The sequence below is a fragment of the Caulobacter sp. 05T431 genome, from assembly GCF_056665975.1.
In genome coordinates this window covers 1-84,476 of sequence record NZ_JBFTKU010000024.1, presented here as the reverse complement: position 1 = coordinate 84,476, position 84,476 = coordinate 1, and the positions used below count along the sequence as shown (strand labels likewise).

Here is an 84,476-nt window from a genome sequence, read left to right as displayed (position 1 = left end):
CACCGGAGCCGCGCCCGAGGCGGCGGCGCCAGCCGCGGCGGGAGCGCCGGCGGCCGGAGCCGGAGCCGCGCCGGCCGGCTTCGGAGCCGGGATCGGCAGGGTCGAGCCCAGGCTGTGCAGATAGGCGATGATGGCGATCCGGTCTTCCTGCTTCTTCAGGCCGACGAAGGTCATCTTGGTGCCCGAGACGTCCTTGCCCGGCGCCTTCAGGAAGGTGTCGAGGTGGTCGTAGTCCCAGACCGGGTTCTTGGCGCCGAAATCGACCATGGCCGACGAATAGGCGAAGCCCGGGTGGGTGCCGGGCTTGCGGCCCACCACGCCGAACAGGCCCGGACCCGTGTGATTCTCGGGCGTGAAGTTGTGACACGAGGCGCACTTGGCGCTGACGGCCTGGCCGGCGGCGACGTTGGCCGGGGTCAGGACGCTGCCCCAGTCGGGCGCGACCTCGGCGGCGGCGGCGCCTTCACCGGCCTCTTCGGCGACAGCGATCTCGTAGCCCGGCTTTTCCAGCTCGTGCTTGGCGAAAAGGATGTCCGAGCCTTCCTTGAGACCGAAAATGATCAGCCCCGTCATCAGGACGCCGCCGAAGATCTTGTTGAACGTCAGGTCGCTCATCTAAAGCCTTACCAGCCTCTTGGGGGCCGTCTGACGACAGGCCCGAAATCCGCGCCCGGAGGTTTCCCCCGCGCGCTCCATGTTGCGCTCGCGTCTCTTACACGCTACCGCCCGGGGCGCAACCGGGCAGCAACGGTTTTGACCCCGCATCGGCCACTCATGAACCCCATCGTCGTCATTCCAGCCCGCATGGCGGCCACCCGCCTCCCCGACAAGCCCCTGGCCGACATCGGCGGCGTGTCGATGATCGTGCGCGTGCTGCGCCAGGCCCAGGCGGCGGGAATCGGCCCGGTGGCGGTGGCGGCCGGCGACATCTCGATCGTCCACGCGGTCAAGAAGGCCGGCGGCGTGGCGGTGCTGACCGATCCGCGCCTGCCCTCGGGCTCGGACCGCATCCTGGCCGCCCTGGAGGTCCTGGACCCCGAGCGCCGCCACGACGTGGTCATCAACCTGCAGGGCGACATGCCGTTCGTGCAGCCCTCGGTGCTGAGCGCCTGCGCTGACCTGCTGGGCGCCCATCCCAGCTGCGACATCGCCACGGTGGTGGCGCCGGAAGCCTCGCCCGCCGACCGGTCCAACCCCGACGTGGTCAAGGCCGTGCTGGCCATGGAGCAGGACGGCCTGTCGGGCCGCGCCCTCTATTTCACCCGCTCCACCCTCTACGGCGACGCGCCGATCTGGCGGCACATCGGCATCTACGGCTATCGCCGCGCCGCCCTGGAAGCCTTCAACGCCGCCCCGCCCTCGCCGCTGGAGAAGCGCGAGAAGCTGGAGCAGCTGCGCGCCATGGAGCTGGGCCTGCAGCTGCGCGCCGCCGTGGCCGGCGAGGCCCCGATCTCCGTCGACAATCCTTCCGACCTCGAAGCGGCGCGCGCCTACGCGGCCGGGATCAAAGCATGAGCATCCTCAAGAAGATCGCCTTCCAGGGCGAGCCCGGCGCCAACAGCCACGAGGCCTGCCGCACCTATTTCCCCGACTACGAGGCCGTGCCCTGCGCCACCTTCGAGGAGGCGTTCGAGGCCATCAAGTCGGGCGCCTGCCAGCTGGGCATGATCCCGATCGAGAACTCGATCGCCGGCCGCGTGGCCGACGTCCACCATCTCTTGCCTGCTTCGGGATTGCAGATCATCGGCGAGCGCTTCAAGCCGATCCGCTTCCAGCTGATGGCCAACAAGGGCGTGACGCTGGAGACGGTGAAGATCGCCAGCTCGATGCCGATCGCGCTCAGCCAGTGCCGCCACAGCCTCAAGAAGTTGGGCCTGGCCCACGAGAGCGCGGGCGACACGGCCGGCGCCGCCAAGGCCCTGGCCCTGAAGCCCGACCCGACCCGCGCCGCCGTGGCCCCGGCCCTGGCCGCCGAGATCTACGGCCTGGACATCCTGGCCAAGGACATCGAGGACGAGCGCAACAACACCACGCGCTTCCTGGTGATGACGGCCGACAAGTCGCCGGCCGCGCCGCCGTTCACCCACCGCTGCGTGACCAGCTTCGTGTTCAAGGTCCGCAACCTGCCGGCCGCCCTCTACAAGGCGCTGGGCGGGTTCGCGACCAACGGCGTCAACATGACCAAGCTGGAAAGCTACATGGAGGGCGGGGCCTTCACGGCCACCTTCTTCTACGCCGAGGTCGACGGCCGCCCCGAGGATCGTCCGCTGGCCCTGGCCTTCGACGAGCTGAAGTTCTTCTCCGAGAAGTTCGAGGTGCTGGGCGTCTATCCGGCGGACCCGTTCCGGGATCGGGTCTAGGCGGCGTTGCGCCGACCTTGGGTTGTCTCTAGCTTGACCTTGAACGCGGCCGCTTCGGGCCGCGCTCGGGGGGACTAGAGTGATGAAGAGCTTGGCGTGGATCCTGGGCCTGGCGGGCGGCGCGGTGCTGGTCGGGGCGATCGGCCTAGCGATCTGGGCGGGCATGCCGGCCAATCCGCTGACCACCTTCGGCCTCCTGGTGATCACGGCCGGCCTGCTGACCAAGATGATCTACCTGGCGCTGATCGGCCTGGGGATCTGGATCGCGACCCTCGCGGTCGGCAGCCTGACGAAGGGGCGCGCCGACGATCCCTCGGCGCTGTCGATCCTCAGCCTCCTGCCGCCCGGCCTTGGGCTGGTGGCGACGCTGTTCTCGATCCTGTCCATCGTCCGGGCCATGCAGGCCACGCGCACCCGCGAACTGATCGTGATCGCGCCCGGCCTGGCCGAAGCGCTGACGCCCCTGGGCGTCGGCCTGCTGCTCGGCGCGATCCCCGCCGCGATCCGGGCTCGCTTCTCGCCCGCGGCGGCCTGACCTGGCCTGACGTCGCGGCAGGCTTCGCCATAACGGCGTTCCGCGACTAACCTCCCCGGCATAAGCAAGAGTTCCGGGGAGGGAACGACATGAACACCCTGATCGCGCCGGTGATAGCGCTTGTGGCCTGGTCGCTGGTGATCTGGCTGTGGATGTACGTCCAGCGGATGCCGGCCATGAGCAAGGCCGGGATCAAGCCGCAGGACGCGGCCTTTCCGGGCAGCCTGAACGGCCTGCCCGCGCCGGCCCGCCAGGCGGCCGACAACTACAACCACCTGATGGAGCAGCCGACGATCTTCTACGCGGCCGCCCTGGCCATCCAGGTCGCCGGCCACGGCGACGCCCTGGCGGTCAAGCTGGCCTGGGCGTACGTCGCGCTGCGCGTGCTGCACAGCCTGGTCCAGGCCAGCGTCAACATCGTGCTGGTGCGCTTCCTGCTGTTCTCGCTGTCGACCATCGCCCTGGCGTGGATGGTGGTGCGGGAGCTGCTGGTGCTGTTCGGCTAGGCGAGCCCACCCGCCAAGGTCCTCCCCACAGGGGGAGGACCTTGAAGGCGCGGAGGAACTTACTCCCCCTCCGCCCAGGCCTTGATCAGCTGGTGCGCGATGGCCAGCGGCGGCGGGGCGAAGAAGCCTTCCAACTCACCGCGGATCAGGGCCTTGGCCTCGTCTTTGGTGAACCACTTCACCGCCTCCAGCTCGGTCTGGTCGGGCGCGGCCACGTCGCTGTCGACGTCGGCCATCAGGCCCATCATCAGCGACGAGGGCCACGGCCAGGGCTGGCTGGAGTGGTAGCGGACGGCCGTGGCGGTCAGGCCGGCCTCTTCCATCAGTTCGCGGGCGCAGGCCTCCTCGATGGTCTCGCCGGGCTCCACGAAGCCGGCCAGGGCCGAGTACATGCCGGGCGGCCACATCGCCTGGCGACCCAGCAGGCAGCGGCCCTCGTGCAGGGCCAGCATGATCGCCACGGGGTCGGTGCGCGGGAAGTGCTCGGTCTGGCAGGACGAGCACTGCCGCTTCCAGCCGCCGTCGGTGACATTGGTCTCCTGGCCGCAGTTGCTGCACCACTTGTGCTTGCGCCGCCATTCGAACATCGACTTGGCGGTGGCCAGGATGCCGGCGTCGGGCGGCGGCAGGGTCAGGGCGACGCCGCGCAGCTCCTCGAACCGGCCMAGCCCCTGCAGCGGCCCCTCGGCCGGGTCGGCCCCGCCCTCCAGGTCGACGGCGAACACCGCGATGTCCTTCCACAGGCCCAGGAACAGCAGGCGCTCGGGCGTGGCCGACAGGTCCTTGGCCATGTCGGCCCGCAGATAGGCGATCTGGGCCCCGCTGACCTTGCCTTCCTCGTCGGTGATGTCCTCGACAAGGGCCTTGCCGTTCCAGATGGCCACGGCCAGCGAATGCGGGTCGTCGGCCTTCTCGGCCAGCCAGGCCTCGTCGCCCCGGCGCTCGCTGGCGCGGTCGAGCGGATTGCCGGCGAAGATGTTGGTGATGATCGAGAGGGCCATGACGATTCTCTAACATCCGCGACCAAGAGTCGTCACGGCTCCTGCCCTTGTGACTTGCATCGGGGGCGATGAGTCGCGATATAGGCCTCGGAGATCGGCGACGGGCGGAGTCCTCGCCAACCTGGTCAGGGCCGAGAGGCAGCAGCCACAACGAGTTTCGCTCCGGGTCGTCTGCCGGTCTCCACCTTTCCCCACATTCTGTCAGCTTCTGAGCGTCAAGCGCGGCGCGAGCCTTTTGCTGCGCCCTTCCGCACACTACACTTGCCCCATGGCCGACCACGACGACCTCACGACCGATTCCGCGCCGCCGTGGGATGAAGAGCCCGCCGAACGCGACGAGAACACCGTCGACATCTTCGGCGGTCCTCCCGCCGACGAGCCGCTGCAAGCCGGAACGCCCGACTCCGCGCCCGCCGCGCCGGCTCCGGCCGCCCCGCCGACCGCCGAGAGCCTCGGCGACCCCGACGCCGCCTACACCGTGCTGGCGCGCAAGTACCGGCCGCGCACCTTCGAGGACCTGATCGGCCAGGAGGCCATGGTCCGCACCCTGGCCAACGCCTTCTCKACCGGCCGCATCGCCCACGCCTTCATGCTCACCGGCGTGCGGGGCGTCGGCAAGACCACGACCGCCCGCCTGCTGGCCCGGGCCCTGAACTACGAGACCGACACCGTCCACGGCCCCTCGGTCGACCTGACCGTCGAGGGGCGGCACTGCAAGGCGATCATCGAAGGCCGGCACATGGACGTGCTGGAGCTGGACGCCGCCAGCCGCACCAAGGTCGACGAGATGCGCGAGCTGCTGGACGGGGTGCGCTACGCCCCGGTCGAGGCGCGCTACAAGGTCTACATCATCGACGAAGTGCACATGCTGTCGACGGCGGCGTTCAACGCCCTGCTGAAGACGCTGGAAGAGCCGCCGCCGCACGCCAAGTTCATCTTCGCCACCACCGAGATCCGCAAGGTGCCGGTGACGATCCTGTCGCGCACCCAGCGCTTCGACCTGCGCCGGGTCGAGCCGGACGTGCTGGTCAAGCACTTCGGCCGGATCGCCGCCAAGGAAGGGGCCAAGGTCGAGGAGGACGGCCTGGCCCTGATCGCCCGGGCCGCCGAGGGTTCGGTGCGCGACGGCCTGTCGCTGCTGGACCAGGCCATCGTCCAGGGCGAGCGGGGCTCGACCGTCACCGCCGCCGTGGTCCGCGACATGCTGGGCCTGGCCGATCGCGGCCAGACGATCGCCTTGTTCGAGAACGTCATGAGCGGCAAGCCCGGCGAGTCGCTGAAGGGCTTCCGGGCCTTGTGGGGCTTCGGCGCCGATCCGGCGGTGGTCATGCTGGACCTGCTGGACCACTGCCACGCCGCGTCGGTGGCCAAGGCCCTGGGGCCGGACGCCCTGTCCATGCCCAAGGAGCAGGCCGCGCGATTGACCGCCATTGGGGCCCAGACCTCGCCGGGGACCCTGGCGCGCCTGTGGCAGATGCTGCTGAAGGCCCATGACGAGGTGCGCCGCGCGCCCGACGCCATGGCCGCGGCCGAGATGGCCATCATCCGCCTGTGCTACGCCGCCGACCTGCCCGGTCCCGAGGAAGCTCTGAAGGCCCTGCGCGACGGCCAGCCCGTGGGCGGCGGCCCGGGTGGTGGCGGCGGTGGCGGTTCGATCGGCGGCGGCGGAGGCGGCGGGGCCGTCAACGCCCAGGCCCGGGTGATGGCCGCGCCGGCCGCCCAGGCCGCCCCGACCCTCGCCTCGTTCGAGGACGTGGTGAAGCTGATCGCCGAGAAGCGCGACATCGGCCTGCGTCTCGACGTCGAGCAATATGTCCGCCCGATCAGCTTCCGCCCCGGCGCCATCACCTTCGAGGCCGCCCCCGGCGCGCCCGGCAACCTGGCCGGACGCCTGGTCCGCGCGCTGAAGGAGTGGACCGGCCAGCCCTGGCTGGTGGCGGCCGAGGGCGGCGGCGGGGCCGAGAGCCTGATGGAGCGCCAGAAGCGCGAGCAGCGCGAGGAGATGGACGCGATCCGCTCGGATCCCTTCGTCGCCTCGGTGCTGGACGCCTTCCCCGGCGCCGAGATCGTCGAGGTCCGCACGATCATGACGCCCGAGGCGCCGCCGATCGAACCGGACGAACTGGAAGAATGACGCCGCGCGCGTCCCTGAGAACTGGAGTGACCCCATGAAAGACCTCGGCGGCCTGATGAAGCAGGCCCAGGCCATGCAGCAGAAGCTGGCCGACGCTCAGGCCAAGATCCTCGAACTGACGGCCGAAGGGACCGCCGGCGGCGGCATGGTCACCGTCACGCTCCGGGGCTCGGGCGAGCTGGTCAAGGTGGTGCTGGACGAGGAGCTGATCCAGCCCGGCGAGGGCGAGGTGATCGCCGACCTGATCGTCGCCGCCCACGCCGTGGCCCTGTCCAAGCTGAACGGCCAGCGCGAGCAGATGCTGCAGGAAGCCGCGGGCCCGATGGCCGGCATGATGGGCGGCCTGCCGGGCATGAAGTTCTAGGGCTCATTTTGACTACCGCTCATCCCGGCGAACGCCGGGACCCAGATCCTATGGCGGTGTGGATGATTGGAAGAACTCAGCGCTCTTGGCGTCAGCCTCKAAGCCATTCCATCTGGGTCCCGGCATTCGCCGGGATGAGCGGATTTAGGGGACAATGGACACCATGCTCCACCTTCGCGCAGCCCTGATCGCCATGGCGCTGGCCGTCCCGGCGACCGCCCTGGCGGCGCCCCTGCCGGCCGACCTGGCCGCGGCGGCGCACGCCTATGACGCGGCCCAGGTGAACGGCGACCGCGCGGCGCTGGAGCGGCTGGTGGCCGACGACTACGTGCTGGTGAACGGCGCGGGCCAGGTCCAGGACAAGGCGCGGCTGATCGCCGACTACGTGGCCCCGGGCTTCAAGCTGGACCCGTTCACGATCGAGGAGCCGGTCGAGAAGGTGTTCGGCGACACCGCGCTGCTGGGCGGCCGGGTCAACATGACCGGGACCGACGGCGGCCAGCGCTTCGCCCTGGTCGTGCGCTTTGTCGACACCTGGGCCAAGCGCGACGGCCAGTGGCGAGTGGTCTATTCGCAGGTCACGCGGGTCGCGAAACCCTGATGGCCGCCTCCGCCGGACCCGAGATCGAGCGCCTCATCGCCCTGCTGTCCAAGCTGCCGGGCCTGGGCCCGCGCTCGGGCCGCCGCGCGGCCCTGGCGCTGCTGAAGAAGCGCGACACCTTGCTGGCCCCGCTGACGGCGGCGATGGTCGAGGCCCAGGCCAAGGTGCGCACCTGTTCGGTGTGCGGCTCGCTCGACACCTCGGACCCCTGCGCCATCTGCTCGGACGCCACGCGCGACAACCGCCTGCTGTGCGTGGTCGAGGAGGTCGGCTCGGTCTGGGCCATGGAGCGCGGCGGCTCGTTCAAGGGCCGCTACCACGTGCTGGGCGGCCTGCTGTCGGCCCTGGACGGGATCGGTCCCGAGGCGCTGCGGGTGGGCGAGCTGTTGGGCCGGGCGAACGCCAGCGAGATCGCCGAGGTGATCCTGGCCCTGCCGGCCACCGTCGACGGCCAGACCACGGCCCACTACCTGGCCGACCGCCTGGCGCCGACCGGCGTCTCGGTGACCATGCTGGCCCGCGGCGTGCCCGTGGGCGGCGACCTGGACTGGTTGGACGACGGGACCATCGCCCAGGCGCTGCGGGCGCGTCGGCCGGCTTAGGTCGGTGGCTCACCCGCTTGCCCCCACCTGACCGCTTCGCGGTCTGTCGCGGCGAGGGGGCGGAGGATGCGCCGCGCTGACCGAGCCTCCGCCCCCTATGGGGGCGGACAGGCGACGCAGTCGCCAGGTGGGGGCAAGGGGGTGCGCAACTCGCGTTTCAGCACGGCCTCCACCGCCCCCAAATCCAACCCCGGCGTCTTGCGCCGCGCCAACTCCACCGTCTTCCGCCCCAGCGCCGCGTAAAGCTCGGCGAGCCCCGCGTCCCGCTCCGCCAGCGCCTCCACCTGGGCCGCCACGGTCGCCGCGTCCCCGCGCGCGATCGGCCCGGTCAGCGCCGCCACTGGACCCTTGTCGAGGATCGCGGCCAGGGCGTCGCGCAGGATGGGCGACAGGATCTTCAGGGCGGTCTCGCCGTCGATCCCGGCCGCCGCGTGCGCGTCCAGCCCGGCCTGGACCAGGGCCGCCAGGTAGTTCGAGGCGAACACCGTCCCCGCGTGATAGAGCCGCCGGTCGACGCCCTCCGGCAGCACGACCGGCGCGCCGCCGATGGCCGCCACGGCCGGGGCCAGCGCCGCCAGGGCCGCGTCGTCGCCCTGCAGGGTGCAGACCACGCCCTCGAAGGTCTCGATCTCCCGCGCCGGATCGGCGAAGGCCTTGACCGGATGCAGGGCCGCCACCGCCGCCCCGCGCCGGCGCAGGGGCTCCAGCGGCGCCAAGTCCCGCGCCCCGCTGCAATGGAAGACGACCAGGCCCGCCGGATCGACGCCCTCGGCCAGGGCGGCGGCGACCGCGTCGATCTCGCCGTCGCGCGTCGAGATCATCACCAAATCGCCGGCCGACGGCGTGGCCGCGTCCACCGTCTCGCCGCCGCCGATGAAGGCCCGCGCCGCCTCGGCGCCCTCACGCGACCGTCCGACGATCCCGGCGATCTCGAAGGCGGCGCGGTCGTGGAACAGCCGGCCCAGGGTCTTGCCGACCGCGCCGGGCCCGATGATCCAGAGTCGTGACATGCGCCCCTCTCTAGCCGCTCGCCGCCGGGCTTTCGAGCGCGCCCTTCCTGGAACCGCCGACTCCGGCTAAGAACGGAGCATGAACTTCTCCGATCCGTTCCTGATCCTCGCCCTGGTCCTGCTGCTGGCGGCCGTCGCCGCCGGGGCGTTCGCCGTGTGGGCGCTGCGCCGCGCCACCGAGGCGGAAGGGAAGGCCTGGCGGTTGAACGAGCAGCTGGTCCAGGCCGGCGAGCGCGCGCGGCTGCTGGAGGATCAGGCCGCCACCCAGGCCGAGCTGATCCGCGCCCAGGCCGCCCAGCAGGCGACCATGACCGCCAACACCGTGGCCGAGGCGCTGATCAAGCGCACCGAGGAGAACTTCAAGAGCCGCGAACTGCTGAGCCAGCAGCGGCTGGAAGCCCAGCTCAAGCCGGTGGCCGAGACCCTGGCCAAGTTCGAGGCCCAGGTCACCGCCGTCGAGAAGGCCCGCGCCGAGGAGACCGGCGGCCTCAAGGCCCAGATCGCCGCCCTGATGGAGGCCTCGACCGCCACCCAGTTCGAGGCCCGCAAGCTGTCGGCCGCTCTGCGACGCGGGGCCGGCGTCCAGGGCCGCTGGGGCGAGCAGACCCTGCGTAACGTGCTGGAGGCCGCCGGCCTCAACACCCGCTTCGACTTCGAGGAGCAGTTCAGCGTCGAGAGCGACGAGGGCCGCCGCCGCCCCGACGTGAAGGTCAAGATGCCCGGCGGCGGGGTGTTCGTGATCGACGCCAAGTGCTCGCTGAACGCCTTCCTCGAGGCCCAAGAGGCCACCGAGGAGCACCTGCGCGAAAGCGCCCTGGCGCGTCACGCCGCCAGCGTCCGCGCCCACATGCAGGGCCTGTCCGCCAAGGCCTATTGGGACCAGTTCGCGTCCGAGGGCTCGCCCGACTTCGTGGCCATGTTCGTGCCCGGCGACGGCTTTCTCGCGGCCGCCCTGGACCGCCTGCCCGACCTGATGACCGAGGCCATGGATCGCCGGGTGCTGCTGGTCACCCCGACGACCCTGTTCGCCCTGTGCAAGGCCGTCGCCTACGGCTGGCGGGCCGAGGACCAGGCCAAGAACGCCGCCAACATCGTCGCGGTGGGCCGCGAGCTCTACAAGCGCATCGCCGTGATGGGCGCCCACGCCGGCTCGGTGGGCAAGGCGCTGGAGGCGGCGGTGGGCCGCTACAACCAGTTCGTCGGCTCGCTGGAGAGCCAGGTCCTGACCCAGGCCCGCCGCTTCGAGGACCTGTCGGTCGACCACGAGGGCAAGGAGATCTCGGAGCTGGCCCCGGTGGAGGGCTCGGTGCGGCCGCTGATCAAGCTGGCGTCCAGCGAGGCGGCCGATGAAACGCCGAAGCTGCAGGCGAAGTCCTAGGTCCCTTATCTCCGCTCATCCCGGCGAATGCCGGGATCAGCGGATTTTGAAACGGGTGTGACCACTCGCCGCGTCCCTCCGTCGCCTTGACCCCGGGCGGCGCGGCGCTTACCTGACAGTCGTTATGGCCATCCGTCGCATCCTCACCGTCGATAATTCCGCCGATCTGGCGATCCTGAAGCAGGTCTCCAAGGACGTGCCCGCCGTCACCGATGAGCTGCGCGCCTTGATGGATGACATGCTGGAGACGATGTACGACGCCCCGGGCATCGGCCTGGCCGCCGTGCAGGTCGGCGAGCTGGTCAACGTGATCGTCATGGACCTGGCCCGCGAGGGCGAGGAGCCGGCCCCCCGCTACTTCGTCAATCCGAAGATCACCTGGGAGTCCGAGGAGCTGTTCTCGTACGAGGAAGGCTGCCTGTCGGTGCCCGAGGTCTACGACGCCGTCGAGCGTCCGGCCCGCGTGAAGCTGACCTATCTGGACTACAAGGGCCAGCCGATCGAGGAAGAGGCCGACGGCATGTACGCCGTCTGCATCCAGCACKAGATGGACCACCTGAAGGGCGTGCTGTTCATCGACCACCTGTCGCGCCTGAAGCGCGACCGGGCCATCACCAAGGTCAAGAAGGCGCGTCGCGCGGCCTGATCTTAGCTCCGCTCATCCCGGCGAATGCCGGGACCCAGATGGAATAGCTGTGAAGCGGGTTCCTCGGGCGCAGCGCTGATCCAGTCAGATGCAACGCCATAGGATCTGGGTCCCGGCATTCGCCGGGATGAGCGGATTCTTAGGCCCTACTTCGTCGCCTCGTGGACGTTCTTCTTGGCGTCCGCGCCGGCCTTCTTGGCGTCGGCGTTGATGTCGGCCGCGGCTTCCTTGGTCTCCTGACCGGCCTTGGCGCCGGCTTCCTTGGCCTTGTCGACCGCCTCGCCGGCCGCGACCTTGGCGTCGGCGGCGGCTTCCTCGGTGCTTTCCTTCAGGGCCGTGCCGGCTTCCTTGACGTCGGGGTCGTTCTTGATGTCGACGGCGGCCTGCTTGATCTCGGTGCCGGCGGCCTTGGCGCCTTCCTTGATCTGGGTGGCGTGCTCGTCCGAGCAGGCGGCCAGCGACAGGGCGGCCAGGCCGGCGACGGCGAAGAGGGCGATGGAGCGCATGGCGTTTCCTCCTGGAAATGGCGTCGCCCATAGAACGGCGGTCCATGGTCGAGGTTCCGACTCATGTCGCACCCCTCTCGGCCTTCCTAAGGAGGACCGGGCCGTCTAAACGTCCGCCATGCGCCTCGCCTTCCTCGGAACCCCCGATTTCTCCGTCGCCTGCCTGGCCGAGCTCGTCGCCGCCGGCCACGAGATCGCCTGCGTCTATTCCCAGCCCCCCGCCCCGCGCGGCCGCGGCCAGGACCTCAAGCCCTCGCCGGTCCACGCCTTCGCCGAGAGCCTGGGCCTGCCCGTGCGCACGCCGGTGTCGATGAAGACCCCCGAGGAGATCGAGGCCTTCCAGGCCTTGGACCTCGACGCCGCCGTGGTGGTCGCCTTCGGACAGATCCTGGTGAAGGCCGTGCTCGACGCCCCGCGCCTGGGCTGTTTCAACCTGCACGCCAGCCTGCTGCCCCGCTGGCGCGGCGCCGCCCCGATCCAGCGGGCGATCATGGCCGGCGACGCGGTGACCGGCGTCCAGGTGATGCGGATGAGCGAGGGCCTGGACGAGGGCCCGGTGCTGATGGGCGAGCAGGTGCGGATCGACGCCCTGGAGACCGCCGGCAGCCTGCACGACAAGCTGGCCGCCGTCGGCTCGCGCATGCTGCCCGTCGCCCTGGCCGCCATCGAGCGCGGCGCGGTCCGCGAGGTCCCGCAGGCGGAAGAGGGCGTGACCTACGCCAAGAAGATCAAGTCGGCCGAGGCCCGCATCGACTGGACCCGCCCGGCCGCCGAGGTCGACCGTCACATCCGGGGGCTGTCGCCGTTCCCGGGCGCGTGGTTCGAAGCGCCGAGCGAGAAGGGGCCTGTGCGGGTGAAGGCTCTGCTGTCGCGCGTCGAGGACGCCGACGGCGTGGCGGCCGTTGCGCTGGACGACGCCCTGCTCATCGCCTGCGGAGACGGCGCGGTGCGCTTGCTCAAGGCCCAGCGCGAAGGCAAGGGCGTGCAGGAGGCCGAGGTCTTCCTGCGCGGCTTCCCGCTGGCGGCCGGGACGGTCCTGGCCTGATGCCCCGCTACCGCCTGACGATCGAATATGACGGCCGGCCCTATAACGGCTTCCAGGCCCAGGCCTCGCAGCCGTCGGTGCAGGGGGCGCTGGAGGCGGCGGTGAAGGCCTTCACCGGCCAGGACATCCGCGTGGCCGCCGCCGGCCGCACCGACACGGGCGTCCATGCGACGGGCCAGGTGGTGCATGTCGATCTCGAGCGCGACTGGCCGGCCGAGACGGTGATGAACGCCCTGAACGCCCACCTGACGCGCGAGGCGGTCAGCGTGCTGGACGCCTCGGTCGCGCCGGAAGGCTGGCACGCGCGGTTCTCGGCCAACGAGCGGCGCTACCTCTACCGCATCCTCAACCGCCGCGCCCCGCCGGCCCTGGACAAGGGCAAGGTCTGGCACATGAAGAAGGCCATCGACGCCGACGCCATGCACGCCGCCGCCCAGGTGCTGGTCGGGCTGCACGACTTCACGACCTTCCGCGACATGGCCTGCCAGTCGAAGTCGCCGCTGAAGACCCTGGACGTGGCCCGGATCAGCCGGGTCGGGGACGAGGTGCACCTGGTGTTCGAAGCCCGCTCGTTCCTGCATCGCCAGGTGCGGTCGATGACCGGCACCCTGGTCGAGGTCGGCGTCGGGCGCTGGACGGCCGACGATGTGCGGGCGGCGCTGGAGGCCAAGGACCGCACCGCCTGCGGGCCGGTGGCGCCGTCGGACGGGCTGTACCTGACGGGCGTGGGGTACGAGGGGGAGGGCTAAGCGCCCAGACCCATCCCAACGGTTGTCATCCCGGAAACGCGAAGCGTTGTCCGGGACCCAGGTGAACCGCACCGCCTTGGCCGAGTCCCCTGGGTCCCGGACAGCCTCTTCGAGGCTTCCGGGATGACAACGGTTTTGAGCAATTGCTCATCCAGCAAAGCTCACCGCCGCTTCGCTCGCTCGGCCCGCGCCGTCTGGATCTGGCCGACCGCCAGGGCMAGCATGAAGGCGCCGAAGGCGGCGACCACGAGGGTGAGGAAAGGGGGCATGGAAGCTCTCCGTTGCAAGTACGGCGAAGCTTCTCCGGCGAGGCCGGCGGCCACCTTGATCCAGCGCAAGACTAGGTAGACGCCCTTAAAGCACCGAGCAGTTGGTCAGCTGGCTGAACCGCTCCAGCGCCACGGTCCCCACCACCGACGTGCCGAACCGGTCCAGTTCCGGCGACCACACGGCGATCGCCGCCTTGCCCGGCACGATGGCGACGATGCCGCCGCCCACGCCGCTCTTGGCCGGCAGGCCGACGCGGTAGGCGAAGCTGCCGACGCTGTCATAGATGCCGCAGGTCAGCAGCAGGGCGTTTAGGCGGCGCGACAGGCGCTCGGGAAAGATCGTCTCGTCGACGATCGGCGAGAAACCGCCGGCCGCCAGGGGTAGCATCGCTCTGGCCAACTGGCGGCAGCTCATGGTCAGGGCGCACTGGCGGCAATAGGCGGCGACCACGGCCTCGGGGTCGTGGTGGATCGTACCCTTGCCGCGCATCAGGTTGGCGATGGCCCGGTTCTGCCAGGCGTTGGCCAGCTCGGACGCCGCCACCGCCTCGTCGATCTCGACCCTCTCGCCGGCCAGGAAGCCCGAGAAGCCGCGCACCAGGGCCGGCGGGTCCTTGAACACGTCCATCAGCTGGTCGCAGACGGCGATGGCCCCGGCGTTGATGAAGGGGTTGCGGGGCACGCCCTCTTCCGCTTCCAGCTGGGAGAGGTGGTTGAACGGCGTGCCCGACGGCTCCTTGCCCACCCGCGTCCAGACCTCGTCGCCGAAGCGGTTCAGGGCAAGCCCGAGCGAGAAGACCTTGGTGATGCTCTGGACCGAGAACCCTTCGTCGGCGTCGCCGATCACCGCCTCCTGGCCGCCCACGGTGCGCACGGCCATGCCGAACTTGCTGGAGGGCACATTGGCCAGCTCGGGGATGTAGTCGGCGGGCCGACCCCGGCCGAAGTACGGCTTCACCAGCACGGCCACCTCGGCCAGGATGTCGGCGATCGACAGCTCGTCCATGCTCAGATCCGAACCGCCACCAGCACCGCGCCCGCCGCGATCAGGGCCACGCCCAGCCAGTTCAGCGGCGACAGCTTCTCGCCCAGGAAGGCGGCGGCGATGATCGCCACGAACACGACGGAAAGCTTGTCGACCGGCGCGACCTTGGCCGCCTCGCCCAGCTTCAGGGCCCGGAAGTAGCACAGCCACGACGCCCCGGTGGCCAGGCCCGACAGCACCAGGAACAGCCACGAGCGCGAGCTGATCGAGCCCGGCGCGCGCCACTCGCCGGCCACGGTCAGGATCAGGCCGGCGAAGGCCAGGATCACCACGGTGCGGATGAAGGTGGCGAGGTTCGAGCCGATGCCGTCGATCCCGACCTTGGCCAGGATGGCGGTCAAGGCCGCGAAGACCGCCGAGGCCAGCGCCCAGAAGGGCCAGCTCGCCAGGACGGTCCGGCCCATCAGGCGAAAGCCGCGAAATAGCGCCCGATCAGGGCCTGGTAGATGTCGGCCAGGGCCTCGACTTCATCAACCGGGACCCGCTCGTCCACCTGGTGCATGGTCGAGCCGACCAAGCCGAACTCGACCACGGGGCACAGGCTGCGGATGAAGCGGGCGTCGCTAGTGCCTCCGGTGGTGGACAGCTCGGGCACGCGGCCGGTGGCGTCGCCGACCGCGGCCACGATCACGTCGGTGAAGGCGCCCGGCTCGGTCAGGAAGGCCTCGCCGCTGATCTTGCACAGCGCCTCGACCCGGCCCGAGAAGCCTTCGGCGGCCTCGCGGCACTCGTGCTCGATCCAGGCGGCCAGGTCCTTGCCCTTGTGGGCCGGGTTGAAGCGGATGTTGATCCGGGCCTTGGCCGAGGCGGGGATGACGTTGGTGGCGGTGTTGCCCACGTCCACCGTGGTGACTTCCAGGTTCGACGGTTGGAAGCCGGTGTGACCGTCGTCCAGCACCCGGCTCTGCAGGCGCGAGAGGATGTCGACCATCACCGGGATCGGGTTGGCGGCGCGATGCGGATAGGCCACGTGGCCCTGCTTGCCGTCGACGGCGATCCAGGCGTTGATGCTGCCGCGCCGGCCGATCTTGACCATGTCGCCCAGCAGGTTGGCGCTGGTCGGCTCGCCCACGATGCAGTGGTCGATGACCTCGCCCTCGGCGGCCAGGGCCTGGACCACCTTGACGGTGCCGTCCTCGGCGACGCCCTCCTCGTCGCCGGTGATCAGGAAGCTCAGCGAGCCGGGCAGGTCGGTGGGGAGGCGCGAGACGGCGGCGACGAAGGCGGCGATGGCGCTCTTCATGTCGACCGCGCCGCGGCCGAACAGGACCCCGTCCTTGATCTCGGCCTCGAACGGGCCGGCGGTCCAGGCCGCGTCGTCGCCCACCGGCACCACGTCGGTGTGGCCGGCGAAGCAGAGGTTCGGCCGCGCCGTCCCGCGCTTGGCGTAGAGATTCTCGATCTCGCCGAAGCGCATGCGGCGGCAGTTGAAGCCCAGGGCCTCCAGCTGGCGCTGCAGCACGTCCATCGCGCCCTCGTCGGCCGGGGTCACGGACGGACGGCGGATCAGCGCCTGGGCGAGGGCCACGGGATCGAGGGCGGGGGCGAGGCTGTTGTCAGTCATTGTCCTGGCTTTAGGCTCCCCTGGCGCCCGACGCAAACCCGAGACGACCGCCATGCCCAAGATCGACATCGACGCCGCGCCGCTGCGCGTGGGAAGCAACTACCCGCCGCCGCACGACGCGCCCTGCCGCGAGCGCCGCCGCCGGGCCCTGGGCGACGCGGCCGGGCTCGACCAGTTCGGCGTCAACCTGATGCGCCTGCCGCCGGGCCAGTGGAGCAGCCAGCGCCACTGGCACAGCGCGGAGGACGAGTTCGTCTGGGTGGTCGAGGGCGAGGTGGTGTTGGTCGAGGACGGCGCCGAGACCGTGCTGCGGGCCGGCGACTGCGCGGGCTTCAAGGCCGGGGTCGCCGACGGCCACCACCTGGAGAACCGTTCCGACCGCGAGGCCGTGCTGCTGGAGATGGGCTCGCGTCGGCCCGACCGGGACACCTGCACCTACAGCGACATCGACATGGTCGCGCGGGCGGGGGAGGACTTCTACCGCCATCGCGACGGCACGCCGTACTGAGGGCGGGGACACGCCCTCGCGGCGTGTCCCCATGACTTGGCGCCGCGTCTGGGTTTGGGGACACGCCCAAGGGCATGTCCCCGTCAGTTCAGCACATCCAGCGCCTGCGCCAGGCTTGGCCGCGCGCGCGGATCAGGGCTCAGGCATTCAGCCAGCAAGGCCTGGACGGCGGCCGGGGCCGGTTCGGCGGTCCGCTCCAGCAGCTCGCCCAGCAGACGGCCCCAGGCCAGGACGTCCAGGCGGGTCAGCGGGTCGCCGGGGCCGTCCGGCAGGAACGAGGCCGCGCCGAAGTCGCTGAGCACGGCCGCCCCGGTCGCGCCGTCCCACAGGGTGTTGTGGGCGTAGAGGTCGCCGTGCGACAGGCCGCGGGCGTGCAGGTGGGCGGCGCCCGCCGCCACATCGCGGGCGATGCGCAGGGCGACGTCGAGGTCGAACCGCAGGTCGGGGGCGTAGTCGTCGCGCGAACAGCCTTCGGGGCTGGGCGGACCGGCCAGCACGCGCCGGTCGGACGGCAGCAGGGGCATCAGCAGGCCCTCGGCCCCGTCCGGATGGCCGGTCAGGCGGCCCAGGGCCCCCGTCAGGTGCGGATGCTCGCCGGCGGCCAGGCAAGCGGCCATCTCGCGCTCGGGCAGGCCATCGCTGGTCATGGCGCCCTTGAAGAGCTTCAGGGCCACTGGACGACCGTTCCAGGCCGCGTCGTGGACCGCGCCCGACGCGCCCTCGCCCAGCCACGCGCCCAGTTCCAGGTCGCGCCAGGCGACCGCCGGGGCGTCGGACGGCGCGCCGTGGTCGAACGGATTCCCGGCCCAGGCCAGCCAGGCCAGGCCGGGCAGCTCGGCCAGCCACCCCGGCAGGGCCTCGAAACGGTTGGCCGCCAGGCGCAGCAACTCCAGCCGTTCATGACCGGCCAGGCTCTCGGGCAGGGCCGACAGGCGGTTGCCCGCCAGCATCACCTTCTGCAGCAGCGGCCGCCCACCGAGCGCGTCGGGCAGGGTCGCGATGGCGTTGTCGGTCAGGGTCAGCCAGCGGAGGTTCGGCGGCAGGGCCTCGGCCGGGACCTCGACCACGCCGCAGCCCCGGAAGCCGACCTGGCTCAGCGCCGGGCAGTCGCCGAGACCGGGCGGCAGGCGCTCGAACCGGTTGCCGCCCGCGCAGAACAGCACCCGCAGCCTGGCCAGCCGGCCGATGTCGTCGGGCAGGTCGGTCAGGGCGTTGCCGCCCAGGTCCAGGACCTCCAGCGTGTCGGCCAGGCCGAAGATCTCGCGCGGGAACTCGGTCAGGCCGCGCAGCCGAAGCTCGCGCGCGCCGGCCAGCTCGCCGCGTCGCAGGGCGTCCAGGGTCTGCGTCATGGACGCCCTCGTCTTCGACGCTTAGTCGCGCAGCAGGTCGTTGATCGAGGTCTTGGACCGGGTCTTGGCGTCCACCGTCTTGACGATCACGGCGCACGACAGGCTGGGGCCGCCCTTCGGGTCGGGCAGGCTGCCCGGCACCACGACGCTGTAGGGCGGCACCTTGCCGATGTGGACCTGGCCGGTGGCGCGGTCGACGATCTTGGTCGAGGCCGAGATGAACACGCCCATCGACAGGACCGAGCCCTCGCCGACGACGACGCCTTCCACCACTTCCGAACGGGCGCCGATGAAGCAGTCATCCTCGATGATGGTCGGGTTGGCCTGCAGGGGCTCCAGCACGCCGCCGATGCCGACGCCGCCCGACAGGTGGACGCGCTTGCCGATCTGGGCGCACGAGCCGACCGTCACCCAGGTGTCGACCATGGTGCTGTCATCGACGTAAGCGCCGATGTTCACGAACGACGGCATCAGGATGACGTTCTTGCCCACATAGGCGCCGCGGCGGACGATCGAGCCGGGCACGGCGCGGAAGCCGGCGGCCTCGAACTGCGGGGCGTCCCAGCCGTCGAACTTGTTGGGGACCTTGTCCCACCACGGGCCCACGGCGCCGCCCAGGGTCCCCGCGTGCATGACCTTGTTGGGGTTCAGGCGGAACGACAGCAGCACGGCCTTCTTCAGCCACTGGTGGGTGGTCCACTCGCCGTCGATCTTCTCGGACACCCGGGCCTTGCCGGCGTCGATCAGCAGCAGCGTCTCCTCGACCGCCGTGCGCACCGGGCCGGTGGTGGCGGTGGAGACGCCGTCGCGGGCCTCCCAGGCGGCTTCGACTTCGGCTTGCAAGTCGGCGAGGGTTAGGGCGGTCATGTCAGGCTTCCTTCAGGCGCGCCGAGGTCAGGAACCCGGCGAGGTCGTGCGTGCGGTGATGGACGAAGTCGGCGGTCGAGGCGGCCGCGTGGGCGCCGACCAGGACGGTGGTCATGCCCATGAGGGCGGCGGGCGCCAGGTTCTTCTCGCTGTCCTCGAAGAAGGCGGTGGCCGGCGGGGCGAAGGCGTGGCGGGCCACCACCTTCTCGAACGTCGCCATGGCCGGCTTGGGGATGTAGTCGGCCGTCTCGATGGCGAAGACGTCCTCGAACAGATGCGCCAGGCCCAGGTGCGCCAGCACCCGCTCGGCGTGGCCCAGCGAGCCGTTGGTGAACACCAGCCGCCGACCGGGCAGGGCCGCCACGGCCGCCTGCAGCGCCGGGTCGGGCGTCAGCCGGTCCATCGAGACGTCGTGCACCTCGTCCAGGAACGCCTTCGGCTCCAGGCCGTGATGGGCCATCAGCCCGGCCAGGGTGGTGCCGTGCTCGTGGTAGTAGCGCTTCTGGATCGCCCGGGCCTCTTCGCGGGGCAGGCCGGTGGTCCGCTCCATGAAGTCGGTCATCTTGCCCTCGATCAGGGCCATGAACTCGCATTCGGCCGGATAGAGGGTGTTGTCCAGGTCGAACAGCCAGGTCTCGACGTGCCCAAGATCAGGCGAGCGATCGGCCGTCATTTCGAGATCAGCGTACCCGCGCCATGCTCGCTGAACAGTTCGACCAGCATGGCGTGGGGACGGCGCCCGTCCAGGATGACCACGGCCTCGACGCCCGATTCCACGGCGTGGATGGCGTTCTCCAGCTTGGGGATCATGCCGCCGGTGGCGACGCCCGACGAGATCAGCTCGCGGGCCTCGTCCAGCGTCATCTGGCGGATCAGCTCGCCGTTGGCGTCGAGCACGCCCTTGATGTCGGTCAGCATCAGCATCCGCTTGGCCTTCAGGGCGCCCGCCAGGGCGCCGGCCACGGTGTCGGCGTTGATGTTGAAGGTCTCGCCCTGGGCCGAGACGCCGATCGGGGCGATCACCGGGATGTAGTCGGTTTCCGAGGTCAGCAGGGCCTGGATCAGGTGCGGGTCGACCTTGGTCGGCTCGCCCACGAAGCCCAGGTCGACGGCCTGCTCGATGTTGCTGTCCGGGTCCTTGCGGGTGCGGGTCACCTTCTCGGCGGTGATCAGGCGGGCGTCCTTGCCCGACAGGCCCACGCCGCGCACGTCGGCCTCGGCGCCGGCCTGGGTGATCCAGCTGGCGATTTCCTTGTTGATGGCGCCCGACAGCACCATCTCGGCCACTTCCATGGTGGCTTCGTCGGTGACGCGCAGGCCGTCCACGAACGTGGACTTCACGCCGGCCTTGTCGAGCATGCGGCTGATCTGCGGGCCGCCGCCGTGCACCACGACGGGGTGAACGCCCAGCAGCTTGAGCAGCACGACGTCGGCCGCGAACAGCTTGGCCACCTGCTCCTGGCCCATGGCGTGGCCGCCATATTTGATGACCACCGTCTCGCGGTCGTAGATCTGGATATAGGGCAGGGCTTCGGCCAGGGTCTTGGCCGTGGCCCAGCCCGCTTCCTCGGCGACGTCGGTCAAGGCGGCGGTCCTGTAAGGCGAAAGGCGCGCCTCGATAGCGGACCCCGTCCCCCCTGTCACCAAAAACGGCGGCTCAGGGGCGAGGCGCGACCGGACCGCCGAGCGTCGGCTGACCGGCGCCCGGGATCAGCGGCGGCGGCGGGAGCGGCGTCATCGGCGGCTTGGCCTCGCTGGAGGCCTTGCAGACGCACTCGCACGGGGTCGTTGTCATGACGGGGCTCTGGCCCGTGGGGCAGGCCTTGAAGCCGCATTGGGCCTTCTTGGCGTCGCATTGCAGGGCCTGGATCGCCTCCAGGCTGCCCGGAGCCGGCGACTGCTGGGCCCAGGCCGAACTCGAGAGTAGCGCGGCCAGGACGGCGACGCCGGCGAGATGTTTCCGGTTCATGGAGAACCCCTGGGCGCGGGCGGCTCCCCCGAATGGCCGCTGCGATCCACCCCAGCCTGTACCGCCAAGCTTCCCGGATCAAGTAACGTTGTTATCGGTCGGAGTCCTTGCGCCCGAACCGCCATTTCAGGGCCAGCACCGCGCCCGACATCAGCAGGCAGGCGGTGTTGGAGGCGATCACCGGCCAGGCCTTGATCAGCACGCCATAGGCGATCCAGCACGCGAAGCCCGTGACGGTGACCAGATAGGTGCGCAGCGACACCGACTCCGCGTCCTTTTCCTTCCAGATCTTGACGATCTGCGGGGCGAAGCTGGTGATCGACAGCAGGGCCGCGGCCGTGCCCACGACGGAGGCGATCAGCGGAACGCCCATCGCCTAGCCGGTGGCGCGGGTCAGGCTCGGCAGGCCCCAGCGCTGGGCGTAGGCGGGCGCCAGCTCCAGGCCGACCGGCGGCGGGCCGGGCGCCTGGCCCTCGCGCAGGCAGACCGTCAGATAGGTCAGGGCGGTCTTCACGCCATGCTCGGAATAGGGCTTGCCGATCACCCCGCAGGCGCCGGCGAAGTCGTCGGGCAGGCGCTTGACGTTGGCGGTCATGAACAGGGCCACGCCGCCGCAGTCGTCATGGATGGTGCGCGCCACCTCGACGCCGGTCGGACCGTCGCGCAGGTGGACGTCGACCAGGGCCAGGTCGGGGCGCAGGTCGCAGGCCAGGGCCTTGGCTTCGTCCGAGCTCATGGCCAGGCCGACGGGGTTGCAGCCGACCTCCTCGACCAGGAACTCCAGCTCGGTGGCCAGCAGGACCTCGTCTTCCACGATCAACACGTCGAGCGGACGCTCGTTCATCACCTAATCCAAACCTTGTCTCAGTGATGAACGCCGTTGACCGGCAGATACACCACCACGCGGGTTCCAGGATCGGCGGGCGTGGTCTCCGAACGCGCCTTCAACTGCTGGCAGAGCAGCTGGACGATGGTCAGACCGAATCCGCCCGACGACGCGGAATTCACTGTCCCAACGCCGTCGTCGCTGATTTCGATCCGGAATTCGGCGTCCTGGCGGGTGATCCGCACCAGGATTTCGCCGGAACGTCCGTCCATCGCCTCGGGCGGGAAGGCGTGGCGCAGGGCGTTGGAGAACAGCTCGCTGATCACCAGGGCCAGGGGCGCGGCCTTCGACGCGGCGACGTCGATGCGCTCCAGGTCGAGGCTCACCTTGATGTCGTCGCGTCGCGCGGCGCCCATCATGTCGCTGACCAGGTCACGCACGAAGGCCGAGACGTCGAAGCGCTCGACGTCCTCGCTCTGGAACAGGCGGCGGTGGACGGTGGCGATGGCGCTGACCCGCTCCAGCATGYCGCGTAGGCTGTTCTTGACCCCCGGGTCGGTGACTCGGCGGTTCTGCAGCAGCAGCAGGGACGAGATGAGCTGAAGGTTGTTCTTGACCCGGTGGTCCACCTCGTGGAGCAGGGCGGTCTTCTGCTGCAGGGCCTGGGTCAGGTCGGCGGTGCGGGCGGCGACCGCCGCCTCCAGCCGGTCGCGAGTGTCGTCCAGCTCGAACTCCACGCGCTTCTTGTCGCTGACGTTCAGCTGCGAGCCGAAGAAGTAGACGATCTCGCCGTTCTTGCCGCGCACCGGCGACAGGTAGAGGGCGTTCCAGAAGGTGGAGCCGTCCTTGCGGTAGTTGAGGATGTCGATGGCGATGTCTTCGCCGTTGGCGACGGCCGCGCTCAGCTTGGCGATCGCGGCCGGATCGGTGTCGGGCCCCTGCAGGAAGCGGCAGTTGCGGCCGATGACCTCGTCGCGGTGATAGCCGGTCAGGGCCAGGAAGGCGTCGTTGGCGAAGATGATCGGATGGTCGGACTGGCGGGCGTCGGTGACGATCATGGCCATGCGGGTGGCGCGGATCGCCGCCGCGAACGGATCGCCGACCCCGTGTTCGGCGGCCAGCTCTTCCGCCGCGCGTTCCGACCGCAATATGTCCGTCATTCGCTGGACGCCCGACCTTTACGACATGCCCCGTGGCTCCCCAGAACGCCGGTTTGGCGGTCGGGTTCCAGACATTGGCCCAAAATACCAGTTTTCAAAACGCAAGACGGCGGAAACCCGAAGGTTCCCGCCGCCGGCGTCCGGAAGGTCGAGGAGGACTTAGCGGGGCTTGTAGATCCGGTCGAAGACGCCGCCGTCGTTGAAGTGGGTGGACTGGGCCTTCTTCCAGCCGCCGAAGGTGTCGTCGATGGTCACCAGCGGGATGGACTTGAACTTGCCGGCGTACTTGGCGGCCGCCTGGGCGTTGCGCGGGCGGTAGTGATTCTTGCCGATCAGGTCCTGGGCGATGGGGCTGTAGAGGAAGTTCAGATAGCCCTCGGCCACGACGCGGGTCTTGTGGCGGTCGACGTTCTTGTCGACCAGGGCCACCGGCGGCTCGGCCAGGATCGAGATCGACGGATAGACGATGTCGAACTTACCCGGCAGTTCCTCCTGGGCGAGGTAGGCCTCGTTCTCCCAGGACAGCAGGACGTCGCCCAGGCCGCGCTGGGTGAAGCTGGTGGTGGCGCCGCGGGCGCCGGTGTCCAGCACGGGCACGTGCTTGAACAGCTCGGTGACGAAGGCCTCGGCCTTGGCGGGGTTGCCGCCCGGCTGCTTCAGGGCCCAGGCCCAGGCGGCCAGGTAGTTCCAGCGCGCGCCGCCCGAGGTCTTCGGGTTGGGGGTGATCACGTCGATGCCCGGCTTGATCAGGTCGCCCCAGTCCTTGATCTTCCAGGGATTGCCCTTGCGGACCAGGAACACGATCGTCGAGGTGTAGGGCGTGGAGTTCTGCGGCAGGCGCGACTGCCAGTTGGCCGGCAGCAGCTTGGCCTTGGCCGAGATCTCGTCGATGTCATAGGCCAGCGCCAGGGTGACGACGTCGGCCTGCAGGCCGTCGATCACCGAGCGGGCCTGCTTGCCCGAACCGCCGTGCGACTGGTTGATGGTCAGGTCCTGGCCGACCTTCTCCTTCCAGTACTTGGCGTAGGCGGCGTTGATGTCCTTGTAGAGCTCGCGGGTCGGGTCGTAGCTGACGTTCAGCAGGGTGACCGGCTTGTTGTTCTGCGCGTGGGCCGAACCCGCCAGGGCGACGGGGACCGCCAGGGCCGCGGCGCCGGCGGTGGCCGAGCCCAGGAGGCCGCGACGCGTGGGGGCTTTGAGATCTTTGATCATGGCGATGTTGCTCGCGTGAGAAGGTGGATCTTTTGAACGCTTTGCGACCAGCCTGGCCCGGACTGGCGACGCCGCACGAGGCGCCGGCCGGCGTCCCCGCGAGGCGGGGACGCCGGACCGCCTATTCCTAGAACGCGTACTGGCTGCGCAGGTTGACGGCCTTGTAGCTCTGGCCGATCTGCACGCCGCTGGCGTCGCGACGGTCGACGTCGACGTCCAGGTAGTCCAGCGAGAACTTGGTCACCGAATTGGGGAACCAGTTCAGGCCGACGGTGGCGATCTCCTGCACGCCGCCGCGGACGCGGTCGGCCGCGACGGTGGCGTATTCGTGGTGGTTGACGTCCAGCACCGAGTAGCGGGCCGCCAGTTCCCAGGCGCCCCACTTGCCGGCCTTGGGATCGAACGGATTGTCGATCGCCGGGGCGTCGAAGGCGAAGTTGGCGGGGTTGTACTTGCGCTGCTCGCCGGTCAGCACCCAGCCGCCTTCCACGTACCAGCCGTAGAACTTGGGATCGGTGATATTGGCCGGCTTGTTGCGGCGGTCCAGCGCGATGTCGAAGTACTCGCCCTGGATCAGGAAGTTCTTCTTCTGGGCGGCCAGTTCGAAGCCGTAGTGGCGCGCGCCCGACGAGTCGATGGCGCCGGAGCTGACCAGGCGGGTGCCGTCGGTGCGCAGTTCGGGACGATCCTCGACCGTGATCGGATAGGCGCCGCCGGCGGCGATCTGGGCGGGCTGGGCCACGCGGCTAGCGTTGACGCCCACATGGGTCAGCCAGTCATAGCCCTTGAACGGGATGAAGGCGACGCGGCCCACATAGCCCAGCTGCTCGTCGAAGGTGGCGCCGTCGCCGGTCTTGGCGCCGGTCACCGCGCCCGAGATGATCCAGCGCTCGCCGACGGCCTGGGCCTGCAGCGAGATGCGGCGGTCGGCGCCGGCCAGGCTGCGGGCGGCTTCGGCGCCGGCGGGGCGCTCGGGGAACAGCGAGCCGTTGGTCGAGGCCGCGTCCTCCAGGCCCTGGTTCGGCGCGAAGGCCCCGACCTTCACCTTGAAGGGCGCGTAGTTGTACTGGAGGTAGATCTCCTGCAGCGCGCCCGGACCGTCCGTGCCCGAACCGCCGAAGTCCAGCAGGATGCCGTAGTCGAAGTTCTTGAAGGCCTTGCCGTCGACGCCCAGGCGGGCGCGGCGGAAGTTGGTGCCGCTGTTCAGGTCGCGGCCGACCACGCCGGCGCCCAGGCCGCTGTCCTGGTTGTACCAGGTGGCGTCCAGCTGCATCACGGCGTGGATGTTGGCGCTGAAGGCGCCGTCGCCCGAGGCGATGGTGGGCTTGCCGTTGGCGACGCTGACGGTGGTCTGGGACTGGGCGGCGCGCACGTCCTTCAGGCTGGCGGCGGTCGCGGCCTTCAGGTCGGCGATCTGGCCGGACAGGGCCTCGATCTGGGCTTCCAGCGCCTCGATGCGGGCCTGCTGCTGCTCGGGCGTCAGGGTCTGGGCCTGCGCCGCGCCGGTCATGGCGACCAGCGAGGCTCCGCCGATCAGGGCCGCGCGCAGGGCTTTTTGTGTTCCGGTCATGGTCTTCCCCTCTCGACGCCCGGCCGGCGTCGCTGTTGACGTGGACAAAAGACGATTATTCCTACGTGTTAAATAGAGATAAGGGCGCGGGGCTTTGAGTTTTCCTTCAGGCCCCTCGGCGAGGCCGATATCGCCTTATGGTCAAGCTACTGGATTCCCGAACGAAAAAAGGCCCGCGCCGAAGCGCGGGCCCTGTTCGTCAGTGTTCGGTATATTCGCCCTCGAAGTCCAGAGGGCGTCCGGGGTCTTAGAACATCGCCCGGCCGGTGAGCTTGAGATTGTAGCGATGCTGCTTCTTGGCCGCCTGGGCGTTGGCTTCCAGCGCCAGGTACGACATCGGCGTACCGGCCCGTAGAGCAAAGCCCAGCGTCACCGCGCCGTCCTTGTCGTTGGCCGCCGCCAGGGTGGCGGTGGGCGCGCCGGCGTAGGTGTAGCTGAAGGTCGTGTCGCCCAGCTCGCCGGCCAGGACCTGGCGATAGCCGACCCGCACTTCCGGACGCCACCACAGGTCGCGGCCGTAGTCGGCGCCGAGCACCACGCCGACGTCACCGGTCAGGCTGTCGGACTTGCGCTTGTGGACGATCTGGTCGAAGGCCTCGCCGCCGCCCTTTTCCCTGCGCTCGCCTTCGCTCAGATAGACATAGTCCAGGTACCCCTCGGGGCGGACGAAGTAGCGGGCGCCGAACTTGGCCTCGTAGGCTGTACCGGCGAAGGCGTTGAAGGTGTAGCCGTTCCATTTGGCGCTGTTGTGGCGCTGAACGTTGGGTCCGCCGTTCACGCTGCCGCTGTTGAACGTCCGGTCGCCGTCGTACCAGCCGTAGCCGCCGCCGCCGCCGACGTTCATGCGCCAGCCGCCGATCGACCGGCGCCAGTACGTGCCCAGCTGCAGGTAGTTGCCCGTGGTCTGCTCGCCCACCTTAGCGGCGATGTCGTGCTCTTCGATGCTGACGAAGGCCAGGGTCAGGCCCAGCGCGCCGCCGGCGTCGCCCATGGCCTCGTAGCCGCCGACGAAGCCGAAGGCCTGGGTGTCGGAGCCCATGGTGTCGCCGGTGTCGCGCCGCACCAGGGTGTTGATCTCCTGGACCCACAGGCTGTCGGGCCCGTAGCGGTCGCCCGGATCGGGCCGGAAGCCCGTGGCCGTCGAGATCGCGTGGGTGACGTCCTGCATGGCGGCGAAGAAGCCTTCGCCCTGGTCGGGCATCATCTGGTCGTAGAGGGCCAGATAGCCGTCGCGGGTGGTCTGGGCCAGGTAGGCCTTGGCGATGTCCGCGTCGTGGGTCAGCGCCGCGTTCGTGAGGTCGTAGGCCGAGCTCTGGGCCCGGTTCATCCCGATCTCGGTCGCCGTGCGCGCGCGCACGTCCAGATAGACGTTGTTGGTGTCGACGCGGCTGCTGGCCACGTACATGTACGGCGTGCCGCCCAGCAGGTCCTGGTTGATCGTGCCGGCGGTCAGCGTACCCGCCGTGATGACGGTGTAGCTGGTCGGGGCCGTCAGCAGGCTGTTCAGCCGCAGGCCCAGCTGGGCGCCCGACGCGATGTTGGCCGCGCCCGAGATCACCAGGTGGGTGTTCGTGCCCGACGCCGGGTCGGCGGTGAACAGCAGCTTGCTGTCCGCGCCCAGGTTCAGGCTGGAGGCGTTGATGGTCTCGGCGTTGGCCAGGCCCAGCGAGCCCTTGCCGACATTGATCGCCAGCTGGCCGTCCGAATCGCGCAGCGCGCCGATCACGGCCGCGCCGCCGCTGATGTTCAGGGCGTCCGCCCCGGCGCCGAAGCTGATGTCGCCGATCACGACGCCGTTCTGGACGTTGAAGGTGTCGGCGCCGGAGCCGAAGTTGATGGCCCCCACGATCGACGGCTCGTCGGCGTCGTCCACGCCGTCGCCGTCGGCGTCCGGGTCGGCCACGCCGTCCTTGCCGTCGTCGCCGTCGTTGACGCCGTTCTGGGTCAGGGTGACGCCGGTGGTGTTGTGGCTGACGTCGATGGCGATCGCCTTGCCGGTGATCACCTCGTTGGAGGCGTCGGTGTCGGCGTCGTCCTTGTCGTCGGCGTCGTCGGTCGGGACGATCGAGGCGCTGATCTTGCCGGTGTTCTCGATGGTGGTCAGCGTGCCGGAATTGTCGATCACGCCGTAGGCGTTGCCCTTTTCGCCGCCCAGGGTGGCCGCGATCGCCCCGGCGTTGCGCAGGGTGGTCATGGTCGCGCCAGCGTCGATGGCGACCGCGCGGGCGTCGAAATTGCCTTCCGAGATGCCGAAGGCCGAGATCTGGCCCCTGTTCCACAGGGTCGGGACCGACGCGCCGGCCTTGACCTGGAAGCCGGTGGAGTTGGCTTCGTAGGCGGTGGCCGTGACCGTGCTGTCGATCCGCGCGCCGCCGGCGAGGGTGGTGGTCTGGCCGGCGTTGCCGCCGATCTGGATCGCGGTGGCCGACACGCCGTCATAGACGCCGTTGGCCGTGACGCCGCCCTTGCTGATCAGGCCGTAGGCGTTGTCGCCCGTGCCCACCGCGCCGATGGCCACGGAATGAGCGTCGGAGCCGATCAGCAGGGTGGGGGCCGCGCCGTAGCTGACCAGGGCCGCGGTGCCTTCGTTGGCGTCGGCGACGCCGTCGCCGTCCTCGTCGGTGTTGGCCGTGTCGAGGTCCAGCGGCGGGGCGTCCAGCAGCACGCCGCCGGCGACGTTGGCGGTGACCCGCACGGCCGAACCGCCCTGCAGCAGGTCGTCGGCGTCGAGGATGGCGCGCAGTTCCTTGGTGGACGGACGCGTGGTGTAGCGGTAGCCGGTCGCGGTCACGCCGCCCTGGACGACGAAGGCGCCGCTGACGTCGCCGTCGATCGCCACGCCGGTGGCGTTCAGGCCGGTCACGCTGGTGGCGCCGTTGATCGAGACCTTGCCGGTCACCGGGGCGGCCACGTGGACGCCGTAGGCGTTGTCGCCGGTGACGGTGATCGCGCCGCCGGTGGTCAGGTTGCCGACCAGGCCGGTTTCCAGCGAAATGCCGGCCGAATTGTTGCCTTCGATGGTGATCGAGCCGGTCGAGCTCTGGACGATGTCGCCGGTGAACACGCCCGGACCGACCAGGCGGATGCCGTAGCGGTTGCTGCCCTTGGCGAACGGACCGTCCAGGTCGCCGTCGGGCTTGGCCGCGCCGGACGCGTCCTTGTCGTCGTCGGTCGGGGTGTAGTCCTCGGTGAGGCTGATGGCGGCGTTGTTGGTCACCGAGCCGGTCGTGCCGCCCTGGATCAGGACGCCCGTCGAGTTGTCGACGCCGACCGAGGCCAGGCCGTTGCCGCCCAGGGTGACCTTGTTGTTGCTGTTCACGGTGACCATCGGGCCGGCCGTGGTCAGGGTGATGCCCCCGCCCGTGTCGATCTTCACATCGTCGGGCGTACTGGTCGACGAGGCCGTCGCGGTGGCGACAGGCGTCGTGCGGGCCGTGTTGATGACCGTCTCAGCATAAGCGCCGAACGCCATGGCCAGGAGAGGAGCGGTTGCGACTGTCGCGACCAGGACCTTGCGCTGCATTCCGAACGACACCTTAGAGATAAACCCAGACCCCAGATTGCGGCACGTTGCGGCGAAATTGCGGTGCTTTCCGTCAACGTCGCGCTTCGAGGCGTTTGACGGTCTATCGCAAGCGTTCACAGGGCGCCATATCTGGATCGCCGAATCCTCCCTTCGCCGTAATCGAGACTGCCGCATGCCGATGGCCTCGCCGTCCTCGTCAGCCCGTTCCGACGGGTCCGCCAACACGCCCCTGGGCGTCTGGGGCGTTGTGCTGGCGGGCCCCGCGACCCTTCTGGCCCTGGCGGCGACGGGCGGCGCCAACACCGCGGCGGCGGTGCCCCTGGCCCTGGCCAGCGGCGTCACCGGCTATGTCCTKGCTCGCCGGGCCCTGAGGCGGACCGCCGACCAGGCCGTCCCGGCCCCCGCCCCGGCCGCCCTGGACCAGCCGCCGCCGTTCGGCCTGATTCTGGAAACCCTGCCCGATCCCCTGATGGTCATCGCCGCCGAGGAGGCCGACGACCTGACCGGCCGGCGGTTCGTGTTCGCCAACGCCGCGGCCCGCGAGCTGTTCAAGCTGCAGCCGCGCGGCGGGCTGCTGGTCTCGGCCCTGCGCAGCCCGCAGGTGCTGGAGGCGGTGGACGAGAGCCTGTTCGGCGGGGTGCGGCGCTCGGTCGACTATGTGGGCGGCGGGGCCCAGGGCCGCGAATGGGCGGCGCACTGCGCGCCGCTGGGCTTCGACGAGCGCGGCTCGCGCCTGGCCCTGCTGGTGCTGAGCGACGAGACCGACGCCCGCCGCAGCGAACGCACGCGGGCCGACTTCCTGGCCAACGCCAGCCACGAGCTGCGCACGCCCCTGGCCTCGCTGTCGGGCTTCATCGAGACCCTGCGCGGCCACGCCAAGGACGACGTCGGGGCGCGCGACCGGTTCCTGGGGATCATGCAGGCCCAGGCCGAGCGGATGGCGCGGCTGATCGACGACCTGATGAGCCTGTCGCGAATCGAGCTCAACGAGCACATCCCGCCGCTGGGCCAGGTGGACCTGGCCATGGCGACGATCGACGTCCTGGACGCCCTGGCGCCCCAGACCAAGGACAAGGCCGTGACCTTCGACCCCGTCCTGCCGCCGCGCGGGGCGGCCGTGGTCGAGGGCGACCGCGACCAGATCGTCCAGGTGATCCAGAACCTGGTCGACAACGCCATCAAGTACACCCCGCGCGAGGGCGTGGTGCGGGTCGAGATCTTCTCGGGCCTGACCGCCGACATGGCCGCCGCGCCGCGCGACCCGGTCGCCGCCCGCATGTCGCTGCTGACCCCCGACCACGCGGTGGAGGAGCGCTACGCCTCCCTGCGGGTCAGCGACCGCGGCCCAGGGATGGCGCGCGAGCACCTGCCGCGCCTGACCGAGCGATTCTATCGCGTCGAGGGCCAGAAGAGCGGCGAGCGGTCCGGCACGGGCCTGGGCCTGGCGATCGTCAAGCACATCATGAACCGCCACCGCGGCGGCATGACGGTGGAGAGCGTCCTGGGCGAAGGGGCGACGTTCGGGGTCTATTTCCCGATGGCCCGGACCATGTCCGAGGCGTCCGGCCCGGCCCCGGAACCCGCCGCCTCCGACGCTAGCCTGGGCGCTGTCGCAAAACTGTCGTGAAAACGTCGCATAAGGTCGGCGCCCGCCCGGCATAGATCGGCGTGGGCGGTACGGCGCGTCGTGCGCCGTCACCGCATCCCTTGCAAGACCCCGCCGCACGCATGCTGACCTGGCTCTCGCTCCTTTTCCTCGCCCTGTTCTCAGGCGCGGCCTTCATGGCCGGCCGAAGCCGCGCGCTGAAGTCCTCCGGCGGCTCCAAGGCCAAGCTGCACTCGCTGCCGAACTATTACGGCCTGTACGCCGCCCTGTGGGCCGGCGCCCCGGCGGCGCTGCTGCTTCTGCTGGGCGCCACCTTCGGCGGCCGGGTCGAGGACGCCATGCTGCAGGCCCAGCGCCCGGCGGCGGTCCAGGCCCTGACCCCTGATCGTCAGGACGTGTTCTTCAGCGACGTCAACGCCGTGGCCACCGGCCAGGCCGCCAGCGAGGTCACCTATGACGGCCCGCTGCGGGCCGCCTTCGACGCCAAGGTGGTCGAGGCCAAGCGCATCGACGGCATCGTCAGCTACTCCGTCCTGGGCCTGGCCGGCCTGCTGGCCCTGGCCGGCTTCCTGCTGGCCACCCCGCGCATCAACACCGAGTTCCGAGCCCGCAACCGGGTCGAGGGCTGGATCGCCGGCGTGCTGATCGCCTGCTCGATCGCCGCCGTCCTGACCACGCTCGGCATCGTGATGTCGCTGATCTACGAGAGCTGGCGCTTCTTCGAGAGCGTCTCGCCGCTCAGCTTCCTGTTCGGCACCGAGTGGGCCCCGCAGATCGCCATGCGCGCCGACCAGGTGGCCTCGTCGGGCGCCTTCGGGGCCGTGCCGCTGTTCGCCGGCACCTTCCTGGTGATGATGATMGCCATGCTGGTGGCCGCGCCGATCGGCCTCTACTCGGCGATCTACCTGTCGGAATACGCCGGCCGCGGCATGCGCGCCACGATCAAGCCGCTGCTGGAGATCCTGGCCGGGGTGCCGACCGTGGTCTACGGCTTCTTCGCCGCCCTGACCGTGGGGCCGCTGTTCCGCGCCTTCTTCAACGGCATCGGCGCGCAGATGGCCGGCGGCCCGCTGGACGGGATTGCCCAGTACCTGATGCAGGTCCAGAACCAGATGGCCCTGGTGGCCGGGGTGGTGATGGGCATCATGCTGATCCCCTTCGTCTCGTCCCTGTCGGACGACATCATCAACGCCGTGCCCCAGTCGCTCCGCGACGGCAGCTACGCCATGGGCGCGACCAAGTCCGAGACCGTCAAGAAGGTGGTCCTGCCCGCCGCCCTGCCGGGCATCATGGCCGCCATGCTGCTGGCCGTGTCCCGCGCCGTGGGCGAGACCATGATCGTCACCATGGCCGCCGGCCTGCAGGCCAAGCTCACCGCCAACCCGCTGGACACCGTCACCACCGTGACCGTCCAGATCGTCACCCTGCTGACCGGGGACCAGGAATTCGACAGCCCCAAGACCCTGTCGGCCTTCGGCCTGGGCCTGACCCTGTTCGTKGTCACCCTGGGCCTCAACATCATCGCCCTGCGCATCGTCCAGAAGTACCGGGAACAATATGACTGACGCTTCCCTGTCCCCGTCGGGCATCTCCCCCGGCGCTCCCGCCGCTCGTCCGGCCGAGTCGGCCCGCGACGCGCTGCTCCGCAAGCGCCACCGCTCCGAGAAGCTGTTCCGCGCCCAGGGCATGGCGGCGATCGTCGTCGCCATGATCTTCCTGGTCGTGCTGGTCGGCCGCATCGTGGCCCAGGGCTACTCGACCTTCGAGACCCATACCCTGACGGTGCCGGTCTATCTGAACCCCGAGCGCATCGACGTGAACGCCCTGGAGGGCGTGAACTACGACTACATCGTCGCCGAGGCGATGATGAAGAAGCTGGGCGTCCAGGACGACGACCTGGGCACGACGTCGGGCAAGATCATGGACCTGACCTCGCGCGACTTCGGCAACCAGCTGCTGCAGATGGTCAAGAAGGACCGCTCGCTGATCGGCAAGACCGTCAACGTCACCGGTTCGGTCAAGGCCGACGCCGACCTCTACTACAAGGGCGAGATCAAGCGCTCGACCGCCGAGGAAGACCGCAAGCTGGACAACCAGCAGCTGGACTGGCTGGACCGCCTGAAGAAGGACGGCACCGTCCAGACCGGCTTCAACACCAAGTTCTTCACCAACTCCGACTCGACCGAGCCCGAGCAGGCCGGCGTCTGGGGCGCGGTGATCGGCTCGGCCATGATGCTGCTGATCACAGCCATGATCGCCATCCCGGTGGGCGTGCTGGCCGCGGTCTATCTGGAGGAGTTCGCCCCGAAGAACCGCTGGACCGACATCATCGAGGTCAACATCAACAACCTGGCCGCCGTGCCGTCGATCGTCTACGGCCTGCTGGGCCTGGCCCTGTTCATCAACTGGCTGCACGTGCCGCGCGGCTCGCCGCTGGTGGGCGGCCTGGTGCTGGCCCTGATGGCCCTGCCGACCGTGATCATCGCCACCCGCAGCTCGCTGAAGGCCGTGCCGCCTTCGATCCGCGAAGCCGCCCTGGGCGTCGGCGCCTCCAAGGCCCAGACCGTCTTCCACCACGTGCTGCCGCTGGCCATGCCCGGCGTGATGACCGGCGCCATCCTGTCGCTGGCCYACGCCCTGGGCGAGACCGCCCCGCTGCTGATGATCGGCATGGTGGCCTTCGTGCCCGGCGCGCCCGAGAACTTCGCCAGCTCGGCCACCGTCCTGCCGGTCCAGGTGTTCATCTGGGAGAACGCCTCGGAACGCGCCTTCCACGAACGCACCGCCGCGGCCATCATCGTGCTGCTGGTGTTCATGATCCTGATGAACGCCACCGCCGTGATCCTGCGTCGCCGCTTCGAACGCCGGTGGTAGACCGATGACTTTCCTCAATMCCCTCGCTTCTCCCCTTTCGCTGGGACACGCCATGCCGACCGAAAACCGCGACGACACGATCGCCGCTCACGCCCCGACCCTGGCCTCGGCGATCCCCGCCGGCCACGGCCACGCCACGACCAGCGAGTTCAAGATCCGCGCTCGCGACGTCAACGTCTTCTACGGCGAGAAACAGGCGCTGTTCGACGTCAGCCTGGACGTGCCGGCCAAGTCGGTCACCGCCTTCATCGGCCCGTCGGGCTGCGGCAAGTCGACCTTCCTGCGCTGCATCAACCGGATGAACGACACGATCCCGTCGGCCAAGGTCGTGGGCTCGATCGAGATCGACGGCAGCGACGTCAACGCCAAGAGCGTCGATCCGGTGGTGCTGCGCTCGCGCGTGGGCATGGTGTTCCAGAAGCCGAACCCGTTCCCCAAGACGATCTTCGAGAACGTCGCCTACGGCCCCAAGATCCACGGCCTGGCCTCGCGCAAGGACGAGCTGGAAGCCATCGTCGAGAGCAGCCTGAAGAAGGCCGGTCTCTGGAACGAGGTCTCCGACCGCCTGCACCAGCCCGGCACCGGCCTGTCCGGCGGCCAGCAGCAGCGCCTGGTCATCGCCCGCGCCATCGCCGTCAGCCCCGAAGTGATCCTGATGGACGAGCCCTGCTCGGCCCTGGATCCGATCGCCACCGCCAAGATCGAGGAGCTGATCGACGAGCTGCGCAGCCAGTACTGCATCGTCATCGTCACCCACTCGATGGCCCAGGCCGCCCGCGTCTCGCAGAAGACCGCCTTCTTCCACCTGGGCAAGCTGGTCGAGAGCGGTCCGACCGAGGAGATGTTCACCAATCCTCGCGACACCCGCACGCAAGACTACATCACCGGCCGCTTCGGCTAACCGGCAGGGATCGAGACCAGACATGACCGAGCATACCGTCAAGTCCTACGGCGAAGAGCTGAACCACCTCACGGCGGAGGTCACCCGCATGGGCGGCCTGGCCGAGGCCCAGGTGGCCGACGCCATCGAATGCATCGCCCGCCGCGACGCGCCCCTGGCCCAGCAGGTGGTGGCCCGCGACGAGCGGCTGGACACCCTGCAGGCCGAGATCGAGCGCAAGGCCTTCAGGCTGATCGCCCTGCGCCAGCCGATGGCCGTGGATCTGCGCCACGCGGTGGCCGCCCTGAAGATCTCGATGAGCCTGGAACGCTGCGGCGACATGGCCAAGAACATCGGCAAGCGCGCCCTGATCCTGACCGAGGCCGACCCGATGAGCGCCCTGACCCGCTCGATCGAGCGCATGGGCAAGCTGGTGCAGAGCCGCCTTAAGGACGTGCTCGACGCCTACACCGCCTCGGACCTGCAGCGCGCCATCGGCGTCTGGAGCCGCGACGAGGAAGTCGACGAGCACTACAACGCCATCTTCCGCGAACTGCTGACCTACATGATGGGCGACCCCCGGACGATCAATCCGTGCGCTCATCTGCTGTTCGTCGCCAAGAACCTCGAGCGCATCGGCGACCACGCCACCAACATCGCCGAGATCATCCATTTCGAGCTGACCGGCGAGGAGATCGTCTCCCAGCGCCCGAAGCTCGAGCTGACGAACTAAGAGAGAGGGCCGGCCGAAGTGACTCCTTACGTTCTGGTGGTCGAAGACGAAGACGCCCTGGCCACCCTGCTGCACTACAACCTCGACAAGGAAGGCTACGTCGTCGGCGTGGCCGGCGACGGCGAGGAGGCCCTGACCATGGCCTCCGAGCGCGCGCCCGACCTGGTGATCCTGGACTGGATGCTGCCCAAGGTCTCGGGCATCGAGGTCTGCCGCCGCCTGCGCGGCCGCAGTGAAACCCGCAACGTGCCGATCATCATGCTGACGGCGCGCGGCGAGGAGAGCGACCGCATCCGGGGCCTGGACACCGGGGCCGACGACTACGTGGTCAAGCCGTTCTCGATGATCGAGCTGACCGCCCGCGTCCGCGCCGTCCTGCGCCGCATCCGTCCGGGCCTGGCCGACGACCGCATCACGGTCGGCGACATCGTCATCGACCGGGTGGCCCACCGCGTGAAGCGCCAGGGCAAGGAGGTCCACCTGGGCMCGACCGAGTTCCGCCTGCTCGACTACCTGATGCAGCACCCGGGCCGGGTGTTCAGCCGCGAACAGCTGCTGGACGCGGTCTGGGGCTCGGACGTCTATGTCGAGGCCCGGACCGTGGACGTCCACATCGGGCGGCTCCGCAAGGCGCTGAACGGGGACGTGGACGGCGATCCGATCCGGACGGTGCGTTCGGCCGGGTATTCGCTGGATCTGGACGCGGCTTAGGCGGCGGATCTAGCGCTGGAAATGCGACAACCCCGGCCGAGAGGTCGGGGCTGTCGACGTTTTGGGGCGGAGTCCGGACCCGTTGCGGACGTCGAAGAACGCCCACCAAACCCCTCTCTCTTAGAGAGAGGGAGGGGCCCATGGCGAAGCCATGGGAGGGTGAGTGGTTACACCCTCACCGAATGGGGCTCGGTCGTTCAGCAGACCTTCGGTTGATCGCCGGATTCACGACCGGCAGGCGTGGCGCGCTTTTTCTGACACCTCGAAAGCGAGGTTGAACGTCTTGGGGTTTGCCGGCCGGCGGTGAAACCACTCACCCTCCCACCGCTTCGCGGCGGGCCCCTCCCTCTCTCTAAGAGAGAGGGGTTCCATGATGATCCCCCCGCTTCCGCCTCCACGATCCCACCTGCTACACCCGGCCCATGGCCCAGCTCGACGACTCTCCCGACGCCTATGACCCCCTGACCCCCGTCCCCGCCGAGCGCCGGGCCCTGGGCGGGCTCGACGCGTTTTCCCTGTGGTTCAGCCTGGGCATCGGCCTGCTGGTCCTGCAGGCCGGCGCCTTCCTGGTCCCGGGCCTCAGCCTGGGCGCGGCCCTGGCGGCGATCGTCGTGGGGTCGGTGCTGGGGGCGCTGCTGCTGGCCGCCGCCGGGGTGGTGGGGGCCGACACCGGGCTTTCGGCCATGGGGTCGCTGCGGCTGGCCCTGGGGGCGCGTGGGGCGGCGGTCCCGGCCGTGCTCAACGCCGTCCAGCTGACCGGCTGGGGCGCGTTCGAGATCATCGCCATGCGCGATTCCGCCGACGCCCTGGTCAAGCAGACTTTCGGCCTGTCCAACCCCCTGCTGTGGACCCTGGCCTTCGGCGCCCTGGCCACCGGCCTGGCGGTGATGGGGCCGGTGTCGTTCGTGCGGCGGTTCCTGCGGGCCTGGGGCCTGTGGCTGCTGCTGGCCGGGGCGGGCTGGCTGACCTGGCGGCTGCTGGCCGACCATGACCTGGGCGCCCTGATGGCCAGAGCCGGGACGGGCGAGATGAGCTTCGGGGCCGGGGTCGACCTGGTGGTGGCCATGCCGCTGTCGTGGCTGCCGCTGATCGCCGACTACACCCGCTTCGGCCGCTCGCCGCGCGGCATGTTCCGCGGCGCCTTCGTCGGCTACCTGCTGGCCAATGTCTGGTTCATGGGCCTGGGCGCGGCCTACGCCCTGGTGGCCGGAGGCGGCGAGGACCTGCTGCTGTCGGCCCTGGCGGCCAGCGGCGGCGGGATCGCCCTGCTGCTCATCGTCATCGACGAGACCGACAACACCTTCGCCGACATCCATTCGGCCGCCGTCTCGACCGCCACCCTGGTCCGCGTGGGACCCGCCCGCCTGGCCGTGGGTTTCGGCGTGATCTGCACCGCCATCGCCCTGCTGGCCCCGATGGCCCGCTACGAGACTTTCCTGCTGCTGATCGGCTCGGTGTTCGCGCCGCTGTTCGGCGTGCTGCTGGCCGACCACTTCATCGTGCGCCGTCGCCAGGGCGGGACCGCCGGGGCGCTGAACCCGGCGGGCCTCGTGGCCTGGGCGGTCGGCGTCGGGGCCTACCAGGCCTTGAGCCGGTGGGCGCCCGATGTCGGCGCGACCCTGCCGGCTTTCGCGACGGCGGCGGCGGTCTATCTGGCGACACGGCTCACGTGGCGGCGCCTGGCCTAGCCCTCACACCTGGGCCGGCCACGGCTCGACGGTCCAGGCGTCGCCGTTGGCGGCGGTGGTGATCCACTCGCCCTGGCCCCAGCGGGTGTCGCGGGTCAGGACCTGGTTGCCGTAGAACAGATTGACCAGGTGGACCCGGTCGCCGAAGCGCAGCGGCAGGTTGGGATCGTTGGCCTTCTGGATCCGCCAGGTCTGCTTTTTCAGGTTTTCGCCGTCCAGGTACTCGTCGGTGTAGTAGCAGTCGTGGGAGTCGGCCCACGCGCCCATGATGTTGTGGGCTCCCGTCACCGACTCCCGCGTCACCAGCAGGGCCAGCGTGCCGTTGGCGATCTGCCCCGGCGGATCGGCGACGGGGGTGACGAAGGCCAGCGGCGCCTTGCCCGCGTGGCCCAGGGTGGGGAACCAGGCGGCCACGCCCAGGTCCACGCAGACATTGGTCAGGGCCGTGGGCAGGACCGAGCCGCCGCCGGCCACCTTCATGGTGGCGTAAGCCGGGCTCAGATACTGGCCGTTCGGATTGCGCAGCATGAAGGTGTCGCCGAAGTGGACCGGGTCGCCGTTCTTGCGGGCGGCGTCCAGGAACGCCAGCGCCCGCTCGTCGGTCCGGGCCTGGCCCAGGGTGACGACGTCGTCGAAGGTGGGGGCGTTCTTGACCCGCGCGCCGAACTGCGGCGCCAGGTCCGGGCGGTTGAGCTTCTTCAGGGTGGTGGCGATCAGCGAGGCGTGGTCGTAGGGCGTGGCGGTCGGCGACCGGAACACCGTGCCCTTCTTCACATAGGGCGAGACGATGATGGTCGGCACGCGCGCGCCCAGGCGGTCGAACTTGAAGCCGGCCTTGTTCTGGTAGGGCGGCTTGCCGTTCGGGGCCCAGGGCGGCTGCACCTTGCCCGGCTTCAGGTCCTCGGTCTGGTGGTCGAACGACCCGACGAACTCGTCGAAGGTGATCAGCAGCAGGGTCTTGTTCCAGGCCGCCTTGTTGGAGATCAGGCTGGTGTAGACCTCCTTGACGAACTGCTCGCCGGCCAGGGCGCTGCCCGGCGGGTGGTAGTCGTTGCCCAGGGCCGTGAACAGGTTCTGGTAGACCGGGTTGTCGACCGTGGTGTGCGAGATGGTCCAGTACGGCTCGATATAGCTGAACTTCGGCAGCTGGCCGGCGCGGGCCTTGCGGTGGAAGTCCTCCAGCTTCCCGAAGTGGGCGGCGGCGTTGGGGATCTTGCCGCTGATCTGCGGGAACAGGCGCCATGTGTAGCAGGAGTTCAGCTGGCCGGAGGTCAGCTCGATCAGGTACTGGATGTAGGGGTTGAGCAGGGCCAGCACGGCGGCGACGGCGATCCCGATCGCCGGGCTGACGATGGCCAGCAGGGCCAGCAGGGCCTTCTGGTTCTGCAGCAGGGACGAGATCTTCTGCGGCAGGTAGCTGGTCTGGTAGAAGACGTTCCAATCGGCCCCGGCCGTGTTCAGGGCGTTGAAGATCGTGGGGGCGTCGACCCGGTCGTCGCCGATCGCCATGCCCAGGATCTGCTCGATCTTCTTGGCCTGCGGATTGGTCTCCAGGTCGCCGTTGTTGATCATCCCGTTCGACGTGCCGCACATCAGGAACGAGCGGTTGGGATTGGTCTGCGACGGCACCGAGGCGTACCAGGCGTCGCTGACCGCGTAGTGCCGGGCCAGCTGGTTCAGCACCGGCGCCTGGCCGGGCGTGAAGCTCTGCATGATCCTGGGCGCGATCCGGCGGATGTCGGCGTCGCTGACCTTCAGCTTCTGCAGGACCTCGACATAGTCCTCCAGCACCCCCTTCATCGTGATCGGCGCGTCGGGGCCGGCGTTCTTGCCGCTGAACTGGGTGTGGACCTGGGCGAACTCCTCGCCGGGCGCGCGATCGGGCACGGTGAATCCCGTGACGCCGCGCGTCGGCTTGGCGCTGAGCGTGCCGTTCAGGGCGGTGTTGATGAAGGCGTCGGGATTKACCGACTGCAGCCCCCGGAACGGCGGGCCGGAGTTCGGCGGGATGAAGGCCTCGGGCTTGTCGTTCTGGTAGAGCCAGCCCAGCATGCTGTCGAACGAGCGGTTCTCCAGCATCAGCACGACGATGTGTTCGATGTTCGCGAGCGACATGGCGTTCTCTCCCGTGGCCCAGGTTCGAGCTCGGCCGGGAGGGTGCTACCTTGTGGCGAGTTATGTCAATATTCCATTATGAGGTGCGCTCGCGACCGCGTCATTCGCCTTGACCGCGCGGCCCGCTCACGCGACACCCCGGCCTCATGGAAAAGCTGAACATCCTGCTCGTCGGGTCCGGCGGGCGCGAGCACGCCCTGGCCTGGAAGATCGCCCAGTCGCCGCTCTGTGGGCGGCTCGTCGCCGCCCCGGGCAATCCCGGGATCGCCCAGGTCGCCGAGCTGAAGCCGGTCAAGGTCACCGACGTGGCGGGCCTGGTGGCCCTGGCGCAGGAGATCGCCGCCGACCTGGTGGTGGTCGGGCCGGAATCGGCGCTGGAGGTCGGCTTGGCCGACGAACTGGCCAAGGTCGGCATCCCCTGTTTCGGCGGCAGCGCCCAGGCCGCGCKGCTGGAGACCTCCAAGGCCTTCACCAAGGACTTCTGCCGGCGCCACGGCCTGCCGACGGCGGCCTATGGCGTGTTCGAGGACGCGGCCTCGGCCGGGACCTTCCTCGACACCCTGGAAGCCCCGTTCGTGATCAAGGCCGACGGCCTGGCGGCGGGCAAGGGCGTGGTGATCGCCGCCACGCGCGCCGAGGCCGACGCCGCGGTGCTGGACATGCTGGGCGGCCGCTTCGGCTCGGCCGGCGCCCGGGTGGTGATCGAGGAGTTCATGCACGGCGAGGAGGCGTCCCTCTTCGCGATCTGCGACGGCAAGACGGCGGTCCTGTTCGGCGCGGCCCAGGACCACAAGCGCGCCTATGACGGCGACGAGGGCCCCAACACCGGCGGCATGGGCACCTATTCGCCGCCGCCGGTCCTGACCCAGGCCCTGGTCGACCAGGCCTGGCGCGAGCTGATCGTCCCCACGGTCGAGGGCATGGCGGCCGAGGGCTGCCCCTATGTGGGCGTGCTCTATGCCGGCCTGATGCTGACCCCGACCGGCCCCAAGCTGGTTGAGTACAACGCCCGCTTCGGCGACCCCGAGTGCCAGACCCTGATGCTGCGCCTGGAAAGCGACATCGTCCCGATCCTGCTGGCGGCGGCCAAGGGCGACCTGGCGTCGGCCGACAAGCCCGTCTGGCGCGACGAGGCGGCGATCTGCGTGGTGCTGGCGGCCCAGGGCTATCCCGACAAGCCGGTGACCGGCGGCGTCATCCAGGGCGCGGAGTCCGACTACGGCCACGAGGCCGAGATCTTCCACGCCGGCACGGCCCGCGACGCCGACGGCCGGCTGGTCGCCTCGGGCGGCCGGGTGCTGAACGTCTGCGCCCTGGGCGCGACCCTGCACGAGGCGCGGGACGTGGCCTATGCGGCCCTCGGCACGCTCTCGCTGGAAGGCGGGTTCTACCGCAACGACATCGGCTGGCGGGCGCTGAGCCAGCACGGCTGACGGTCGAGCTACGGCTGGGGACAGGCGCATGCGCCTGTCCCCGTTTCGCGCGCGGCTACCCCCGGTGCGCCACCTCCACCAGGATGTCGCCCGGCGCGGTCAGGTAGAAGGCGAAGGCCCCGTGCTGCATCGACGGCGGTTCGACGGCCAGGCCGCCGGCCGCCATGCGGGCCTGGAGGTCCGACACCGCCTCCCGGCTCTCCAGGTGGAAGCCGATGTGGAACGGGATCGGCCAGGTCTGGGCCCCGTCGCGGCGCAGGCGGCTGAGCACCAGCACCAGGCCGGCGGGGTCGCGCAGGATGGACAGGCCGTCCTGGCCCAGGGTCCGCTCGTGGGTGAAGCCCAGCCAGGCGACGAAGAAGTCCCGCGTCGCGGCGACGTCGGGCACGGGCAGGTCGATATGGTTCAGGCGCATGGCGCTCTCCTTCAGGTGAGGCGCGGCGCACGGAGGTTCGATCGGGATTGACCAGGACCACGCACGCCGAGCCGGCGACGCGTGATCGCGCCGTCGTCTCGCCGTGGGTCCCTGCCGTGAGGCGTGGGTACAGGTTCCCCGAAGTTCGGAGCGACCGGGCTTACCTCTTCCGGTCCATGGCCCTTTTTCGACGGGGCGATTGTAGCCGGCTTCCGCAGGACGTCTCAAGCCGCCTGAAGGGTTGCGTCGCCGTCCCCACGCTCTAATGTCGCTTTCAAACAAGCGTTGGGGAGAAAGCGCATGGCCGCCGCCGAACAGTCCGCCCAGGACCTGAACTCCGGGACCAAGCCCGTCGACCCGCGCCACGCGATCGACGAGGCCAGGCTGGCGGCCTGGCTGGAGGCCAATGTCGAGGGCTATGCCGGCCCGCTGGAGGTGCGCCAGTTCAAGGGCGGCCAGTCGAACCCGACCTACCAGCTGGTCACGCCCGCCAGGAAGTACGTCCTGCGCCGCAAGCCGCCGGGCAAGCTGCTGCCCAGCGCCCACGCCGTGGACCGCGAGTTCAAGGTGATCTCCAGCCTCAACAAGGTGAACTTCCCCGTCGCCAAGGCCTACGCCCTGTGCCTGGACGAGGACGTGATCGGCACGATCTTCTACGTGATGGACAACGTGGAGGGCCGGATCCTGTGGGACGGGACTCTGCCCGACTACCAGCCGGCCGAGCGCCGGGCGATCTACGAGGCCGAGATCGCCACCCTGGCGGCCCTGCACAATGTCGACTACGCCGCCGTCGGCCTGGCCGACTACGGCAAGCCGGGCAACTACTTCGCCCGCCAGATCGACCGTTGGACCAAGCAGTACAAGGCGTCGGAGACCCGCCAGCTGGAGGACATGGACCGGCTGATGGACTGGCTGCCCAAGAGCTGCCCGCCCGACGACATGACCTCGATCGTCCACGGCGACTACCGCCTGGACAACATGATCCTGCACGCGACCGAGCCGAAGGTGGTGGCGGTGCTGGACTGGGAGCTGTCGACCCTGGGCAACCCGCTGGCCGACTTCAGCTACTTCCTGATGAACTGGGTGATGCCGTCCGACCAGCGCGGCGGCCTAGCCGAGATCAAGGACCTGACGGCCTACGGCGTGCCCACCATCGACGAGGCCGTGGCCCAGTACTGCAAGCTGACCGGCCGCGACGGCCTGCCGAACCTGGACTGGTACTTCAGCTACAACCTGTTCCGCCTGGCGGGCATCTGCCAGGGGATCGTGGGGCGGGTGCGGGACGGCACCGCGGCCAGCGCCCATGCGGAGATCATGGAGGCGCGGGTGCCCGTTCTTGCCAGGGGCGCGTGGGAGTTCGCGAAGAAGGCCGGCGCCTAGACGGCGAACACTTGCCCCCTACGGACCGCTTCGCGGTCGTCTTCCCCCAGAGGGGGAAGAGGCGCCGCCGCCGGCGCGGTGCGTGTCCTCCGCCCCCTATGGGGGCGGACAGGCGGCGAAGCCGCCAGGTGGGGGCAAGTCGGTGAGCTACAGGCCTGCTGACTCCAGCAAGGCCCCCAACGCCCCCTCGTCCTCGAACCGCGCCCTGACCGGCCAAGGCGTCACCTTGTCCCGCCATTCCTGGGGCAGCCGCACCCAGTCCTTTTCGGTCGTCACCAGGCCGGCGCTGTAGGTCGCCGCGCGGTCCGCCAGGAACCGCAGCGTCGCCTCGTCATAGTCGCCGTGGTCGGGATAGGGCGCGAAGTCCACCAGGTGGCAGCCGGCGGCCTTCAGGGCGCGCTCGACCTTCCAGGGCTTGCCGATGCCGGCGAAGCCGACCTGGCGGCCCCTGGGCGGGGGGACGGCGGGCTCCAGCCTGGCGATCAGCACCGGCGTGTCGCCGAACAGGGCCAGCAGCGCGGGATCGGCGGCCGGCAGGTCGTCGGGCAGCAGCACGATCACCGCATCGGTGCGGGCCAGGCTGGCGGCCAGGGGCTCGCGCATCGGCCCGGCCGGGAACACCTTGCCGTCGCCGAACGGCCATTCGTCGTCGCGGGTCTCGCCGTCGACCACCACCAGCGACAGGGTCTTGCGCAGGTCCGGGTTCTGGTGGCCGTCGTCCATGACCACCACCTCGGCCCCGTTGGCTGCGGCCTTGCGCGCGCCCAGCACGCGGTCGCGCGACACCCACATCGGGAAGTCCTGGGCCAGCATCAGCGGCTCGTCGCCGACGTCCCTGGCGGTATGGCGGCTGGAGTCGACCCGCACCGGACCCTTCAGCCGCCCGCCATAGCCGCGCGACAGGCCGTGAGCGCGGCGACCGCGCTGGGTCAGGGTCAGCAGCAGCTCGCGGACGATCGGCGTCTTGCCCACTCCGCCGACCGTGAAGTTGCCGACGCAGATCACCGCGCAGTCGGCGCCGCGCGGCTGGGTGCGGGCGATGCGGCGGGCGGTCTGGGCGGCCCAGATCCACGACAGCGGCGTCAGCAGGGCGCGGGTGACGGGACTGGGCGCGCCGTCGCGACGGTACCACCAGCGGGGCGTGGCCAGCTTCATGCCCCAGTCTCCACGTCGGCGTCCGCGTCCAGCAGGGCGACGATCCGGTCCAGGCCGGCCCGGGCCTCGGCGTCGCGGCGGGCGACGAAGGCCTGGGCGCGGTCGGCCTGCAGCTTCAGGCTTTCCGGCCCGGCCAGCAGGTCGGCCAGGCGCGCGCCCAGCACCGAGGCGTCGGCAAAGGCCACGCCGTCGGCGTCGCGCAGGTCGGCATAGGCGGTCAGCCAGTTCTCGACATGGGGGCCCGAGACGATCGGGCAGTCCAGCCGCGCCGGCTCCAGCGGGTTGTGGCCGCCGATCCCGGCCACCAGGCTGCCGGCCACCAGGGCCAGGTCGGCCAGGCGGTACCAGAGGCCCAGCTCGCCCAAGGTGTCGGCGACGATGACCTCGGCGCTGTCGTCGGGCTCGCGGCTGCGCAGGCAAACGGTGGCCCCGGTCGCCAAGGCCAGGTCCGCGACCACGGGGCCGCGGTCGGGATGGCGGGGGACGATCACCAGGCGGGGGCGGTCGGGAAGCGACCGCCAGGCCTCCAGCACGATCTCGTCCTCGCCCGGATGGGTGCTGGCGGCCAGCAGCAGCGGACGGTCGCCCAGGCGCACGCGCAGGCTGGCCAGGGCGGCGGCGTCGACCGGCAGGGCGTCCGAGCCGAACTTCAGGTCGGCCTCGCCGGCCACCACGCCGCCCAGGCTGGCCAGCCGCTCGGCGGCGCGGCCGTCCTGGGCCAGGATCAGGTCGAAGCCGCTGAACAGCTCATAGGCCGCGAAGGGCCGGGCCCGCCAGCCGTCGTAACTTTTATCGGACAGCTTGGCCGAGACCAGGGCCAGCTTCACCCCGCGCGACTTGGCGGTCAGCAGCAGGTTGGGCCACAGCTCGCTCTCGACGAACACCGCCAGGTCCGGCCGCCAGTGGTCCAGGAACCGCCGGGCGCCGCCGGGCGTGTCGACCGGCAGGAACTGGTGGACCGCGCCCTCCGGCAGCCGGCGGGCCAGGAGCTGGGCCGAGGTGACGGTGCCCGAACTCACCAACACTGTAACGTCCGGCCGCTCGGCGCGGAGGCGCTCGACCAGGGGCAGGATCGACAGGCTCTCGCCGACGCTGGCTCCGTGCAGCCAGACCAGCCGGCCTTCGGGGCGCGGGACGGTGGGGCGGCCCAGGCGCTCGTGCAGGCGCGCGCGGTCCTCCTTGCCGGCCTTGGCGCGGCGGTCCAGCAGCAGGGGCGCGAACGGCTCCAGCGCGGTCGTCGCCGCGCGGTACAGCGCCAGGGACAGGGGAAGGCTCACACCGCGTCCGCGCCGGCCAGGTGGCAGGTGGCCACGCCGCCCGACTCCACCTGGATGGTGACGTGGCCGATCTTGAACCGCTTTGACATCTCGCCGCAGATGTCGTGCAGGAACCGGTCGTTGTCGGGATTCTCGGGGCGCACCAGGTGGGCGGTCATGGCCGTCTCGGTGGTGCTCATGGCCCAGATGTGCAGGTCGTGGACCTCGGTCACGCCCGGGCGCTCGGCCAGCCAGGCCTTGACCGCCTTGGGGTCGATGCCGCGCGGGGCGGCGTCCAGGGCCAGGTCCAGGCTGTCGCGCAGCAGGCCCCAGGTGCCCAGCACGATCACCAGCACGATGCCCAGGCTGACCACCGGGTCCAGCCACAGCCAGCCGGTCGCCCACATGGCGGCGGCGGCCACCACGACCCCGGCCGAGATGGCCGCGTCGGCGGCCATGTGCAGGAAGGCCCCGCGGATGTTCAGGTCGTCCTCGGAGCCCTTCATGAACATCAGGGCCGTGGCGGTGTTGATGACGATGCCGATCCCCGCGACGATCATCACCGGGCCCGCCTCGATCGGCTGGGGATGGGCGAAGCGGCGGGCGGCCTCCCAGGCGATGGCCCCGACGGCCACCAGCAGGAAGACGGCGTTGGTCAGCGAGGCCAGGATCGTGCCCTTGCGCAGGCCGTAGGTGTGGCGTCCGCCCGGCGCCTTCTTKGCCAGGATCACCGCGCCCCAGGCCATGAACAGGCCCAGCACGTCCGACAGGTTATGGCCGGCGTCGGCCAGCAGGGCCAGCGAGTGGGTCATCAGGCCGGCGACGGTCTCGGCCAGCACGAAGCCGATGTTCAGCGCCGCCCCGATCGCGAAGGCCTTGCCGAAGTCCTTGGGCGCGTGGTGGTGGCCGCCGGGGCCGTGGTGGTGATGGTGGTGGCCGTGCGCATGATCGTGATCATGGTGGTCGTCGTGGGCGTGATCGTGGTGATCATGACCGTGATGATCGTGCTTGTGATCGTGAGCGTTCGGCATGGGGTCTACATCCCACCAAGGGGCGGGCCTTTCAACCGTCATGCCCAGCGGCTCACCCACTTGCCCCCTACGGATCGCTTCGCGATCGTCTTCCCCCATAGGGGGAAGATGCGCGTCCTCCGCCCCCTATGGGGGCGGACAGACCGCGAAGTGGTCAGGTGGGGGCAAGTGGGTGAGCCTCAGACTTGGTCCGGCTCCAGCCCCACCAGCGCCTCCGCCCGCCGCGTCACCGCCGACAGCTGCGCCGCCCAGGCCTCGACCAGGGCGTCCGGATCGTCCCCACGGCCCGCCGCCGTCGGCGCGCTCCAGACCATGGCGGCCTTGGCGAAGGGCAGGGGGATCACGGTGCGGTCCCACGAGCCCAGGCGGAGGCAGGGCTTGGCGGCCAGGCCGACGAAGATCACCGGCGCGCCGGTCACCCGGGCCAGGGACGGGGTGCCCTTCTCCATCCGCTCGGCCGGGCCGCGCGGGCCATCGGGGGTGATGGCGATGCCGCCGCCGTCCTTGACCCACTTGATCATGTCGCGGAAGGCCTGCTCGCCGTGCTTGTTCTTGGCCGGGTCGGTCTTCTTGGTCGACGAGCCGCGGATGGCGGGGAAGCCCAGCTTTTCCACCGTCTGGGCGATGAACTCGCCGTCGGCCGAGCGCGAGATCAGGGCGCGCATGTCCTGGCGCTCCGGACCCTGCGGCCAGGTCAGCGGCGACATCGGGATGCGCGCGTGCCAGAAGCACAGGATCGCCCCGGTCCCGGTTTCGCGGCCCTGGGCCCACACCGCCTCGGCGTGCTCCTGGCCCTCGCGGGTCATGCGCAGGGTGTGGAAAACCAGCTTGGAATAGCCGGCGAAGATCGACGACACGATCTGGATCACCAGCGGCCAGCGCAGGGGCCTCATTCGGCGGCTCCCGTTTCCGGAGAGATGGCGGCGGGAACGTGGTCCAGGTTCTGGGCCTTGGCCAGGCGGGCGTAGAGGCCCTTCTGGCGCACCAGCGAGGCGTGGGTCCCGGTCTCGACCACCCGGCCCTTGTCGATCACATAGATGCGGTCGGCGCCCTTCACGGTCGACAGGCGGTGGGCGATCAGGATCGTGGTGCGGCCGGCCATCAGCCGCTCCAGCGCCGCCTGGACCTGGGCCTCGCTCTCGGTGTCCAGGGCGCTGGTCGCCTCGTCCAGCAGCAGGATCGGGGCGTCCTTCAGGAAGGCGCGGGCGATGGCGATGCGCTGGCGCTGGCCGCCCGACAGCCGCGTGCCGGCCTCGCCGACGATGGTGTCGTAGCCCAGGGGCAGGTCGCCGATGAACTCGTGCGCCGCCGCCTGGCGGGCCGCGGCCTCGATCTCGTCCTCGGCGGCGCTGGGCCGGGCGTAGGCGATGTTGGCGCGGATGGTGTCGTCGAACAGGAACGGCTCCTGGGTGACCAGAGCGATGCGATCGCGCAAGCTGGCCAGGGTCACCGACCGCACGTCGTGGCCGTCGATGGTCACCGCCCCGCCGGTCACGTCGTAGAAGCGCGGGATCAGGTTGAGGATCGAGCTCTTGCCGCCGCCCGAGGGGCCGACCAGGGCGACCGTCTCGCCCCGATTGGCGGTCAGGCTGACGTCCGACAGGGCCGGGGCGTTGTCGCCATAGGCGAAGTCGACATGGTCCAGGGCGATGGCGGCCTCGCCCGTCGGCAGGGCCTTGGCGTCGGCGGGATCGGTGATCGTCGGCTCGACGTCGAGGGCCGCGAACAGCCGGCGGGCGGCGGTGAAGCCCTCGGTGAACACCGTCTGCAGGTTGGCCACCTGGCGCAGCGACTGGGCGGCCATGATCAGGGCGCTGAGGAAGGCGAAGAAGGCGCCGGCCGTCAGGGTCCCGCCCAGCACGCCCGCCCCGCTGGTCGCCCGCCAGCCGGCGTAGACGAAGACGGCGGCGATGATCAGGGTGGTGAACAGCTCGGTGGACGGCGCGGCCATGGCCTTGGCGTTGCTGCCCTTGATCAGGTGGCGCTGGCGACGCTCCACCACCGTGGCGACGCGCGACTCCTCGTAGGCCTCGCGGTTCTCCATCTTGACGATCTTGATGCCGTCCAGGCTCTCCATGATCGCGGTCGACAGGTTGGAGGTCTCGCCCATGGCCCCCTTGGCGGCCTTGGTGGTCTTCTTCGAGAAGCGGCGGATGATCAGGCTGGACAGCGGGGCGATGACCAGCACGCCGGTCGCCAGGATCGGGTCCAGCTGGAACATGACCACCAGGGCGCCGATCACGGTCAGGAACTCGCGGGTGTAGTTGACCACGCCGCTGGTCGCGGCCTCGCGGATCAGGGTGGCGTCATAGAGCACCGACGAGACGTAGGAGCCCGAATGGGCGCCGCGCAGCCGGGCCAGGTCCGAGCGCACCAGCTTGCCGAACAGCCGGACCTGCACGTCGCCGACCACGCCGTTGCCGATCCGGTTGATGGCGGTGGCCTGGGCCACCTGGAACAGGGCGCGGGCCCCGGCCAGGGCGGCGATCAGCAGCGGGATGCGCAGCAGGGCCCCGGCCTGGGGATGGGTGATCAGCTGGTCGATGGCCGGCTGGATGATCTTGGTCAGGGCCGCGCTCAGGGCCGCGATGATGGCGGCGCTGACGATGGAGACGGTCAGGCCCTTCCAGCGCGGCCTGAGGTAGTCGCGCCAGATCCGCGCGGCCAGGACGCGGTTGGTCAGCGGGGGCGCGGCGGGGTCGGTCATGCGGCAGGGGTCGGATTTCGCGCGTTGGGTGTCAACGCCCTCTGGCTTGTCATTGCGGCGGGGGTGCGGCGCTGTGGCTTTTGCATTACAGGGCTGTGGCGCCTAATTAGGCGTCTTCACCCAAAGGAACGCCCGCTTGCCCGGCTACGACACCACGACCCGCTGGGGACGGTTCAAGACCTATCTCTCGTACCTCTGGCACGACCACGCCTATCTGCGTCTGGGCTTCAAGAACGACCACTGGATCAGCCCCGAGCTGGTGCGCACCAACCAGCCCTGGCCCCACCAGCTGGCCGAGTGGAAGAAGAAGGGCGTCAAGACGATCATCAACCTGCGCGGCGGGTTCGACGGCAGCTTCTACGCCCTGGAGAAGTACGCCTGCGAGAAGGTCGGCCTGAAGATGGTCGACTTCGTGATCACCTCGCGCGAGGTGCCGATCAAGGAACGGGTGCTGGGCGCCCGCGACCTGTTCGAGAGCATCGAATATCCCGCCCTGATGCACTGCAAGTCCGGCGCGGACCGGGCGGGCATCATGAGCGTGCTCTACTGCCACTACCGCCTGGGCCTGCCGATCGAAGAGGCGATGGAGCAGCTGTCGTTCAAATACCTGCACATCAAGCAGGGCAAGACCGGCGTGCTGGACTACACCTTCGAGCGCTACCTGAAGGACGCCGCCCCCAAGGGCCTGACCTTCACCCAGTGGGTGGAGAGCCCCGACTACGACCCTGTCAAGATCAAGGCCGACTTCCGGGCCGGGATGATCGGCGGGATCGTGACGGAGGGGATTCTGAGGCGGGAATGATCTTTCCCCCTTGCGGGAGAGGGTGGCCCCGCGAAGCGGGGTCGGGTGAGGGGTTGAAGAACAGAAACGCCGCGGCCAGCCTTGAAGCTGTCGCGGCGTTTTGCGTTTGTGCGACCCCTCATCCGGCGGCTGCGCCGCCACCTTCTCCCGCAAGGGGAGAAGGATTGGGAATCTAGTCCAGGCTCGGATCCAGCAGCTTGTGGGCGTGGATGATGAAGTACCGCGCATGGGCGTTGTCGACGGTGGCCTGGGCCTTGGCCTTCCAGGCGGCGTGGGCGTCGGCGTAGTTGGCGTAGGCGCCGACGAACTCGACCTGGCTGAGGTCGCGGAACTCGATATCGGAAACGTTCTTCAGTTCACCGCCGATCACGAGGTGAAGAAGCTGCTTGTCGCTCATGGCGTGGAATTTCCTGCGCGGAAGTTATCGTTGGGGCAGGTCGATATGCCCGACGCGTGACAGGATCAACGGGTGAAGCGCGCGATTGGCGCAAACGACGCTCGGAAGCAGCGGATTTGATCGATTGTAGGTGAAGGCGCGGCCCTTGTGGTCGGTCAGGACGGCGCCGGCCTCGGCGCAGATCAGGTCGGCGGCGGCCAGGTCCCACTCGTTCTTGGGCGACAGGGCGACAGCGGCGTCGAAGGCCCCGGCGGCCACCAGGCACAGGCGGTAGGCGATCGAGTTGCGGCTCTCCACCCGCATCGGCGGCCACGGCTCGCGCCAGGCCGGGTGCACGAACATCTTGGCGTCGCCCAGCATGGCGGCGTCCTCGAGGTCGTCGGTGTCGCTGGGACTGACGGCCGCGCCGTTCAGCGTGGCGCCGCCGCCCAGGGTGGCGACATAGGTCTCGTCCAGGGCCGGGGCGTGGACCACGCCGGCGATCGGCCGGCCGGCCTCGACCACGGCGATCGACACCGTGAACCAGGGCTTGCCCTTCATGAACGACTGGGTGCCGTCGATCGGGTCGACCACGAACTGGCGCGGCGTGGCCAGGCGGGCGGGGTCGTCGGCGGTCTCCTCCGACAGCCAGCCGTAGTCCGGCCGGGCCGCGCCAAGGGTCTTCTTCAGCAGGGCGTCCACCGCCAGGTCGGCGTCGGTGACCGGCGAGCCGCCGTCCTTGGACCAGATCTTCAGGCCCTCGGCGCGGGCCGAGAGCGCCAGGGCTCCGGCGTCGCGCGCGGCCGAGAGGATCAGGTCCAGGTCGGTCATTTTCCGGCGATCGCCAGGGCGTCCACCAGCAGGGACGGGCTGTTGCTGGCCCCGCGGATCTCCAGGTCCGAGCCGGGGACCAGGCGGGCGTAGATGTCGATCAGGTTGCCGGCCACGGTGATCTCGGTGACGGGGCCCGTCGAGACGCCGTTCTCGAACCAGAAGCCCGAGCAGCCCACCGACCAGTCGCCGGTGTTGCCGTTCAGCGAGGGGCCGAACATCGAGGTGACCAGGAGGCCCGTGCCGGCGTCGGCCATCAGGCCGGCCAGGTCCTTGTCGCCCGGCTGCAGGGTCAGGTTATGGGTCGAGACGCCCGAGGGACCGGCCAGGCCGCGCGAGGCGTGGCCGGTGCTCTGCATCCCCAGCTGCTTGGCCGAGCTGATGTTCATCAGCCAGGTGATCAGCACKCCGTCGTCGATCAGGGCGCGCTGTTCGCAGGCCACGCCCTCGTCGTCGAACGGGGCCGAGCCCAGGCCGCGCATGCGGAACGGGTCGTCCAGCAGGTTGACGCCCTTGGCGAAGATGGCCTGGCCCAGCTTGTCCTTCAGGAACGAGGTCCCGCGGGCGATCGACGGGCCCGAGATCGCGCCGATCAGCGGGCTGAGCAGCGACATGGCCAGGCGGTTCTCGAAGATCACCGGGGCGGTGGTCGAGTCGATCTTGCGCGGGTTCAGCTTGGCGACCGCCTGCTGGCCGGCCTTGGCGCCGATGCTGGTCGGGCTGGGCAGGTCGGCGGCGTGGCGGGTCGAACGGCCCTCGCCGCCGCGCTCCATGCCCGCGCCCTCGCCGGCGATGGCCGAGGCCGAGACGCCGAAGCCGCTGGCCTGATGCAAGCCAGCAAAGCCTTCGCTCGTAACGAGCCGCCAGGTCGAGGCGCTCCACGACGACGAGCCGCCGTCGGAATTGGTCACGCCGTCGACGGCGCGGGCGGCGGCTTCGGCCTCGCGGGCCTGGGCCTCCAGGGTCTCGGCCGAGGGCTCGGTCGGGTCGAAGAGGTCCAGGTCGCGGAACGGCGCGCGGGCCAGGCGGTCGGCGGGCGCCAGGGCGGCGTAGGGGTCTTCCGGCGCCAGGCGGGCCATGGCCACGGCCCGGTCGATCAGCTTGGCGCGGCCTTCGGCCGAGATGTCCGAACCCGACACCGTCGCGCTCTGCTTGCCGACGAAGACGCGCAGGCCGATGTCGCGGGACTCCTCGCGCTCGACCTCCTCCAGCTCGCCCAGGCGGACGCTTACGGAAAGGGACTGGCGCTGCGCGAACACGGCTTCGGCGGCGTCGGCGCCGGCGGTCCGCGCGGCGGCGAGCACGTCATGCAACAGGTTTTCATCCATGCGGTCTTATGGACGAGGGGGCGGGGGCGCGGCAAGGCGGGTTCGACCGGCGCCGCCGGCGACCGGGGATCAGGCCGTCGGCCGGACCCGCTTGAACGTCGCGATCCAGTTCGCCTCCCAGGTCTTGCCGCCGTCTGCCGAGAAGGCCTGTTCCAGGGCGAAGGTCCTGTCGGTCACGTCGGAGAAGATGAAGCGGACGAAGATCGACCGGCCGCCMAGGGTCTCCTGGTCGTAGAACTCGCCGCGGCCGTCCCGGAATCCGCCGACCATCGGCGTCCCGAGGTCGCCGTCCCGGCTGTTGGCGAAGCGGATGGACCATTGGCGGGTCGCCGGATCGTAGAGCCGCAGGCTCAGGCCCTGGATGCGGCCGGCCGGGCCGCTGACGTCGATCTCGCCGAGATTGGCCTGGCCGCCCCAGACCTTCCGGACGATCGAGCTGCCGTCGTACTCGACCCAACTGCTGGAGCCGGTCAGGGGATGCTCGAGGCGGCGGATATGGGTGGTCCAGTCGCCGAACTCGAAGTCGAAATCGTGGTGGCCGTCGGGGCGCGGCGCCGGCGCCGCCACGGCTGGGGACCCGACCTGGGCGAACCCAGCCGTGGGGGTCAGGACCAGCGCCAGCAGCAACGGGCTCGCACGGAAAAGTCGGAAGGCGCGCATCCAGGGTCCTCGGCGTCCAGGGGGACTCGAGGAAGCCTGCGCGCTTTCTCAGCGCGGGTAGAGGTCCACTTCGCGCGAAAACAACCTAGCCAATCGCGTAGAACAGCAGGGCCACAGCGCCGAAGATGTAGGCCACCCAGGTGCAGATCATGCCCAGGGCGCGCGGGATCGAGGCGCCGCCGCTGTTGGACAGGCCCACGGCGTGGATCAGCCGGCCGGCGAACAGCACCAGGCCCACCACGTGGATGGCCAGCGGCGGAGCGCCGACCAGGGCCAGGACGATGATCGCCGCCAGGCCGACGGGGATGTACTCGCTGGCGTTGCCGAAGGCGCGGATGGCGCGGGCCAGCTCGGGGATGCCTTCGTCGCCGAGGGCCACCTTGTGCTTCTGCCGCAGGCGCACGACCAGCAGCGACAGGGTCAGCAGGAGCAGGACATGCAGCCCCACCCACAGGGCGGCGGCGTGTCCGGAGGCGATGGTGTCCATCGGGATTTACTCGTGAAACTGGATCGAACGTGCCGAATAAGGCTCAGCGTTCGGCCAAGCTGGCAAGATGGCTCGTCGGGAAGGCGACTAGCCTGGGCGCCGAGCCCGAAGGTGGGGACACACACTCACTCCACGATCGTGGCCGATCCGGCATGAGCCGTGGGGTGAGTGTGTGTCCCCTTCTTAGCCCACTACAGCTCGCGCCCGATCGGATAGAGCTTGTAGTGGTCGTCGTAGTACGGCGTGCGCGCATAGAACCACCCCAGCCGCGCGTCGGGATCGGCGGCGAACTTGGGGTCGGCGGCCAGCTTGGCCTCGAACTCGGCCTTCAGCTTGGGATCGGCGGCCAGCATCTTCTCGGCCAGCGGGGCCAGGGCGTAGCCCTCGATGTATTCCACGCGCTGCAGCACCTCGGGGAACAGGCCCCAGGCGAAGAAGCTCTCGTCGCTTTCCGGCTCCAGCAGCAGGGTGACCAGTTCACCCAGCGGCTGGTCGGTGGAGACGCGGACCGAGCCGGCGGGCCAGATCACCGTGCGGGTCTCGTGGGTGACCGGGCCGGCGTCGATCTCGACATGGCCCTCGCTGGCGTGGGTGGCGATCTTCGGCGCGGTGAAGCGGATCATGTCGACCGACACGGTCTTGGGCGCCGCCAGGGTCTCCATCGCCACCCCGTGGGCCCGCAGGCGCTCGATCACGTCGGGCTTGGCCGAGGAGATCCAGTAGGCCTTGGGCGGGGTCAGCTGAAGCGACGGCTCGGCGGCGAACAGGGGTAGGGACCAGGGCTTGGGATCGGGCTTGCCCAGCCAGCGCACCTCCTTGCCGCCCGTGGCAGGGGAGTCGTAGGTCTCGTACTGCACGCCCAGGAACGACACGGTGCGCAGCGGCTTGTCGCCGCCGCCCTTGCCGAAGCCGGTCCCGAAATTGGCCTCGACCACGGCCGGGCGCCGGGCGCGGTCGGCCGTCTCGGCGGCGCGCAGGGCCGCGCCGTCCTTGGCCAGGACCTTCAGGCTCTCCTCGAGCAGGACATAGGTCCCCAGCACCCGCTGGCGGTAGGGCTTGAGCGAGTGGTTCTCGACCAGCACCGTGGCCATGCCCACCGCGTCGCCATAGCCGTTGGAATAGCGCAGCGAGGCCGGGGACGAGCCCAGGCCCTTCTTCGGGTCGCGGTCGTCCAGGGCGAAGACCAGCTGTCCGGGCACGTGCCCCGCCGCCTTCAGCCCGGCCTGGGTGGCCGGCAGGTAGGTGTTATCCAGCCAGGCGCTGGTGGCCTTCGACCGTGCGAAATCGCCCAGATAGCCGGCCCAGCCATAGGTGACGTCGTACTGGTAGTCCTCGCCGTCGGTGACGTGGATGTCCATGTAGAGGTCGGGCCGGACCTGGTTGATCAGGCCGATCATCGCCCGCATCTCCGGCGCGTCCAGCTTGCCGTAGTCGCGGTTCAGGTTGAGGTTCTGGGCCGTGTGCCGCCAGCCCTGGATCACGGGACCGCGCTGGTTGGGGCGGCTGTAGGGGCTGGCCCGCTCGTGGCCGTCGACGCTGAAGATCGGCACGAAGACGAGGTTCACCTTGTCGAGCAGGACATCCTTGCCGTGGAACGCCATGTCCCGCAGCAGCATCATGCCGGCGTCCTTGCCGTCGATCTCGCCCGGATGGATGCCGGCCTGGACCAGCAGCACGGGCTTCTTGGGATCGAACTTGTCGCCGTCCTTGGAGACGTACAGCACCAGCAGGTCGCGGCCCTCGGGCGACTTGCCGAAGACCTCCATGCGGATCAGGGGCGAGGCGGCGTCCAGCTTCTCGAGCCAGGCGCGGGTCTCGGCGTAGTTCGGCGAGGCCGTCAGGCCGGTCAGCTCCGACGGCGTGATCCAGGGATCGGAGGGCTTGGCGACCAGCTTCTCGCTGGCCCCATGCCAGGGCAGGGTCGGGGGGAGGATGTCGGACTCCCAGGGAGCTTTCGGAGTCTGCGCCATGGTCGTGCCCGCCATCATCGCGACGGCCAGAGCCGCCAGCCCGGTCTTCCAGATCATGCTACGCCCCAAACCACTCGTCTTCGGACGCCTTCGCTACAGGAAGGTTCCGCAGACGCCGAGTCCCGGCATCGCGGGATTGGAGGAGCGTCGCTAGAAAATCGCCGCGATCGCCTTCAGCGCGCCCTCGATGACGACATTGAAAGCGACCTCCATCCCGAAGCCCTTGGCGCGGGCGCCCATCGACTCGGGCATTCGAGCGCCGCATCGCGGGCATGCGTTGGCGGACGGCCGCAGGTCCTTGCCGCAATCGGTGCAATAGGGCCTGGGCCGCGCCATGGCGGGCTATTTCCGCGTCACCAGGTCCATGAAGCGCTGCTGCAGGACCTTGTCGGTCTTGAACGCGCCGCGGAACTGGGTGGTGATCGTCGAGACGTCGTGGTGGTGCACGCCGCGGGTCGACATGCACTGGTGCTCGGCGTCGATCAGCACGGCCACGCCGGCGGCGCTGAGGTGGTCCTCGATGGCGTCGGCGATCTGCATGGTCATGGTCTCCTGGGTCTGGAGACGCTTGGCGAAGATCTCGACCAGGCGCGCCAGCTTGGACAGGCCCACGACCTTGCCGGTCGGCATGTAGGCCACCCAGGCCTTGCCCAGGAACGGCGCCATGTGGTGCTCGCAGTGGCTCTGCACGTCGATGCCGCGCAGCATGACCATGTCGTCATAGCCCTGCACGTCCTCGAAGGTGCGCGACAGCTCCGTGGCCGGGTCGCCGTGATAGCCGGCGAACCACTCGCCATAGGCGTCGACCACGCGCTGGGGCGTGTCGAGCAGGCCTTCGCGGTCGGGGTTGTCGCCGGCCCAGGCCAGCAGGGTCCGGACGGCGGCCATGGCCTCGTCTCGGGTGGGGCGCTGGGCGGGTTCAAGATCAAGACCGGTGTCAGTATCGAGACCGATCAGGGTTCGCTCGCGGGTCAGTGCGTCCATGTGCGGGAAGGGTCTTTCCACGGGCTGAGTTGCGCCAGGACGCCTTTCGTCCTGGAATTACGCGTGCCACCCGTCGCGAACATCGAGCCAATTCAATCGTGGTCGTGCGCGCGTGCTCTCGTTATATGGGGCCGATCCGTATCCCCGCAACACTCCCGCGACGTCAGGCCGCTCCCTTCCCATGACCATCAAGCTTCACGACACCATGGCGCGCGAGAAGCGCGACTTCGTTCCCGCTGATCCCAGCCGGGTGACGATGTATGTCTGTGGGCCGACGGTCTACAACCACGCCCACATCGGCAATTTCCGGCCGGTGGTGGTGTTCGACGTGCTGTTCCGCCTGCTGCGCCATGTCTATGGCGCGGACGCGGTGGTCTATGCCCGCAACGTCACGGACGTGGACGACAAGATCAACAAGAAGGCCTTCGACGAGGGCGTGGCGATCAAGGTCATCACCGACCGCTACCTGGCGGCCTATCACGAGGACGCCGACGCCCTGCTGGCCCTGCGCCCGACCCTGGAGCCCAAGGCCACCGAGCACATGGGTCCGATCGTCGAGATGATCGGCAAGCTGGTCGACAACGGCAAGGCCTACGCCGCCGAGGGCCACGTGCTGTTCGACACCCAGGCGTTCGCCGACTACGGCGCTCTGTCGGGCCGCGACCTGGACGACATGATCGCCGGCGCCCGGGTCGAGGTCGCGCCCTACAAGCGCCACCCCGCCGACTTCGTGCTGTGGAAGCCCAGCAAGGAGAACGAGCCCGAGTGGGACAGCCCCTGGGGCGCGGGCCGCCCGGGCTGGCACATCGAGTGCTCGGCCATGATCGACAAGCAGCTGGGCCGGACGATCGACATCCACGGCGGCGGCATCGACCTGACCTTCCCGCACCACGAGAACGAACTGGCCCAGAGCCGCTGCGCCCATGGCGCGCCGGTCCTKGCCAACTACTGGCTCCACAACGGCTTCCTCGACATGTCGGGGGAGAAGATGTCCAAGAGCCTGGGCAATGTGATCATCCCGCACGAGCTCTTGAAGAGCACCCCGGGCGAGGTGATCCGCTGGGCGCTGCTGTCGGGTCACTACCGCCAGCCGCTGGACTGGACGCCCGAGCTGGTCGAGCAGAGCAAGAAGGCGCTGGACCGCCTGTACGGGGCCCTGCGCCGCGCCAAGACCGTCGAGGCCGGCGAGTCCGAGCCTTCCGACGACGTGCTGGCCGCCCTGTCGGACGACCTGAACACCCCGCTGGCGGTTTCCGGGTTCTTCGAGCTCTCCAGCGCCATCGAGCGGGCCGTGACGGCCGGCGACGAAGCGGCGATCGCGGCCAACAAGGGCCGGCTGCTGGCCACGGCCGGCCTGCTGGGCTTCCTGCAGGCCGATCCGGACGCCTGGTTCGAGGGCGACGCCGACGACGACCTGAAGGCCAAGGTCGAGGACCTGCTCAAGCGCCGGTTCGAGGCCCGCGCCGCCAAGGACTGGCCCGCCGCCGACGCCATCCGCGCCGAGCTGGACGGCCTGGGCGTGGTGGTCATGGACGGCCCCGCCGGCGCGACCTGGCGCATGAAGGACTAGCCCCACCCCACTATCCGTCATTCCCGCCACAAGGGCGGGAATGACGGTGGTTGGAAAGGTGCGGAATTAGGCTAGATTACAGTCCTAAACTTCTGGTCCTGCGTTCGCCGGGATGAGCGGATTTTCAAATGCGCGCCTACTTCCAGATGTTCGCCGGCTACAACGCCTGGGCCAACCACCGCATCCACGCGGCTTGCGCCTTGCTGGACCAGGCCGACTATCTGGCCGACCGCGGGGCGTTCTTCGGCTCGATCCATGGCGCGCTGAACCATCTGATCGTCACCGACCGCATGTGGCTGGCGCGGCTGCGGGGCCAACCCCTGCCGCCGGAGGGCCTGGACGCGGTGATCTTCCACGACCTGGCCACCCTGCGCGCGGCGCGAACCCACGAGGACGCGGCCCTGTCCAACCACGTCGCCGGCCTGACCGACGAGCAGCTGGCCGGCGTCTTCCGCTGGACCCGCAAGGCCGACGGCGCGACCGTGACCCAGCCGCTGTGGGCCGCCCTGGCCCATATCTTCAACCACCAGACCCACCATCGCGGCCAGGTCCACGGCCTGCTCAGCCAGGCCGGCCAGGATCCGCCCTCCCTCGACCTGCCGGTCTTCCAGAAGGCCAGCGGCTTGGGCTTCATCGATTGACAGTGCTAGACGGACACCCATGCAACGCGCCGTAGAATTCCGAACCGGGGTCCAGGCCCCCGCCGAGATCGTCTGGGAAGTGATCTCCGACTTCGCCTCGTGGAAGGACTGGAACCCCGTCCATCCGCGCATGGAGGGCGAGATGCGCATCGGCACGGCGCTGCGTTTCGACCTGGTGGTCGGCGACGGCCCGGCCCAGCTGGTCGAGGCGGTGGTCCAGGACTGGGTGCCGTACGAGCAGCTGCACTGGCGCACCAAGCGACTGAACGGCTTCGTCACGGCGATCCGCTATCTGGAGATCGAGAAGATGAGCGACTCCGGCTCGACCTTCTCGAACGGCGAGCTGTTCATGGGCCCGCTGGTCCGTTTCGTCAGCCGTGACGAGCGGCGTCGCCTGAAGGCGGCCTTCACCCGCATGGGCGAGGCGGTCAGGGCGCGGGCCGAGACCCTCTGGTCGGAACGCCAGAGCAGCCCCACATAAGCGGCATGATCGACGACCTCTATTCGGCCCGCATCCTGGGGCTGGTGGCCAACATGCCCCGGGCCGGACGCCTGGCCGCGCCCGACGCCAGCGCCGAGAAGACGGCCAAGCTGTGCGGCAGCCGGATCGTCATCGACGTGACGGTGGCGGACGGCAAGGTCGCCGACTTCGCCCAGGACGTGACCGCCTGCGCCCTGGGCCAGGCCTCGGCCGCGATCCTCGGCGCCCAGGTGATCGGGGCCGATCTTTCCGAGATCGAGTTGGCCCGCGACGCCTTGCACGCTATGCTCAAGTCGAACGGTCCCGCTCCCACGGGTCGATTTTCGGAGCTCGCCGTGCTGGAGCCGGTCAAGGACTATCCCGCCCGTCACGCCTCGACGCTTTTGGCGTTCGAGGCCGCGGTCGAAGCTGTCCGCGAGGCCACAGGCCGGACCCAAACCCGAACTAGCCGCGTCGGCGCCGCTTGATCGGGTCTTTTCGCTAGTCGATAAGGGCCCGACTCCGTTCGCGAAAGCGCCGGCATGACACTCTACGAACGCACCGTCGACCTGGGCCTGAAGGCCTACAAGACGACGCTGTCGCCCTTCATCGGGCGCCAATGCCGGTATCTGCCGACCTGCTCGGAATACGCGGCCCAGGCGCTCAAGGATCATGGGCCCCTGAAGGGGTCCTGGCTCGCGGTGGGACGGATTTGCCGCTGCAATCCGTTCGGCGGTTCGGGGTACGACCCGCCGCCTCCGCCCCGCGCGCCGCGCAAGTGGAACTGTGAAGAATGATCGACCTGATTTTCCCCGACGGCTCGGCCCGCCAGTACGCTGACGGTTCGACGGGCCGCGACGTGGCCGCCTCGATCTCCAAGTCCCTCGAGAAGAAGGCCCTGCTGATCAAGATCGACGGCCAGCTGCTGGACCTGGACCGCCCGATCACCCCCGACCTGCTGGCCGGCGACAAGAAGTTCGAGATCATCACCCGCGAGGCCCCCGAGGCGCTCGACACGATCCGCCACGACACGGCCCACGTGCTGGCCGAAGCCGTGCAGGAGCTGTTTMCCGGCACCCAGGTGACGATCGGCCCTAACGTCGAGGACGGCTTCTACTACGACTTCGCCCGCGACGAGCCGTTCAGCCTGGACGACCTGGCGGTGATCGAGAAGCGCATGAAGGAGATCGTCGACCGCGACGAGAAGATCACGCGCGAGGTCTGGGACCGCAACGAGGCCATCAAGCACTTCGACGACATCGGCGAGGCCTACAAGGCCCAGATCATCCGCGACCTGCCGGCCACGGACACGATCACGGTCTATCGCCAGGGGAACTGGAAGGACCTGTGCCGCGGTCCCCACCTGCCGTCGACCAAGCACGTGGGCAAGGCCTTCAAGCTGACCAAGCTGGCCGGCGCCTACTGGCGCGGCGATCAGAACAACGCCCAGCTGCAGCGCATCTACGGCACGAGCTGGGCCAGCGAAGCCGACCTGGAAGCCTATCTGACGCGCATCGAGGAAGCCGAGAAGCGCGACCACCGCAAGCTGGGCAAGTCGCTGGGCCTGTTCCACATGCAGGAAGAAGGCCGCGGCATGGTCTTCTGGCACCCCAAGGGCTGGAAGCTGTGGCAGACGCTGGAGGCCTACATGCGCCGCCAGCTGGACCGCGCCGGCTATATCGAGGTCAAGACGCCCCAGGTGCTGGACAAGGCCTTCTGGGAGAAGTCCGGCCACTGGGACAAGTACCGCGCCAACATGTTCGTCTGCGAGACGGTCGAGGGCGAGGTCCTGTCGCTGAAGCCGATGAACTGTCCGGGCCACGTGCAGATCTGGAACGTCGGCCAGCGCTCGTACCGCGAACTGCCGATGCGCATGGCCGAGTTCGGGTCGTGCCACCGCTACGAGCCGTCGGGCGCCCTGCACGGCCTGATGCGGGTGCGCGCCTTCACCCAGGACGACGCCCACATCTTCTGCCGCGAAGACCAGATCGTCGACGAGACCGAGCGCTTCATCCGCCTGACGCGGATGATCCACGGCGACCTGGGCATGACGACCAAGTACATCGCCCTGGCCACGCGCCCCGAGCTGCGCGCCGGCTCGGACGAGTTCTGGGACAAGGCCGAGGGCATGCTGGCCGAGGCCGCGCGCCTGGCCGGGGTCGAGCCGGTGATCGCCGAGGGCGACGGGGCCTTCTATGCGCCGAAGCTGGACTTCATCGTCCAGGACGCCATCGGCCGGGAATGGACCTGCGGCACGCTGCAGCTGGACTATGTCCTGCCCGAGCGGTTGGGCGCCGAGTACATCGGCGAGGACGGCGCCAAGCACCGGCCCGTGATGCTGCACCGCGCGATCCTGGGCTCGTTCGAGCGCTTCATCGGCATCCTGCTGGAGAACTACGCCGGCGCCCTGCCGCTGTGGCTGGCGCCGACCCAGGTGGTGGTGGCCACGATCACGTCGGACGCCGACGACTACGCCCAGCGAGTGGCCGACCGGTTGACTTCGGCCGGTATTCGCGCAGAGGTCGATCTCAGGAACGAGAAGATTAACTACAAGATTCGCGAACACAGCCTCGCGAAAGTACCGGTGATCGCAGTGGTCGGGCGTAAGGAAGCCGAGAACGGAGAAGTCGCCCTGCGTCGCCTGGGCGGCGAAGGGCAGAGGGTGCTGTCGCTGGAAGACGCGGTTCGCGCGTTGACCGAGGAAGCGACGCCGCCCGACCTCGCCCGGGCTCGCACGGCGGCGGCGCCCGCGGAGTTGGCGCAGGCCTGATGAACAGCATTCTTCCCTCTCCTTCGACCTTCGTTGCGGGTGCGCGGCCGATCCGGCCGCGCATCTCGGTCGTCATGGTCGTCTACAAGACCGGGGAAGCGCTGGTCGACAGCATCCGCCACGTGCTGGACGAGCCGCAGGTCGACGAGTTCGTCATCATCGACAACGGGTCGCCCGAGGGCGAGGCCGAGCGGCTGCGCAATCTGGGCATGGCCGAGCCGCGCGTCGTGCTGCGGCAGGGGCACGGCAATGTCGGCTTCGCGCGCGGGGCCAACATGGGCGCCGAGATCGCGCGGGGCGAATACATCGTCTTCCTCAATCCCGACGCCAACCTGCAGGACGGCTGCATCGAGGCCCTGGTCGCGGCCTTCGAGGGCCGGCCGGTCCCGACCGTGGTCGGGGCGCGGGTGATGAACACCGACGGCACCGAACAGCGCGGCGGCCGCCGGGGCGAGGTGACACCGGTCACCACCCTGCTCAGCTTCGGCCACCTGACCTCGCGGTTCCCGGGCCTGTCGCAGTTCGAAATCCACCGCGAGCACGAACCCACGCCGGACGGGCCGGTCCCGATGCCGACCATCTCCGGCGCCTGCTTCGCCCTGCGCCGCCAGGACTTCGACCTGCTGGGCGGCTTCGACGAGGGCTACTTCCTGCACGTCGAGGACATCGACCTGTGCTGGCGCGCGCGCCAGGCCGGCGGCGAGGTGCTGTTCCAGCCCAAGGCCGAAGTGATTCACCTGGGCCACACCAGCCTGGAGCACCCGGTGAAGGTCGAGTTCCACAAGGGCGTGGGCCTGTCGCGCTACTTCATCAAACGGGCCGACACGGTCCAGCGCTACGTGATCGCCGTCCTGCTGGCCCCGGCCATCCTGCTGATGAGCGTGCTGCGGCCGCTGCTCTGGAAGATCACGGGCAGGCCGATCTAGGATTTCCCTCTCCCCTTGCGGGAGAGGGTGGCTCCGCGGAGCGGGGTCGGGTGAGGGGCTTAAGACCAGAACCGCCGCGATCGGCTTCTCAGCTGTCGCGGCGGTTTTCGTTTGAGAGACCCCTCATCCGTCGGCTTGGCCGACACCTTCTCCCGCGAGGGGAGAAGGGTCCTGAGGGCCGTCTAGTCGGCGAACACGAAGTTGTCGAAGGCCACGAAGCCCAGGGCGATGGTCAGCGAGGCCAGGCCGCCGAAGCCCTCGGGGGCGAAGGTCTGGGGCGCGGTGTTGTTCGACGGCGTCGAGAAGGTGACGCTGACGGTCGAGCCGTCCGGCCGCGTCCCGGTGAAGGTGACCGGCTGGGCGGTGATGGCCGGGTTGGGATTGCACACCTGCAGCGACAGGAAGTCGAACGTCTGGCCCGCCGCCGGCGCGACCGTCACCGTGCACGGCGCCTGGTAGCTGCCGACGAAGCCGTTGATGAAGCCGCTGCACCAGGTGTTGTCGGCCGAGTTGGTGAAGGTCAGGCCCTGGGAGGCGTAGGCGGTCGAAGCCGACGGGCAGCCCGGCGGGAAGTCCTGGTCGAACAGCACCGTCTTGGCCGACACGCCCTCGAAGACGAAGGTGTCGAAGGCCACGAAGCCCAGGTGGACCACCAGGCTCGTCAGGTCGTCGAAGCCCGTCGGCGCGAAGGTCTGGGGCGTGGTGTCGCCGTTCGGCGTGCTGAACTGGGCGCTGACCGTCGAGCCGTCGGCGCGGGTTCCGACGAAGGTGGTGACCTGCGACGGGATCGCCGTGTTGGGATTGCACACCTGCAGCGAGGCGAAGTCGAAGGTCCCGCCGTCGTCGCGGCTGACGAACAGCTGGCTGGGCGAGCCGTAGGTGCCGACGAAGTCGTTGACGAACGGGCTGCACCAGGCGTTGCCCACCGAGTTGGTGAACACCAGGCCCGCCTCGCGATAGGGGCCCGCCGGCGACGGACAGCCGGCCGGGAAGGCGTCGTGGAAGGTGATCGTGGTGGTCATGGCGGTCCCCCTGTTCCTCGCGCCCCGTGCTGGAGGTCGCGGCGCGGCGGACTAGAAGATCACCCGTGGGGCGAGTCAACTTGGCCTTGTCACTACAAGTAGCGACGTCAGGCGGGGAACTTGCCGGCCTTGCCCAGGGAAGAGGCCGGGGCCTTGCCCAGGCGTTCGCTGACGTCGCGGCCGATCTGGATCAGGGCGTCCAGCTCGTAGCCGGTCTCGTAGCCGCCCCGCTCCAGCATGTAGACCAGGTCCTCGGTGCCGATATTGCCGGTGGCGTTGGGGGCGAACGGGCAGCCGCCCAGGCCGCCGACCGAGGCGTCCAGCACGTCGACCCCGGCCTCGACTCCGGCATAGGCGTTGGCCAGGCCGGTGTTGCGGGTGTCGTGGAAGTGCAGGCGCAGGCGGGTGTCCGGCGCGGCCTCGCGCACGCCCTCCACGCGCTTGCGCACCGTCCAGGGATCGGCGACGCCGATGGTGTCGGCGATGGCGATCTCGGCCACGCCGAACAGGGCCGCGGCCCGGGCGATGGTCACGACCTGGTCTTCAGAAACCTCGCCGTCGAACGGGCAGCCGAAGGCCACCGAGATCGTGGCGGTGATCGGCGGGCCGCCCTCCAGCGCCCGGCGCTCGCAGATCGCGCCCAGGGCGTCCAGCTGCTGCCTGGCCGTCGCGCCCTGGTTGGCCAGGCCGAAGCCGTCGGTGGCGCAGACCACCACATTGGCCTCATCGCAGCCGGCCGACACGCAGCGTTCCCAGCCGCGCATGTTCAGCACCAGGCCAATGCGGGAATGATCCAGATCAGGCGTGAGGGCCGCCTGGATCTCCTCGGCCCCCGCCATCTGCGGCACGCGGTTGGGATTGACGAACGAGACGGTCTCGATGCGCCTGGCCCCCGCCGCCTCCAGCCGCCGGATCATGTCCAGCTTCTCGGCCACGGTCAGGGACAGCTTCTCGTTCTGCAGTCCGTCGCGCGGGCCGACCTCGACGATCTGGATGAAGCGGCTCATGGGCGGGTCTCCCCTGGGGCGGTGTCGTCGGCCGGCGCCGTGTCGTCCTCGTCGTCGGCGCGGATCGGCGCGCCGCGATAGAGGGTCAGGCGCTCCTTGTCGCCGTCGGAATAGTCGAAGCCCTCGACCACGCCGGCCGGACGGGCGGTCTGGCCCAGGGCGGCGAGGGCGGCCTGGAAGGCCTTCTCCTGGCGGCCCTCGACCACGGCCGGACGGCCCTGGGCCACGGCCTTGGCCGCGCCGACGGGGTCGGTCAGCTGGGTGGTGGTGCCCAGCAGGAAGATCATGCTGGGCTCGGCGTAGCCGGTGACGGCCACCGGGCCCGGCGCGCCGCCGCGCGGGGCCAGGTCGGCCGCCTCCAGCGCCTTCTCCAGGCGCGGCGACAGCAGCAGCGGCTCCAGGCGCGGCACGAGCAGGCCCACCAGGGCGCCGTGGGCCAGGACGCCCAGCACCCCCGCCGCGACCAGGGCGGTGGCGGCGGTCCGGCGCATCACCAGCACCGCCCCGACCACCCCGGCGGCCAGGAACAGCAGGGCGGTCAGGATCGTGACCGGCAGGTCGGTCGGGTCGCCGTATTCCTTGTACAGATAGGCCGCCATGACCGCGAACAGCAGGCCGGCCAGGGCCGACAGTCCCGCGCCGATCGCGCGCGAGACCTTGCCCAGCGGCGCCCGCAGCGACGCGGCCATCAGCATGGCCAGGGCCGGGAAGGCGGGCAGGGTGTAGTGGACCAGCTTGGTCGGCAGCAGCTCGAACACCAGCCAGGTCGGGACCAGCCAGCAGACGGCGAAGCGGATCCCCGCCTCCTTGCGGCCGCTCCAGCCCTGGACCAGGCCGGCGGGCAGTAGCAGGCTGGCCGGGAACACCAGCAGGAACGCCGCCAGGGCGTAGCTGCCCGGCAACGCGCCGTGGCTCTCCTGGCCGCCAGCCAGCTTGGGGGCCAGGTCGCTGCCCACGGCGGTGGACCAGAAGGCGCCGTCGGTGGCCACGGTGATCATCATCGCCCAGGGCAGGACGACGGCGGCCAGCACGGTGACCCCCCAGCCCCAGCCCAGGTCCTTGATCCATGCGGCCTTGCGGTCCCAGATCCACAGGGCGATCACGCTGAGGACCACCACCATCAGCCCCACCGGGCCCTTGATCAACACGCCCATGGCCAGGCCGATCCAGAAGGCCAGCTTGGTCCAGCGGGAGACCTTTTCACCGGCAAGGTGGGCGGCGTAGATGCGGGCCAGGGCGGCCATGGCCAGGGTGGTGAAGCCGCACAGGGCCGCGTCGGTCTTGGCGATGAACGCCTCGGTCGACAGCAGGATGGTCGCGCCCAGTATGCCGCCGGCCAGCAGTCCCGTCTTGGGGCTCAGCAGCGCCGCCGCGCCCCAGGCGCAGGCCGCCGCCGCCAGCATGGCGCCCAGCAGCGAGGGGATGCGATAGGCCCAGACGCCCCGGTCCTCGACGGCGGAGAACGCGGTGACGCTGGCCGCCTGCAGCCAGTGGATGCCGACGGGCTTCTTGAAGCGCGGCTGGTCCTGGAACTTGATGACGACCATGTCGTCGGTTTCCAGCATCTGGGCGGTGGCCTGGGCGAAGCGCGATTCGTCGCGGTCCAGCGGCGGCATGGCGAACAGGCCGGGCAGTCCGGCGATCAGCGCGACCAGGGCGGCGAACAGCGGGCCGCGYCAGCCGCGGCTCCAGTCATCCAGGCGAGATTCAAGCGTCATCATACTGGAATAGCACGATCCTTCTTTCTGGCTATTTTTGCGCTATTAGAGGCCGATGAACGCTCAAGCCTCCCCCGTCTCTTCGGAAGCTCCCGACTATTCCGTGGTCGTTCCCGTCTTCGACGAAGGGGGCGCCGCGCCCGCCCTGGCGCGCGAGATCGCCGCCGCCTTCGCCGGCGAGAACCACGAGATCATCTTCATCGACGACGCCAGCCGCGACGACACCAAGGCCCTGCTGGTGGCGCTGAAGGCCGAGATCCCGCAGCTGCGCGTGCTGTCCCATCGCAAGAATTCGGGCCAGAGCCGCGCCGTGCGCAGCGGCGTGCTGGCCGCCCGCGCCCCGATCGTGATCACCCTGGACGGCGACGGCCAGAACGACCCGGCCGACGCGCCGCGCCTGGCCAAGGCCCTGAAGGCCGGCCCGCCGGAGCTGGCCCTGGTGGGCGGCGAGCGGGTCAAGCGCCAGGACAGCAACGCCAAGCGCTTCGCCTCCAAGTTAGGCAACGGGGTGCGCAAGCGCCTGCTGAAGGACACCGCCAACGACACCGGCTGCGGGCTGAAGGCCTTCCGCCGCGAGGCCTTCCTGCGCCTGCCGTACTTCGATCACATCCACCGCTACATCCCGGCCCTGATGCTGCGCGAGGGCTATCAGGTCGACTTCCAGCCGGTGAATCATCGGCACCGCGAGAGCGGGGTGTCGAAATACACCAACTTCGGCCGCCTCAAGGCCTCGGTGTCCGATCTGCTGGGCGTGATGTGGCTGCAGACCCGGGCCCGCAACCCGCTGGGCGTGGACGAGGTCTGAGCCGGGGACATGCCCTTGGGCGTGTCCCCAAGTCCTGGCTCGGCGGATGCTGATGGGGACACGCCGCGAGGGCATGTCCCCGGTTCAGCGCGGGTATTTCGGGAGCGGCTCGCCCATCGAGCGGCGCCGGCTTTCGGGAATCCGCAAAACCGGTTAACCATCGTTCCTCAATCGGCCTTCGGGGGAGAGCCAGAGATGTTCGCCGCGTTTCCGCTGCTGGCCCTGCCGGTGCTGGTCTACAACCTGATCGTCCTGACCCTGGCCGGCGGCTTCAACGCCTCCAGCGCCCAGGCCCGGCTGGCCGAGCAGCTGTTCACGATCCACATGACCTCCAAGGCCGACTGGGCCGTCAGCCTGGGCGACCTGCTGCTGGCCGCCTCGCTGGTGGTGCTGTTCGTCGAGCTGCTGAAGTCCACGACCAGCCGCAAGATCGCGATCATCAACCACTCGCTGTCGATGGTGCTGTTCATCGTCTGCCTGGTCGAGTTCCTGCTGGCCCCGGCCTTCGGCACCTCGGTGTTCTTCCTGCTGACGGTGATGGTGCTGCTGGACGTGCTGGCCGGCTTCATCGTGACCATCGTCTCGGCCCGCCGCGACATCGACTTCAGCGACGCGCACTGATCTTCATAACAACCGTCATCCCGGGCCTTGTGCCCGGGACCCCTTTGTCCGCCGCAGGTGCGGGGGTGTGGCGCGCTGGCGCGCCATTTCGCTTCACCGTCAGCTGAACCAGGGGTCCCGGGCACAGGGCCCGGGATGACGGTTGAGAGGGGATCGCCACGAATTTCAACAAGACCTTGCGGCCCAGCCTCGCCATGCTGACATCCTGGCTTTGCGAGGATCACGATCATGGCGTCCAAACCCGACATCTGGCTGGCGGCCGGGCTGCGCACCCCCTTCGCCAAGGTCGACGGGCCGCTGAAGGGCTATGACGCCATCGCCCTGTCGGTGCCGGTCGTGCAGGCCATGCTGGCGCAACTTTCCCAGAAAGAAGGGGGCGCCCGCCCCGACTTCGCCATCTGGGGCACGGTGATCCCCAACCTCACCTGGAGCAACATCGCCCGCGAGGTGCTGCTGGACGCCGGGGGCGACCCGACCATCCCAGCCTTCTCGACGATCATGGCCTGCTCGACCAGCATGATCGGGGTGATCGAGGCGGCCGGCATGATCGACGGGCGCGGCCGCGACCTGGCCCTGGTGGGCGGGGTCGAGAGCATGAGCAAGGTCCAGATCGGGGCCAGCATCGGCTTCTCCGATTGGCTCAAGGGCTTCCAGTCGGCCAAGACCCCGGGCGCGCGCCTGGCCCAGCTGGGCCGGCTGAAGCCGTCGGACCTGAAGCTCTGGATCCCCAAGGTCGCCAACCGCACCACGGGCCTGTCGATGGGCGAGCACACCGAGATCACCGCCAAGGAATGGAAGCTGTCGCGGGCCGACCAGGACCAGATCGCCTTCGAGAGCCACCAGCACGCGGTGGCGGCCTGGGAGGCCGGCTTCTTCGACGACCTGGTGATCCCGATCGGCGAGCTGAAGCGCGACACCATCCCGCGCAAGGATTCGACGCTGGAGAAGCTGGCCAAGCTGGGGCCGGCCTTCGACAAGACCAGCGGCCAGGGCACCCTGACGGCCGGCAATTCCTCGCCCCTGACCGACGGGGCGGCGGCGATCTGGGTGGCGTCCGAGGCGGGCCTGGCGCGCCTGCCGGCCAAGACCCCGCGGGTGAAGGTGGTCGATTACGAGGTCACCTCGATCGACCTGCGCCACGAGGGCCTGCTGATGGCCCCGGCCTACGGCGTGCCGCGTCTGCTGGCACGCAACGGTCTCAAGTACGCCGACATCGGCCTGTGGGAGATCCACGAGGCCTTCGCCGCCCAGGTGCTGTCGCACATCGCCGCTTGGGAGGACGAAGGCTTCCGGCGGACCAAGGCGGGGGTCGAGACCGACCTCGGCAAATTCCCGCGCGAGCGGATGAACCCCACCGGCGGCAGCCTGGCGGTCGGCCACCCGTTCGGGGCGACCGGGGCGCGGATCCTGAGCCAGGCGGTCAAGGAACTGGCGACCCGGCCCAAGGGCGAGAAGGCCATCGTCAGCATCTGCGCCGACGGCGGCCAGGGGACGATGATGCTGCTGGAGAGCGCCTAACAACACCGCTCATCCCGGCGAACGCCGGGACCCAGATCCCTTAGCGGGGAGGCGGGTTGGAAGGGCGCTGCGCTTGTGGAGCCCGCCACCCAGATTTGCCATCTGGGTCCCGGCATTCGCCGGGATGAGCGGATTTTTGGTCTCAGGTCAGCGCCGTGAAGATCAGGGTCACGACGGCGATGTCGAAGAAGCGGGTCACGGCGGTCAGCAGCATGATGGGTCTCGAGGCCTGAAGTCCCTCGCCACCAAGCAAGACTGGCGCCAACGCCGCCTCCTGCGTTAGCCTTCGACCCATGGCGTTGTTCTTCGACCAGCTCTGGTACGACGCGCGGCTGGCCGAGCGGGGGCTGACGCGGGCGGTTCTGGCCGCCGTGGCCGGCATGACCACCGACGAACTGACCCTGGCCTACAAGGACCAGCGCGAGCTGACGGCGGCCCAGATCGCCGCTTTCGCCGAGCTGCTGGGAGTTCCGCTGGCCGAGGCCGCGCGCCGGGCGGGCGTGGGGGCGCACGTGGCGGCCCTGCCGCGCGAACCCGTCACGCTGGAGCAGAAGGTGGCTTCGCTGGAGGCGCGGGTGGCCGCGCTGGAGGCCGAACTGGCCCGCCTGAAAGGCTAGATCTCGGTCTTCTTGATCAGACCCGCCTTGGGACGGCGGTCGGCCGGGCCGGAATATTCCGTGCCGAGATAGGTCGAACGCGCCGCGTCGAGCACTTCCTGCCCACCGCGCAGGCCGCGCTTCTGGCCGCTCTGGCCCATCAGGTGGGCGGCGAAGGTCGCGAAGGCGCCCCCCTTGCGCGTATTGGGTCGGGGCGGCGGCGGCGGGGCCGGCTGCTCGTCGCGCACGAAGGTCACGTCTTCCTCGCCGTCCGCCTCGGGACGGTCGTCGCGGGGCGCGGGCAGCGCCCGGCGCGCGGCTTGCGCGCGTCGGATGGGGTCGATCGGACCGTTCATGGTGAAAGAGGTAGCGCCGGGACGGTTAAGAACGGATGGGCCGGCGTGGTTAAGGGATCGTGGATCCGGCTGGGGACAGGCGCATGCGCCTGTCCCCAATCGTGGACCCGCGCCCTACGGCTTGGTCGCCAGCTTCTCGATCTGCTGCTGCATGGCCTCGAGCTGGCGCTTGAGGTCGGCCAGGGAGTCCTCGCTGGGCGCGGACGGGGCCGGGGGCGGCGGTTCGGCGGGCGGCGGCGGGGCGGCGGCGTCCTCGGGCCGGGCGTAGGCGAACGGCGAGAACATCTTCATGGCCCGGTCGAACAGCGCCATGTTCTGGCGGATCTGCTCCTCGTAGACCCCCATGCCCGGCATGCCCTTGCCCGGCGCCAGGCCGGCGAACTGGCTGCGCATGCGCTCCTGCTGCTTGGTGAAGCTCTCCAGCGACATTTCCAGATAGCTGGGCAGGAAGGCCTGCATGGAATTGCCGTAGAAGCCGATCAGCTGACGGAGGAACTGGATCGGCAGCAGGTTCTGGCCGCCGCCGCGATTCTCTTCCTCGAAGATGATCTGGGTCAGGACCGAGCGGGTGATGTCGTCGTTGGTCTTGGCGTCGTAGACGACGAAGTCGATCCCCTCCTTCACCATGTCCGACAGGTGCTCGAGGGTGACGTACGACGAAGAGGCCGTGTTGTAGAGCCGGCGGTTGGCGTACTTCTTGATGACGACCTTCTGGCCGGCGCCCTTTTCTCCGGCCTTGGCCGAGGGCGTTTCGCCGTTTTCGTTGTTCTCGGACATTTCGTTCCCTAGGACAGCGTTGTCTCCGCCTTTTCGCATCGCACTATCGCGAATGCAAAGGCAGGGCGCCAGTCCCGGCCGTGCTTGGAACTCGCAACATCCCGTGAAAATGTGCGCGTGACGAACGACACGGCTTTGTGCAAGTTTATGCCGCACTGCAAAATCATGGGCGCCGCAGATGCGAGAAGCGCCCGGAAACACGTCACGGGAGCTATTTCGCCATGAGCGACATCGTCATCGTTTCCGCCGCCCGCACGCCGGTCGGATCGTTCCTCGGCGCCCTTTCCAGCCTGCCGGCCCACGAGCTGGGCAAGCTGGCCATCCAGGCCGCCGTCGAGCGGGCGGGCATCGCCCCGGCCGACGTCGACGAGGTGATCCTGGGCCAGGTGCTGCAGGCCGCCGCCGGCCAGGGCCCGGCCCGCCAGGCCTCGGTCAACGCCGGCATCCCGGTCGAGAGCCCCGCCTGGAGCCTGAACCAGCTGTGCGGCTCGGGCCTGCGCGCCGTGGCGCTGGGCGCCCAGCAGATCGCCGCCGGCGACGCCGACATCGTGGTGGTGGGCGGCCAGGAGAGCATGAGCCAGGCCCCGCACGCCCAGGCCCTGCGCAACGGCCAGAAGATGGGCGACCTCAGCTTCGTCGACACCATGATCAAGGACGGCCTGTGGGACGCCTTCCACGGCTACCACATGGGTCAGACCGCCGAGAACATCGCCGCCCGCTGGCAGATCACCCGCGAGGCCCAGGACAAGTTCGCCGTCACCAGCCAGAACCGCGCCGAGGCCGCCCAGAAGGCCGGCAAGTTCGACGCCGAGATCGTCCCGGTCACCATCAAGGGCCGCAAGGGCGACACGGTTGTCGACAAGGACGAGTTCATCCGCCACGGCGTCACCCTGGACGGCATCTCGGGCCTCAAGCCCGCCTTCGCCAAGGACGGCACGGTCACCGCCGCCAACGCCTCGGGCCTCAACGACGGCGCCGCGGCCCTGGTGCTGATGAGCGCCGACGAGGCCAAGAAGCGCGGCCTGACCCCGCTGGTCCGCATCGCCTCGTGGGCCAACGCCGGCGTCGAGCCCGAGATCATGGGCACCGGCCCGATCCCCGCCTCGAAGAAGGCCCTGGAGAAGGCCGGCTGGAAGGCCTCGGACCTGGACCTGATCGAGAGCAACGAGGCCTTCGCCGCCCAGGCCCTGTGCGTGGTGGGCGAGCTGGGCCTCGATCCGGCCAAGGTCAATGTCAACGGCGGGGCCATCGCCATCGGCCACCCGATCGGCGCTTCGGGCGCGCGCATCCTGACCACCCTGGTCCACGAGATGAAGCGCTCGGGAGCCAAGAAGGGCCTGGCCACGTTGTGCATCGGCGGGGGCATGGGCGTGGCCATGTGCGTCGAGGCGGTTTGACGATTTCCCTTTGAGGGGCCGGCCGATCAGACGTCTGTTTTGATTGGCTGTTTCGGCAAATTTTTCATGACGGACGCCATGGGGGCTTGTCCCATGGCGTCCCCCGCGTGCAACCATCGGGGAACACAGCGGAGATCATCATGGCGAGAGTTGCATTCGTGACCGGCGGCACCCGGGGCATCGGTCGAGCGATCTGCGAGCGGCTCGTGGCCGATGGTCTGAAGGTGGCGGCCGGCTATTCCGGCAACGAGGAGGCCGCCGCGGCCTGCGCCAAGAGCCTGGGCGTGATGGTGGTCAAGGGCAATGTCGGCTCGTTCGACGACTGCGCCGCCGCCGTCAAGCAGGTCGAGGCAGAGCTCGGGCCCGTCGAGGTGCTGGTCAACAACGCCGGCATCACCCGCGACGGCATGCTGCACAAGATGACCTACGACCAGTGGTCCGAGGTCATCCGCGTCAACATGGACAGCGCCTTCAACATGACCCGCCCGGTCATCGAGGGCATGCGCGAGCGCGGCTGGGGCCGGATCATCAACATCAGCTCGATCAACGGCCAGAAGGGCCAGATGGGCCAGACCAACTACTCGGCCGCCAAGGCCGGGCTGATCGGCTTCACCAAGGCCCTGGCCCAGGAGAACGCCAAGAAGGGCGTGACGGTCAACGTGATCTGCCCGGGCTATATCGACACAGAGATGGTCGCCGCCGTGCCCGAGGCCGTGCTGGCCAGCATCATCGCCGGCATCCCGGTCGGCCGCCTGGGCAAGGGCGAGGAGATCGCCGACGTGGTCTCGTTCCTGGCCGGCGAGCGCGCGGGCTTCGTGACCGGCGCCACCCTGACCATCAACGGCGGCCAGTACATGGCGGCCTAGGGGGAAGAGAGCCTCCAACACCTCCATTTGGGTCCGTCATTCCCGCCACAAGGGCGGGAATGACGAAAACGGGGGAGGCTGCGAAACGTACAGCCGCCACGCCCCGACTCTAGGCGCCACCCAAACGCCACACGCCGCCTCAAAAAGACATGACGACTTGACGAAGACTCCCCGCCGGTTCGAAGATTCCGGCCGGCGGGGAAATTCTTCCAAGCATTTCAGAGTGTCCTTCGGGAAAGCGCGTGGCGGCAACAAGGTCTTCTGGGTCCAAGATTCGCCCCAGTCGCGGGGCATGACCCTGGGTATGAAGAGTCAATCGGCGGTGACGACGGGGCCAGGACGCTGGGCGATCCTGCTGGCGTTCGCCCTCGCGGCCATCGTCGGCGCGGCCCCCTCTGGGGCGGCCCATGCCCAATCCAGCCTGCGCGACGCCTTCCTGGGCCATCGCGGCAGCGAGACCCGCAAGTCGCCCGCCCCGCCCGTCGCCCGCTACGTGGCCGCGGAGACCGGCGACGCCTTCATCCTGGACCGCGCCGCGCCCCAGCCGCTGCTGAAGTTCGAGAACAGCTCCGAGATCTGGGTGCTGTCGCCCCAGCCCGCGCCGCGCGGCGACACCATCTACAAGAACGAGCTGGGCGAGCCGGTCCTGCGGGCCAGCAAACTGGGCGGCATGACCCTGTTCACCACCGAGCGCCCGGCCGGCGACGCGGCCGCCCTGATGGGCAAGGCCAGCTCGATCCAGCCGCCGCCGTTCATTTCGGTCAACGCCCTGTTCCAGCGCCTGGTCCAGGCCAGCGCCCGCGCCAGCCGCGCGGCCCAGCACCGGGTGGCCTTCGAAACCGTCGACGACGCCACCCCCGGCACCTCGGTGCTGGTCGCCGACACCGCCACCGTCACCGCCGAGGCCTTCGAGCGCATGGCCCGCGACGGCGACCGCAACCTGCTGGCCCGCGTCACCCGCGTGCTGCTGGCCGAGGGCCACAAGCCCGGCGCCAGCCTCAAGGGCGGCGACCTGACGGTGACCTACGCCCCCGGCAAGGGCCTGTCGGGCCGGCCGTCGTCCAAGCGGATCATCAAGATCGTCGCCAAGTAGGGCGGTCGCCGCCCCTCAGGGCAGCGCGTAGACCCGCACCCAGTCCACCTCCAGCGTGGCGGGCAGGGCCTTGTCGTCGACGCCCTTCCGCCCGGTGATCTCCGGCCAGCGGCCGCCGACCGCCAGGTTGAGGATCAGGTGGAAGCGCTGGTCGAACGGCTTGCGGGTGGGTTGGCTGAAATAGGGCTCGCCGTCGAGCGACCAGGTCATGCGCTGGGGCGTCCAGTCCAGGGCGAAAACGTGGAAGCCGTCGACCGGGGCCAGGCGGACGGCGCCGCTCCACATGCGGTTGGCCGCCAGGCCGGGGCCGTGGTGCACCGCGCCCTGCACCCGGTCGCGGCAGCCCGCGCAGCGCACGCCCAGGTTCACGGCCTCGGCGATGTCGATCTCGCCCGACTGTGGATAGGGGCCGTAGTTGTCGTGTTCGGGCAGCATCCAGATCGCCGGCCACAGCCCTTGTCCCCCCGGCAGCCGGGCCCGCACGGCGATGCGGCCGTAGCGGAACGAGGCCAAGCCTTGTGTCTGGATCCGTCCCGAGGCGTAGCGCCGGTCGACCCGCTCCGGCGAGGGATCGCCCAGGGGCCGGGCGCGGCCCGTCACGGCCCGGCGACGGGCGGTGATCCTCAGCCTCCCGTCGGCGACGCGGAGGGCCTGGGCGTCGTCGACATAGCACTGGCGCTCGTCGTTGCCGCCGCCCCAGCAGTCCTGGCTGGCCGTCCACTTGGCGGGGTCCAGGCGCGCGCCGTCGAACTCGTCCGACCAGATCAGGGTCTGGGCGCCGGCCGTCGCGGGCAGGGTCGCGAGGCCGCCGCACAGGCMCGCCAGGCGACCGACGCGACGGCGTCTCACGGGATCGCCACCGACGTCCGGCCGCCGGCCGGCAGGGCCAGCGCCACCTTCCGCCCGCCGGCCTTGGGTAGGACGATCTCGACGCCCGCCGCCCCGCGCGGCGCGGCGACGTCCAGGACCCAGCCGTCGTCGCGCGGCGAGACGTCGGCCTCCAGGACGTCGCGGGCCGACCACCAGTCGCCGAACGCCTCGACCGTCCCCATCCAGGCGCGATCGCGCCAGCGGTCGGTCAGCCGGGTCTCGAAATCCAGTTTCCCGGCCGTGACGTTGGGATGGATCAGGATCGTCGCCACGCCCTGGCGGCGCGCGATCCGGGTGATCACCGCGTCGGCCGCGTCCAGCCTCCGGTCCAGCGGCGGCTGGGCCTCGTCCTCGATGGTGACGGGGAATTCGAAGATCGGCGTCAGGGCRCCGTCGGCCCGGTCCTGGGTCAGCTGGAACGGCAGGTGGGTCAGGACCGTGTTGGCCGTGATCGACGAGGAATAGCGATAGCCGGTCGCGGTCAGGGCCTGGGGCAGGGTGAACGGATAGGACAGCCGCCCGGGTCGGAACGACACCACGCGCGCGCCCGCCAGCCGTTCCAGCAGGAACTTCGACACCCGCAGCTCGCCCAGCACCGAGCCCTTGCGCACCGTGGCGACGTCCTGGACGAACGGGCGGTAGCCGGGATAGCGCTCGCGGCCCGTGCCCAGCGGCATGGCCTCGAAGGCCCCGGCGTGGGCCACGGTGTGGCTGCCGACCTCCATGCCCTGCTCGACCAGGGCGTGGACGTCACGGATGGCGGCGGCGTCGAAGAACGGCCGGTCGTTGAAGTCCTTCATGTACTTGGTCTGGACGAAGAACGTGCCCTTCAGGCCGCGCTGGCGCAGCATGGCGGCATAGGCCAGGGCGTTGCCGACCGACGGCCCGTAGTCGACGTCGTGGGTCAGCAGGATCGACACCGTCTTGCCCGCCGGCGCGCTGGACACCAGCCAGGGCATCGGCTCGCCGGCGACATAGAGGTCCTTGATCCACCAGAACAGGGTGTCGAGCGAGGGCTCGTAGGCGTTGACGTAGCCGCGGGCCATGGACTCGGCCCGGCCGTTCATGGCGCGCTGCGCCAGGTTGCCCAGGTCGACGCCGAGGACGCAGGCCTGGCCCCCGACGGTGCGGCAGCTGGCGGCGACCGAGCCGTCGTCGAAGCGGGCCGCCACGTTGGCCGTCCCGGGCGCGTAGCCGACGCTTTCGACCTTGGCCTCGCCGTGGCCGGAGATCACGATCTGGGTCTCTTCGGGCGTCGCGCCGGCGGTGGTCCAGGTCAGGCGCGTGCGCTCGCTGCCCTCGCGTCCCGCGCCGACGCCGAACAGCTCCTCCAGGCCGCCGCCGGCCAGGTTGAAGGCCAGCACCGTCCCGCCGTCGCGGACGTGGCCGGCCAGGGCCCGCAGGTCCGGCGCGGTCAGCACCCGGCCGGAGATGATCGGATAGACCAGCACCACCTTGTGCCTCAGCGCCTTGGCGACGTCCTGGGTGACGGTGATCGGCACGCCCTGGGCGCGCAGGCCGCGCACCAGGCCCAGCCAGCCCGAATTGGGGTCGGTGACCAGGATCGCCAGCCGGTGGTCGCCGCCCCGGTCGAACTGGGCGATCTCGGCGCGGGGCGGAACGACGAGCCGGGTGACGGGCTTTGGGCCGCTGACGCCGGGATAGACGTTCATCGCCGCCGGATCGGGCCGGGCCGACCACCACCATCCGCCCGCCGCCAGGCCGGCCAGGACCAGGACGGCCAACGCGATCAGCAGGCGGGGCTTGAGGGACCTGGACGACATGGGGCGTTCCGCGGCTCGGACCTGAAGCCCGGGTCCGCCAAAGGACTAACCCCGAGTCGAAACGCGCAGTTCCCTTCGGCCTAGCCCAGCCGCTTGCGCACCTGGATGAACAGGTACGGCTCGAACGGCAGGCTGCGGTACTCCACCCGGTCCACGACGCCGTCGGCGCGCGAGCCCTGGTAGATCGTCCGTTCACGGGTGATGTTGCGCGACGTCCAGTTCGACAGGGTGGTGCGCACGGTCAGGTCCGAGCGCGGGCGCCATTCGACGAAGCCCTCGAAATACTGCTCGGCGCGCTGGGTGCGCACCTCGTTGAAGCGGAAGCGGCTGTATTCGTTGGGGCAGTTGGTCGAGGCCCCCCAGCTCCATTTGCCGCCGGGCATGTCGCGCGTGAAGCTGAGGCTGCAGACGAACGGCGTGGCGTTGGTGATGCGGCGCTTCTCGAAGGTGACCGGGTCGGTGACCTCGCTGTCGAACCAGGAGAAGCGGGCCTTCACCTGACCGCCGGAGATGCCCAGCTTCTGGGTCGGCAGGGTGGCGGCGATCACGAACTGGTCGGAGCGGCCGTCGCCGATGTTGCTGGGCGCGTCGCCGCCGGTGGGCAGGGGCTTGTAGTCGACGACGTCCTGGATCTCGGAGTGGGTCAGGGTGGCCGAGATCGAGCCCGCGCCCCAGAACCGCCGCTCCCACGCCACCTCGCCCACCCACGAGCGCTGGGGCTCGAGGTTGGCGTCGGCGCCGTCCTGGCTGCCGGCCGTCAGGTCGGCCGAGGCGATGAAGTCGCCGAAGTCCAGCTGGCCGACCTCGCGCTCGATCCGCATCCGCAGCTGGTCGACGCCGGTGGGGTTCCAGGTCACCACCACCCGGGGCTTGGGATAGAAGAAGCTGCGCTCCAGGTCCACGCCGCCGCTCTGGGTGATGCGCGAGACCTCCAGCCGGGCGCCGGCCTCGATGTTCAGCTTGGGATTGGCGCGCCAGACCGCCTTGCCGGCCGCCTCGCCGCGCAACTCCTCGACCTTGACGTGGGGCGGGCCGATGTCGACCGGCGCGCCGTTGGCGGTGTAGCCGATATTGCCGTCCAGGAAGTTGTAGGCGCCCTCCAGGCTGCCCTCCAGCGACAGGGCGGCCGAGCGGCGCTGCTTGAGCTCGCCGCGCAGGATGCTCTCGCCGGTCTTGTCGTGCTCGCGATAGACCTCGTCGCGGCCGGGGGCGACGAAGGTCGAGCCGTAGCGCTCGTCGCCCAGGTTCTGCAGGAACACCAGCTGCAGGTCGGTGCGGCCCGACAGCTTGGCGTCGTAGCGGGCGCCGAATTCGCCGGTCCAGTTCTTGTCGGTCTCGCCGGTGTCCTGACGGCCGGGGCCCGGCTCGTACTGGGTGTAGACGACGTCGCGGTCGTACGAGAAGTACTCGATCTTGCCGTTGACGCGGATCTTGCCGCCCGGGGCCGCGCGCTGGATCGCGCCACGCGCCACGTAGTTCTGGATCTGGTCGTAGCCCTTGACGGCTTCCTTGATGGTGGGCCGGCCGTCGGGGAAGCTGGTCACACGCGCGCCGCCGTCGAAGGTCTGGTCGGTGCGGTCGACCGTGCCCTTCAGCGAGCCTTCCAACTCGTTCACACCGTCCCGGCGCGAGGCCTGGAACTCCAGCAGCGGGCCGAACAGGCCGTCGGGATAGAGATAGGTCTGCAGGTTGGCGACCTTCTCGACCTGGACCGTCGACTTGATCACCACATTGGCCAGGATCGTCTGGCCCTGCATGTCGATGCCCGGCGCGCCGCCGCGGATCAGCTCGACGCGCTCGACGGCCGTGGCCGAGATGCGCGCCAGGATGTCCTGCAGGTTCTCGCTCTTGGTGGTGGGGCGCTCGCCGTTGATCAGCACGTTGCCGGCCGTGCCGGCGAAGCCGCGGGCGCTGTCGCCGCCGTCCAGCCGGAAGCCGGGCAGGCGGTTGATCATGTCCAGGGCGGTGCTGGGGTGCTGCTCGGCGAAGAAGCTGGGCGGATAGGTGATCACGCCGCGCTGGGCGTCGGCCGACGGCGCGGCGGGCGCGGGGACCTCGGGCGTCGTGGCCTGGGCGGCGGCCTGCGCTTCCGGCGCGGCCAGCCCCAGGGCGAAAATGACGGAAGCCAGACTCATGACGCGTTCACCCCCAAAGCGCCCCCGCTTTGATGGCCGCGAACCTGTGCGTGCGGGCGCTTCCGGCCTAGTTACAAAACCGAAAGGTAGATTACATTTGTGAAATGTTTTCGGCGATCACCTTGAGGAGGGGTGGTTTTGTTTTGAAAACCAAAGGGTTGCGCCATTCGAAATCCCTCTCTCTGTGAGAGAGGGGTTTTTCAGACCGCCGTCCCGCCCACGGTCAGGCCGGTGATCTTCAGCGACGGCTGGCCCACGCCCACCGGCACGCCCTGGCCGGACTTGCCGCAGACGCCGATGCCGGGATCGAAGTCGAAATCGTTGCCGATCATGGTCACGCGGGTCAGGGCGCTGGGACCGTCGCCGATCAGGGTGGCGCCCTTGACCGGGGCGGTGATCTTGCCGTCCTCGACCAGATAGGCCTCGGTGCACTGGAAGACGAACTTGCCGTTGGTGATGTCGACCTGGCCGCCGCCGAAATTGGCGCAGTAGAGGMCCTTCTTCATCGAGGCGATCATCTCGGCCGGGTCGTCGTTGCCCGCCAGCATGCCGGTGTTGGTCATGCGCGGCATGGGCATGTGGGCGTAGGACTGGCGGCGGCCGTTGCCGGTGGCCTTCATGCCCATCAGCCGGGCCGACATGCGGTCGTGCATGTAGCCGACCAGGATCCCGTCCTCGATCAGCACGGTGCGCTCGGTGGGGGTGCCCTCGTCGTCGATGGTCAGCGAGCCCCGGCGGCCGGGGATCGAGCCGTCGTCGAACACGGTCACGCCCTTGGCGGCCACGCGCTCGCCGATGCGGCCGGAGAAGGCGCTGATGCCCTTGCGGTTGAAGTCGCCCTCCAGCCCGTGGCCGACGGCCTCGTGCAGCAGCACGCCGTTCCAGCCCGGGCCCAGCACCACGTCCATCTCGCCGGCGGGGCAGGCCACGGCGTCGAGGTTCACCAGGGCCATGCGCAGGGCCTCGTCGACCTGGGCCTGCCACTTGTCCGGGCTGATCCAGGCCGAGAAGCCGGCGCGGCCGCCGGCGCCCGACGAGCCGGCCTCGCGGCGGCCGTCCTTCTCGACGGTGACCTGGACATTGACCCGCACCAGCGGGCGCACGTCGCGCAGCAGCTTGCCGTCGGCGCGCAGGATCTCGACCACGCGGCGCTCGCCGGCCATCGAGGCCATCACCTGGACCACGCGCGGATCGCGGGCCCGGGCGAAGGCGTCGATCTCCTGGAGGAGGCTGACCTTGTCGGAGAAGGCGGGCGACGAGACCGGGTCGTCCTCGCCGTACAGCTTTTCGTTGGTGGCGCGGGGGGCCTCGGCGCTGACGCCGGCGTAGCCGCGGCGGGCCAGCTTGGCCGAATCGGCGGCGCGGCCCAGGGCGGCTTCGGATATCTCGGCCGAGTGGGCGTAGCCGGCCGTCTCGCCGGCCACCACGCGCAGGCCGAAGCCCTCGCCGGAATCGTAGGAGGCGCTCTTCAGCCGGCCGTCGTCGAACACGAAGGCCTCGCTCTCGGAGCGCTCGACGAACAGCTCGCCGTCGTCGGCCCCGGCCAGGGCCTCGCCCAGGATGGCGCGGGCGCGCTCGGGATCGACATCGGCCGAGGCGAGCAGGGAAGGGGCGGTGATGGGAGCGTTCATGGGCTCACAGGTAAGCGTTTCATCCGTCCGCGTCATCACCCGGGCGACGATTCGGCGCGGGTTGAAGTCAGGAGCGCCGCCATTTTCCGCTCGTCATCCCGGGCCTTGTGCCCGGGACCCCTCTGTCCGCCGCAGGTGCGGAGGGGGCGGTTCGCTGGCGAACCGCTTGCGTCTCACGTGTCAGCTGAACCAGGGGTCCCGGGCACAAGGCCCGGGATGACGGTTGAAATGAAGGGGCTCACCAATCCTGGTGCACTTCCCCCGAGCCCGCGACGTTCGAGCTGAGCACGGTCGGCTTGCTGGTCAGGTAGACATCGCCGCTGCCGGCCACGTCGACCTCGGCGGCGCCGTGCGGGGCGACGTGGGCCTCGCCGCTGCCGGCCAGGGCGATCTTGGCGTCGCCGGTGTCCAGGCTGCGCAGGTCGGCCTCGCCCGAGCCCGAGACCCGCAGGTCGATCTTCTTGGCCTTGCCCTCGGCCTCGACATTGCCGCTGCCGTTGATCTCCAGGGCCAGGTCGGGCTGGTCATAGGCCTTCAGGTGCAGGTCGCCGCTGCCGTTGACGGTGAAGCTGCGCACCCCGGGGGCGATCACCTCGATCGACAGCTGGTCGCTGTCGCGGCGGGCGTGGAAGACGATGTCGCCGTCGCCGTCGCGCAGGCCCAGACGGCCGTTCTCCATCGTCACCCGGTCGACCAGGTCCTTGGGCCCGGTCACCTTGACGCTGCCGCCGGCCCCGGCGGCGGCCTGGGTGAAGATCACCTCGGCCGGCACGTCGATCTGCAAGGCGTCCCCGCCGCTCCAGGCGAGGTCGCGGGTGGTGGCGTCGCCGCCGTCGCCGTGGTCGTCGTCGCGGCTGAAGCGGACGTGGTCATGGTCGTCGCTGATGTCGATGTTCCAGTCGGCGGGGAAGTTCCAGCCGTGCTTGAGCAGTTCGGGCCCGCCCAGGGCGGCGGCGCCGGCGAAGCAGCCGACGGCGAGCACGAAGCTGGCGACGGCGACGATGGTCAGGTTGCGGATCATGGCGGTCCCCTCAGACCTGGGTTTCGATGGCCGGCTTCAGCAGCCGGTAGTGGAGGCGGCCGAACCAGACCAGGCCGTTGACCAGCCAGATGCTCAGCAGGCCGGTGACGGCCGCCCAGGCCGTGGCCCCGGCCATCAGGCCTATACCCAGCAGGAAGGCCACGGCGGGACCGCCGGGCTGGCTGGCGAACGGGCCGACCGTGGCCACCGCGCCGCCGGCGACGAAGATGGCGATGGCGGCCATGAAGAAGGCGAACAGCGTCCCCAGGATCCCCATCAGCACGGGGGCCAGGATGAAGATGTCCAGCGCCCCCAGGCCCAGGATGGCGAAGATGGCCCCGGCGGCGGCCGAGGGGTTCTTGGTCTCCTCCCAGCGCTTGACCCCCTGCTCGGCGCGCTGTTCTCGAGCAAGCCTTTCGGGTTCGCCCAGGGCGGCGGCGACTTCGCTCTCGCTGCGGCCGGCCTCCTGGGCGTCGTTGAAGTGGGCCTCGTAGTCGGCGACGATGTCGGCGATCTGGGCGGCGGGCATGCCCGCCAGCCCGCGCTTGAGGCGGGCGAGGAATTCGGCGCGCGTCATGCGGCGGCTCCCAGGATGTTTTCGACGGCCGAGCTGAAGGCCGCCCATTCGGCCTTCTGGGCCGTGAAGCTGCTCCGACCGGCTTCGGTCAGGCGGTAATATTTGCGCGGCGGACCGGCCTGGGACTCGACCAGATAGGTCTCGACCTGGCCGTCCGACTGCATGCGGCGCATCAGGGGGTAGATGGTGCCTTCCCCCATGTCGATGGCCTTGGCCAGCTTGCTGGCGATCTCGTAGGCGTAGCTGTCGGCCTTCGACAGCAGGGCCAGGACGCACAGTCCCAGCACCCCCTTCTTCAATTGGACTTCGATGGCTTCCGTCACGGCGATAGGTTCCCGTTGCTGGTCACCCTTGTGACGCAAGGTAGTGTCCATTGCAAGGTAGCTGGCGTTACAAGTTAGTAATGGTACGTAGCTCGAAAACGCCCTGAAGGGGCGGTTGTTGAGAGTGGTTCTCAGGTGGAAAGCCCTTACTCCCGGCATGGCGTTCAGGCGAACGCCTCTGGTGCTTGGCAACCGGGATTGGAGCGCGTATGCACGCCAGCGACCGGCCAGAGACGCCGGGACCCCAGCCTTCGATTCCCCGTCGCCTGACGAAGTCGATTGCCTAAGTCCCGTGTCGCTGGTCGTATTGTGCATGTCGGCGCGGCGTGGGGTTCATCGCGACGCCAAATCGCCGCCGAAACGGGCCGTGAGGGATATGAAGGCGCAAATTCAGGGGATGCGGCGGAAGTTGACGGGCGTAGCCGCCGTCGCCGCCACGACGATGGCCCTTTCGGGCGTGTTCGCGGGGGAAGCCCTCGCCAAGGGCGCCGAACTGCTGGGTCAGCCGACCCCCGGCGCCTATGACCTCCAGCAGGCGGCCTCGCCGCTGAAGTACGAGGCGATCGCCTTCCACAACCACATCCTGATGCCGATCATCACCGGCATCACCCTGCTGGTCCTGGGCCTGCTGATCTGGATCGTGATCCGGTACAACGCCAAGGCCAACCCGGTCCCGGCCAAGTTCAGCCACAACACCACCGTCGAGATCATCTGGACCGTCGGTCCGGTGCTGATCCTGATGGTCATCGCCATCTTCTCGTTCCGGCTGCTGTTCGCCTACAACGACATGCCCAAGCCGTACCTGACGGTGAAGGCCACCGGCTACCAGTGGTACTGGGGCTACGAATATCCCGACCAGAAGATCAGCGAGATCACCTCGGTGCCGCTGAAGAAGGAAGAGGCCGACGCCAAGGGCGTGCCGTACCTGCTGGCCGCCGACAAGCCGATGGTCGTCCCGGTGAACCAGGTGATCCGCGTGCAGGTCACCGGCGCCGACGTGATCCACGCCTTCGCCCTGCCGGCTTTCGGCCTGAAGACCGACGCCATCCCGGGCCGCCTGAACGAAACCTGGTTCAAGGCCGACAAGATCGGCGTCTATTACGGCCAGTGCTCGGAACTCTGCGGCGTCGACCACTCGAACATGCCGATCGAGATCCACGTCGTCAGCCAGGCCGACTTCGACGCCTGGGTGAAGACCAAGACCGCGCCGCCGGCCGCTCCGGTCGCCGCCGCCGCTCCGGCCCCCGCCGCCGGCGCTCCCGCCGCCG

83 protein-coding genes, 1 other RNA gene and 1 pseudogene are annotated in these 84,476 nt (G+C 69.7%); 39 read left to right on the top strand and 46 right to left on the bottom strand.

Annotation, left to right across the window (positions count from 1 at the left end):
* Nucleotides 1–615 (bottom strand): c-type cytochrome (locus AC1U89_RS20150; RefSeq protein ID WP_479901426.1); only part of this gene is annotated, 615 nt, incomplete at its 3' end.
* A 159-nt stretch (nt 616–774) separates the two neighbouring features.
* Here AC1U89_RS20150 and AC1U89_RS20145 point away from each other — a divergent pair.
* The 4 genes from AC1U89_RS20145 (at nt 775) to AC1U89_RS20130 (ending at nt 3,401) form a co-directional block, all read left to right on the top strand.
* Complete coding sequence (locus tag AC1U89_RS20145; protein ID WP_479901425.1) at nt 775–1,515, top strand: 3-deoxy-manno-octulosonate cytidylyltransferase; 741 nt, start codon at nt 775–777, stop codon at nt 1,513–1,515.
* Entirely contained in the window at nt 1,512–2,360 is an 849-nt protein-coding gene (locus AC1U89_RS20140) for a prephenate dehydratase (protein ID WP_479901424.1), read from the top strand. Before AC1U89_RS20145 ends, AC1U89_RS20140 begins: the two co-directional genes overlap by 4 nt.
* 82 nt (nt 2,361–2,442) lie before the next feature.
* Nucleotides 2,443–2,895 carry a hypothetical protein gene (locus tag AC1U89_RS20135; protein WP_479901423.1) on the top strand — a complete coding sequence of 151 codons (453 nt, stop codon included), beginning with the start codon at nt 2,443–2,445 and terminating at the stop codon, nt 2,893–2,895.
* Between the two features lie 89 nt (nt 2,896–2,984).
* Nucleotides 2,985–3,401 carry an MAPEG family protein gene (locus AC1U89_RS20130; protein ID WP_479901422.1) on the top strand — a complete coding sequence of 139 codons (417 nt, stop codon included), beginning with the start codon at nt 2,985–2,987 and terminating at the stop codon, nt 3,399–3,401.
* 59 nt (nt 3,402–3,460) lie between these two features.
* Here the strand turns inward: AC1U89_RS20130 and nudC are convergent, their stop codons facing one another.
* Nucleotides 3,461–4,402 carry an NAD(+) diphosphatase gene (gene nudC, locus AC1U89_RS20125; RefSeq protein ID WP_479901421.1) on the bottom strand — a complete coding sequence of 314 codons (942 nt, stop codon included), beginning with the start codon at nt 4,400–4,402 and terminating at the stop codon, nt 3,461–3,463.
* A gap of 91 nt (nt 4,403–4,493) precedes the next feature.
* Here nudC and ffs point away from each other — a divergent pair.
* The 5 genes from ffs (at nt 4,494) to recR (ending at nt 8,103) form a co-directional block, all read left to right on the top strand.
* An RNA gene (ffs, locus tag AC1U89_RS20120) (signal recognition particle sRNA small type) lies at nt 4,494–4,586 on the top strand.
* Nucleotides 4,587–4,670: 84 nt separating this feature from the next.
* A complete protein-coding gene (locus AC1U89_RS20115) occupies nt 4,671–6,536 on the top strand; it encodes a DNA polymerase III subunit gamma/tau (RefSeq protein ID WP_479901420.1) in 1,866 nt (621 codons plus the stop codon).
* Between the two features lie 34 nt (nt 6,537–6,570).
* The gene (locus AC1U89_RS20110; protein WP_479901419.1) at nt 6,571–6,900 is read left to right on the top strand and encodes a YbaB/EbfC family nucleoid-associated protein; all 330 of its coding nucleotides are present in this window, start codon (nt 6,571–6,573) and stop codon (nt 6,898–6,900) included.
* A 163-nt stretch (nt 6,901–7,063) separates the two neighbouring features.
* A complete protein-coding gene (locus AC1U89_RS20105; RefSeq protein ID WP_479901418.1) occupies nt 7,064–7,501 on the top strand; it encodes a nuclear transport factor 2 family protein in 438 nt (145 codons plus the stop codon).
* The gene (gene recR, locus AC1U89_RS20100; RefSeq protein ID WP_029908863.1) at nt 7,501–8,103 is read left to right on the top strand and encodes a recombination mediator RecR; all 603 of its coding nucleotides are present in this window, start codon (nt 7,501–7,503) and stop codon (nt 8,101–8,103) included. The genes AC1U89_RS20105 and recR overlap by 1 nt, the downstream gene beginning before the upstream one ends.
* Before the next feature lie 95 nt (nt 8,104–8,198).
* Here recR and AC1U89_RS20095 read toward each other — a convergent pair whose 3' ends face one another.
* A complete protein-coding gene (locus AC1U89_RS20095; RefSeq protein WP_479901417.1) occupies nt 8,199–9,113 on the bottom strand; it encodes a Rossmann-like and DUF2520 domain-containing protein in 915 nt (304 codons plus the stop codon).
* A 79-nt stretch (nt 9,114–9,192) separates the two neighbouring features.
* Here AC1U89_RS20095 and AC1U89_RS20090 point away from each other — a divergent pair, with 79 nt between their 5' ends.
* Entirely contained in the window at nt 9,193–10,491 is a 1,299-nt protein-coding gene (locus AC1U89_RS20090; RefSeq protein WP_479901416.1) for a DNA recombination protein RmuC, read from the top strand.
* A gap of 124 nt (nt 10,492–10,615) precedes the next feature.
* A complete protein-coding gene (gene def, locus AC1U89_RS20085; RefSeq protein WP_479901415.1) occupies nt 10,616–11,137 on the top strand; it encodes a peptide deformylase in 522 nt (173 codons plus the stop codon).
* Nucleotides 11,138–11,283: 146 nt separating this feature from the next.
* Here the strand turns inward: def and AC1U89_RS20080 are convergent, their stop codons facing one another.
* A complete protein-coding gene (locus tag AC1U89_RS20080) occupies nt 11,284–11,643 on the bottom strand; it encodes a cell surface protein (RefSeq protein WP_479901414.1) in 360 nt (119 codons plus the stop codon).
* A 118-nt stretch (nt 11,644–11,761) separates the two neighbouring features.
* On the opposite strand from AC1U89_RS20080, the gene fmt reads away from it, so the two are divergent.
* Both fmt and truA read left to right on the top strand, forming a co-directional pair.
* Nucleotides 11,762–12,688, top strand: coding sequence for a methionyl-tRNA formyltransferase (gene fmt / locus AC1U89_RS20075; protein WP_479901413.1), 927 nt, complete (start codon nt 11,762–11,764; stop codon nt 12,686–12,688).
* Nucleotides 12,688–13,437, top strand: a complete 750-nt coding sequence (gene truA / locus AC1U89_RS20070) for a tRNA pseudouridine(38-40) synthase TruA (RefSeq protein WP_479901412.1) — start codon at nt 12,688–12,690, stop codon at nt 13,435–13,437. The genes fmt and truA overlap by 1 nt, the downstream gene beginning before the upstream one ends.
* Before the next feature lie 354 nt (nt 13,438–13,791).
* On the opposite strand, the gene AC1U89_RS20065 is transcribed toward truA, so the two are convergent.
* Genes AC1U89_RS20065 through dapE form a run of 3 tightly spaced genes read right to left on the bottom strand, consistent with a single transcriptional unit; the run spans nt 13,792 to nt 16,315 of the window.
* Complete coding sequence (locus AC1U89_RS20065; RefSeq protein ID WP_479901411.1) at nt 13,792–14,712, bottom strand: glutaminase; 921 nt, start codon at nt 14,710–14,712, stop codon at nt 13,792–13,794.
* Between the two features lie 2 nt (nt 14,713–14,714).
* On the bottom strand, nt 14,715–15,155 hold the full coding sequence (locus tag AC1U89_RS20060; RefSeq protein ID WP_479901410.1) for an EamA family transporter: 441 nt from the start codon (nt 15,153–15,155) through the stop codon (nt 14,715–14,717).
* Nucleotides 15,155–16,315, bottom strand: coding sequence for a succinyl-diaminopimelate desuccinylase (gene dapE / locus AC1U89_RS20055; RefSeq protein WP_479901409.1), 1,161 nt, complete (start codon nt 16,313–16,315; stop codon nt 15,155–15,157). Before dapE ends, AC1U89_RS20060 begins: the two co-directional genes overlap by 1 nt.
* Nucleotides 16,316–16,367: 52 nt before the next feature.
* Here dapE and AC1U89_RS20050 point away from each other — a divergent pair, with 52 nt between their 5' ends.
* Entirely contained in the window at nt 16,368–16,823 is a 456-nt protein-coding gene (locus AC1U89_RS20050) for a cupin domain-containing protein (RefSeq protein WP_479901408.1), read from the top strand.
* 83 nt (nt 16,824–16,906) lie between these two features.
* On the opposite strand, the gene AC1U89_RS20045 is transcribed toward AC1U89_RS20050, so the two are convergent.
* From AC1U89_RS20045 to AC1U89_RS19995, 11 genes are all read right to left on the bottom strand, one after another.
* Nucleotides 16,907–18,172, bottom strand: a complete 1,266-nt coding sequence (locus tag AC1U89_RS20045) for a leucine-rich repeat-containing protein kinase family protein (RefSeq protein WP_479901407.1) — start codon at nt 18,170–18,172, stop codon at nt 16,907–16,909.
* A gap of 21 nt (nt 18,173–18,193) precedes the next feature.
* The gene (dapD, locus tag AC1U89_RS20040; protein ID WP_479901406.1) at nt 18,194–19,039 is read right to left on the bottom strand and encodes a 2,3,4,5-tetrahydropyridine-2,6-dicarboxylate N-succinyltransferase; all 846 of its coding nucleotides are present in this window, start codon (nt 19,037–19,039) and stop codon (nt 18,194–18,196) included.
* Between the two features lies 1 nt (nt 19,040).
* Nucleotides 19,041–19,712 (bottom strand): pyrimidine 5'-nucleotidase, encoded by a 672-nt coding sequence (locus tag AC1U89_RS20035; RefSeq protein ID WP_479901405.1) that lies wholly within the window; start codon nt 19,710–19,712, stop codon nt 19,041–19,043.
* Nucleotides 19,709–20,623: an acetylglutamate kinase gene (gene argB, locus AC1U89_RS20030; RefSeq protein WP_479901404.1), complete on the bottom strand. Its 915-nt coding sequence runs from the start codon at nt 20,621–20,623 to the stop codon at nt 19,709–19,711. Before argB ends, AC1U89_RS20035 begins: the two co-directional genes overlap by 4 nt.
* 73 nt (nt 20,624–20,696) lie before the next feature.
* Complete coding sequence (locus AC1U89_RS20025) at nt 20,697–21,008, bottom strand: hypothetical protein (RefSeq protein WP_479901403.1); 312 nt, start codon at nt 21,006–21,008, stop codon at nt 20,697–20,699.
* 91 nt (nt 21,009–21,099) lie between these two features.
* Entirely contained in the window at nt 21,100–21,381 is a 282-nt protein-coding gene (locus tag AC1U89_RS20020) for a SemiSWEET family sugar transporter (RefSeq protein WP_029908833.1), read from the bottom strand.
* A gap of 3 nt (nt 21,382–21,384) precedes the next feature.
* The gene (locus AC1U89_RS20015) at nt 21,385–21,852 is read right to left on the bottom strand and encodes a response regulator (protein WP_479901402.1); all 468 of its coding nucleotides are present in this window, start codon (nt 21,850–21,852) and stop codon (nt 21,385–21,387) included.
* Between the two features lie 20 nt (nt 21,853–21,872).
* On the bottom strand, nt 21,873–22,994 hold the full coding sequence (lovK, locus tag AC1U89_RS20010) for a photosensory histidine protein kinase LovK (RefSeq protein ID WP_479901401.1): 1,122 nt from the start codon (nt 22,992–22,994) through the stop codon (nt 21,873–21,875).
* 159 nt (nt 22,995–23,153) lie between these two features.
* Nucleotides 23,154–24,206: a sulfate ABC transporter substrate-binding protein gene (locus AC1U89_RS20005; RefSeq protein WP_479901400.1), complete on the bottom strand. Its 1,053-nt coding sequence runs from the start codon at nt 24,204–24,206 to the stop codon at nt 23,154–23,156.
* Between the two features lie 127 nt (nt 24,207–24,333).
* On the bottom strand, nt 24,334–25,776 hold the full coding sequence (locus tag AC1U89_RS20000; protein ID WP_479901399.1) for an OprO/OprP family phosphate-selective porin: 1,443 nt from the start codon (nt 25,774–25,776) through the stop codon (nt 24,334–24,336).
* A 247-nt stretch (nt 25,777–26,023) separates the two neighbouring features.
* Complete coding sequence (locus AC1U89_RS19995; RefSeq protein WP_479901398.1) at nt 26,024–29,299, bottom strand: autotransporter domain-containing protein; 3,276 nt, start codon at nt 29,297–29,299, stop codon at nt 26,024–26,026.
* Between the two features lie 175 nt (nt 29,300–29,474).
* Here AC1U89_RS19995 and AC1U89_RS19990 point away from each other — a divergent pair, with 175 nt between their 5' ends.
* The 7 genes from AC1U89_RS19990 to cytX all read left to right on the top strand — a co-directional run bounded on the left by AC1U89_RS19990 (nt 29,475) and on the right by cytX (nt 37,794).
* A complete protein-coding gene (locus AC1U89_RS19990) occupies nt 29,475–30,929 on the top strand; it encodes a sensor histidine kinase (RefSeq protein ID WP_479901397.1) in 1,455 nt (484 codons plus the stop codon).
* Between the two features lie 101 nt (nt 30,930–31,030).
* Nucleotides 31,031–32,473 (top strand): phosphate ABC transporter permease subunit PstC, encoded by a 1,443-nt coding sequence (pstC, locus tag AC1U89_RS19985; protein ID WP_479901396.1) that lies wholly within the window; start codon nt 31,031–31,033, stop codon nt 32,471–32,473.
* Nucleotides 32,466–33,782 carry a phosphate ABC transporter permease PstA gene (gene pstA / locus AC1U89_RS19980; protein WP_479901395.1) on the top strand — a complete coding sequence of 439 codons (1,317 nt, stop codon included), beginning with the start codon at nt 32,466–32,468 and terminating at the stop codon, nt 33,780–33,782. Before pstC ends, pstA begins: the two co-directional genes overlap by 8 nt.
* Before the next feature lie 52 nt (nt 33,783–33,834).
* Nucleotides 33,835–34,683, top strand: a complete 849-nt coding sequence (pstB, locus tag AC1U89_RS19975; protein WP_479901394.1) for a phosphate ABC transporter ATP-binding protein PstB — start codon at nt 33,835–33,837, stop codon at nt 34,681–34,683.
* 22 nt (nt 34,684–34,705) lie between these two features.
* On the top strand, nt 34,706–35,395 hold the full coding sequence (gene phoU / locus AC1U89_RS19970) for a phosphate signaling complex protein PhoU (protein WP_479901393.1): 690 nt from the start codon (nt 34,706–34,708) through the stop codon (nt 35,393–35,395).
* An 18-nt stretch (nt 35,396–35,413) separates the two neighbouring features.
* On the top strand, nt 35,414–36,106 hold the full coding sequence (phoB, locus tag AC1U89_RS19965; RefSeq protein ID WP_479901392.1) for a phosphate regulon transcriptional regulator PhoB: 693 nt from the start codon (nt 35,414–35,416) through the stop codon (nt 36,104–36,106).
* A gap of 422 nt (nt 36,107–36,528) precedes the next feature.
* Nucleotides 36,529–37,794, top strand: coding sequence for a putative hydroxymethylpyrimidine transporter CytX (gene cytX, locus AC1U89_RS19960; RefSeq protein WP_479901391.1), 1,266 nt, complete (start codon nt 36,529–36,531; stop codon nt 37,792–37,794).
* 3 nt (nt 37,795–37,797) lie between these two features.
* Here the strand turns inward: cytX and AC1U89_RS19955 are convergent, their stop codons facing one another.
* On the bottom strand, nt 37,798–39,909 hold the full coding sequence (locus tag AC1U89_RS19955; RefSeq protein WP_479901390.1) for an alkaline phosphatase family protein: 2,112 nt from the start codon (nt 39,907–39,909) through the stop codon (nt 37,798–37,800).
* A 146-nt stretch (nt 39,910–40,055) separates the two neighbouring features.
* On the opposite strand from AC1U89_RS19955, the gene purD reads away from it, so the two are divergent.
* Complete coding sequence (gene purD / locus AC1U89_RS19950; protein ID WP_479901389.1) at nt 40,056–41,342, top strand: phosphoribosylamine--glycine ligase; 1,287 nt, start codon at nt 40,056–40,058, stop codon at nt 41,340–41,342.
* 55 nt (nt 41,343–41,397) lie between these two features.
* Here the strand turns inward: purD and AC1U89_RS19945 are convergent, their stop codons facing one another.
* On the bottom strand, nt 41,398–41,757 hold the full coding sequence (locus AC1U89_RS19945; protein WP_479901388.1) for a VOC family protein: 360 nt from the start codon (nt 41,755–41,757) through the stop codon (nt 41,398–41,400).
* A gap of 300 nt (nt 41,758–42,057) precedes the next feature.
* Between AC1U89_RS19945 and AC1U89_RS19940 the strand changes: the two genes are divergently transcribed.
* Nucleotides 42,058–43,137, top strand: coding sequence for a phosphotransferase family protein (locus tag AC1U89_RS19940; RefSeq protein ID WP_479901387.1), 1,080 nt, complete (start codon nt 42,058–42,060; stop codon nt 43,135–43,137).
* A 147-nt stretch (nt 43,138–43,284) separates the two neighbouring features.
* On the opposite strand, the gene lpxK is transcribed toward AC1U89_RS19940, so the two are convergent.
* The 5 genes from lpxK to AC1U89_RS19915 form a co-directional block, all read right to left on the bottom strand.
* Nucleotides 43,285–44,292 carry a tetraacyldisaccharide 4'-kinase gene (lpxK, locus tag AC1U89_RS19935; protein ID WP_479901386.1) on the bottom strand — a complete coding sequence of 336 codons (1,008 nt, stop codon included), beginning with the start codon at nt 44,290–44,292 and terminating at the stop codon, nt 43,285–43,287.
* Nucleotides 44,289–45,569 (bottom strand): 3-deoxy-D-manno-octulosonic acid transferase, encoded by a 1,281-nt coding sequence (locus tag AC1U89_RS19930; protein WP_479901385.1) that lies wholly within the window; start codon nt 45,567–45,569, stop codon nt 44,289–44,291. Before AC1U89_RS19930 ends, lpxK begins: the two co-directional genes overlap by 4 nt.
* Nucleotides 45,566–46,579 (bottom strand): cation diffusion facilitator family transporter, encoded by a 1,014-nt coding sequence (locus AC1U89_RS19925; protein ID WP_479901384.1) that lies wholly within the window; start codon nt 46,577–46,579, stop codon nt 45,566–45,568. Before AC1U89_RS19925 ends, AC1U89_RS19930 begins: the two co-directional genes overlap by 4 nt.
* Before the next feature lie 179 nt (nt 46,580–46,758).
* Complete coding sequence (locus AC1U89_RS19920; RefSeq protein ID WP_479901383.1) at nt 46,759–47,472, bottom strand: lysophospholipid acyltransferase family protein; 714 nt, start codon at nt 47,470–47,472, stop codon at nt 46,759–46,761.
* Nucleotides 47,469–49,286, bottom strand: coding sequence for an ABC transporter ATP-binding protein (locus AC1U89_RS19915; RefSeq protein ID WP_479901382.1), 1,818 nt, complete (start codon nt 49,284–49,286; stop codon nt 47,469–47,471). The genes AC1U89_RS19920 and AC1U89_RS19915 overlap by 4 nt, the downstream gene beginning before the upstream one ends.
* 136 nt (nt 49,287–49,422) lie before the next feature.
* Between AC1U89_RS19915 and AC1U89_RS19910 the strand changes: the two genes are divergently transcribed.
* Nucleotides 49,423–50,088, top strand: coding sequence for a tyrosine-protein phosphatase (locus AC1U89_RS19910; RefSeq protein WP_337687822.1), 666 nt, complete (start codon nt 49,423–49,425; stop codon nt 50,086–50,088).
* A 172-nt stretch (nt 50,089–50,260) separates the two neighbouring features.
* Here AC1U89_RS19910 and AC1U89_RS19905 read toward each other — a convergent pair whose 3' ends face one another.
* From AC1U89_RS19905 to folE, 8 genes and pseudogenes are all read right to left on the bottom strand, one after another.
* Entirely contained in the window at nt 50,261–50,485 is a 225-nt protein-coding gene (locus tag AC1U89_RS19905; RefSeq protein ID WP_029908790.1) for a DUF4170 domain-containing protein, read from the bottom strand.
* A 24-nt stretch (nt 50,486–50,509) separates the two neighbouring features.
* Nucleotides 50,510–51,295 (bottom strand): 3'(2'),5'-bisphosphate nucleotidase CysQ, encoded by a 786-nt coding sequence (locus tag AC1U89_RS19900; protein ID WP_479901381.1) that lies wholly within the window; start codon nt 51,293–51,295, stop codon nt 50,510–50,512.
* Nucleotides 51,292–52,623: a TldD/PmbA family protein gene (locus tag AC1U89_RS19895; protein WP_479901380.1), complete on the bottom strand. Its 1,332-nt coding sequence runs from the start codon at nt 52,621–52,623 to the stop codon at nt 51,292–51,294. Before AC1U89_RS19895 ends, AC1U89_RS19900 begins: the two co-directional genes overlap by 4 nt.
* A gap of 69 nt (nt 52,624–52,692) precedes the next feature.
* On the bottom strand, nt 52,693–53,283 hold the full coding sequence (locus tag AC1U89_RS19890; RefSeq protein WP_479901379.1) for a hypothetical protein: 591 nt from the start codon (nt 53,281–53,283) through the stop codon (nt 52,693–52,695).
* Between the two features lie 85 nt (nt 53,284–53,368).
* Nucleotides 53,369–53,770 carry an MAPEG family protein gene (locus AC1U89_RS19885; protein WP_029908783.1) on the bottom strand — a complete coding sequence of 134 codons (402 nt, stop codon included), beginning with the start codon at nt 53,768–53,770 and terminating at the stop codon, nt 53,369–53,371.
* A gap of 191 nt (nt 53,771–53,961) precedes the next feature.
* Nucleotides 53,962–55,797 (bottom strand): M14 family metallopeptidase, encoded by a 1,836-nt coding sequence (locus AC1U89_RS19880; RefSeq protein WP_479901378.1) that lies wholly within the window; start codon nt 55,795–55,797, stop codon nt 53,962–53,964.
* Nucleotides 55,798–55,998: 201 nt separating this feature from the next.
* Nucleotides 55,999–56,076, bottom strand: a pseudogene (locus AC1U89_RS19875) (zinc-ribbon domain-containing protein); the annotation flags it as partial.
* 6 nt (nt 56,077–56,082) lie between these two features.
* Nucleotides 56,083–56,724 (bottom strand): GTP cyclohydrolase I FolE, encoded by a 642-nt coding sequence (gene folE / locus AC1U89_RS19870; RefSeq protein ID WP_029908777.1) that lies wholly within the window; start codon nt 56,722–56,724, stop codon nt 56,083–56,085.
* A gap of 181 nt (nt 56,725–56,905) precedes the next feature.
* Here folE and cysS point away from each other — a divergent pair, with 181 nt between their 5' ends.
* The 7 genes from cysS (at nt 56,906) to AC1U89_RS19835 (ending at nt 63,091) form a co-directional block, all read left to right on the top strand.
* Nucleotides 56,906–58,294 carry a cysteine--tRNA ligase gene (gene cysS / locus AC1U89_RS19865; RefSeq protein WP_479901377.1) on the top strand — a complete coding sequence of 463 codons (1,389 nt, stop codon included), beginning with the start codon at nt 56,906–56,908 and terminating at the stop codon, nt 58,292–58,294.
* Nucleotides 58,295–58,422: 128 nt separating this feature from the next.
* Complete coding sequence (locus AC1U89_RS19860; RefSeq protein WP_479901376.1) at nt 58,423–58,935, top strand: DinB family protein; 513 nt, start codon at nt 58,423–58,425, stop codon at nt 58,933–58,935.
* Nucleotides 58,936–58,954: 19 nt separating this feature from the next.
* Nucleotides 58,955–59,416 (top strand): SRPBCC family protein, encoded by a 462-nt coding sequence (locus AC1U89_RS19855; protein ID WP_479901375.1) that lies wholly within the window; start codon nt 58,955–58,957, stop codon nt 59,414–59,416.
* A gap of 5 nt (nt 59,417–59,421) precedes the next feature.
* Nucleotides 59,422–59,883 (top strand): iron-sulfur cluster assembly scaffold protein, encoded by a 462-nt coding sequence (locus tag AC1U89_RS19850; RefSeq protein ID WP_479901374.1) that lies wholly within the window; start codon nt 59,422–59,424, stop codon nt 59,881–59,883.
* A gap of 54 nt (nt 59,884–59,937) precedes the next feature.
* Complete coding sequence (gene yidD, locus AC1U89_RS19845) at nt 59,938–60,192, top strand: membrane protein insertion efficiency factor YidD (protein ID WP_479901373.1); 255 nt, start codon at nt 59,938–59,940, stop codon at nt 60,190–60,192.
* A complete protein-coding gene (gene thrS, locus AC1U89_RS19840) occupies nt 60,189–62,165 on the top strand; it encodes a threonine--tRNA ligase (RefSeq protein ID WP_479901372.1) in 1,977 nt (658 codons plus the stop codon). Before yidD ends, thrS begins: the two co-directional genes overlap by 4 nt.
* Nucleotides 62,165–63,091 carry a glycosyltransferase family 2 protein gene (locus AC1U89_RS19835; protein ID WP_479901371.1) on the top strand — a complete coding sequence of 309 codons (927 nt, stop codon included), beginning with the start codon at nt 62,165–62,167 and terminating at the stop codon, nt 63,089–63,091. Before thrS ends, AC1U89_RS19835 begins: the two co-directional genes overlap by 1 nt.
* Before the next feature lie 182 nt (nt 63,092–63,273).
* Here the strand turns inward: AC1U89_RS19835 and AC1U89_RS19830 are convergent, their stop codons facing one another.
* The 3 genes from AC1U89_RS19830 to AC1U89_RS19820 form a co-directional block, all read right to left on the bottom strand.
* A complete protein-coding gene (locus AC1U89_RS19830) occupies nt 63,274–64,113 on the bottom strand; it encodes a hypothetical protein (RefSeq protein ID WP_479901370.1) in 840 nt (279 codons plus the stop codon).
* 107 nt (nt 64,114–64,220) lie between these two features.
* Nucleotides 64,221–65,120: a hydroxymethylglutaryl-CoA lyase gene (locus AC1U89_RS19825; RefSeq protein ID WP_479901369.1), complete on the bottom strand. Its 900-nt coding sequence runs from the start codon at nt 65,118–65,120 to the stop codon at nt 64,221–64,223.
* The gene (locus AC1U89_RS19820) at nt 65,117–66,838 is read right to left on the bottom strand and encodes an ArnT family glycosyltransferase (RefSeq protein WP_479901427.1); all 1,722 of its coding nucleotides are present in this window, start codon (nt 66,836–66,838) and stop codon (nt 65,117–65,119) included. The genes AC1U89_RS19825 and AC1U89_RS19820 overlap by 4 nt, the downstream gene beginning before the upstream one ends.
* 55 nt (nt 66,839–66,893) lie before the next feature.
* Between AC1U89_RS19820 and AC1U89_RS19815 the strand changes: the two genes are divergently transcribed.
* From AC1U89_RS19815 to AC1U89_RS19805, 3 genes are all read left to right on the top strand, one after another.
* Nucleotides 66,894–67,643: a glycosyltransferase family 2 protein gene (locus AC1U89_RS19815; protein WP_479901368.1), complete on the top strand. Its 750-nt coding sequence runs from the start codon at nt 66,894–66,896 to the stop codon at nt 67,641–67,643.
* Between the two features lie 195 nt (nt 67,644–67,838).
* Entirely contained in the window at nt 67,839–68,264 is a 426-nt protein-coding gene (locus tag AC1U89_RS19810; RefSeq protein ID WP_479901367.1) for a hypothetical protein, read from the top strand.
* A gap of 228 nt (nt 68,265–68,492) precedes the next feature.
* Nucleotides 68,493–69,782 carry an acetyl-CoA C-acyltransferase gene (locus AC1U89_RS19805; RefSeq protein WP_479901366.1) on the top strand — a complete coding sequence of 430 codons (1,290 nt, stop codon included), beginning with the start codon at nt 68,493–68,495 and terminating at the stop codon, nt 69,780–69,782.
* 142 nt (nt 69,783–69,924) lie between these two features.
* Here AC1U89_RS19805 and AC1U89_RS19800 read toward each other — a convergent pair whose 3' ends face one another.
* Nucleotides 69,925–70,047, bottom strand: a complete 123-nt coding sequence (locus tag AC1U89_RS19800; RefSeq protein WP_479901365.1) for a hypothetical protein — start codon at nt 70,045–70,047, stop codon at nt 69,925–69,927.
* Nucleotides 70,048–70,075: 28 nt separating this feature from the next.
* Here AC1U89_RS19800 and AC1U89_RS19795 point away from each other — a divergent pair, with 28 nt between their 5' ends.
* On the top strand, nt 70,076–70,399 hold the full coding sequence (locus AC1U89_RS19795) for a DNA-binding protein (protein ID WP_479901364.1): 324 nt from the start codon (nt 70,076–70,078) through the stop codon (nt 70,397–70,399).
* Here AC1U89_RS19795 and AC1U89_RS19790 read toward each other — a convergent pair.
* Both AC1U89_RS19790 and phaR read right to left on the bottom strand, forming a co-directional pair.
* Nucleotides 70,396–70,734, bottom strand: coding sequence for a hypothetical protein (locus AC1U89_RS19790; RefSeq protein WP_479901363.1), 339 nt, complete (start codon nt 70,732–70,734; stop codon nt 70,396–70,398). The two genes, AC1U89_RS19795 and AC1U89_RS19790, sit on opposite strands and share 4 nt — an antisense overlap.
* Before the next feature lie 114 nt (nt 70,735–70,848).
* Entirely contained in the window at nt 70,849–71,511 is a 663-nt protein-coding gene (gene phaR, locus AC1U89_RS19785) for a polyhydroxyalkanoate synthesis repressor PhaR (RefSeq protein ID WP_479901362.1), read from the bottom strand.
* A gap of 221 nt (nt 71,512–71,732) precedes the next feature.
* On the opposite strand from phaR, the gene AC1U89_RS19780 reads away from it, so the two are divergent.
* From AC1U89_RS19780 to AC1U89_RS19770, 3 genes are all read left to right on the top strand, one after another.
* Nucleotides 71,733–72,908 (top strand): acetyl-CoA C-acetyltransferase, encoded by a 1,176-nt coding sequence (locus AC1U89_RS19780; protein WP_479901361.1) that lies wholly within the window; start codon nt 71,733–71,735, stop codon nt 72,906–72,908.
* A gap of 140 nt (nt 72,909–73,048) precedes the next feature.
* Entirely contained in the window at nt 73,049–73,774 is a 726-nt protein-coding gene (gene phbB / locus AC1U89_RS19775; RefSeq protein ID WP_029908739.1) for a beta-ketoacyl-ACP reductase, read from the top strand.
* A 304-nt stretch (nt 73,775–74,078) separates the two neighbouring features.
* Nucleotides 74,079–74,867, top strand: a complete 789-nt coding sequence (locus tag AC1U89_RS19770) for a DUF4908 domain-containing protein (protein WP_479901360.1) — start codon at nt 74,079–74,081, stop codon at nt 74,865–74,867.
* Nucleotides 74,868–74,882: 15 nt separating this feature from the next.
* Here the strand turns inward: AC1U89_RS19770 and AC1U89_RS19765 are convergent, their stop codons facing one another.
* The 7 genes from AC1U89_RS19765 to AC1U89_RS19735 all read right to left on the bottom strand — a co-directional run bounded on the left by AC1U89_RS19765 (nt 74,883) and on the right by AC1U89_RS19735 (nt 83,208).
* Nucleotides 74,883–75,716 carry a glycoside hydrolase family 16 protein gene (locus AC1U89_RS19765; protein WP_479901359.1) on the bottom strand — a complete coding sequence of 278 codons (834 nt, stop codon included), beginning with the start codon at nt 75,714–75,716 and terminating at the stop codon, nt 74,883–74,885.
* Nucleotides 75,713–77,521 (bottom strand): polysaccharide deacetylase family protein, encoded by a 1,809-nt coding sequence (locus AC1U89_RS19760; protein WP_479901358.1) that lies wholly within the window; start codon nt 77,519–77,521, stop codon nt 75,713–75,715. Before AC1U89_RS19760 ends, AC1U89_RS19765 begins: the two co-directional genes overlap by 4 nt.
* 80 nt (nt 77,522–77,601) lie before the next feature.
* The gene (locus AC1U89_RS19755) at nt 77,602–79,656 is read right to left on the bottom strand and encodes a TonB-dependent receptor plug domain-containing protein (RefSeq protein ID WP_479901357.1); all 2,055 of its coding nucleotides are present in this window, start codon (nt 79,654–79,656) and stop codon (nt 77,602–77,604) included.
* A gap of 200 nt (nt 79,657–79,856) precedes the next feature.
* A complete protein-coding gene (tldD, locus tag AC1U89_RS19750; RefSeq protein ID WP_479901356.1) occupies nt 79,857–81,287 on the bottom strand; it encodes a metalloprotease TldD in 1,431 nt (476 codons plus the stop codon).
* Nucleotides 81,288–81,525: 238 nt separating this feature from the next.
* A complete protein-coding gene (locus AC1U89_RS19745) occupies nt 81,526–82,308 on the bottom strand; it encodes a GIN domain-containing protein (RefSeq protein ID WP_479901355.1) in 783 nt (260 codons plus the stop codon).
* Nucleotides 82,309–82,318: 10 nt separating this feature from the next.
* Entirely contained in the window at nt 82,319–82,885 is a 567-nt protein-coding gene (locus tag AC1U89_RS19740) for a DUF1700 domain-containing protein (protein WP_479901354.1), read from the bottom strand.
* Nucleotides 82,882–83,208 carry a PadR family transcriptional regulator gene (locus AC1U89_RS19735; RefSeq protein ID WP_029908723.1) on the bottom strand — a complete coding sequence of 109 codons (327 nt, stop codon included), beginning with the start codon at nt 83,206–83,208 and terminating at the stop codon, nt 82,882–82,884. The genes AC1U89_RS19740 and AC1U89_RS19735 overlap by 4 nt, the downstream gene beginning before the upstream one ends.
* Nucleotides 83,209–83,584: 376 nt before the next feature.
* Between AC1U89_RS19735 and coxB the strand changes: the two genes are divergently transcribed.
* Nucleotides 83,585–84,476 (top strand): cytochrome c oxidase subunit II (gene coxB / locus AC1U89_RS19730; protein WP_479901353.1); only part of this gene is annotated, 892 nt, incomplete at its 3' end.

What these genes read in the sequence shown, in the direction of transcription:
- AC1U89_RS20020 (WP_029908833.1), bottom strand. Translation starts at nt 21,381, where the DNA reads ATGGGCGTTCCGCTGATCGCCTCCGTCGTGGGCACGGCCGCGGCCCTG.
- AC1U89_RS20035 (WP_479901405.1), bottom strand. Translation starts at nt 19,712, where the DNA reads ATGACGGCCGATCGCTCGCCTGATCTTGGGCACGTCGAGACCTGGCTG.
- AC1U89_RS19915 (WP_479901382.1), bottom strand. Translation starts at nt 49,286, where the DNA reads ATGACCGACCCCGCCGCGCCCCCGCTGACCAACCGCGTCCTGGCCGCG.
- AC1U89_RS20135 (WP_479901423.1), top strand. Translation starts at nt 2,443, where the DNA reads ATGAAGAGCTTGGCGTGGATCCTGGGCCTGGCGGGCGGCGCGGTGCTG.
- AC1U89_RS19795 (WP_479901364.1), top strand. Translation starts at nt 70,076, where the DNA reads ATGGCGTTGTTCTTCGACCAGCTCTGGTACGACGCGCGGCTGGCCGAG.
- AC1U89_RS19815 (WP_479901368.1), top strand. Translation starts at nt 66,894, where the DNA reads ATGAACGCTCAAGCCTCCCCCGTCTCTTCGGAAGCTCCCGACTATTCC.
- AC1U89_RS20105 (WP_479901418.1), top strand. Translation starts at nt 7,064, where the DNA reads ATGCTCCACCTTCGCGCAGCCCTGATCGCCATGGCGCTGGCCGTCCCG.
- AC1U89_RS20050 (WP_479901408.1), top strand. Translation starts at nt 16,368, where the DNA reads ATGCCCAAGATCGACATCGACGCCGCGCCGCTGCGCGTGGGAAGCAAC.
- recR (WP_029908863.1), top strand. Translation starts at nt 7,501, where the DNA reads ATGGCCGCCTCCGCCGGACCCGAGATCGAGCGCCTCATCGCCCTGCTG.
- AC1U89_RS19900 (WP_479901381.1), bottom strand. Translation starts at nt 51,295, where the DNA reads ATGACCGACCTGGACCTGATCCTCTCGGCCGCGCGCGACGCCGGAGCC.
- yidD (WP_479901373.1), top strand. Translation starts at nt 59,938, where the DNA reads ATGACACTCTACGAACGCACCGTCGACCTGGGCCTGAAGGCCTACAAG.
- AC1U89_RS19855 (WP_479901375.1), top strand. Translation starts at nt 58,955, where the DNA reads ATGCAACGCGCCGTAGAATTCCGAACCGGGGTCCAGGCCCCCGCCGAG.
- AC1U89_RS19770 (WP_479901360.1), top strand. Translation starts at nt 74,079, where the DNA reads ATGAAGAGTCAATCGGCGGTGACGACGGGGCCAGGACGCTGGGCGATC.
- AC1U89_RS20090 (WP_479901416.1), top strand. Translation starts at nt 9,193, where the DNA reads ATGAACTTCTCCGATCCGTTCCTGATCCTCGCCCTGGTCCTGCTGCTG.
- AC1U89_RS19755 (WP_479901357.1), bottom strand. Translation starts at nt 79,656, where the DNA reads ATGAGTCTGGCTTCCGTCATTTTCGCCCTGGGGCTGGCCGCGCCGGAA.
- AC1U89_RS19805 (WP_479901366.1), top strand. Translation starts at nt 68,493, where the DNA reads ATGGCGTCCAAACCCGACATCTGGCTGGCGGCCGGGCTGCGCACCCCC.
- AC1U89_RS19940 (WP_479901387.1), top strand. Translation starts at nt 42,058, where the DNA reads ATGGCCGCCGCCGAACAGTCCGCCCAGGACCTGAACTCCGGGACCAAG.
- lpxK (WP_479901386.1), bottom strand. Translation starts at nt 44,292, where the DNA reads ATGAAGCTGGCCACGCCCCGCTGGTGGTACCGTCGCGACGGCGCGCCC.
- folE (WP_029908777.1), bottom strand. Translation starts at nt 56,724, where the DNA reads ATGGACGCACTGACCCGCGAGCGAACCCTGATCGGTCTCGATACTGAC.
- AC1U89_RS20025 (WP_479901403.1), bottom strand. Translation starts at nt 21,008, where the DNA reads ATGAACCGGAAACATCTCGCCGGCGTCGCCGTCCTGGCCGCGCTACTC.
- pstB (WP_479901394.1), top strand. Translation starts at nt 33,835, where the DNA reads ATGCCGACCGAAAACCGCGACGACACGATCGCCGCTCACGCCCCGACC.
- AC1U89_RS19920 (WP_479901383.1), bottom strand. Translation starts at nt 47,472, where the DNA reads ATGAGGCCCCTGCGCTGGCCGCTGGTGATCCAGATCGTGTCGTCGATC.
- fmt (WP_479901413.1), top strand. Translation starts at nt 11,762, where the DNA reads ATGCGCCTCGCCTTCCTCGGAACCCCCGATTTCTCCGTCGCCTGCCTG.
- AC1U89_RS19995 (WP_479901398.1), bottom strand. Translation starts at nt 29,299, where the DNA reads ATGCAGCGCAAGGTCCTGGTCGCGACAGTCGCAACCGCTCCTCTCCTG.
- AC1U89_RS20080 (WP_479901414.1), bottom strand. Translation starts at nt 11,643, where the DNA reads ATGCGCTCCATCGCCCTCTTCGCCGTCGCCGGCCTGGCCGCCCTGTCG.
- AC1U89_RS19745 (WP_479901355.1), bottom strand. Translation starts at nt 82,308, where the DNA reads ATGATCCGCAACCTGACCATCGTCGCCGTCGCCAGCTTCGTGCTCGCC.
- AC1U89_RS19850 (WP_479901374.1), top strand. Translation starts at nt 59,422, where the DNA reads ATGATCGACGACCTCTATTCGGCCCGCATCCTGGGGCTGGTGGCCAAC.
- AC1U89_RS19945 (WP_479901388.1), bottom strand. Translation starts at nt 41,757, where the DNA reads ATGCGCCTGAACCATATCGACCTGCCCGTGCCCGACGTCGCCGCGACG.
- AC1U89_RS20140 (WP_479901424.1), top strand. Translation starts at nt 1,512, where the DNA reads ATGAGCATCCTCAAGAAGATCGCCTTCCAGGGCGAGCCCGGCGCCAAC.
- AC1U89_RS19905 (WP_029908790.1), bottom strand. Translation starts at nt 50,485, where the DNA reads ATGAGCGACAAGCAGCTTCTTCACCTCGTGATCGGCGGTGAACTGAAG.
- phaR (WP_479901362.1), bottom strand. Translation starts at nt 71,511, where the DNA reads ATGTCCGAGAACAACGAAAACGGCGAAACGCCCTCGGCCAAGGCCGGA.
- cytX (WP_479901391.1), top strand. Translation starts at nt 36,529, where the DNA reads ATGGCCCAGCTCGACGACTCTCCCGACGCCTATGACCCCCTGACCCCC.
- AC1U89_RS20145 (WP_479901425.1), top strand. Translation starts at nt 775, where the DNA reads ATGAACCCCATCGTCGTCATTCCAGCCCGCATGGCGGCCACCCGCCTC.
- AC1U89_RS20000 (WP_479901399.1), bottom strand. Translation starts at nt 25,776, where the DNA reads ATGACCGGAACACAAAAAGCCCTGCGCGCGGCCCTGATCGGCGGAGCC.
- phoU (WP_479901393.1), top strand. Translation starts at nt 34,706, where the DNA reads ATGACCGAGCATACCGTCAAGTCCTACGGCGAAGAGCTGAACCACCTC.
- AC1U89_RS19880 (WP_479901378.1), bottom strand. Translation starts at nt 55,797, where the DNA reads ATGATCTGGAAGACCGGGCTGGCGGCTCTGGCCGTCGCGATGATGGCG.
- phbB (WP_029908739.1), top strand. Translation starts at nt 73,049, where the DNA reads ATGGCGAGAGTTGCATTCGTGACCGGCGGCACCCGGGGCATCGGTCGA.
- AC1U89_RS19740 (WP_479901354.1), bottom strand. Translation starts at nt 82,885, where the DNA reads ATGACGCGCGCCGAATTCCTCGCCCGCCTCAAGCGCGGGCTGGCGGGC.
- dapD (WP_479901406.1), bottom strand. Translation starts at nt 19,039, where the DNA reads ATGACCGCCCTAACCCTCGCCGACTTGCAAGCCGAAGTCGAAGCCGCC.
- AC1U89_RS19810 (WP_479901367.1), top strand. Translation starts at nt 67,839, where the DNA reads ATGTTCGCCGCGTTTCCGCTGCTGGCCCTGCCGGTGCTGGTCTACAAC.
- AC1U89_RS20060 (WP_479901410.1), bottom strand. Translation starts at nt 15,155, where the DNA reads ATGGGCCGGACCGTCCTGGCGAGCTGGCCCTTCTGGGCGCTGGCCTCG.
- AC1U89_RS20095 (WP_479901417.1), bottom strand. Translation starts at nt 9,113, where the DNA reads ATGTCACGACTCTGGATCATCGGGCCCGGCGCGGTCGGCAAGACCCTG.
- dapE (WP_479901409.1), bottom strand. Translation starts at nt 16,315, where the DNA reads ATGACTGACAACAGCCTCGCCCCCGCCCTCGATCCCGTGGCCCTCGCC.
- AC1U89_RS20065 (WP_479901411.1), bottom strand. Translation starts at nt 14,712, where the DNA reads ATGGACGAGCTGTCGATCGCCGACATCCTGGCCGAGGTGGCCGTGCTG.
- truA (WP_479901412.1), top strand. Translation starts at nt 12,688, where the DNA reads ATGCCCCGCTACCGCCTGACGATCGAATATGACGGCCGGCCCTATAAC.
- AC1U89_RS19825 (WP_479901369.1), bottom strand. Translation starts at nt 65,120, where the DNA reads ATGAGCCGCTTCATCCAGATCGTCGAGGTCGGCCCGCGCGACGGACTG.
- AC1U89_RS20110 (WP_479901419.1), top strand. Translation starts at nt 6,571, where the DNA reads ATGAAAGACCTCGGCGGCCTGATGAAGCAGGCCCAGGCCATGCAGCAG.
- AC1U89_RS19835 (WP_479901371.1), top strand. Translation starts at nt 62,165, where the DNA reads ATGAACAGCATTCTTCCCTCTCCTTCGACCTTCGTTGCGGGTGCGCGG.
- AC1U89_RS20045 (WP_479901407.1), bottom strand. Translation starts at nt 18,172, where the DNA reads ATGACGCAGACCCTGGACGCCCTGCGACGCGGCGAGCTGGCCGGCGCG.
- AC1U89_RS20015 (WP_479901402.1), bottom strand. Translation starts at nt 21,852, where the DNA reads ATGAACGAGCGTCCGCTCGACGTGTTGATCGTGGAAGACGAGGTCCTG.
- AC1U89_RS19780 (WP_479901361.1), top strand. Translation starts at nt 71,733, where the DNA reads ATGAGCGACATCGTCATCGTTTCCGCCGCCCGCACGCCGGTCGGATCG.
- AC1U89_RS20005 (WP_479901400.1), bottom strand. Translation starts at nt 24,206, where the DNA reads ATGATCAAAGATCTCAAAGCCCCCACGCGTCGCGGCCTCCTGGGCTCG.
- AC1U89_RS19790 (WP_479901363.1), bottom strand. Translation starts at nt 70,734, where the DNA reads ATGAACGGTCCGATCGACCCCATCCGACGCGCGCAAGCCGCGCGCCGG.
- AC1U89_RS19830 (WP_479901370.1), bottom strand. Translation starts at nt 64,113, where the DNA reads ATGACCACCACGATCACCTTCCACGACGCCTTCCCGGCCGGCTGTCCG.
- AC1U89_RS20130 (WP_479901422.1), top strand. Translation starts at nt 2,985, where the DNA reads ATGAACACCCTGATCGCGCCGGTGATAGCGCTTGTGGCCTGGTCGCTG.
- AC1U89_RS19885 (WP_029908783.1), bottom strand. Translation starts at nt 53,770, where the DNA reads ATGGACACCATCGCCTCCGGACACGCCGCCGCCCTGTGGGTGGGGCTG.
- AC1U89_RS19860 (WP_479901376.1), top strand. Translation starts at nt 58,423, where the DNA reads ATGCGCGCCTACTTCCAGATGTTCGCCGGCTACAACGCCTGGGCCAAC.